The 115,343-nt window shown below is 42.0% G+C and carries 113 protein-coding genes and 1 pseudogene (1 of these 114 cut by a window edge); 12 read left to right on the forward strand and 102 right to left on the reverse strand.

Going from position 1 to position 115,343, the window contains the following annotated elements; all coding sequences use genetic code 11:
• On the forward strand, window positions 1-335 hold the 3' portion of the coding sequence (locus ACDD58_RS06965; protein ID WP_117922559.1) for a ribose-phosphate pyrophosphokinase. The gene continues 844 nt to the left of window position 1, outside the view; the window shows 335 of its 1,179 coding nt (coding positions 845-1,179); the start codon falls outside the window, past its left edge; its stop codon occupies window positions 333-335.
• 165 nt (window positions 336-500) lie between these two features.
• On the opposite strand, the gene ACDD58_RS06970 is transcribed toward ACDD58_RS06965, so the two are convergent.
• From ACDD58_RS06970 to ACDD58_RS07090, 25 genes are all read right to left on the reverse strand, one after another.
• Window positions 501-1,040 carry a DUF6465 family protein gene (locus ACDD58_RS06970; RefSeq protein WP_370776586.1) on the reverse strand — a complete coding sequence of 180 codons (540 nt, stop codon included), beginning with the start codon at window positions 1,038-1,040 and terminating at the stop codon, window positions 501-503.
• Window positions 1,041-1,064: 24 nt separating this feature from the next.
• On the reverse strand, window positions 1,065-1,319 hold the full coding sequence (locus tag ACDD58_RS06975) for an HPr family phosphocarrier protein (protein WP_015560179.1): 255 nt from the start codon (window positions 1,317-1,319) through the stop codon (window positions 1,065-1,067).
• 192 nt (window positions 1,320-1,511) lie between these two features.
• Complete coding sequence (locus ACDD58_RS06980; protein WP_370776589.1) at window positions 1,512-4,037, reverse strand: hypothetical protein; 2,526 nt, start codon at window positions 4,035-4,037, stop codon at window positions 1,512-1,514.
• Between the two features lie 260 nt (window positions 4,038-4,297).
• The gene (locus ACDD58_RS06985; RefSeq protein ID WP_186899311.1) at window positions 4,298-4,792 is read right to left on the reverse strand and encodes a hypothetical protein; all 495 of its coding nucleotides are present in this window, start codon (window positions 4,790-4,792) and stop codon (window positions 4,298-4,300) included.
• Window positions 4,793-4,868: 76 nt separating this feature from the next.
• Window positions 4,869-7,112: a glycoside hydrolase family 31 protein gene (locus ACDD58_RS06990; RefSeq protein WP_370776591.1), complete on the reverse strand. Its 2,244-nt coding sequence runs from the start codon at window positions 7,110-7,112 to the stop codon at window positions 4,869-4,871.
• A gap of 18 nt (window positions 7,113-7,130) precedes the next feature.
• A complete protein-coding gene (locus ACDD58_RS06995) occupies window positions 7,131-7,364 on the reverse strand; it encodes a hypothetical protein (RefSeq protein WP_199654254.1) in 234 nt (77 codons plus the stop codon).
• A 1,193-nt stretch (window positions 7,365-8,557) separates the two neighbouring features.
• On the reverse strand, window positions 8,558-9,634 hold the full coding sequence (locus ACDD58_RS07000; protein WP_370776595.1) for an ABC transporter substrate-binding protein: 1,077 nt from the start codon (window positions 9,632-9,634) through the stop codon (window positions 8,558-8,560).
• A 31-nt stretch (window positions 9,635-9,665) separates the two neighbouring features.
• Window positions 9,666-10,523 carry an ABC transporter permease gene (locus ACDD58_RS07005; protein ID WP_117922642.1) on the reverse strand — a complete coding sequence of 286 codons (858 nt, stop codon included), beginning with the start codon at window positions 10,521-10,523 and terminating at the stop codon, window positions 9,666-9,668.
• Window positions 10,504-11,277 (reverse strand): ABC transporter ATP-binding protein, encoded by a 774-nt coding sequence (locus ACDD58_RS07010; RefSeq protein WP_118210237.1) that lies wholly within the window; start codon window positions 11,275-11,277, stop codon window positions 10,504-10,506. The genes ACDD58_RS07005 and ACDD58_RS07010 overlap by 20 nt, the downstream gene beginning before the upstream one ends.
• A 182-nt stretch (window positions 11,278-11,459) precedes the next feature.
• Window positions 11,460-12,335, reverse strand: coding sequence for a CorA family divalent cation transporter (locus tag ACDD58_RS07015; RefSeq protein WP_370776600.1), 876 nt, complete (start codon window positions 12,333-12,335; stop codon window positions 11,460-11,462).
• A 3-nt stretch (window positions 12,336-12,338) separates the two neighbouring features.
• A complete protein-coding gene (locus ACDD58_RS07020) occupies window positions 12,339-12,941 on the reverse strand; it encodes an AAA family ATPase (RefSeq protein ID WP_199536251.1) in 603 nt (200 codons plus the stop codon).
• A gap of 75 nt (window positions 12,942-13,016) precedes the next feature.
• Window positions 13,017-15,770 carry an FtsX-like permease family protein gene (locus ACDD58_RS07025; protein ID WP_241070869.1) on the reverse strand — a complete coding sequence of 918 codons (2,754 nt, stop codon included), beginning with the start codon at window positions 15,768-15,770 and terminating at the stop codon, window positions 13,017-13,019.
• Window positions 15,771-15,776: 6 nt separating this feature from the next.
• Window positions 15,777-16,481, reverse strand: a complete 705-nt coding sequence (locus ACDD58_RS07030; protein WP_370776602.1) for an ABC transporter ATP-binding protein — start codon at window positions 16,479-16,481, stop codon at window positions 15,777-15,779.
• Window positions 16,482-16,625: 144 nt separating this feature from the next.
• Window positions 16,626-16,775 (reverse strand): hypothetical protein, encoded by a 150-nt coding sequence (locus ACDD58_RS07035; RefSeq protein ID WP_158576230.1) that lies wholly within the window; start codon window positions 16,773-16,775, stop codon window positions 16,626-16,628.
• Between the two features lie 222 nt (window positions 16,776-16,997).
• The gene (locus ACDD58_RS07040; protein WP_117922392.1) at window positions 16,998-17,231 is read right to left on the reverse strand and encodes a hypothetical protein; all 234 of its coding nucleotides are present in this window, start codon (window positions 17,229-17,231) and stop codon (window positions 16,998-17,000) included.
• A 151-nt stretch (window positions 17,232-17,382) separates the two neighbouring features.
• Window positions 17,383-17,808, reverse strand: coding sequence for a Fe-S cluster assembly sulfur transfer protein SufU (gene sufU, locus ACDD58_RS07045; RefSeq protein WP_117922391.1), 426 nt, complete (start codon window positions 17,806-17,808; stop codon window positions 17,383-17,385).
• Window positions 17,798-19,009 carry an aminotransferase class V-fold PLP-dependent enzyme gene (locus tag ACDD58_RS07050; RefSeq protein ID WP_370776606.1) on the reverse strand — a complete coding sequence of 404 codons (1,212 nt, stop codon included), beginning with the start codon at window positions 19,007-19,009 and terminating at the stop codon, window positions 17,798-17,800. The genes sufU and ACDD58_RS07050 overlap by 11 nt, the downstream gene beginning before the upstream one ends.
• A 39-nt stretch (window positions 19,010-19,048) precedes the next feature.
• The gene (locus ACDD58_RS07055) at window positions 19,049-20,122 is read right to left on the reverse strand and encodes a SufD family Fe-S cluster assembly protein (RefSeq protein ID WP_370776609.1); all 1,074 of its coding nucleotides are present in this window, start codon (window positions 20,120-20,122) and stop codon (window positions 19,049-19,051) included.
• The gene (sufB, locus tag ACDD58_RS07060; protein ID WP_370776612.1) at window positions 20,122-21,528 is read right to left on the reverse strand and encodes a Fe-S cluster assembly protein SufB; all 1,407 of its coding nucleotides are present in this window, start codon (window positions 21,526-21,528) and stop codon (window positions 20,122-20,124) included. The genes ACDD58_RS07055 and sufB overlap by 1 nt, the downstream gene beginning before the upstream one ends.
• A gap of 137 nt (window positions 21,529-21,665) precedes the next feature.
• Window positions 21,666-22,409: a Fe-S cluster assembly ATPase SufC gene (sufC, locus tag ACDD58_RS07065; RefSeq protein WP_370776614.1), complete on the reverse strand. Its 744-nt coding sequence runs from the start codon at window positions 22,407-22,409 to the stop codon at window positions 21,666-21,668.
• A gap of 228 nt (window positions 22,410-22,637) precedes the next feature.
• Entirely contained in the window at window positions 22,638-23,933 is a 1,296-nt protein-coding gene (gene eno, locus ACDD58_RS07070; protein WP_370776615.1) for a phosphopyruvate hydratase, read from the reverse strand.
• Window positions 23,934-25,186: 1,253 nt separating this feature from the next.
• Window positions 25,187-25,966 (reverse strand): alpha/beta hydrolase, encoded by a 780-nt coding sequence (locus tag ACDD58_RS07075; RefSeq protein ID WP_370776617.1) that lies wholly within the window; start codon window positions 25,964-25,966, stop codon window positions 25,187-25,189.
• Window positions 25,967-26,068: 102 nt separating this feature from the next.
• Window positions 26,069-28,606 (reverse strand): glycoside hydrolase family 2 protein, encoded by a 2,538-nt coding sequence (locus tag ACDD58_RS07080; RefSeq protein ID WP_370776618.1) that lies wholly within the window; start codon window positions 28,604-28,606, stop codon window positions 26,069-26,071.
• Entirely contained in the window at window positions 28,593-29,057 is a 465-nt protein-coding gene (locus ACDD58_RS07085; protein ID WP_118210226.1) for a YaiI/YqxD family protein, read from the reverse strand. The genes ACDD58_RS07080 and ACDD58_RS07085 overlap by 14 nt, the downstream gene beginning before the upstream one ends.
• A 171-nt stretch (window positions 29,058-29,228) precedes the next feature.
• The gene (locus ACDD58_RS07090; protein ID WP_370775937.1) at window positions 29,229-30,977 is read right to left on the reverse strand and encodes an IS1634 family transposase; all 1,749 of its coding nucleotides are present in this window, start codon (window positions 30,975-30,977) and stop codon (window positions 29,229-29,231) included.
• 317 nt (window positions 30,978-31,294) lie between these two features.
• Here ACDD58_RS07090 and ACDD58_RS07095 point away from each other — a divergent pair, with 317 nt between their 5' ends.
• Together ACDD58_RS07095 and ACDD58_RS07100 are read left to right on the forward strand one after the other, a co-directional pair.
• Complete coding sequence (locus ACDD58_RS07095; protein WP_370776621.1) at window positions 31,295-32,095, forward strand: TerD family protein; 801 nt, start codon at window positions 31,295-31,297, stop codon at window positions 32,093-32,095.
• Between the two features lie 32 nt (window positions 32,096-32,127).
• Window positions 32,128-32,832: an AIM24 family protein gene (locus ACDD58_RS07100; RefSeq protein WP_370776623.1), complete on the forward strand. Its 705-nt coding sequence runs from the start codon at window positions 32,128-32,130 to the stop codon at window positions 32,830-32,832.
• A gap of 185 nt (window positions 32,833-33,017) precedes the next feature.
• On the opposite strand, the gene ACDD58_RS07105 is transcribed toward ACDD58_RS07100, so the two are convergent.
• The 7 genes from ACDD58_RS07105 to ACDD58_RS07135 form a co-directional block, all read right to left on the reverse strand.
• The gene (locus ACDD58_RS07105; RefSeq protein ID WP_118210223.1) at window positions 33,018-33,824 is read right to left on the reverse strand and encodes an HAD family hydrolase; all 807 of its coding nucleotides are present in this window, start codon (window positions 33,822-33,824) and stop codon (window positions 33,018-33,020) included.
• The gene (locus ACDD58_RS07110) at window positions 33,821-36,457 is read right to left on the reverse strand and encodes a cation-translocating P-type ATPase (protein ID WP_370776625.1); all 2,637 of its coding nucleotides are present in this window, start codon (window positions 36,455-36,457) and stop codon (window positions 33,821-33,823) included. The genes ACDD58_RS07105 and ACDD58_RS07110 overlap by 4 nt, the downstream gene beginning before the upstream one ends.
• A 37-nt stretch (window positions 36,458-36,494) precedes the next feature.
• A complete protein-coding gene (locus ACDD58_RS07115; protein ID WP_370776628.1) occupies window positions 36,495-37,109 on the reverse strand; it encodes a TerD family protein in 615 nt (204 codons plus the stop codon).
• A 78-nt stretch (window positions 37,110-37,187) separates the two neighbouring features.
• Window positions 37,188-37,769 carry a TerD family protein gene (locus ACDD58_RS07120; protein ID WP_118210221.1) on the reverse strand — a complete coding sequence of 194 codons (582 nt, stop codon included), beginning with the start codon at window positions 37,767-37,769 and terminating at the stop codon, window positions 37,188-37,190.
• A 47-nt stretch (window positions 37,770-37,816) separates the two neighbouring features.
• Window positions 37,817-38,971, reverse strand: a complete 1,155-nt coding sequence (locus tag ACDD58_RS07125) for a toxic anion resistance protein (RefSeq protein WP_186899296.1) — start codon at window positions 38,969-38,971, stop codon at window positions 37,817-37,819.
• A gap of 43 nt (window positions 38,972-39,014) precedes the next feature.
• Complete coding sequence (locus ACDD58_RS07130; RefSeq protein WP_370776630.1) at window positions 39,015-41,291, reverse strand: YceG family protein; 2,277 nt, start codon at window positions 41,289-41,291, stop codon at window positions 39,015-39,017.
• Window positions 41,292-41,306: 15 nt separating this feature from the next.
• The gene (locus ACDD58_RS07135; RefSeq protein ID WP_370776632.1) at window positions 41,307-41,897 is read right to left on the reverse strand and encodes a rhomboid family intramembrane serine protease; all 591 of its coding nucleotides are present in this window, start codon (window positions 41,895-41,897) and stop codon (window positions 41,307-41,309) included.
• 216 nt (window positions 41,898-42,113) lie between these two features.
• On the opposite strand from ACDD58_RS07135, the gene ACDD58_RS07140 reads away from it, so the two are divergent.
• The gene (locus tag ACDD58_RS07140; RefSeq protein WP_370776634.1) at window positions 42,114-43,076 is read left to right on the forward strand and encodes an HpcH/HpaI aldolase/citrate lyase family protein; all 963 of its coding nucleotides are present in this window, start codon (window positions 42,114-42,116) and stop codon (window positions 43,074-43,076) included.
• Window positions 43,077-43,199: 123 nt separating this feature from the next.
• On the opposite strand, the gene ACDD58_RS07145 is transcribed toward ACDD58_RS07140, so the two are convergent.
• From ACDD58_RS07145 to ACDD58_RS07160, 4 genes are all read right to left on the reverse strand, one after another.
• Window positions 43,200-44,249, reverse strand: a complete 1,050-nt coding sequence (locus ACDD58_RS07145) for a cysteine protease StiP family protein (RefSeq protein WP_118210216.1) — start codon at window positions 44,247-44,249, stop codon at window positions 43,200-43,202.
• 117 nt (window positions 44,250-44,366) lie between these two features.
• Window positions 44,367-45,512 (reverse strand): phosphoribosyltransferase domain-containing protein, encoded by a 1,146-nt coding sequence (locus ACDD58_RS07150; RefSeq protein WP_370776636.1) that lies wholly within the window; start codon window positions 45,510-45,512, stop codon window positions 44,367-44,369.
• Window positions 45,513-45,537: 25 nt separating this feature from the next.
• Complete coding sequence (locus tag ACDD58_RS07155) at window positions 45,538-46,329, reverse strand: flagellar biosynthesis protein FlgM (RefSeq protein ID WP_370776638.1); 792 nt, start codon at window positions 46,327-46,329, stop codon at window positions 45,538-45,540.
• Window positions 46,330-46,782: 453 nt separating this feature from the next.
• A complete protein-coding gene (locus ACDD58_RS07160; RefSeq protein WP_370776640.1) occupies window positions 46,783-48,900 on the reverse strand; it encodes a SulP family inorganic anion transporter in 2,118 nt (705 codons plus the stop codon).
• A gap of 227 nt (window positions 48,901-49,127) precedes the next feature.
• Here ACDD58_RS07160 and ACDD58_RS07165 point away from each other — a divergent pair, with 227 nt between their 5' ends.
• Window positions 49,128-50,417, forward strand: coding sequence for an O-acetylhomoserine aminocarboxypropyltransferase/cysteine synthase family protein (locus ACDD58_RS07165; protein ID WP_370776642.1), 1,290 nt, complete (start codon window positions 49,128-49,130; stop codon window positions 50,415-50,417).
• 106 nt (window positions 50,418-50,523) lie between these two features.
• On the opposite strand, the gene ACDD58_RS07170 is transcribed toward ACDD58_RS07165, so the two are convergent.
• The 6 genes from ACDD58_RS07170 to ACDD58_RS07195 all read right to left on the reverse strand — a co-directional run bounded on the left by ACDD58_RS07170 (window position 50,524) and on the right by ACDD58_RS07195 (window position 53,799).
• The gene (locus ACDD58_RS07170) at window positions 50,524-50,994 is read right to left on the reverse strand and encodes a gamma carbonic anhydrase family protein (RefSeq protein ID WP_117922668.1); all 471 of its coding nucleotides are present in this window, start codon (window positions 50,992-50,994) and stop codon (window positions 50,524-50,526) included.
• Window positions 50,995-51,049: 55 nt separating this feature from the next.
• On the reverse strand, window positions 51,050-51,622 hold the full coding sequence (locus tag ACDD58_RS07175) for a cytidylate kinase-like family protein (RefSeq protein WP_370776645.1): 573 nt from the start codon (window positions 51,620-51,622) through the stop codon (window positions 51,050-51,052).
• Between the two features lie 50 nt (window positions 51,623-51,672).
• Window positions 51,673-52,023, reverse strand: coding sequence for an arsenate reductase family protein (locus ACDD58_RS07180; RefSeq protein ID WP_186900039.1), 351 nt, complete (start codon window positions 52,021-52,023; stop codon window positions 51,673-51,675).
• Between the two features lie 144 nt (window positions 52,024-52,167).
• Window positions 52,168-53,217, reverse strand: coding sequence for an ORF6N domain-containing protein (locus tag ACDD58_RS07185; RefSeq protein ID WP_117920782.1), 1,050 nt, complete (start codon window positions 53,215-53,217; stop codon window positions 52,168-52,170).
• The gene (locus ACDD58_RS07190; protein WP_186900041.1) at window positions 53,204-53,455 is read right to left on the reverse strand and encodes a resolvase; all 252 of its coding nucleotides are present in this window, start codon (window positions 53,453-53,455) and stop codon (window positions 53,204-53,206) included. Before ACDD58_RS07190 ends, ACDD58_RS07185 begins: the two co-directional genes overlap by 14 nt.
• On the reverse strand, window positions 53,440-53,799 hold the full coding sequence (locus ACDD58_RS07195; RefSeq protein WP_370776649.1) for a replication initiator protein A: 360 nt from the start codon (window positions 53,797-53,799) through the stop codon (window positions 53,440-53,442). The genes ACDD58_RS07190 and ACDD58_RS07195 overlap by 16 nt, the downstream gene beginning before the upstream one ends.
• Before the next feature lie 216 nt (window positions 53,800-54,015).
• Here ACDD58_RS07195 and ACDD58_RS07200 point away from each other — a divergent pair, with 216 nt between their 5' ends.
• Window positions 54,016-54,867 carry a helix-turn-helix domain-containing protein gene (locus ACDD58_RS07200; RefSeq protein ID WP_118546973.1) on the forward strand — a complete coding sequence of 284 codons (852 nt, stop codon included), beginning with the start codon at window positions 54,016-54,018 and terminating at the stop codon, window positions 54,865-54,867.
• A gap of 114 nt (window positions 54,868-54,981) precedes the next feature.
• Here ACDD58_RS07200 and ACDD58_RS07205 read toward each other — a convergent pair whose 3' ends face one another.
• The 8 genes from ACDD58_RS07205 to ACDD58_RS07240 form a co-directional block, all read right to left on the reverse strand.
• Window positions 54,982-57,888, reverse strand: coding sequence for a DEAD/DEAH box helicase (locus ACDD58_RS07205; RefSeq protein ID WP_370776653.1), 2,907 nt, complete (start codon window positions 57,886-57,888; stop codon window positions 54,982-54,984).
• Window positions 57,889-57,891: 3 nt separating this feature from the next.
• Window positions 57,892-60,081 (reverse strand): DNA methyltransferase, encoded by a 2,190-nt coding sequence (locus ACDD58_RS07210; protein ID WP_370776656.1) that lies wholly within the window; start codon window positions 60,079-60,081, stop codon window positions 57,892-57,894.
• Window positions 60,082-60,170: 89 nt separating this feature from the next.
• Window positions 60,171-60,944 carry a radical SAM protein gene (locus tag ACDD58_RS07215; RefSeq protein ID WP_118546970.1) on the reverse strand — a complete coding sequence of 258 codons (774 nt, stop codon included), beginning with the start codon at window positions 60,942-60,944 and terminating at the stop codon, window positions 60,171-60,173.
• Between the two features lie 2 nt (window positions 60,945-60,946).
• Window positions 60,947-62,074 carry a three-Cys-motif partner protein TcmP gene (gene tcmP / locus ACDD58_RS07220; RefSeq protein WP_370776659.1) on the reverse strand — a complete coding sequence of 376 codons (1,128 nt, stop codon included), beginning with the start codon at window positions 62,072-62,074 and terminating at the stop codon, window positions 60,947-60,949.
• Entirely contained in the window at window positions 62,052-62,288 is a 237-nt protein-coding gene (locus tag ACDD58_RS07225; protein WP_118546968.1) for a helix-turn-helix transcriptional regulator, read from the reverse strand. Before ACDD58_RS07225 ends, tcmP begins: the two co-directional genes overlap by 23 nt.
• 695 nt (window positions 62,289-62,983) lie before the next feature.
• The gene (gene rlmD, locus ACDD58_RS07230) at window positions 62,984-64,735 is read right to left on the reverse strand and encodes a 23S rRNA (uracil(1939)-C(5))-methyltransferase RlmD (protein WP_370776662.1); all 1,752 of its coding nucleotides are present in this window, start codon (window positions 64,733-64,735) and stop codon (window positions 62,984-62,986) included.
• Between the two features lie 2 nt (window positions 64,736-64,737).
• Window positions 64,738-65,688, reverse strand: a complete 951-nt coding sequence (locus ACDD58_RS07235) for a 3'-5' exoribonuclease YhaM family protein (protein ID WP_015560103.1) — start codon at window positions 65,686-65,688, stop codon at window positions 64,738-64,740.
• A 160-nt stretch (window positions 65,689-65,848) separates the two neighbouring features.
• Window positions 65,849-67,252, reverse strand: a complete 1,404-nt coding sequence (locus ACDD58_RS07240; protein ID WP_243102962.1) for a S1C family serine protease — start codon at window positions 67,250-67,252, stop codon at window positions 65,849-65,851.
• Between the two features lie 339 nt (window positions 67,253-67,591).
• On the opposite strand from ACDD58_RS07240, the gene ACDD58_RS07245 reads away from it, so the two are divergent.
• The 3 genes from ACDD58_RS07245 (at window position 67,592) to ACDD58_RS07255 (ending at window position 72,278) form a co-directional block, all read left to right on the forward strand.
• Window positions 67,592-70,018: an endonuclease MutS2 gene (locus tag ACDD58_RS07245; RefSeq protein WP_370776666.1), complete on the forward strand. Its 2,427-nt coding sequence runs from the start codon at window positions 67,592-67,594 to the stop codon at window positions 70,016-70,018.
• Window positions 70,019-70,140: 122 nt separating this feature from the next.
• Window positions 70,141-70,845 carry a response regulator transcription factor gene (locus tag ACDD58_RS07250; protein ID WP_117920745.1) on the forward strand — a complete coding sequence of 235 codons (705 nt, stop codon included), beginning with the start codon at window positions 70,141-70,143 and terminating at the stop codon, window positions 70,843-70,845.
• A complete protein-coding gene (locus ACDD58_RS07255; protein ID WP_370776669.1) occupies window positions 70,842-72,278 on the forward strand; it encodes a sensor histidine kinase in 1,437 nt (478 codons plus the stop codon). The genes ACDD58_RS07250 and ACDD58_RS07255 overlap by 4 nt, the downstream gene beginning before the upstream one ends.
• A gap of 68 nt (window positions 72,279-72,346) precedes the next feature.
• On the opposite strand, the gene ACDD58_RS07260 is transcribed toward ACDD58_RS07255, so the two are convergent.
• The 37 genes and pseudogenes from ACDD58_RS07260 to secA form a co-directional block, all read right to left on the reverse strand.
• Window positions 72,347-72,841, reverse strand: a complete 495-nt coding sequence (locus ACDD58_RS07260; protein WP_370776671.1) for a type III toxin-antitoxin system ToxN/AbiQ family toxin — start codon at window positions 72,839-72,841, stop codon at window positions 72,347-72,349.
• A 427-nt stretch (window positions 72,842-73,268) separates the two neighbouring features.
• A pseudogene (locus ACDD58_RS07265) lies at window positions 73,269-73,588 on the reverse strand (TfoX/Sxy family protein).
• 3 nt (window positions 73,589-73,591) lie between these two features.
• Window positions 73,592-73,945 carry a TIGR04076 family protein gene (locus tag ACDD58_RS07270; RefSeq protein WP_118210189.1) on the reverse strand — a complete coding sequence of 118 codons (354 nt, stop codon included), beginning with the start codon at window positions 73,943-73,945 and terminating at the stop codon, window positions 73,592-73,594.
• 71 nt (window positions 73,946-74,016) lie between these two features.
• The gene (locus ACDD58_RS07275; protein ID WP_118489195.1) at window positions 74,017-74,553 is read right to left on the reverse strand and encodes a ClbS/DfsB family four-helix bundle protein; all 537 of its coding nucleotides are present in this window, start codon (window positions 74,551-74,553) and stop codon (window positions 74,017-74,019) included.
• Between the two features lie 283 nt (window positions 74,554-74,836).
• Complete coding sequence (locus tag ACDD58_RS07280) at window positions 74,837-75,373, reverse strand: bL17 family ribosomal protein (RefSeq protein WP_006857842.1); 537 nt, start codon at window positions 75,371-75,373, stop codon at window positions 74,837-74,839.
• Between the two features lie 290 nt (window positions 75,374-75,663).
• Window positions 75,664-76,623 (reverse strand): DNA-directed RNA polymerase subunit alpha, encoded by a 960-nt coding sequence (locus tag ACDD58_RS07285; RefSeq protein WP_006857843.1) that lies wholly within the window; start codon window positions 76,621-76,623, stop codon window positions 75,664-75,666.
• A gap of 37 nt (window positions 76,624-76,660) precedes the next feature.
• Window positions 76,661-77,254 (reverse strand): 30S ribosomal protein S4, encoded by a 594-nt coding sequence (gene rpsD / locus ACDD58_RS07290; RefSeq protein ID WP_117920743.1) that lies wholly within the window; start codon window positions 77,252-77,254, stop codon window positions 76,661-76,663.
• Window positions 77,255-77,273: 19 nt separating this feature from the next.
• A complete protein-coding gene (gene rpsK, locus ACDD58_RS07295) occupies window positions 77,274-77,666 on the reverse strand; it encodes a 30S ribosomal protein S11 (protein WP_006857845.1) in 393 nt (130 codons plus the stop codon).
• Between the two features lie 117 nt (window positions 77,667-77,783).
• A complete protein-coding gene (gene rpsM, locus ACDD58_RS07300) occupies window positions 77,784-78,152 on the reverse strand; it encodes a 30S ribosomal protein S13 (protein ID WP_015560096.1) in 369 nt (122 codons plus the stop codon).
• Window positions 78,153-78,498: 346 nt separating this feature from the next.
• On the reverse strand, window positions 78,499-78,612 hold the full coding sequence (rpmJ, locus tag ACDD58_RS07305; RefSeq protein WP_003022746.1) for a 50S ribosomal protein L36: 114 nt from the start codon (window positions 78,610-78,612) through the stop codon (window positions 78,499-78,501).
• Window positions 78,613-78,768: 156 nt separating this feature from the next.
• Window positions 78,769-78,987 (reverse strand): translation initiation factor IF-1, encoded by a 219-nt coding sequence (gene infA / locus ACDD58_RS07310; RefSeq protein ID WP_006857846.1) that lies wholly within the window; start codon window positions 78,985-78,987, stop codon window positions 78,769-78,771.
• Window positions 78,988-79,005: 18 nt separating this feature from the next.
• Window positions 79,006-79,269: a KOW domain-containing RNA-binding protein gene (locus ACDD58_RS07315; RefSeq protein WP_117920742.1), complete on the reverse strand. Its 264-nt coding sequence runs from the start codon at window positions 79,267-79,269 to the stop codon at window positions 79,006-79,008.
• 34 nt (window positions 79,270-79,303) lie between these two features.
• Entirely contained in the window at window positions 79,304-80,101 is a 798-nt protein-coding gene (map, locus tag ACDD58_RS07320) for a type I methionyl aminopeptidase (RefSeq protein ID WP_117920741.1), read from the reverse strand.
• 13 nt (window positions 80,102-80,114) lie between these two features.
• On the reverse strand, window positions 80,115-80,759 hold the full coding sequence (locus tag ACDD58_RS07325; RefSeq protein WP_117920740.1) for an adenylate kinase: 645 nt from the start codon (window positions 80,757-80,759) through the stop codon (window positions 80,115-80,117).
• A 207-nt stretch (window positions 80,760-80,966) separates the two neighbouring features.
• On the reverse strand, window positions 80,967-82,283 hold the full coding sequence (gene secY / locus ACDD58_RS07330) for a preprotein translocase subunit SecY (RefSeq protein WP_117920739.1): 1,317 nt from the start codon (window positions 82,281-82,283) through the stop codon (window positions 80,967-80,969).
• Window positions 82,283-82,723: a 50S ribosomal protein L15 gene (rplO, locus tag ACDD58_RS07335; protein ID WP_006857851.1), complete on the reverse strand. Its 441-nt coding sequence runs from the start codon at window positions 82,721-82,723 to the stop codon at window positions 82,283-82,285. The genes secY and rplO overlap by 1 nt, the downstream gene beginning before the upstream one ends.
• 24 nt (window positions 82,724-82,747) lie before the next feature.
• Window positions 82,748-82,933 carry a 50S ribosomal protein L30 gene (gene rpmD / locus ACDD58_RS07340; protein WP_006857852.1) on the reverse strand — a complete coding sequence of 62 codons (186 nt, stop codon included), beginning with the start codon at window positions 82,931-82,933 and terminating at the stop codon, window positions 82,748-82,750.
• A 14-nt stretch (window positions 82,934-82,947) separates the two neighbouring features.
• Window positions 82,948-83,457 (reverse strand): 30S ribosomal protein S5, encoded by a 510-nt coding sequence (gene rpsE / locus ACDD58_RS07345; RefSeq protein WP_006857853.1) that lies wholly within the window; start codon window positions 83,455-83,457, stop codon window positions 82,948-82,950.
• Window positions 83,458-83,475: 18 nt separating this feature from the next.
• Complete coding sequence (rplR, locus tag ACDD58_RS07350) at window positions 83,476-83,844, reverse strand: 50S ribosomal protein L18 (RefSeq protein WP_006857854.1); 369 nt, start codon at window positions 83,842-83,844, stop codon at window positions 83,476-83,478.
• Window positions 83,845-83,862: 18 nt separating this feature from the next.
• Window positions 83,863-84,402: a 50S ribosomal protein L6 gene (rplF, locus tag ACDD58_RS07355; protein WP_044999228.1), complete on the reverse strand. Its 540-nt coding sequence runs from the start codon at window positions 84,400-84,402 to the stop codon at window positions 83,863-83,865.
• Between the two features lie 227 nt (window positions 84,403-84,629).
• Window positions 84,630-85,031 carry a 30S ribosomal protein S8 gene (rpsH, locus tag ACDD58_RS07360; protein WP_117920738.1) on the reverse strand — a complete coding sequence of 134 codons (402 nt, stop codon included), beginning with the start codon at window positions 85,029-85,031 and terminating at the stop codon, window positions 84,630-84,632.
• A gap of 60 nt (window positions 85,032-85,091) precedes the next feature.
• Window positions 85,092-85,277 (reverse strand): type Z 30S ribosomal protein S14, encoded by a 186-nt coding sequence (locus ACDD58_RS07365; protein ID WP_006857856.1) that lies wholly within the window; start codon window positions 85,275-85,277, stop codon window positions 85,092-85,094.
• 15 nt (window positions 85,278-85,292) lie between these two features.
• Window positions 85,293-85,832 (reverse strand): 50S ribosomal protein L5, encoded by a 540-nt coding sequence (gene rplE / locus ACDD58_RS07370; RefSeq protein WP_006857857.1) that lies wholly within the window; start codon window positions 85,830-85,832, stop codon window positions 85,293-85,295.
• Window positions 85,833-85,854: 22 nt separating this feature from the next.
• The gene (gene rplX / locus ACDD58_RS07375) at window positions 85,855-86,166 is read right to left on the reverse strand and encodes a 50S ribosomal protein L24 (protein WP_006857858.1); all 312 of its coding nucleotides are present in this window, start codon (window positions 86,164-86,166) and stop codon (window positions 85,855-85,857) included.
• Between the two features lie 12 nt (window positions 86,167-86,178).
• Entirely contained in the window at window positions 86,179-86,547 is a 369-nt protein-coding gene (gene rplN, locus ACDD58_RS07380) for a 50S ribosomal protein L14 (RefSeq protein ID WP_006857859.1), read from the reverse strand.
• Window positions 86,548-86,565: 18 nt separating this feature from the next.
• Entirely contained in the window at window positions 86,566-86,823 is a 258-nt protein-coding gene (gene rpsQ / locus ACDD58_RS07385; protein ID WP_006857860.1) for a 30S ribosomal protein S17, read from the reverse strand.
• Between the two features lie 26 nt (window positions 86,824-86,849).
• Entirely contained in the window at window positions 86,850-87,059 is a 210-nt protein-coding gene (rpmC, locus tag ACDD58_RS07390; protein ID WP_006857861.1) for a 50S ribosomal protein L29, read from the reverse strand.
• Window positions 87,049-87,486 (reverse strand): 50S ribosomal protein L16, encoded by a 438-nt coding sequence (rplP, locus tag ACDD58_RS07395; protein ID WP_006857862.1) that lies wholly within the window; start codon window positions 87,484-87,486, stop codon window positions 87,049-87,051. Before rplP ends, rpmC begins: the two co-directional genes overlap by 11 nt.
• A complete protein-coding gene (gene rpsC / locus ACDD58_RS07400; RefSeq protein WP_015560094.1) occupies window positions 87,486-88,142 on the reverse strand; it encodes a 30S ribosomal protein S3 in 657 nt (218 codons plus the stop codon). The genes rplP and rpsC overlap by 1 nt, the downstream gene beginning before the upstream one ends.
• 11 nt (window positions 88,143-88,153) lie before the next feature.
• On the reverse strand, window positions 88,154-88,540 hold the full coding sequence (gene rplV / locus ACDD58_RS07405) for a 50S ribosomal protein L22 (RefSeq protein WP_006857864.1): 387 nt from the start codon (window positions 88,538-88,540) through the stop codon (window positions 88,154-88,156).
• Window positions 88,541-88,564: 24 nt separating this feature from the next.
• The gene (gene rpsS, locus ACDD58_RS07410; RefSeq protein WP_006857865.1) at window positions 88,565-88,846 is read right to left on the reverse strand and encodes a 30S ribosomal protein S19; all 282 of its coding nucleotides are present in this window, start codon (window positions 88,844-88,846) and stop codon (window positions 88,565-88,567) included.
• 286 nt (window positions 88,847-89,132) lie between these two features.
• On the reverse strand, window positions 89,133-89,978 hold the full coding sequence (rplB, locus tag ACDD58_RS07415) for a 50S ribosomal protein L2 (protein WP_117920737.1): 846 nt from the start codon (window positions 89,976-89,978) through the stop codon (window positions 89,133-89,135).
• 66 nt (window positions 89,979-90,044) lie between these two features.
• Entirely contained in the window at window positions 90,045-90,344 is a 300-nt protein-coding gene (rplW, locus tag ACDD58_RS07420; protein ID WP_006857866.1) for a 50S ribosomal protein L23, read from the reverse strand.
• A complete protein-coding gene (rplD, locus tag ACDD58_RS07425) occupies window positions 90,344-90,964 on the reverse strand; it encodes a 50S ribosomal protein L4 (RefSeq protein ID WP_118210185.1) in 621 nt (206 codons plus the stop codon). Before rplD ends, rplW begins: the two co-directional genes overlap by 1 nt.
• 28 nt (window positions 90,965-90,992) lie before the next feature.
• On the reverse strand, window positions 90,993-91,676 hold the full coding sequence (gene rplC / locus ACDD58_RS07430; RefSeq protein ID WP_117920735.1) for a 50S ribosomal protein L3: 684 nt from the start codon (window positions 91,674-91,676) through the stop codon (window positions 90,993-90,995).
• Window positions 91,677-91,861: 185 nt separating this feature from the next.
• Window positions 91,862-92,179 (reverse strand): 30S ribosomal protein S10, encoded by a 318-nt coding sequence (gene rpsJ, locus ACDD58_RS07435; protein ID WP_015560093.1) that lies wholly within the window; start codon window positions 92,177-92,179, stop codon window positions 91,862-91,864.
• Between the two features lie 1,542 nt (window positions 92,180-93,721).
• On the reverse strand, window positions 93,722-96,292 hold the full coding sequence (gene secA, locus ACDD58_RS07440; RefSeq protein WP_117920734.1) for a preprotein translocase subunit SecA: 2,571 nt from the start codon (window positions 96,290-96,292) through the stop codon (window positions 93,722-93,724).
• Window positions 96,293-96,604: 312 nt separating this feature from the next.
• Here secA and ACDD58_RS07445 point away from each other — a divergent pair, with 312 nt between their 5' ends.
• On the forward strand, window positions 96,605-96,865 hold the full coding sequence (locus ACDD58_RS07445) for a TIGR03905 family TSCPD domain-containing protein (RefSeq protein WP_117920732.1): 261 nt from the start codon (window positions 96,605-96,607) through the stop codon (window positions 96,863-96,865).
• A gap of 129 nt (window positions 96,866-96,994) precedes the next feature.
• Here the strand turns inward: ACDD58_RS07445 and ACDD58_RS07450 are convergent, their stop codons facing one another.
• From ACDD58_RS07450 to ACDD58_RS07475, 6 genes are all read right to left on the reverse strand, one after another.
• Window positions 96,995-97,579, reverse strand: a complete 585-nt coding sequence (locus tag ACDD58_RS07450) for a dipicolinate synthase subunit B (protein ID WP_117920731.1) — start codon at window positions 97,577-97,579, stop codon at window positions 96,995-96,997.
• Window positions 97,579-98,430, reverse strand: coding sequence for a dipicolinate synthase subunit DpsA (locus ACDD58_RS07455; RefSeq protein WP_117920730.1), 852 nt, complete (start codon window positions 98,428-98,430; stop codon window positions 97,579-97,581). The genes ACDD58_RS07450 and ACDD58_RS07455 overlap by 1 nt, the downstream gene beginning before the upstream one ends.
• 788 nt (window positions 98,431-99,218) lie before the next feature.
• Window positions 99,219-100,538, reverse strand: a complete 1,320-nt coding sequence (locus tag ACDD58_RS07460; protein ID WP_117920729.1) for an aspartate kinase — start codon at window positions 100,536-100,538, stop codon at window positions 99,219-99,221.
• Between the two features lie 193 nt (window positions 100,539-100,731).
• Complete coding sequence (locus ACDD58_RS07465) at window positions 100,732-101,556, reverse strand: metallophosphoesterase family protein (RefSeq protein WP_117920728.1); 825 nt, start codon at window positions 101,554-101,556, stop codon at window positions 100,732-100,734.
• Window positions 101,546-102,451, reverse strand: coding sequence for a DUF4474 domain-containing protein (locus tag ACDD58_RS07470; protein WP_243006814.1), 906 nt, complete (start codon window positions 102,449-102,451; stop codon window positions 101,546-101,548). Before ACDD58_RS07470 ends, ACDD58_RS07465 begins: the two co-directional genes overlap by 11 nt.
• Window positions 102,452-102,538: 87 nt before the next feature.
• Complete coding sequence (locus ACDD58_RS07475) at window positions 102,539-104,146, reverse strand: mannitol dehydrogenase family protein (protein ID WP_370776698.1); 1,608 nt, start codon at window positions 104,144-104,146, stop codon at window positions 102,539-102,541.
• A 179-nt stretch (window positions 104,147-104,325) separates the two neighbouring features.
• On the opposite strand from ACDD58_RS07475, the gene ACDD58_RS07480 reads away from it, so the two are divergent.
• Window positions 104,326-105,201: an AraC family transcriptional regulator gene (locus ACDD58_RS07480; protein WP_006856715.1), complete on the forward strand. Its 876-nt coding sequence runs from the start codon at window positions 104,326-104,328 to the stop codon at window positions 105,199-105,201.
• A 3-nt stretch (window positions 105,202-105,204) separates the two neighbouring features.
• Here ACDD58_RS07480 and ACDD58_RS07485 read toward each other — a convergent pair whose 3' ends face one another.
• From ACDD58_RS07485 to ACDD58_RS07495, 3 genes are read right to left on the reverse strand one after another with little or no spacing between them, the layout of a single operon-like run.
• Window positions 105,205-106,041: a creatininase family protein gene (locus ACDD58_RS07485; RefSeq protein ID WP_117920725.1), complete on the reverse strand. Its 837-nt coding sequence runs from the start codon at window positions 106,039-106,041 to the stop codon at window positions 105,205-105,207.
• Window positions 106,042-106,097: 56 nt separating this feature from the next.
• Window positions 106,098-106,967, reverse strand: a complete 870-nt coding sequence (locus ACDD58_RS07490; protein ID WP_370776700.1) for an amidohydrolase family protein — start codon at window positions 106,965-106,967, stop codon at window positions 106,098-106,100.
• Between the two features lie 16 nt (window positions 106,968-106,983).
• Window positions 106,984-108,357: an MFS transporter gene (locus ACDD58_RS07495; protein WP_186900052.1), complete on the reverse strand. Its 1,374-nt coding sequence runs from the start codon at window positions 108,355-108,357 to the stop codon at window positions 106,984-106,986.
• A gap of 200 nt (window positions 108,358-108,557) precedes the next feature.
• On the opposite strand from ACDD58_RS07495, the gene ACDD58_RS07500 reads away from it, so the two are divergent.
• Window positions 108,558-109,529 carry an AraC family transcriptional regulator gene (locus ACDD58_RS07500; RefSeq protein WP_241070865.1) on the forward strand — a complete coding sequence of 324 codons (972 nt, stop codon included), beginning with the start codon at window positions 108,558-108,560 and terminating at the stop codon, window positions 109,527-109,529.
• Window positions 109,530-109,693: 164 nt separating this feature from the next.
• Here the strand turns inward: ACDD58_RS07500 and uxuA are convergent, their stop codons facing one another.
• The 6 genes from uxuA to ACDD58_RS07530 form a co-directional block, all read right to left on the reverse strand.
• Window positions 109,694-110,773 (reverse strand): mannonate dehydratase, encoded by a 1,080-nt coding sequence (gene uxuA / locus ACDD58_RS07505; RefSeq protein ID WP_370777468.1) that lies wholly within the window; start codon window positions 110,771-110,773, stop codon window positions 109,694-109,696.
• 283 nt (window positions 110,774-111,056) lie between these two features.
• Window positions 111,057-111,923 carry a LysM domain-containing protein gene (locus tag ACDD58_RS07510; RefSeq protein WP_370776703.1) on the reverse strand — a complete coding sequence of 289 codons (867 nt, stop codon included), beginning with the start codon at window positions 111,921-111,923 and terminating at the stop codon, window positions 111,057-111,059.
• 119 nt (window positions 111,924-112,042) lie between these two features.
• Window positions 112,043-112,735 carry an LrgB family protein gene (locus tag ACDD58_RS07515; RefSeq protein ID WP_117920719.1) on the reverse strand — a complete coding sequence of 231 codons (693 nt, stop codon included), beginning with the start codon at window positions 112,733-112,735 and terminating at the stop codon, window positions 112,043-112,045.
• Complete coding sequence (locus ACDD58_RS07520) at window positions 112,732-113,097, reverse strand: CidA/LrgA family protein (RefSeq protein ID WP_117920718.1); 366 nt, start codon at window positions 113,095-113,097, stop codon at window positions 112,732-112,734. Before ACDD58_RS07520 ends, ACDD58_RS07515 begins: the two co-directional genes overlap by 4 nt.
• Before the next feature lie 210 nt (window positions 113,098-113,307).
• Window positions 113,308-113,964, reverse strand: coding sequence for a YkgJ family cysteine cluster protein (locus ACDD58_RS07525; protein WP_370776706.1), 657 nt, complete (start codon window positions 113,962-113,964; stop codon window positions 113,308-113,310).
• Window positions 113,965-114,067: 103 nt separating this feature from the next.
• Window positions 114,068-115,249, reverse strand: coding sequence for an alpha/beta hydrolase (locus tag ACDD58_RS07530; protein WP_370776708.1), 1,182 nt, complete (start codon window positions 115,247-115,249; stop codon window positions 114,068-114,070).
• Window positions 115,250-115,343 lie beyond the last annotated feature (94 nt).

The raw sequence follows: 115,343 nt of genomic DNA on the forward strand, positions 1-115,343 counted from the left end.
CTTCCGGTGAAAGTATGATCGATGTTGCAACTGAATTAAAGAAACGTAAAGCAAACCGTATCTTCGTTGTTGCAACTTTCGGACTCTTCACAAACGGTTTAGAAAAATTTGATCAGGCAGTTGCTGATGGTATCATCTACAAAGTCGTTACTACAAACCTTACTTATCAGACACCTGAACTCTTATCCAAACCTTATTACATCAGCTGTGATATGAGTAAATACATCGCTTATATCATTGATACCTTAAACCATGATTCTTCCATCAGCGATCTGTTAAACCCGTATGACAGAATCGAACGTCTGGTATCCAAATACAAAGCAGAGCAGAAATAATCCTGAAATACTTTTCAAAAGCCGGTACTTTTTGTGCCGGCTTTTCTTTACAAATAACAGGATACCTTCATTCCATGATCATGAATTAAAAAAGGAACCTCAGTACTTTTTGGTACATCGGTTCCTTCTATTTCACTTCTATGTATTTGTGTCTTACAGACTTATTTAAAACAGATCAACTCTTCCTGCAAACTTCTGGTTGATCACATAATATGCTGCAAATTCTTCCGGTTTTAAATATACCTGAAGACTCTTGATAGATGATGCTCTGTGACCCTCTGCAACAAACTCATTTTTTGCTTTCTCGATCACATCTGCAACGATCGCTTCATTTCCCTGATACTGAATAAATACTTCCGGAACTAATTCTTCCTTTGCTGCTTTCGCTGCCGCTTTCTTTGCTGCTCTTGAAGGTTTCTTCTCTTTTACAGGTTTTGCTGTTTCCTTTGTCTCGACAACTGGTTTTGTTGACGATGCAGCCTTTGCTGCTGTCATTTCTTCTACTGCTTCTTTAACTGCTGTTGTTTTCTCAGCTACTGCTGCTTTTACCTCAGTTGCAGATTCTTTTACAACTGTTTTTGCTGTTGCTGCCACATTCTTTGCTGCCTGCAATACTTCTGCCTGCTTTTCGTTTGTCTTTGGCTCTGCTGTTTTTACAACATTAGTTTTTGTTGCATTATTTTTTGCTATAGTTTCTTTTGCCATAATGAATTCCCTCCTCAACAAAAATTACTCACAAACTAAAAACTTCTCCATTGCGTCTAATGCTTCTTCTTCATCGCTTCCTTCTGCAACGATATTGACAGTCATACCTTTTGAAGGATTAAATGCCATAATTCCCATGATACTCTTTGCATTGATCCGGCGGTTATTGCTCTCAAGGATAATCTCACTGTCATAGCGGCATGCCACCTGAACCAGTTCTGCAATCGGATTATCGTGTTCTTTAGAAACATTCGAAACCACTACTTCTTTTCTGCTCATATTCATCCTCTTCCTCTTTTCAAGTACTTCTCAAAATATAACCCATTCGACTTTAATTTGCAATACGTCTCACTTAAATCTGTTAAAGTTCAACGAACTATTCTATGGAAGCACTGTTTTTTTATGCAGTTTTCTCGTTTTTTTCATGTATATATACTTACAATGTGTCTGTATATCCGCATTTTTGTTCTTTTACTTGAGGTATGTGAAAAATACATTTCCGGCTTCCTTAAAAACTTCATCCGCATCTGTCAGGCTCTGCTTAAAATTACTTCCGGTTGACGGATCAAAGATAATGACATTATTGGCATCATAGCCTACCACAAGTACCGCTTCATCGCTTCCCGTCATCGCAAATACAGGATTGCCACAGCTTACATAGTAAAGGACTTCCTCCACACTGCATCCTGTCAGATCTAAAATTCTTGCATCTTTCATGGTATTGCTCAGAATATTCTTTGGTGTTTCTCCGCCTGCGATCAATGCACTTACACTGATATTAATTCCCTCCTTTTCAAGCATTGCATTGATACACTGCGCAATACTGTTAGAGGATGCATCTTCCGCGCCAACCGCAATATCGGAAAGAGCCGGTCTGATCGCATCTCTGGAACGTTTCCAGATGTATTTCTGATCTTTTCCTACCACAACTCCCATATTTTCATTCGCTTTTGTGATCGCATCTGCCACCTGATCTGTGGTATAGACCACATCACCTTTTACATAAACATAATATTTCCTACTATCACCCTTATCCTCAAGTGTGAGTGTACGCTCCTGCTCTAATATGGTTTCTCTCGGAGTAAGCAGCCTCGGAGCCTTCGCCCCTACAGTTTCCGGCAGAGATATTTCAAACTGGGTTTCTTTGCTGTCGGAATTACTGCTTACAATGGAAACAATTTTATTTCCATCTCCCTCCCTGTTCATGATCATATCCTGATCTGCATCAACATAGGCGGTTCCATTATACTGGATGCGGTTTAAATACATAGTATAATCATCAATATCAACACCTGATACATAATAACCATTTTTTTCATAAGTTTTTAACACAGATGGTTCATCGGACGACACATCCAGAATTTTAATCTGATACATCGGAAAAATAACATTCCCGGCAGCTTCTGTTGATACATCTGCAGCATTCGCTACACCATATACAAAATCATCTCCCATAAATCCAAGCGGTTTTACATATTTGCTGCTTCCTTCTGTTATCGTTGTTATTTTTTCATTCGAAAAGTTTATGAGACAGATCGTATCACTCTGTCCATTCTGGCTGCCTTTTGTCCATGCAAAATAGCGGTCAGATTCCGAAACTGCATATATTTCCTTATCCAGTCCTTTTATCAGCTCTTTCATTTCCAATGTACTAAGATCTATCCCATATACACTGCCGTCCACCATCAGATATAATTCTCCGCCCTCATTCACATACATCAGCTGACCAAGTTCTGATTTCATAACTTCATATGCTTTATCGGAAGAAATGAATGCCAGTTCTTCATTTGTATTTGAAAGACTGTCATAATGATTTACCTGTATTCCCACTTCCCCCTCGTGGCTTCCGCGGTTCATATAACCATACACGATATAATCAAGGCTCCCTGCCTCATCAATCCGGACGATCTTGATATCATGTTCGCCATAATTTTCGCGGCTGTCAATTCCTTCATATCCGCGGAAACTGAATACTTTTGCAAGCGTATTTTCTGTCTCGTTATAGCTCCACAGCTCCCCCTCCTGTACAAAGGCTACTGTAGTCCCAGTCTCATTTGCCTGATACTCCACATTTCCCGAACGTATTCCAAGTTCAATATAATTATCAAAAAAGTTGACATTTTCCCCACGGAAGATCTGATTCATACGGCGTTCAAAATTAAGCAGATACATACGGCTGCTCGTATAACGCACACGATAATATTCTTCTACATTATAATATTCGCTCTCGCCGTCCTCCCCGATACTCGTTACAACATAATCCAGCACGATCACATTATAAGTATCTGTGATCTCTTTTATCGATGGCACTGGTGTCGTTAACTGCTCTCCGTTAAAATCTGCCCAGGCAAGCTGTTTCAACGAAGAATTTAACGAAACAAACTGTAAGGTGGTATTATCCCCGGTCGTTTTTTCCATGTACGTTGACAACGTTCCCGACGTTTCACTATTAAATGTGGTATTATGAAACTCCTTAACAAATTTCAGTGATTCATCTATATGCGCATTCTGCATCTCCATGATTCTTGTATAATAATAGATCACATCATTCCCGCTCTCTAAATTAATGAGCAGTAAATATTCTTCCCCCTCCTGAAGAAGATTCTGAATTTCCAGTTCCGCTCTGATCGTACCTTTTTTTTCATCGTAGGAACTGACATCTGCATTAGCGATCAGTCTCTCCCCATCAAGACTCCGTATTTCATAAGATATAGCATCTATACTCGCCTCATACGTCTGAATTGTAACCGGGAGTTTTCTGTCTTTTCCGATCGGCGTGATCGTATCGCGCATGCTTGCGGCATTCATTTTTGTACGATATCCATGTAATTCATTGATTTCCTGTTCGCTGCTCTCTAATGAAATAACCGGTAACGTAGCATTTTTCATTTCTGTTGTCAGATCTTCATTGACATGATTTGTCATCATACTAAATATTCCGACCGCCACAAAAAAAATGACGGTCAGTACGACTGCCTTAATTGCACCTTTCTGCACGATATTATCTCCTTGCTCTATGTGAATGAAATATATTTTCTCTGTTAAACCGCAAAAAAAGCGATAGCTATATTGTATGCATTTTTTTTCAAATCCGCAATGCCTATTGCCGATTCTTTTAGAAAATTTAAGATATCAAGTAAAAAAGAATCCTGCCCGGAGGGCTTTTTATGTAATAGGCACTTTCAATGAATTTTCCTATTACACAAAAAAGGGCACCTCACATTGAGGTACCTGCCCTTTTTCCTGTATCAGCTATTTTACCACCAGCGTCTGCATCTTCTGTGTCTGCAGCGCCGTTTATACATCTCGTTATTTAATAATACCCCGATCAGACTCCTCATATCATCATGTCCTCTGGGCGGTGGAGGCGGCATCCCCGGTCCTGGTTGCGGCGGTGGAGGCATTCCCGGTCCCGGCGGTGGATTCATTCCACCCCAGTACTGTTCTGCCTCAACATTATTTTCTTCTCCTGCCACCTTACGGTAAATCCGCTCTGCCACCTGCTCTAACATCAGACGATCCGGATATTCGTCAAACATCAGGCTTCCCTCATACTCCATTTTATCGCACTCATCTTCCACGTAGGAAAGGATCGTCTTTACCTCTTTCGGATAAAGCTCTTTCATGCGTTCCATATCTTTTTCATATTCCATTTCCGTAAGATACAGATTCTGCATCGGATAACTCATGTAAAATGGCATTTTGGGTACATCCATCTGCATACGGAAAAACTGTTCCTGATTATAGTCCACACATTACTCCTGTCACTAACATCTCTATATCATATGCTTAAGGAATATTTTTGTGTCATCAGCCATACCATAAATCCTACTCAAAAAGAATATTTTTGTATTTTGTGTAACCTTCTTTGTTCATCTGTACGGATGCCTCTTTTTCATTTCCCTTATGCGTAAACATGTACTCATTATAAGCACCATCACGATAAGCAAAATCCTCTCCGTTATCCTGGTAATGCAGGTATGTTCCATCTCCCGGATATATGCGCATTTTCAAGGTATCATACGGCTTTTCACCAACATACTGTGCCAGTTCATAAGTCGGGATCATTCCTCCCTCTTTCACGAACATCGGACAGGTATCAAGCGGTGCATCCACCATGTAATACTGTTTTCCCTGATATGGTTTCTTTGTCTCATAATCATACCAGGTACCTTCCGGAAGATATACGATCTTCTTTGTCTCTCCCTGCTCTAAAACAGGTGCAACAAGAAGATTCTCTCCTACTAAAAATTCACCGTTTAAGTTCCATGTTTCCGGATCATTTTCATAATGCAGAACCAGCGGACGCATAACTGGCAGTCCCGTCAGTTCACACTCGTGGAACAGATCATACAGATACGGAAGCAGCTGATATCTTAATTCTACAAATTTGCGGTAAATGCGAAGCGTTTTCTCATCAAACTGCCATGGCTCCTGGTATGTACTTCCCACGGAAGAATGGTTACGGAACAGTGGTGAAAATGCACCAACCTGAACCCAGCGGCACATCAGTTCCGGTGTACAGTCTGCTCCGAATCCGCCGACGTCTGTTCCTGCAAATGCAATTCCACTCATACCGAGATTGCAGAGTTGTGGGACTGCCATTCTAAGATGTGCCCAGAGGCTCTGGTTATCTCCTGTCCATACCGTAGAGTATTTCTGCGTTCCTGCATAACATGCTCTTGTGATGACAAACGGTCTTCTTTTATCATTTTCCTTTAATCCCTCGTAGGTAGCCTTTGACATCAGATGACCATAAACGTTATGCATTGCTGCATGATCCGTTTTTTGATCCTCATCCGTGAATACTACATCCTGTGGAAGTTCTCCACGGAAACTTGCAGGCTCGTTCATATCATTCCATGTTCCACGTACACCAAGATCAACTAAAAACTTCTGATTGTCCGCCCACCATTTTCTGACATCCGGTTTTCCAAAATCAGGATACACAGCCTCTCCCGGCCACACTTCATTAACGTATACTTCACCTTCCGGTGTTTTTGCAAAATAATCATTCGCAATTCCCTCATCATATTTTGCATATCCCGGATCTAATTTCACACCCGGATCGATGATGCAGACAACCTTAAAACCATCCTCTGCAATTTCTTTTATGATTTCTCCCGGTGCTCCAAAATCCTTTTCATTCCAGGTAAATACGCGATAACCATCCATATAATCGATATCAAAATGAATCGTATCGCACGGTATCTGTAGTTCTCTGTATTTATGCGCCACACGTCTGATATCCTCGGCGGACAGATATCCCCATCTCGACTGATGATGTCCTAATGTCCACAACTGCGGCAATGGTGTCCTGCCGGTCAGATAGGTATAACCTTCCACGATATCCGTCATTTTCTCTCCGGAAATAAAATAGTAATCGAGATTTCCGTTCTCTGCACTGTAATAATAGTATGCATCATTCTCTTTTCCGAGATTAACATGGGATCTGTAGGTATTGTCAAAAAACATTCCAAATACACCTGTCTTTTTTAACGTGATCAGGAATGGAATTGATTTATACAATGCCTTAAAATCGTCCGTGTGCGCCTGCGGAAGATCAGAATTCCAGTTTTCATATTCATAGTTTCTTTTATTTAAAACGCCTGTCTTATCTCCAAGCCCATAGAATTTTTCATCTCCGTCCATCTTCTTTATGACCATGACAGGATCTTCTTTTTCACCATCTGCAGAGACAGCATGTCCCTCAGATTCTAAAGTAGCAAGTGCTTCATCACTTAATCTTGCTTTTTTCTTTCGCTCTCCCCTGAAATCTTCGCATAAAAGTGTACCGTCTTCTTTATAAAAATCAATGTGAAAATCATCATGTACTTCTGCTGTCAGTTTATCGGTTTTAATCTGTACTGCTCCGTTCTCCTCAGAGACTTTTACGGAAACATTCTGTCTTTTATCTCCTTCGATTGCCTTTGAGCGGTGATCTTTTGACTGATACGGAACAAATACATTCATGATCGTATCCGTAACTGCTGTGACATATGCCGTTCCATGTTCAAATTCAAACTCTACTGTACTGCCATTGATCTGATAAGAAAGTTTTTTCCCTAACATATATTTCTCCTTTTCTTTTTACATTTTTGCAATATCCTGTAATTCCTGCAACAGATCAAGATCCGACTGCTGCACTTTCATATTTGTTGTGATCGGTTCTGCTCCGGGCTTTGTCACGGTGATCTCAATAATGGTTCCTTCCGTGATGCCGGTCGAAAATACTGCATTTAAAAATGCGGCGAATTTCGGATGATTTGCCGTGAATTTATTTTTTGCATTCATGATTTTCATAATTGAAGCCGGATTCATCATAATTGTTCTCCTTTTCCAGTGTATTTTTCGTTTATATTACTTTAGTACCGCCATTATACTATAATATGGAGGATTTGTCCCGAAAAATTACGAAATTTTCTATGCGGTTTCCAAGGTTTCCTTTCATTTTTCCGTTACAGAATGGAAAATCGTTTGTCCAAATGATGATTTGTTGGGCTATGAGTTCCCCGGCTAAGGGTGGCGTCGCAGTTTTGTGAGTGGCAAATTGCATCAAGCCGGGACTGTTTTGTTTCGTTGTCCGAAAATAAGACAATCTAAGGCTGCCTGGTTCAGGTTGTGGCGGAGTGACGTGTGCGTCTTAAATGTGCCATCCGGGCACATTAAGACTTGTGCTGCCGTCCGTGGCAGCACAACACTGTATTGCGGACAGGCAGTCTAAGATTGACTAATTTTCTCCCAAAGTCACAAAACAGGTCTCGGCTTGATGCGATTTGCCAGCCGCAAGGTTGTGAACCACCCTTAGCCGGGAAACTCATTTTACAACCTTGGGGGTGCGTAAATTTTTAGTGTTTTGTGTCTGAATCTGATTAAAAAAGATTTCCAAATAACTATATTTAATAGATTATTATTGGTTTGGTAATACTGGAAAACCTCAATATATCCCATTATGCCTATGTTTATTGCCATACACATTTGAAAAAATATTCTGTGTTATTTGGTCTGACAATTTACGAAATAATTCATGTAATACAATGTAGTAGATGGAAATTCTGGGAAGTCATTAGGCTGAATATCAGTGATACAGCACATTAGGATTTTAAGCATATTTCCATTCGTGCGAATATCAAAAATTCACACCCGCGCCCCCATTTTGAGATGAACCGCCCACCCAAATGGTGTTCACAACCTGGAGGTGGGCATCTTGCGCAAAGCCGAAGCTGATTTTGTGACTTTGGGAGAAAATTAGAAAATCTTAGTGTGTCTGTAGTTACACAGTGATGTTCTGCCATGGATGGCAGAACAAGGCAGCATCGAGTCATGGATGACTCGTTGTTGCCGTTCACGTCACTTCGCGAAAATCTAACTCAGACACACTTAGACTTTTCTTATTTTCGTACAACGGAACCAAAATTACTCCGGCTTTGCGCAAGATGCCACTCACAAACCTACGAAACACCATTTAGGTGGGCGACGCATGCCTCGACAAACCAGCATTTGTCAGATAGCTAATTTCAATCCGTATTGTTCTGTGCATTGTAAACGAACTGCATATCCACCAGTTCTTCATACTGGTAAGTCCCCTGATATACATCCGATGCAATGGATACTTCCATATCATTTTTTACTGCTTCCTGCGTGATCACACCATCCATGCTCCAAAGTTCATCTGCATAGGCGCGGTCGATCGCGGCTTCTATATCTTCTGGCGGTGTGGTCGGAAATTCTTTTTCTGCAGCCCGGACTGCGATCTCCTTATCCTGCGCCGCAGTCAGAGATTTTAACATCGCATTCACAAAGTGCTGTACTGTTTCCGGATCATTGCTGATTGTCGATTCCGCTACACTTAAAACAGAGTAAGCATAATCTCCTAAATCTGTAAACTGGTAAAATGCATCTGTCCATACCCCCTGCTTCATCCCATCTACAATCTGGGGTTCTGCTGCCCAGGAAATATCTGCCTGACCGCTCTGCACCACAGCAACGGAAGTTGACATGTCTGCCGGCTCTACCATCACAACATCACGATCCGGATCAAGTCCGAGTGAAAGCAAAAGATAGCGCACGCATAAATTTGGGCTGCCGCCAAATCTGCCGGAATTGATCTTCTTGCCTTTTAAATATTGTGCAAGTTCTTCATCCGTATTTCCAGTATATTCTTCACCGACTGCTGCACACAGGTACACATTTGCACGGTTTACACAGTTGCAGACGGCAATTACCGGGTCAGGGCAGTTTCCGGATGCATTCGGGATCGCATTCGAATCCACTCCACCGATCACGCCCCATGCATCCCCGCTCATCACAGATGTCACATGCGAGCCGCCCGTAGCCTGTATCACCTCCACATCAAGTCCTTCCTCCTCAAAAAATCCCTCCTGCTGCCCAACATAAAGTGGAAGATAACCAATCGAATGTAACGGTTCTGCGATCACAATCTTCTTTAGCGCCTCACTCTCCTGCCCTGCCTTATCATCACCGCAGGCTGTCGCCAATAGCACGGCAGCAAATAAAACGCATCCAAAACAACTAAACCATTTCCTTTTTAATATTTTTCTTGTTAACATCTCTGCCTGTTTTCTCTTTTTCATATAATATGGCTTTACGTGCCAAAAGGTGTCTTTACGCCTTACGGTAAATGGCAAGATGTTCCGTCATCCATTTTTCCAGTTCCACCACCGCAAGGTACATTACCATTGCAAGCAGTGACAGCACGATCACCCCAACCCACACTAATGTAGTATCTAAAATAGTACCCGCATAGATGACCATTCTTCCAAGTCCATGCCCAGATGCGATAAATTCCCCGACGATCGCACCTGCGAGCGCCAAAGAAATATTGATCCGGAGGCTCCCAAGCATCCAGGGAAGCACTGCCGGAACCACAACTTTACCAAAAACCTGCCACCTGGTGGCACCAAGTGAATAAAGCAAAGTTTCCATCGACTCATCCACATTTTCGACGCCGCTGACTGTCGCGAGCGCACATGATATTACTGTCATTAAAAATGCCAGGATTACTTTGGATGAAAAACCGATACCAAACAGCACGATTAAAATTGGTGCAAGTGCCAGCTTTGGCACTGCATTAAACATCACAAGATACGGTTCAAAAATTTTTGCAAATGTCTTTGACCACCAGAATGACAATCCTAACACTGCGCCGCCTAACGTTCCTGCCAGAAAACCACCGATCGTAGACATAGATGTAAAATAGATGTCATATGCAAGATTTTTTTCTTTCCACTGAACGATCGCTGTCCGTACGATCAATGAAGGAGAACTCCAGTAATAATCATCGATCCATCCACACATAGCACTCACTTCCCAAAGGATTAAAATTGCAATTCCAAATAAAATCCTTCCTGTCCGGATGCCTTTTTTCTGTTTTTTCTGCCTTAATTTTTCCTTTCCGTCTGACTGCATTGCCCCAACGGATTTCGGCTCATAATAATATGCTTCATACGCCTTTTTTTCCATCAGACATTCCTCCTGTCAAATGCTGTTTTAAATCCCAGAAATCAGCTTCCAGCATATCTTCCTGCTTTCTTGGACGTTTTAAGTTAACATTGATTTTTTCTTTTACGTAACCAGGCCGTTCCGAAAAAACATAAATGATATCCGACAGATAAATTGCCTCATCGATATCATGCGTCACAAATAAGACTGTTTTATGAAAATCTTCCCAGATCTCTAACAGCCAGTTTTGCATGGACTGTCTTGTCTGCGCATCCAGTGCGCCAAACGGCTCATCTAACAAAATGATCTCCCGGTCATACAAAAGCGTGCGAAGAAGTGCTGCTCTCTGCCTCATTCCACCGGACAGTTCGCACGGATAATTTTTTTCAAATCCCAAAAGTCCATACTTTTCCATCAGGGGCAGTGCCTGTTTTCTCGCTTCCCTCTTCGGTACACCCTTGATTTCAAGTCCCAAAATAATATTGTCGATGATCGTACGCCACGGAAGAAGCATATCTTTTTGCAGCATATAACCAACATAGCCCTTTTCCCCTAAAATGCTTTTCCCGCCGATCGTAATATCTCCCGATGTCGGTGGCAGAAGTCCTGCCACAATGTTAAACAGCGTCGACTTTCCACACCCGCTCGGCCCAATGATCGAAACGAATTTCCCATGTGGTATGGAAAGGTCTATCGGTCGTAATATCTGACGCATTTCCCCATTATTATAAAAGCATTTTGTAATGCCTGAAATTTTTATATCTTCATAAGCCATAACAGCAGCTTCTCTAACTCATTCTTATTGTAATATATTCATATATCCGGCACTTTGACATATAAAAATCCGGAAACAGAGGATCATTCCCCGTTTCCGGATTACATACAAATGATATCTTTTTCTTAAAGCATTTTCTTTCTCTTAAAGCATTTTCTTTCTCTTAAAGCATTTTCTTTCTCTTAAAGCATTTTCTTTTTCTTAAAATATACGATCTCACCTGCAATGATAAATATACTGGCAATGATCACAACCGGATATGCATACTTCCATCGGAACTCCGGCATATTGGGGAAATTCATTCCGTACCATCCTGCGATCAATGTCAAAGGAAGAAAGATCGTTGTGACAACCGTCAGGATACTCATGACTTTATTCTGCTGAACATCGATCAATGACTGGTATAACTCACGGATCTGTACCAGATACTCTCTCAAAAGTTCTACATGGTCATGCAGACGTTCCACACGGTTTGCATAGAGCTGCCAAAGTGATTGCTCCTTATCTGTCAGTATCTGTCCAAAATCACTCTGCATGGCATCTGCCAGATTTACAAGCTGCTCGTAATAAGCATGATACGCCGAAAAGCGTTTCCGGTACCGGAGTATGATCTCATAAAAATGTTCCGGAATCTTTTTTAACAGTTCTTCCTCGATCGAAGCTAATTTTTCTTCCTGCTGCTGCAGATAGATCACATCATCCTCGATCAGCATTTCAAAGATCATGACAAGAAGCTGATTCATACTGATTTCTTCCGGTATGACTTTTTCCAGTTTTCCCAGACATGTCTTTAAAAAACTGCCATCCTCGATCAGTAACAGTTCATCGCCCCTCAGATAAAATCCAAATACAATATAAGTTATTTCACCTTTTAATACGCGCGGTATCTTCATTGTCCCAAACAGACAGTCTCCATAATTTTCCGCCTTACAATACTGCACCGGATTCATACTGCGGTAAAGATTCCGCTTGTGAGGATATTCCCCCTCTAGCTCCTTAAATTCTGCTGTTGACATCAGACAGATTTTTTTTTCAATGTTTAAATGATATTCCTGCATGTTTTATTTTACCAGTTTTGCGATCACCTTCACCAGCGCTTCAATATCAGCACCGGACGTATTGATACACAGGTCATAATTTAATTTGTCCCCCCAGGTCTGTCCGGTAAAAAACTGATAATATTTCGAACGTTTTTTATCCACATCCTGAATATGACGTCTTAACTCTTTATCCGTAAAATGTTCCTGCTCCGGTGCACGTTTTCTGCAGCGTTCCATACACGATTCCATGTCTGCATAAATAAACAGACGCAGCGGATCTTTATCACGCAGGATATAGTCTGCACTTCTTCCGACAATTACGCAGTCTGATTTTTCTGCAAGTTCCTGCACCAAAAGGCTCTGCTCCCTGTAAATCGCATTGTTCTGCTCCATCACCGGGTCCACGCCCATATAAAAAGTTCTTCCGATCGTGATCGGCATCAGCGTGGAAGGACTGTTTTCCATTACATGCTGTACATAACCTTCTGCAAGTTTTGTCCGCTTCGCAATCTCTGTAATGATCTCATTATCATAATAGGCGATTCCCAGTTCATCCGAAAGTCTCTTTCCAACCTCACGTCCGCCACTGCCAAATTCACGCCCGATCGTTATAATTTTTCCCATATGTATCATCTCCTGATTCGTCATTTTTTATAAATAGACTATAACACTTTCCCACATTAACGTCCAACTCTATTTTTAATCAACGCTCTTTAAAGATTCCGTCATACTGATCGCATCGATCTTCTTTCGCATCAGGCGGTCCACAAACCAGGTAAATACCATGGTCAGCACCAGACTGTATAAAAAGCTGATCTGTTTTACATGCACATCAAAAGACACCATGTCCACAACAATCTGGCTCATGACAAACCGGTGCAGAAATATGCCAAGCACAAGTCCTACAAGTGCGCCAAGAAATGTGAGGATCGTGTTTTCCCGGAAAACATATGCTGCTGTCTCATTCTCATAAAAACCAAGCACCTCGATCGTTGCGATCTCACGCACACGCTCTGTAATATTAATATTCGTCAGGTTATATAAAACAATAAATGCAAGTCCCGCTGCACACAGAATGATGACAGCAACGATCAGATCCATACTGCTCATCATACTTGAAAAACGTTCCATATCATCCTGTGAAATATTTACCGCTGCCACATCTGCCATCGCCATTAACGCTGTTCCAAGTAAATGCGCATCTGTACCCTCGGAAACAGACACAAATGCCGTCTTATATTCCGGTTCTGCTTTCATCTGTTCCGCGTAAGTATCTGCCGACAGATACACATAATTATATACAAAATTCTCACAGACACCGCTTACCGTCACCTTAAGCGTTTTCATATCGGAATCCTGCAGTGTCACGGTATCCCCTGTCTTTATTCCAAGTTCATCTGCCACTTTCGCTGAAATAACCGTCTCTCCCTTTTGTGGAAATGCGATCGGCTCCTTTTTTTCCGTATGTAAGTTGATAAACGGCGTTATATCCGAATCCGGATCTGCCATAATAAGGCTGACTGATTTCGTCTTTTCCTCACCGACTAAATCCATGCTCTTTTCTGCCACAAACACAAAGTTTTTTACACCGTCTTTTTCTTTATTTTCCAGTTCATCTTTCTGTTTCTGTGCAACAGACGATGAATAGGTAATCCCGATATCATAAGTCTGTATCTGCGTATACTGCTGCGTTATGATCCCCGTCACGGAATCACGTACCCCGAATCCGGTTACTAAAAGTGCACTGCATCCGCTGATCCCCACAACCATCATAAAAAATCTTTTTTTATACCGGAAAATGTTCCGCATTGACACTTTCTGCAGAAACTTAAGCCTCTTCCAGATAAACGGCAGATATTCGAGAAATACACGTTTTCCGGCTTTCGGTGTTTTCGGACGCATCAGTTCTGCCGCAACCTCCGTCAGTTCCCGCCGGACAGATACAAATGTTGTGCCAACAGAGCAAATAAGCGATACGGTCACGGAAATGACTGCTAATTTCCAGTCAAACACATACACTAACGACTCCATCTTATAGAGCATGCCATACGCATACCAGATTACTTTCGGAAACATTACAGTTCCAAGTGCAAATCCAGCCACGCAGCCGGTCAGTGCTGCCGATCCGGAATAAAACATATATTTTGCCATGATCGTATGCTCACTGTAACCTAATGCCTTTAAAACACCGATCTGCGTCCGCTGTTCTTCCACCATACGGTTCATCGTTGTCACACAGACTAACGCTGCTACCAGGAAGAAGAAAATCGGAAACACATCCGCAACTCCGTCGACGATACCGGAATCACTTTCAAAACATACATAACCAACATTCGTATCACGCCCAAGCACATAGGTATCCGGCTCTTTTAATTCCTGCAGCGTCTTTTCCCCATCGCTGATCTTTTTTTCAGCTTTTTCTATCTCTTTATTGTAAGTCGAAAGCCCGTCCTCATATTCCTTTTTCCCATCCTCATACTGCTTCTTTGCATCGGATAATTCCGCTTCTTTTTCTGCAATCTGTGCCTTGGACTCTTCCAACTGCTTTTTTGCATCTGCAAGCTGCTTTTCACCTTCTTCAATCTGACTTTTTGCATCTTCTAACTGTATTTTTGCATCATCAAGCTGACTCTTTGTCCCTTCTTTTTTCTCTGCAAGCTGTTTTTTCCCATCCAAAAGTTTCGTCTCTGCTTCCGAACGTACCGTCTGATAGCGTTCTGCTGCAAGATTCTCTGCCAGTGTTTCCCACGCATCCTGTTTCTGGTTTATGTAAGCATCATATTCTTCACTGTACAGTGGAAAATCACTGTCAAATTTCACATAGACTTCCGTATAATACTCATCCGCAAATCCTTCTGGCAAAAGATAGGCAAATCCGCTTACCCTGCCATTGCCAAGCGATGTGCTTCCACGCTCAAACTGCGAATACAATGGTGACTGCACAATTCCGGTAATCTTGTACTCCCTGCTCGAAAAATGTTCCAGATCATCCGCATCATTGTCCCCGGAAAGTTTGATCGTTTTTCCGATCATGGATGCATCATAAAGATTGGAATCCACCACACATTCCGATGCATTTTCCGGCAATTTTCCATCCACGAGCACCAGACGGTTGACATTCTCCGTGATGCTGTGCATTTTTATGACACGCTCTTTCCCGCCGCTCTCACAGATAATATCAAACGTGACTGCTCCTTCTGCTGCCGCTACATCTTTTTGTTCTTTTATGGTTTCCACTTCGTCCTCTGAAAAACCGACCGTAGAAATCAGGCGGTAATCATAAAGAGATGTCTTATCAAAATAACGCTGTGCCGTTTCTAACATTGCAGGCTGTGTTACCTTAAGTCCCGCAAAAAATCCCACTCCCAATGCAACGATAGCAAGGATGGCTAAAAATCTGCCAAGGCTTTCTTTTATTTCCCTGAATGTTGATTTCCATATCATTGATCTCATAACCATCTACCACTCTATATCTGCAATATCTGCAATGTGCTCATTTTTTTCCATGGACACGACCGTTCCGCTCTTTACCGTAATGATGCGGTCTGCCATCGCTGTCAGTGCCTGATTGTGTGTGATGACAACAACCGTCTTTCCTTTTTCGCGGCAGGTATCCTGCAATAATTTTAAAACTGCTTTTCCGGTATTGTAATCGAGTGCCCCGGTCGGTTCATCACAGAGTAAGAGCTTTGGATTTTTGGCAAGTGCACGTGCGATCGCCACGCGCTGCTGTTCTCCACCGGAAAGCTGTGCCGGGAAATTGGACAAACGATCCTTTAATCCGACTTCCTCAAGGACTTTTGCTGCCGGAAGCGGATCTTTACAGATCTGTGCGGCTAACTCCACATTTTCAAGTGCTGTCAGATTCTGTACGAGGTTGTAAAACTGAAACACAAATCCAATGTCAAAACGCCGGTAGGAAGTAAGCTGTTTTTTGTCATAGCCCGAAATTTCCTGTCCGTCTAAAAATACCTGTCCGCTGCTTAAGGTATCCATTCCTCCTAAAATATTTAAAATAGTAGTTTTTCCGGCGCCGGATGCACCGACGATGACGCAGAATTCTCCTTTTTCGATCTCAAAGTTAACGTCGTGGAGAGCAGTGATATCAAGTTCACCGGTATGGTAGATTTTGCCCACGTTCGAAAAGGTTACAAATGATGGCATGTGATAAGTCCTCTCTTGTTGTGTATGAATTACTTCTATAAACTATAAAAAGTGTAAACCGTCAGGACTTATTTTGCAAATAAAATGTTTCTAAAAAATCCGCTGACACCATTTTCATCTGCTTCTGTTTTTCCAGAATATTTTTCAGGTATTTATCGGCTGTTTCCCTGTCTGCAAACATTTCAAGGTTATCGCAGTTCCGCTCTGGCATACTGCTTCTGTCCCTGACGGCATATTTTTTCTTATGATTTTTCCATACTTCTCTATAAATATCTCTAATTCCTGAATCGTCATTGTGTTTTCCTCTTAGTCGCGATTAAGATTAGGAACTATGTCCTTACACTGATATATTGTCACAAAAATCATTTCGGTTCACGTTAATACGCGGAAATATAAATGCGGAAATATATCAAAAGATTTTGATATATTTCCGCATAAATCTGCTGCACTTACATTAGTATTTTACCGCGCCTTCTGTCGGCTATATCTTTCTGATCTTATTTCACACACCCTGCTTCACACTGCAAATCCGGAAAACGACAATTCTGCCCCATCTGCAACCCTGCTGCAGATATTGACTGCCCTGCCCATCACACCGGAAAACTCGTCATCTTTTGTGATCACTTTCATGTACATATGATCACCGTTTACTTCCACGCTCTCCACATCCTCGATCTCTCTCATCTCACGTTCTACTTCTGCCACCTGTGCTTTTGTCAGCTTCTTTGACAAATGATAATATCTTCCCATCAGAACCTCCATTTCCTGCGCATTCTTTGCACACAATCTGTTTTGAACCGTTCCAGAGCAATTGGATACGTCATTCATAACTTTTGTTAGTTATTTCTAATTGTTTATATTATACCCCTGTCAGAAGAAGATGGCACACGAATAAGTGAGATTATTTATCATTTAACATTTCTTCCATCGTGTGCCAGCCAAGCACCGCACATTTTACACGGGCAGGCATATGAGAGATATCCTGAAGCGAGGATGCCTCCTCAAGTCTGTCAATTTCCTCCGGTGTCGCTTCATCATGAATCATTTTTAAAAAAATATCCGAAAGTTCCAGTGCCTCCTCTTTTGTTCTTCCGATGATAAGATCAAGCATCATGTCCGCAGAAGCCTGTGAAACAGCACACCCGCTTCCGGCAAATGCACCGTCCGTAATCTTTCCATCCTCCACCTTTAACTGAAGAACAATATCATCTCCACAGCTCGGATTGACACCTTCTAACGCCAGGTTTGCATCCTTTAAAACCTGTTTATGCAATGGGTGTAAATTATGCTCTGTCAGTATCGTATTATAAAAACTTCTACTCTCCATATCCCATCCTCCTTCGAACGCTGGCAAGACAGTCTAAGAAACGTTCGATATCTTTTTCGTCATTATAAAATGCCAGACTGACACGCGCGGAAGACATCACACCGAGATGTTTTAACAACGGCTGTGCGCAGTGGTGTCCTGCACGAACTGCAATCTGACTGTCATCTAAAATAGAAGCAATATCGTGCGGATGTACACCATCTATCACAAAACTTAAAATACCACCATGTTCCTCCGGTTTGCTGCTTCCTAAGATATGCACATACGGAATCTGATCCATGCCATCAAATAACATTTTTGTCAGCTTTTCTTCCCGCTTTTGAATCGTATCCATTCCGATGTCATTCATATAATCAATAGCTGCCGCAAGTCCGGCGGCTCCTGCCCCATTGACCGTTCCAGCTTCAAATTTATGTGGCAGTTCAGCGTAAACTGCCCCAGTTCTTGTCACCGTCTCGATCATCTCTCCACCTGTTAAAAATGGCGGCATTTCCTCTAACAGTGCTTCTTTCCCGTAAAGCACACCGATTCCCATCGGCGCCATCATTTTATGACCGGAAAATGCAATAAAGTCAGCGTCCATCGCCGTGACATCCACATTTTTATGCAAAACTGCCTGTGCGGCATCCACTAACACCACACCGCCTTTTTCATGCACCATTTTTATGATTTTTTCCACCGGATTTCGTCTGCCAAGGACATTTGAGACCAGTCCTATCGCTGCAAACTTTGTTTTTTCACCGATGGCATTTGAAATTGCCTCATCTGTAAGGCTTCCGTCCTGTTCACAATCCAGATAAACAAGTTTTGCACCTGTCCTTTCCGCCACCATCTGCCATGGAAGCAGATTGCTGTGATGTTCCATAATTGTGACAAGGATCTCATCCCCTGTTTTTAAATTGGAAAGTCCATAGCTGTATGCCACAAGATTGATACTCTCCGTCGTATTTCTGGTAAAAATGATCTCCCGTTCACTTTTTGCATGAATAAAATCACGCACCTTTTCCCTTGCAGACTCATACTGTTCTGTCGCTGCAAGACCAAGCGAATAAAGTCCCCGCAGGGGATTTGCATTGTATTTTTCATAAAATTCCTGCTCTGCCAAAAGTACCTTTTCCGGTCGCTGTGCGGTTGCAGCATTATCTAAATATACCAGCTGATTGTCTCTTAACAGTGGAAAATCTTTTTTATAATCAGGCATCTTTATCATCCTCCTTCCATATCCGGATGCTGTTTGCGATCATTGTGCATCCAGCATCATCTGGATTTCTTTTTGTATCTCCTCTGACGGGATCATGGCACAGAGTGCATCGATCCTTGCCCTTGCGACAAGACGTTTTGCCTCCTCCTGGTCAAATCCTCTGCTTCCAAGATAGAACAACATCTGCTCGTCAAGTCTTCCGATCGTCGCGCCGTGGCTTCCTTCCACATCTTCTTCCCCACAGAGAATCAATGGTATTGTCTGATTTTCGACACCCTCATCGATCAAAAGCACATCCTCGCTCTCCGCACCTTTCGCACCGGCACACCCTGCGATAAAATCAATCGTTCCGCGGAACAGTTTTTTCGCATTTCCTTTTAAAATGCCGTTTGCATCCATCTGGCTTTCTGTCTTTTTCCCGATATGTCTTGCCACATAGTTCATATCATAGCGGTCATTTCCATCCGCAAGATATCCAATGTTTGCTGTAAATGAACTGTGCGCACCGACAAGTCCCATCTGGCATCCTGCATATAATTTTTCTGCACCAAGCTGTATCTGGAGCAGTTCTACCGACGCATCTTTTTCGCATGCACCGCCGATATCAAACAGGGCACATGCATTTTTACCTAAAAGCTGTGCGGCATATATTTTTACTTTTGCTCCCTCTTTCGCATCAACCAGTAACTGGTGTATCACTGTCCCACTGCTATTTTTATCAGAGGAAAATATAAAAATGACTTCTATTTCGCTGTCTTTTTCAGCTATAATCTGCATGCGGTTAAAGTAATTTTTTTCTGCATCATACTGATATGAAATAACAACCGGACTTTTTATCTGTACATTTTCTTCGATTCGAAGTGTATCTGCCATATCCTGACTGCCCAGTTCTGATATCTGCGCTCCCATTCCGGTTTTGATTCCTTTTTTTATTTCCCTTTTTTCAAAACTTACACCCTCCGGCAGCTTTCCGTTACTATTATCCGAAGTCTCCACCCCAACTTGCGGTATGCATGGGATGGCATCTGTAACTGCCGTAACCTGTGATTCATTCATCTTAAGCCAGTTCCATGTCTTTGCCGGAAGCTCATTTATAATCCATTCTTTTTCCATCAGCCTATGCTCCCTTCCATCTCAAGCTGGATCAGATTGTTCATTTCCAGTGCATATTCCAGTGGCAGTTCTTTCGATACATCATCCGCAAATCCGCTGACGATCATTGAGCGTGCCTCCTGCTCACTGATGCCGCGTGACATCAGATAAAAAACTGCGTCATCACTGATCCTGCCGATTTTTGCTTCATGCCCGACATCCGCCATAGCGGTTTTGATATCCATTGCCGGGATTGTATCTGATCTTGAAATACCATCCAGCATAAGAGATTCACAGGATACTGCCGCCTTACTGTTTTTCGCTTCTTTTCCAATGACTACGGAACTGCGGAATGTACTGATTCCTCCATCTTTTGAGATTGATTTTGTATTGATGCAGGAAGAAGTATCCGGCGCGTTCTGCACAACTTTTGCACCGGTATCAAGGTTCTGCCCTTTACCGGCAAACGTGATGCCGGTAAATTCCATGTGTGCACCTTTTCCATTTAAAATACTCATCGGGTACAGATACGATGTATGGGAACCAAAAGAACCGGACACCCACTCGATCGTTCCGCCCTCCTCGACTAACGCACGTTTTGTATTCAGATTGTACATATTTTTTGACCAGTTTTCGATCGTAGAATAGCGCAGCTTTGCATTTTTATGGACAAATAATTCCACACATCCGGCATGCAGGTTTGCCACATTATAACGCGGTGCAGAACACCCTTCGATAAAATGCAGATATGCCCCCTCATCCACAATGATAAGCGTATGTTCAAACTGTCCTGCTCCCGGTGCATTCAGTCTGAAATACGACTGCAATGGGAAATCTAAGGACACTCCGGGTGGCACATAGACAAACGATCCTCCAGACCAGACGGCTCCGTGCAGTGCCGCAAATTTGTGGTCATTCGGTTTGACCAGTTTCATAAAATGTCTGCGGATCATGTCGGCATATTCGCCCTTCATCGCACTCTCAATGTCACTGTATACAACTCCCTGTGCTTCCACTTCCGCTTTCACATGATGGTAGACCATCTCAGAATCATACTGCGCTCCGACACCTGCCAATGATTTCCGCTCCGCTTCCGGTATTCCAAGTCGTTCAAACGTATCTTTGATCTCTCCCGGCACTTCCGACCATTTTCCCCGCATCTGTGTTTTCGGCCGCACATAAGTCTCAATGTGATCCATATCAAGTCCGTCGATCGGTGGTCCCCAGTCCGGGATTTTCATCTGTCTGTAAATCTGAAGTGATTTCATCCGGAACTCACGCATCCACACCGGATCATCTTTTTCATCTGAAATTTTACGCACGATCTCTTCCGTCAGTCCCGCTTCCATATGGTATGCATCTTTATCATCATTCCGGATATCATAAATCGTGCGGTCGATATCCGCTACATAAGTTTTTTCTTTCATGATCATCCTCATTTCTATCACGGTTTATTTTTTGCACTGTTTTCTGCTCTATTGCAGCTTACTTTTCACACTGTTTTCAGATTATATCGCAGCTTATTTTTCACACTATCTTTATTCCTGCTGACCATAATTTATTTTTACGCCAGATAGTCTTTATATCCTTCGCGGTTGATCTTGTCCACCAGGCTTCCATCCCCGGTCGCAACAATCTGCCCATCCACCATGATATGTGTATAATCCACGTGCAGATGTTCTAAGATCCTGGTGCTGTGTGTGATGATCAATAGTCCTTTGTCCTTATTTTTCCGGTATTCCTCAATACCTGCCGAAACGAGACGTACCGCATCCACATCCAGTCCGGAATCTGTTTCGTCCAAAATTGCAAGTTCTGGTTTTAACAGCATCATCTGTAAAATCTCCGTTTTCTTTTTCTCTCCACCAGAAAATCCAACGTTTAATGCACGGCTTTTATAGGACTCATCCATCTGCAAAATCTTCATTGCAGCATCCACTTCTTTCATAAATGTCCAGATCCGCACTTTATCTCCCCGCCGTTTGCGCACTGCATTATTTAAAAAGGAATCCAGTGCCAGTCCCGGTACTTCGAGTGGCTCCTGAAATGACAGGAAAATTCCGTCCTGCGCTCTCTTATCCGCCGGTTCCTCTGTGATATCTTTTTCGAGGAATTCAATGATTCCCCCTTTAACTTGATATTTCGGATTGCCCATCAGCACATATCCAAGTGTCGATTTTCCGGCTCCATTCGGTCCCATCAGCACATGCGTCTCACCACGTTTTATCTCCAGATTGACATGGTGCAGCAGTTCTTTGTCCTCCACACCCACAGTCAGATCTTTTATCTTTAACATTGATCTATCCATCAATCATACCCCTTTCTTTCACATTTTTATTTCCTAGTATTTTAGTAGGATATTGTAAAAATATTATACCGCTATTTATTTTTGAATACAAGCGATTGCAGGGGTTGTAATTGAGAGTGTTTTTCAATAAGAGAATTGGAATAAAAAGAACGCCAAAAGCCATCCCTGACCTTTCGCGTCCTTTCCATGATACAGAGGAGAAAATAAATTATAATATGAATAAATTCCTTATTTTACATTAAATGCACCCATTCCCGGATACACTGCTGCACTTCCAAGTTCTTCCTCAATGCGGAGAAGCTGGTTGTATTTTGCAACACGCTCCGTTCTGCTCGGTGCGCCGGTCTTGATCTGGCAGGTATTTAATGCCACCGCGAGATCTGCAATCGTGGTGTCTTCCGTCTCACCGGAACGGTGGGAAGAAATCGCCGTGTAGCCTGCCTTATGAGCCATCTTGATTGCCTCTAAGGTCTCAGATACGGAACCGATCTGATTTAACTTGATCAGAATCGCATTGCCACAGCCATTGTCGATACCTTTTTTCAGGCGCTCGGTATTGGTCACGAATAAATCGTCTCCGACAAGCTGTACCTTATCGCCAAGCTCTTTGGTCAGAAGTTTCCAGCCTTCCCAGTCTTCCTCGTCAAGTGCATCCTCGATGGAAATGATCGGGTATTTTTCAACCAGTTTCTTCCAGTGCTCGATCAGTTCTGCGGAAGTAAACTCCGTACCTGCTTTCGGCAGTTTGTAAAATCCTTTTCCTTTTTCGCTCTTCCACTCAGAGGAAGCTGCATCCATGGCAATTCTGAAATCTCTGCCCGGCTCATATCCTGCATTTTTCACAGCATCTAATATGTACTGGATTGCTTCCTCATCAGAAGCGAGATCCGGTGCAAAACCACCCTCATCACCAACAGAGGTTGCAAGTCCCTTGCTCTTTAACAGAGCTGCAAGTGCATGGAACACTTCTGCGCACCAGCGGAGCGCCTCCTTAAAACTCGGAGCTCCGACCGGCATGATCATGAACTCCTGCACGTCTACCGTGTTTGCTGCATGTGCACCACCATTTAAAATATTCATCATAGGAACTGGCAGACGGTTGCCTGAAATGCCGCCTAAGAAACGGTAAAGCGGAATATCAAGTGAGATGGAAGCTGCACGTGCCGCTGCAATCGACACTGCTAAGATCGCATTTGCTCCCAGTTTTGATTTATCCTTTGTTCCGTCTGCTGCGATCATCGCTGCATCCACTGCATAAATGTCGCTGGCATCCATTCCAACGATTGTATCGTTGATAATTGTATTAATATTTTCAACTGCCTTGGTAACACCTTTGCCAAGATATCTCGACTTATCGCCGTCGCGAAGCTCTAATGCTTCAAATTCTCCGGTCGATGCACCGCTTGGTGCTATTCCCCTTCCAATGGTACCGTCCACTAAATATACTTCAGCTTCCACGGTAGGATTACCTCTGGAGTCTAAAATCTCTCTTCCGATTACTTTTTCAATCTCTAAATAATTCATTCCCGCTGTCTCCTTTTCCTCATTCGCAGACGATCTTACCGGAATCTGAAAGGTAGCAACTTTCGGATTCCGGGCAGGGGTGTCTGATTCCCTCTGTGATATTCAAAAATGTCCGCGCTTCCACCCGCGTCACTTTTTCTGGTCTGCATGATTTACACTATTGTTAGTTGTATCTAACTATTGTTTAGTATAGCGAACATCTGAGCAAAAAACAAGAATGGAAAATGAGACTCTTTCTCATTTTCCATTCTTCATTATTGGATTCTGGCTTTTGTTCTTTGATTTCTGATCTGTTCATGAACTGCCTCACAAATGATGGTTTGTTTATGAAATAAATCGCCCGCCCAAATGGTGTGTTGTAGGTCTGTGAGCGGCATCTTGCGCAAAGCCGAATTAATTTTGGTTCCGTTGTCCGAAAATAAGAAAAGCTAGGTCTGCCTGATTTAGGTTATGGCGGAGTGACGTGACCGGCGCTCAACGAGCCATCCTTGGCTCGTGAAGCCTTGTTCTGCCATCCGTGGCAGAACATCACTGTGTATCTACAGGCACACTAAGATTTTCTAATTTTCTCCCAAAGTCACAAAATCAGCTTCGGCTTTGCGCAAGATGCCAGCCGTCAGGTTATGAACACCATTTGGGGGGGGGGGGGGGCGGTTCATCTCAAAACTGGGGGCGTAGGTGCGAATTTTTGATATTCGCACAAATGGAAATATACTTAAAATGCTAATGTGCTGTATCATTAATATTCAACCTAATGGCTTCCCAGATTTTCCATCTGCTACATTGTATTACATGAATTTTTTCGTAAATTTCCAGACCAATAACACAAAATATTTTCAAATGTGTATGGAAATAAAGACACAAAACACTAAAAATTTACGCACTACCCAAGGTTGTAAAATGAGTTCCCCAGCGAAGGGTGGTTCACAACCTTGCGGCTGGCAAATCGCATCAAGCCAGGACTCGTTTTGTGACTTTGGGAGAAAATTAGTCAATCTTAGACTGCCTGTCCGCAATACAGTGTTGTGCTGCCACGGACGGCAGCACAAGTCTTAATGTGCCCGGATGGCACATTTAAGACGCACACGTCACTCCGCCACAACCTGAACCAGGCAGCCTTAGATTGTCTTATTTTCGGACAACGAAACAAAACAGTCCCGGCTTGATGCAATTTGCCACTCACAAAACTGCGACGCCACCCTTAGCCGGGGAACTCATAGCCCAACAAACCATCATTTGCCGGGAAACCCGATTCACCCACCACAGATCTCCGTGATCAGTTTCACCCACTTATCCGGATAAACTGCAAGCAGTTCTTCATGCTGCAGATCCAACTCATGCAGAACCGGTCTTTTAAAATGCTTTTGATATCGCGCACGATACTTTTCTCCCATTTTAAGGGCATATAAAATATGTATCTCTGTTCCCGGCGGGTCGATCTGATCCGGCAGTGGCGTGATCAGATCAGAATAAAACTGGTTTTCGACACTCTTTTTTGTAATGTGGCTCATATCAGCATCCGGTGTCTTTATCATATCCATAAATGCTTTGATATAGCCATCGTCTTCTGCCATCATCTTTTCCATTTTCTTTTTCATAAAAGGAATTTTCATCTCACCTTTCGTAAGAAACGGATAAAAAAACGGTACCATCAGTTTTGTCATAAGTTTCGCTGAAATTTTCCCGGACTGGTCTAAATCAGAACCTCCCAAAATACCATAATCCATATGGATATTCTGACGTGCCGCAAGTAATCCAACAAAGGAACCGCCAAGAGAACAGCCATATGCGGCACAGATATGACCGCCAAATTCTTTCTTTATATACTGCTCTATCTTTTCCGTCTCCTCTGTCATCGTTGGAAACTCTGTCTGCTCCGTCTCATCAAATCCATCATAGGAAACACATGCCACCTGAAAATATTCTTCTAACGGCTCTATCACTTTTCCAAAATTTCCTTTCCAGTGACAACAGGTTCCCGGGAAAAGGAAAATAACCGGTTTTTCTTTCTCTCCAAAACAATATACTTTCATAGAATTCTACCTTCTTTAAAATGTTTTTCATATGTTAGTTATTTCTAACTAACTTTATGATAACACTTGTATAAGAAGGTGTAAAGCTGTTCTGTTTTAGAGTTATTCTTCCACTTCCCATGAATCGCACAGTGACCGTACCCGGATCTTAGGCACGCCTTCTGCCCCCTCCGGCAAAACAGCCGTAATCTCATAAGGTTCTTTTCCGGTCAGATGCATAAAATTATCCGACCAGACCAGATCCACATTACTCTCCACTGAAACGAAAAATGCCGGAGCATCTGATTTTAACCGCACCGTCAGCAGATCGCCTTCTATCATTACATCAAAAGTAATCTCTGCTTTTTTGATCTGCATATGTTTATACGGTTTTGGCATTTCAACCTGACGGCTCAAAGTTCCATCGGAGTGTGTAAATACCGCCTCCACAAAAACTTCACTTTCCCTGCCTTCTATCACATCTTTCAAAGAAACCGGTCCCATTGCTTTCACGGACAACGGTTCACATACTGCACGCTGCGAATTTTTCCAGAGAACTTCCCCCAGCATATTTTTCACGAAAACCGTGACATCAGACGATACTTCCTGCATTGTCTCATTTTGCAGATATGGCGTATAGACTGCATCTTCAGATACCTTTAAGCTGCCGAGTACATCCGCATAAAAATGTTTTGAAAAATACTGCAATGCTTTCCATCTGCCAAAGTAATCGATGCTCGCCCAGGATGCAACCGGCCAGTTATCATTTAACTGCCAGTAAATTGCACCCATACAGCGTCCCCTGTTTCTGCGCCAGTGTTCCACACCGCTTTTGATCGCGATTGCCTGCAGCACCTGGCTGATATAGATCAGACTCTCAAAATCTTTTGGATATAAAAAGTTCTCCGCAATATAATGCAGAATTTTAGCATTTGCAGAACCATTTTTCTGATGACTCTCCATAACTTCGGAAAAGATATTGCGATCCTCAGGCAGGGTAAAGGTATTGATGGTTTTTTTACAAGGGAACGACTGGAATCCAAATTCTGAGCAAAATCTAAAATAGTAATTTTCATAGTCAGAAAACGGCTTTTCTCCATGCCATACATCCCAGTAATGACGATCCCCGATATCATCGCTGTCCGGGTCCGTAAAATTACCGCCGGATGATGGGGAAGAAGGCCAGTAAAACGTTGCATCATCTTCACTCTTTAATGCTTCCGGGATCAGCTTTTCAAACATTGTCAGGTAATCCTGTTTTAATGCATCCGAATGATCATTAAAACCACCCCAGTGATCCCAGGCTGATTCCATCTCATTGTTGCCACACCAAAGTCCAAGACTTGCGTGGTGTCTTAATCTTTTTACATTATCTTTTGTTTCTTCTATAATGCTCTCCCGCAACGCATCCGTAAGTTCGTAGACATTGCAGGCATACATAAAATCCTGCCATACGATCAGACCATGCTCATCACAGTAATCATAGAAAACATCCGCCGGATAATATCCACCACCCCAGATACGGATACAGTTAAAATGACACGCCACCGCAATATCCAGCAATTCATAAATGCGCTCAGGTGTAATCTTTGAATAAATACAGTCCTCCGGGATATAATCCGCACCCTTGGCAAAAATCTTTACCCCATTGACACAAAATGCAAACTCCTCACCCCATGCATCCTTTTCCCGGCTGACCGTCAATGTACGCAGACCAATGCGCAGCTCTTTTACATCCAGAAATTCTCCGCCCAGAAAAAGTTCCGCACGCACGGTATAGAGCGGCTGCTTACCATATCCATTCGGCCACCAAAGTGCCGGATCTTCGACCAGACATTTTCCATCCGAAAAAGAAAGCTGTTTTCCATCCGGTGTCCAAAGCGTAATCTTTACCTTAAGACTATCTGCTGTCTCTGCATTTTTTGCCAATGTCTGAGCATGACTTTCCTTACTCTGTGGTGATACCTGATGCTCCGCTTCCACAATTTTCCCATTCTGTGCCTTTTCCGGCAACGTCACTTTTACTTCTGCCGACAGAAGAACCTTTCCATCTATATGTTCCTGTCTGATATGCAGATCAGAGAGTTCTGCTTTCTCATAACTGTCAATATAAATATCGCGCCAGATTCCCATATCCGGTAACTGTGGGCCCCAGTCCCAGCCAAACATGGAATGTGCTTTTCGGATGTACTGATTTCCTTCCATCGCCCCGCATGCCGTATAATGGATCTCTTTTCCCGGTGCGGATACATGTTCGTTTACATATGAGATTGCAGAATGAATTTTCACTACAATACTGTTTGTCCCGTTTTTCAGTATATTTGTACACAGAATCCGGTAGCGCAGGTGCATGTTATCCACATGCTTTACCGGTATGCCGTTGATAAAAATATCTGCTACTGTGTCGATTCCGTCACAGCAGAGTGTGTACACTCTTCCCTCTTCTTTTTTCAGTTCAAATTCCCTTGAAAAAATAAAATCGTTTTTCAGTAACTCTCTCGCCGGGTACTCATTCATCCGGTAAAACGGATCTTCCAGTAAACCATGCTCTGTCAGACCGAAAAGTACTGATCCCGGGATTTCCACCGGGCAAAGCAGTGTTTCATCTGCTTTTTTTAACTGCCATGTTCCATTTAAATAAAACATTTCATGTTGTACCATTAATATTCTCCATTCCCTTTCGGATCATTTTTTCAAAACTTTCCCGAAAATGCATATCATCCTCTGCGGTTCTCTTTTTCGGCCCCTTCAAATGATTCTTCCCGGATGCCCTTCTTGCTTTTTTATTCATATGACGCTCTAACAGCATCCGGTCAATGTTATCATCCGTATACCACCGTCCGGACTGATGGATGGCAAATGCACCGCGTCCAAGTGCCATCGCCGCCACCCCGTAATCCTGCGTCACGACGATATCTCCTTTCCGGCATAAATTGACCAGTGCAAAATCCACTGCATCCGCACCGGCTCCAATCACCTTTACCTCACTGTAATCCGAGTCTAAGACATGATTTGTATCGCATAACAGCGTTACCGGTATTCCATATTTGCCTGCAAGTTCTTCTATGATCCTTACCACCGGGCAGGCGTCCGCATCTACATAGATCTGCATAAACTCTCCATTCCTGCGTGGGGAAAATCTTGCTTTCGGACAAGTCCCCTTTTTTCTTCTTTTCTGTTGTATTCTCATTTTTGACAGTTGATTAGTTAATAAAGTGCCACAATCCCTGTAAATACAAGGGGTGTGGCACTTTTATCTGCATACACGAAATATAGTAATGTTTTATCTCCGCTTACTTTTTTTCTGAATTCCTTTTATTTTCCGTTTTGTTATGAATTGATAGTCCGTTCTGAATCCGCAGGTTTCATGGAGATCGTCAGTGATTTCCTGACGCTCATATACCGGCATGAAGCCCTGTTCTTCTATATCCGTAAATTTTATGTCTTTTAAAGTGTGAAGTAATTGTTCTGTGGTATAAGTCCCTTTCAAGGAGCGGTTTAATAACCGGAAATGTAACAGAGCAAGAAAACAGGTAAGAAAATGAGCCTTAATTCGGTCTTCACGGTTTAAGTAAACGGGTCTGGCTTCAAAGTCTGTTTTCATAGTTCTGAAACAGTCTTCAATCTGCCATCTTCCTTCACTGACTTTTAAGATATCTGCAACGTTATCATCAAGCAGGTCTGTACATACCGCATAAAGCCCGTCATACATTTCTTCTTCAGCAATCTTATCCGTATCGAGATAATAGTGGATATTAGCTTTTTCTCCTTCGTTGGTTACAGCTACCTTATTTACAAATCTTGCAGGATCATTTGGATTTTTGCGCTGTTTTTTTAGAGAGCCATTTGCAACCATTTTTTCTGCCCGACAGATCTGCTCCGCACGGATGGATTTCTGATAAGCGGCATATTTAGGGGAGTAGGTTATGATCAATCTTTGATCCAGTTTTTTTGTTGTAAATGGTTCGTCTTTATAATAAAGCTGGTTCTTGTCATCATCTGTCAGTTTTGTGAGGTCAACAGGTTTATCATCTGAGAGACGTTTAAAGCCAGTTTTCTTTAAAGCCCATGCCCGGTCTTCAGCAGGCAGCTTTTTGATGGACTGAGTGACAATAAATGCCCTCTGTCCCATGTGATTAAGAACACGGTTATCCTCAGAAGCAAGTCCGGCGTCACTGCAATAGATAAACTTATCACAGCCGAATTGTTGGAGAATCTTTGTTTCTAAAGGTTTTAAGGATTTCTGCTCATTTTGGTTTCCAGGAAAGAGTGAGAAAGCCAAAGGTATTCCGTCACCATCCGTAAAGAGACCCATTTGAATAATGGGATTCGGACGGTGCTCTTTGCTTTTTCCGTATTTTTTATCTCCATTTTCCTGTTCGATTTCAAAGTAGTAGTTTGTGCAATCATAATAAAGGATCCGATCCATTCTGTCACCGAGAAAAAAGCTATTTTTATAAACTTCTGATTGAATAAAATCCATTTCAGAAGCAAGAACAGAAAGAGCTCGGTACACATCATGAAGTTCATAAGTGGGAGGCTCAAGGAACTGTTTTGCTGCTCGGAAAGAAGAACTTTTGCTGGAAGGTTCCAGGACCCTTGTATAAATTAAATCAGATAAAATCGCATTAAGATCATACTCGAATTTATGTCGGCTTTTGATTTTTCGGCAGATAGAATCGAGCTTAAGCCCATAGTAAATAGACTGAAGAAAAAGATATCCGCCAGAAAAAAGTTTCTGCTTATTATAGTCCATGAGTCTGTTGGAATGAAATGGGATCATGACAGTAGCATCCTCTTTTTCACTTTTATATTTCAGTGTTTCAAGACGAGCTTGTTCATTTGCCCATTCAACAACTCCGTCACGATCCGTGTGGAGCTGCGCTGATAATTCAGCTAATGTACCTAATTTTCGGATGGTTTTGGAAGTACTTTTCCCATTGGCATTTGTATAGGACTGAGTGATGTAAAAGGACTCAGAATTTTTTGATTTTGATGTTGTTATACGCACAATAATCACCTCTGTCACCATTATACAACATATCACCAAATATTACTATATAATAAAAATAAAAATTTGACAAAAAAATAAGTCTATTTCAAGGCTTTGCGGTACGTTTTTGCATTTCAATGTGTCAAACTCCCGGGGAAAATCTTGCTTTCGGACAAGTCCCCTTTTTTCTTCTTTTCTGTTGTATTATAACAAGGATCTTCTATGATTGCTATACATTTGACACCTCTATCAGAATCACTTAAAATGAAATCCAGAAACTTATTAATTCATAACAATAGATTGCCCGCAAAGCGTACACTCTATTATTTTACTAAATGACAAGGGGTTTTTTTATTATGGTAGATATTCCAATGAGATCCTCTGCTCCCGTCACCAGGCAGACCGTTCTTTCCATCAACGAGCGGAAAGTCGAAGGAGCTAAAACAACACGAACTATCACTTCGATCAACCACACACAATCTCAGACTGCATCAAAAGCATCTTCCGGAACGACTTCTTCCATGCAACACACTGCCATGCACCCTAGTGCTATGCACCCCAGTGCTATGCACCCTGCATCCACACCGGCGTCAAAACCTTTACCTCCACTGGTACATATGGTGCAAAAAGGTCAGAAAACACCGCTGGAGAATTCCGGGAAACTCACTTCCATAAAGGCATGTCTTGGATGGAATGTCAAAAATCCTGCCTGTGATGTGGATGTGTCCGCATTTCTGCTCGGTGCATCAGGCAAGGTGATCGGTGATTCCTGGTTCGTCTTTTACGGGCAGACTAAAAGCCCTGATCACAGCACGGTTTTTCATGTTGAGGACGGTGCTGACCGCGAAAGCATTTCCGTTGATTTCACCAAACTGGATGCATCCGTTGCCAGAATCGTATTTGTGTTGACGATCAACGAAGCATTAGAAAAAAATCTGAACTTTGGAATGCTTCAGGACGCTTATATCCGCATTATGGATTCTGCCGATGCCGAATTAGTCAGCTTTAAAATGGATGAATATTACTCAAATGTAACATCCATGATGATCGGCGAACTGTATCTGCATAACGGCGCATGGAAATTTAATGCCATCGGAAACGGCGTGGCAAAAGATCTCGCAGGATTATGCGAGATGTATGGAGTTCAGGTTATTTAAAACAAAGGATTAGATTTTGGAGGGAATTTGTTATGTTAACATTTGAAACAGTAAACGAACTTACTTTAAAGGTTACCTGCACAGGCAATGATGTGCTCTTTACAAAAGCCGGTGCTTTTATTGCCGGAGAGAATGCCGGTGGAAAAAATTACAAATTTGAGAAGGTTTTACTCGGACCACAAAATAATATCGGTCAAGCTCTGTTCGGTCAGATTGCACGAAGATTCACCGGTGAAAATCTTCCGCTTATGAAAGTAACTTTAAATGGTGATTCCGTTACCTATTACGCAAATTACGGACAGCACATTGTTGTCTATCATTTAGAACAGGGTGAGACGATCTCCGTAGAATCTGAAAATATTCTCGCTTTCTCCCAGGATTGTGATTACAGTGTCCGTTTTATCGGTGTCGGTGTGCTTTCCCAGAAAGGTCTTGCCACCTCCACTCTGACCGCGCGCGGAAAAGATGCATATGTCGCCGTGCTCTGTAACGGCAACCCGATTGTTTTAAGCAACGTGATGTCTCAGGATACGCTCTCTGTGGATCCGGATGCTGTTGTATGCTGGGTTGGAAATGGACACTGTGATCCTCAGGTGACGGCAGATATCTCCTGGAAAACATTTATCGGACAGGCTTCCGGTGAGTCTTATCAGTTTGAGTGGCATGGGAATTGTCCGGTTACGGTGATTATTCAGCCTTCGGAACGCAGAGGCGGAATCAGTGTGAGTATGGATTAGTGAAGGTCCGTGAAAATTAAAGTGCAAAAAGAGGGGGATAAGAAGTTTTGCTGGGGTAAGTTGCGCGAAGCTGAGGCTCGTTTTGTTCCGTTGTGCGAGGGGGCACCTGTATTGCATGCTGCCAGGCTGTAACCTCTTTAGAATTTTAACTTTACAGGTAAAAACGGAGTCTGTTGCAAGTGGCATCATCCTGGGTGGATGATACCTTTTGCAACGGACTCCGTTTTTATTTTCAGACATTGCTCTAATAGGGCATCTGAAAATATTTTTTTCGGATGCATCTCATCTATTTTTTTCCGGGTTACGGATGTTTTGGGGATTTCATATTTTTGTGTGAATCCGTGTGGGACAAGTCCGCGGTCGGCGGTTAATATCATGGGGATATCAAAGGCGCTGTCTCCGGCGGCAATCACGAATTCCGGTTTTAGTTTCTGTCTGAGGCGGTCTATTGCCGTTCCTTTATTCAGAGAACGCGGTACTACATATACTTTTTCGCCGTTGGAAAAGACATCTGCATATTTTATATTGAGAGATGTTTTTAAATCATTTACAACTGTTTGTGGATCATTACATTTTGTAAAGAGAAACAGCTTTTCAATATACCGGAGTTCGAACTTTCTGCGTGGATCTTTTTCTAGCAGTTCCATTGCAAGATTCATTTCATCCCTGCTATCCGACACAAGGTGCAGGGAATCCTGATACCACGCTTCATCCCGCATACCATCTACCAGAAGAACACCGCCGTTACAGACTAATGCATAGGGGAATTGTCCAATTCCAAGGTCGATGCGCTGATATTGTTCCAACGTTCTTGTGGTCGTTGGAACAATCAGCATTTCATTTTTTACCTGCTGCAAAAGACGATATGTTTCCTCTGTGATGTAGGATATTTCCCTCCCCTGATAGAATTCCACATTTCGCTTCCGCATCCCGATGTCATGTTTATAGGAATAGATGATCGTATTATCTAAATCAGTATGAAAGACAATCATTTTTTGGAAACAATTGCTTTTCTTACCATATCAACCGGAATGATAAGTACCGCTAACAACATGGAAACAAGCAATGCTTTTGCATTTAAAGTTGTTGTGCTGAATACCTGACCACCAATTTCAATAATGATGGTCTGCAGTACAAAGATCGCACCCATGACAATGATAAAGTTCTTATTTTCTCTGATGTGTTCAAATACATTAAATTTCTCTGATCTGGTATTTAAACTGTTAAAGATAATGGAATAAATGAAAAACGCAAACATAAATGTTTTTTCATATAATTCCGGGTCAGCACAACCTGCCGGTGTTACAAAATCCGTGATGCCACCGATATTTTCCAGGATCAGGATCGAACCGAGTGTAATAAATACAGAACTGGTTCCGATCGCAGATTTGATATAAGTTGTTAAAATGTTATCTTTTCTGAGTGCCGGTTTTTCATTCATGTAACGGTCAAGGATCGGCTCTCCACCAAATGCCATGGCTGCCAATGTATCCATGATCAGGTTGATCCATAAGATCTGTACAATGGAAAACGGCTCTGTCCATCCGAGGATCGGTGCGATGATGTTCATCAAAAGGGTACTGATATTTACCGTCAGCTGGAAGATCAGGAATTTACCTACTGACTTAGACATCGTTCTACTGTTTAATACGCAGTCTTTAATGGATGTCAGACTGTTATTTAAGATGACAACGTCACCTGCCTCCTGGGCAACTGCTGTACCGTCTCCCATGGCAAATCCGATATCTGCCTGTTTTAATGCCGGTGCATCATTGACACCGTCTCCTGTCATACCGCAGACATTATCAAGCTGCTGTGAAATAGAGACAAGTCTCTTCTTATCAAGCGGTTTTGCCCTGCTCACCACACGAAGGTTCGGAAGTTTTTTCTTTAATTCTTCATCTGACATCTGTTCTAATTCCTCATGGGTAAGAACAACGTCATTCTTCTCATCTTTTAAGATTCCGGCTTCTTTTGCGATGGCAACTGCTGTTTCCTCTGCATCACCGGTTACCATAACAACCTGGATACCTGCATTATTTAAAATCTCAACGGTCTCAACCGCATCTGTTCTTACATTATCCCTTAAGCAGAGCACTGCCATTAAGACTGTTTTTCCATCTGCGATCTTTGCAACAGAAAGTAACTTCATAGTTCGCTTTGCCTGTGCAAGCATCTGGTCTTCCACTGCTTTTTTATCTGCAGAAGTGAACTCTTTTTCCTCACCGGATGGAAGCATATAATGCGTTACTTTACCGATGATATTTTCTGTTGCACCTTTCCAGTAAACCAGTCCGTTTTTCAGTGTAACAGTCGCACATTTCTTCTCAGAATCAAATCCGCTGATATCAGCAACTTTATCCGGATCATTTTTTGAATCATCATAACCGTGCTCTAATGCATATCCTAAAAGAGCCCTGTCCATGTTGTTGCTTCCGATCGGTTTTCCTTCAGATATTTTTGCAAGGTTATTTAATGTGATCGCTTCAATAAATTCCTGATTAGGAATATGATCCACGATTTTACCATCACCGGTGATAAATTCCACTAATGATAAATTACCCTGTGTGATGGTTCCTGTTTTATCACTGAATAAGACATTCATGTATGCAGAATCCGAAAACGCTGCCTTATGACTGACAAGAATATTTTTCTTGTACATGGACTCTGTGTTCATGGACTGCACCAGACTGTTCATCATTGGAAGACCTTCCGGCACCGCCATGATAACGATGGACGCCATCAGCATGACTGCCTCTGCGACCAGAAGCAGAACAAAAACAACTGTGACAGGTTCATCCGTACGGATCAGATTCAGTACAACATCTAATACACCGGCAATGGCGGCTGCGGATACACCTAGTTTACCGATACCGGCAGCTACAACTTCCAGTTTCAGACTTGAAGTATCTTTTCTCTCATCCTCTTCGCTTTCATCCGTCAAAGCTTTATTGATCTTACCAAGCTCAGATGCATCACCGATCACAGTTGCGACCATATAACCTTCGCCGGAGGTCACTACCGATCCCATAAATACTTTGTTAGCAGATGCATAATCTGTCGATTCAGCCTCATCAAGATTGTCAGCAGCCGTTTTATTCTCGTCTCTTGACTCACCATTTAACGCAGCCTGGGAAACTTTGATGTGTCCTTCAAATAACACACCATCCGTAGGTACTTTATCTCCTGCCTGAACCAGGATCGTATCACCTTTTACGATCTCACTGGTAAGGATATTGACCAGTTTTCCATTTCTCACGACTTTTGCATAAGTCTTGTTATACTCTTCCTGCAATGCCTCACTTCTCGAACTGTTGCGGTATTCCGATAAAGTACTGAAGCCGGTTGCAAGCGCAATTGCCAAAACAATACTTATGATCTCAACAACATCATTTTCTCCCGCTAATGCCGGTACAAATACACCGATAACGGAAATAACGATTTTCATGACCAGTGCTGCACATAATACTTTGATCCAAATGTCATCAAATGCTCCGATGAACATTGACCACAGTGATTCTGTCTCTTTTTTTGCAAGAGCATTTGTTCCAAAATCCTGTTTGCTCTTGTTTACCTGTGAGTCTGACAGACCTCTCATCAGCTCTTCTTTATTTATGTTACTCATTTTGGGTAATTAACCTCCTCTAAAGTATCAAGTCTATTTATACAAATCTTCTGCTCAGTTCGCCAAGTCCAGGGTCATTTGTCCCCTGACCAACAGCACTGAACTTCCATTCTCCGTTATGTCTGTACACTTCTCCAAATATCATTGCCGTCATACCGGAATAATTTTCGGTCAGATTGTACTTGCACATTTCATTATTATTTCTTGCATCAACTAAACGGATAAATGCATTCTCAATCATGCCAAAATGCTGATGTCTCTGAACCGCCTGATAAATGTTTACGACGATCACGATCTTATCGTACTCCTGCGGTACTTTTGCAAGATCGATCACGATCTGCTCATCGTCTCCATCACCAGCTCCCGTCAGGTTATCTCCCTGATGATTTACGGTACCTGATTTGTGATGTAAATTACCAAAATAAACGATATCTGATTTATCCATCAGTTTTCCGTTTTTCAACATCAATGCGGATGCATCACAGTCGATTGGCTGCTGCTTTTGTCCGCCCCCGAATAAAGCACTTAAAAATCCACCTCCGGATGAATACTGCTGCGCTTCATCCCATCCAAGACCGACAATGATCTTTGACAGTCCTGCGTTATCTTTTGACAGACTGACCTTCTGTCCTTTCTGTAAACTAATTGACATTACAATCCTCCTTGTTTTGCGGAGCAAAATGCGACTGCCATTGCAGGAGCAGAGGATTTTACTCCTTGTTTTCCTCCCTTATGCCACTTCAATTCCATAGTGTCCGCAAAGTGCTGCGAGTCCGCCCTGGAAACCACTTCCAATTGCGTTAAATTTCCATTCTCCGTTATGTCTGTATAATTCACCGACAACGACTGCTGTCTCAATGGAGAAATCCTCTCCCAAGTCATAACGGATCATTTCTTTTCCGGTTGTCTCATCCACCAGACGGATAAACGCATTGGATACCTGTCCAAAATTCTGGCGTCTTGCCTCTGCCTCATAGATGGTTACGGTAAAAGCGATTCGCTCAATGTTTGCCGGTACTTTGGAAAGATCGATCTGGACCTGTTCGTCATCGCCTTCTCCCTCTCCGGTTAAGTTATCGCCCATATGTTTTACAGACTCACTTGGATGAACCAGGTTTCCATAAAATACAAACTCTTTATCTGTCGGGCATTTTCCATCTGCGCCTAACATAAATGCTGCTGCATCCAGGTCAAAATCTGCACCTGAATCATATGCATTGACATCCCAGCCAAGACCAACCATGATATTTTTCAGTCCCGGATTTCCTTTTGTTAAATCTACTTTCTGTCCTTTTGATAAATTAATTGGCATAGTATTACCTCCTTAGAATAAATGAATCTATAGTTATTTCAAATAACTTACTTGTTTGCCGGCGGCATATGATACTGTCTGTTGAAGTCCGCCTTGATTGCCTCAAGCCTTGCCTGATCTTCCACACGTTTCTTTCTGCAGTCTTCTTGAATTCTTCTGGTTTCTTCAATACCGCTCGTAATCGTTCTCCAGGTCGTTTCAAGTGTCTCAATCTGAATAGAGCTTCCAGATGCCATCTTAGCAGTAGCCTTAGAAACCTCTACCGTATTCTGTGCATTCTTAATAAGCATCTCATTCGTCTTCTTATCAAGAGCTGACATTGCCTCCGCCTGAATGCGCTGGCGTTTCAGCAGAATTGCCTGTGCAAGTGCCTGTTTAAATACAGGAAGCGTCACGATAAATGCGGAATTAATTTTTCTGACCAAATTATAATTGCTGAATTCCATCGCTTTGATCATCGGAATGGACTGCATTGCAACATTCTCTGCTGTTCGAAGATCCTGTGTACGCTGCTCCATCATCATCAATGCCTGATTTAAACTGGTAAGTTCAAACCGGATCGACTCGTCTCCGGTAGTCTCCATATCCTGCTGTCTTTTCGCAATATATGCTTCGATTTCTTTGCATGCCTGCTCGCCGGCAAGAATATATTTCACGAGTTCATGATAATAATTTACATTTGCCTCAAACATCGTATTTAGTTTACGGTTTGACTGCTTGATCTCTGATTCATAGCCTTTGAGCTGAACGTAGATCTTATCGACTTCTTCGCCCATTGTGTGGTATTTTGCAAGAATCTTGTCAAGCTGTTTTTTCATATTTCCAAATAATTTTCCAAACAGTCCCGGATTTTCTTTGATCTCATCGATATCAAACTGATCCATGATCTTTGCTAACGTTTTTAACATTTCGCTGGTATCGTCTAACTGTGACATATTCATACTGTTTAACACAACATCCGAAGCCTTTGAAATCTCCTCTGCCACCTCTGCTCCAAATGTGACGATCGTCTCAAGATTATTGATCTCGATCGTACTGACGATCCGGTCAACTTCATCAGAATTGACCAGTTCTGAGTTCATTTTTTCCCTGTCGGCAACAATATCATATTGTTCCACAACAGCGATCTCATCCTTTGTGTCCGGAACTGCTGTGGCTGCCGGTGCTTCCGCAGTCATTGTTTTGCTAAAATCAAGTCCCATACTATTCCTCCATTTCTGCGTGTGAAAAATCTGATTTTTCGCACTAATTACCTCTCTTAAAAAATTTCTCCCGCCAAGTGTAGCGTGTACTGCCAAATGAAATACTATTCAGGTCAGGGACTTGCAGATCATATTTATATTCCCCGATCTGATGTTCTTCCATTAGTTGCCCGTTAAAATATTTTTCAATACTCTGATATCCTGTCGGTACAAAAAATACGATATCAAATCCAATCAGATGTAAAAATGCTGTCAGGATCGAATCCTCTAACGAAATTACCGTCTCCGATGTATTAATGTAGATCATTTTCGGATTTTTCCGGGTAAGATCAAATTTCTGGATCAGTCTTACAATATCCTTTGGCAGATTTAAAATCTGCGCAATGACTGTATATTCCATGCCATTTTCCCCGATTCCCTTTATCATTTTCTGATTGATCAAAAGCTGCATCTTATCGAGAATCATTTCCTGTATATCTTCTCTCAGGATACCATACGGATATTTCGGATGTGCTTTGATCTTATTTCGCTGCAATTTTCCATTCTTAAAAAATTCGGCAGCATACATTTTCATCGGATTCGGTGCCATCGGCTCTATATAAGGCGCCTTTTTTATCACAATGGTATCTTCCGTAACCAATTCTTTTACTGATGTCCAGTAATGATCCGTCTGTCCATCTTTTACACCGGAAACCTTTGCAAAAATAACCGGTATGTTGACCACACCATCGACCACACTAAAATCCGGCCGGTACTTCAGCTCCTGATCCCACAGGATCTTTATTTCTTCATACATGGTCTGCAGGCTGATAATATTCGCCTTTCCATACTGCTGATTCCGGTACATTCCGGTGTCCTGATACATTAATGTATCCAGTTCTCTCTCCGCATGATATGCCACTGTTCCCATTTTAACCTGTGAATTTTCTTCTGGAAACCTTTCCATGGTAAGACTTTCCTCATAATTCAGTTCATACAGCAAAGGATCTGTAAGCTGACAAGGTACATTCCGGTTCGGGCACAGGATCACCACATCAACCGGCAGTCTTGCTAAAAACTTAAGAAACAGTGCCTCATTTTCATTCTGACAACCACCCATGTGAATAAAACATCCGATTTCCGGCATCTTCCAGTCAGAAAATAAAGACGGCAGATATCTCTTTAGCCAGCACAACAGATATACCGCCTTACTGGTGAGCCTGTTTAAATTATCGCCTTCTTTGCTAAATTCTGCAAGAAGAATATCAACAAATGTTTTATGCATGATCTTCTGCAGTTCCATATTTGCCGGATATTTTATATTGGCGGAAAGATCCATGATAAGCTGATCTGCTTTTGCATAGTTTCCTCGCCGGATATCTGCGATCTCATCCGGTGTCGGTCTTTCAATCTCTCCATTTACGATCACAGTCTTTCGTCTGGCATTTTTCAGTTCAAGCTGCAGCTGAAACAATTCGTTTGCATAAGTCAGCTTGTCCTCTGCTCCATTGATCCGGTAAAAACAATTATAAAAGAAACGGGAATCTGTCCCTCTGCTCAACACACTTTTTTTGATATCTTCAAATCCTTTTCCGCTGATCCAGGCATTAGTACAGTTATTGACAGAAGGAAGATTTCCATACAGCCGTTCTTTTTCAAAATCATTTTGTATCGCTTCACGGACTTTCTTTAAGCAGTATTCTTCCGGGAAGGCTGTCATTCCCTCCATTTTTAGATCGTCCGATAAAACGGAATCCGGATCTGACTTAAGGTACCCTGCATCACCGTGATACTGCAGCAACACCACATCACACCCTGCATTTGACAGGATTGATATCAGCATCAGCTCGTAATTACTGATATCCCCCTCATAAAGGATCTTGGGCAGTTCATTTGCCCCAAGCTGGTTTACAATCCGCTCAAATTTGTAATACAGCCAGCACATAAATTTGATATATGCATTTTTTTGCATATTCTCTGTTTTTCCATTCCGTCTCATGGAATCAAGCGAGTCATAAATCGAATCTGCCACATTCTTCCTTTGCAGATCGTTCATACGCGGCAGCCATTTTTTTAAACCATTCGATATAAATGACGGATTCATCTGAAAATCCATCCCCATGATCTCAGAATAATACGCAAGGTTCTTCTCATCTGGATTTGGGATCTTTCCTTCGATCACCACGCCCGCCCTTCTTGCCGTATCATAATATTTTTTTATAAAGTCCCCGATTTTTTCCGTGTATCCATTGATCCGGTAAAAATACACCTCTCTGCTTTGTCTGCTATCGAGATCGACAAAGTAATCATCAAGGCTGTGAATCTTTTTGTGTTCTAACATAGCGCATTCTCACCTTCAATATCTGTTCATTTTGTTTTTGTTCATCACATAGCCAAGGCCTGAACCGACAATGCCTCCCAAAATATGTGTCAGATTCGAGACGTTATCCCTGATAAAGATACCATCATACACTTGCTGCCCGATATAGATCAGCGCAACAAGAATAAATGTAAGCGGTATTTTTCCATCCTCAATACTCGTAAATGATGCCAGCAATATAAACGCAAATACAACACCACTTGCTCCAAGAAGCTGGACATTGGGGGAAAATATGAAATTGATCACACCTGTCACCAGCGCTGTCGTTAAAATTACAAATAAAATATTTGCCGACCCATACTTTTCTTCCAAAAGCGGCCCTACAACCAATAACATCATAATATTTCCAAAGAAATGATCCCAGCTGGCATGTCCGAATACATGTCCAAAAAACCGGATGTATGTGAACGGACTTGCTAACGATGACCGGTAGACACTGAAAAATGCACGCGTGGATGCACTGCCTGTTACTTTATCTAAAATCAGTACGATAAAACAGGCAAGCGTAAATCCCAAAATAACCGGAGAGTTAAATGACAGCCGTATCTTTTTACCACCGTTACCCATACTATTCCTTCCTCAAAAACCCTGTTTCACAGAGCACAATATTCTATAAAAATCATCTAAAAGTATAGCATACCGGCATCCTGTTTTCAAGAAAACGTCCGGCATCGAATCTATCTATCTTTTTGCCTATATTAATGCTATAATTCAATTTGCAATCTGTTGTTAAACTTGTGTTATTTTGAAGAGTTTTTATACACTCAGGGGGATTTTTACAAATTGAAAAACGATATTATTTATTACAGTGTCGGTGCACTGCTCTATTGTCCCGCCAATAAAAAAACGATTGCCGACTCTGTGATTCATGAAAAATTTGGAACTAAATATTCTCTGGCTTTATGCCTTGAAGATACGATCAATGACAACTATGTGACAGAAGCAGAGCAGGATCTTATCTCTTCCATCCATCAGATATTTGAAAGTTTTCAGGATCATCCTTTTTACCTTCCGAAAATCTTTATCCGCGTCCGCAATGCCGGTCAGATTGGACGCTTAACAAAGGCTTTCGGCGACAGCATAAAGCTGATCACCGGTTATATCATACCGAAATTTACTACTGACAACGCCAGCTCTTATATAGAAGAAATGATCCGGGCTAACGAACAGGCTTCTAGGAAATTATATATGATGCCGATCTATGAGAGTTCTTCTATCATTGACCTGCGGCACCGTATCGATATCCTGTATGATCTGAAAGACAGGCTTTCCCATGTGGAAGATCTCGTTTTAAATATCCGTGTCGGAGGAAATGATCTGTGTCACATGTTTGGATTCCGCCGTCATTGTGACGAGTCCATTCACCGGATCAGACCTGTCGCTGATATTTTTTCTGATATCATAACTGTTTACGGCATGGACTACGTCGTTTCCGGACCAGTATGGGAATATTATTCCGGGTATAATTGGGAAAATGGCCTGATTCAGGAACTAAAAGATGATAAACTCTGCGGCTTTACCGGAAAAACAGTCATTCATCCAAATCAGATTTCTGTCGTAAACAAAGTTTATCAGGTTACAAGATCAGATTTTAACGATGCAAAAGCAATTTTAAACTGGGATAAAAAATCAGACTCGCTTGTCTCCGGAAATCTTGCGGGTGAACGCATGAACGAATACAAGACCCACCATAACTGGGCAGAAAAAATCTTATTTCTTGCAGAGGTCTTTGGCATAACAGACTAAACTTATGTATGCACGAATTTCTTTGGCATGACAGACCAGACTGATGTATACATAAATTTCTTTGGCATGACGAGACCAAACTGACGTATGCAAATAAATTTGCCTGGAAACCGGCAGTATTTTTTATATATCTGACATTTTTTTAATGATACCGCAGCATTTATAATGTTTCATCGGATAATACTGGATCGACACATTTTTTTCCTCAGCTAATCTCACCAGATGTCCAAGCTGAGGATCTCCCTTGTACCTCTCATCAATCAGGATCTTCCATGGAACTCTTCGCAGCAATACTCTTGTCGCCTCTCCGATTCCCGGTTTGATCAGATTGATATCATCAATATCAAATGTCTTTGCAATCTGTTTTACCTCGTCAATACCAGAGCTTTCCACACACTTATTTTCTTTTTCCACATCCATCTCAAACTCGTTCTCGATCGTATGGATAAATTCATAGGACAGATCCGAATCTTTTAATTCTCCATAATAAACGGCTCCGTGGAAATCATCTTTTCCAATGATATCACTCCTTAAGAATGTCCTGCTGATCAGTCCTGACACAGTGCTGTTCAGACAGGAACTCGGTATTAAAATATCATCGTGCGTGCCACACAGTTCTGTCACATTAGCAGGATCTGCTATGACTGCGATATCGGATGACACGCCTTCATACTGCACAAGATCTTTTTTTAATTCATTTAAAATCGCGCCCTTTCCGATCCATCCGTCCACGAACAATAACTTTCCCGGTTCATACCGGCTTAACAGATATTTCATCGCATTGTCATCAATCCCTCTGCCGCGGATAATGGAAATGGAATAATGCGGTACATTGACCTGATATTTTTTTGCAATATATCTTTTGACTAAAATTCCGATTGGAATACCGGCGCGAGCCAGTGAGACGAGCACAATGCCCTGTCCCTTTTTTTCAACGATCTTATCTGCAAGTCTTCCGACAGCAAGTGCTACCGGTTTTGCATAATTTTTCAACGCTTCCCGGTACACCTGCATATATTTTTCTGTCGGGACATATTCGACCGGCAGCATTTCACTGTAATGTTTTCCCGCCTGTATCAGTTTTTCTCTCTCTTCGGTCGGCTGTGGCTGCACCATGCCGGTGATATCTTTTAACAGAAGAGTCACGTCCTCATCCCGGTATGAACTTCTCATTTAATCTTGTCTCCATTCTTTCCTGCTTTCCATTACATCGCATGTTTGCTGCTGAGACACAAATTTCGTATGGGAAAAATTTTATTTTCACATTATGCCCTTATTCCTGTGCCCTCTTTAATACCAACGGATCACAGATATATTTTCATTTTTCATCCGAAGTGCGTAAATCAGCGTTTCTAATCCTTTTAACGACGCTAATGCCGAATCCGTCATAACGATAACCCTGTCATAGTTTTCCAGATCATAAATAAAAGTCTTTCGTTCCGGATCATATAAACTGCACAGTTCATATCTGCAATGCAGTGGATACTCTTCCTCGGTACTGACCGCGATCGGACTTCTAGTCGTAGAATGGCAGCGGACATCACATCCTATTTTTTCTATTTCCTGACCTGTCAGAAGTGCGGGATACATAAACTCTTCCGTGCCGATCACAAGTACGCGCTCACCCTGTTTCACACTCGTTTCCGCGATTACAGTTTCCGCAAGTTTTTTGCATGCAGTCTCATACTGTTTTGCATCAACGAAACGTCTCGCATTCATCCATCCCGGAATTGATATGATGTGTGGTAGTTCATTCCAGATTTTGTCCTGTATGCTGACCGCTAATTTTTCCTGCGTGTGATCCTCTTGTATTGCACGAATAGATAAACCATCACAATGATATTTCTCTGCAATCGCACTGTATCCGGAATGATCCGTTTTTACCAGATAATGAAGTTCTATTTCTTCCTCCCTATAGATTTTTAAATATTCTTCGGTCATTCCATTTAACAGCGAAACAACTGCAAATTTTATCTTTCTCTGATATTCCCTTCGTATGATTCTGATGATATTCATAATCGTATTACCCGTGGTCACTTCATCCTCCACAAATACGATTCTGTCTGTCTCATTGATCACACGGTCAATATCATCTTTTACTAATTTTTGCTCAGTCGCATGGCTGTGCGCCTCTGAGAAAAACAAATAGCTGACATCCGGTATCACTTCCCGCGTTGTCTGGATATACTTTGTCCCCAATGTGATCGCAGCCTGTGCACCGATTGCTGTCGCGGTTTCTGCAAAACCGATCAAAAGCAGCCTCTCGCCTTCATATTTTCCCTGAAGCTTCTCTGCAAGACTTTTAAATAAATTCAGTGCTTTCGAAGGTTCTACCGGAACATGTTTTCCCTGCAGTGGATCTACTACCAGATAACCTCTTTTGGTATTGTTTTCCCGTTTTGCTATTCTCACTAAATCTTTTTGCTGATAGTTCATATGTTTTTGATTTTCCTGACGTTCGTTAATTTTTTACGATCTGTTTTCCAAAGGTTTGGAGATATTCCTGGGCAGTCTGTAATGATATATTTAGTTTTTTCTGCAACCGCTCTAAAATAGCGTCTTCTGGCAACCCTAGATCACAACATGTATCTACAATTCCTTCCGCTCTGCCACGCATTTCTCCTCTTGCTTCTCCTCTTGCTACATCCTGCTCTATTTCATCTTTCATTAATTCCCGTAATGCTTCGCACATACCATTCGCCCTCCTTACCTTCTGATATATTTCATAATTCGCACTGACACTTGCCTGTAATACTGCGTCTATATTATTCCGCTCCCGCGGTGTCTTCATATTTTCTGTCTGTTCTAAAAACTTCCTGATATCCTCTATATCGGCATTTGCAGATAAGATTCTTAGGCTGCTGTGCATAGCCCGGTTCAACCTGCTGATCACCACGATCTGCACCGGGAATAAAATGCTCCCGCTCACGTAATAAATACCTGGATATTTTTCTTCCAGTACATATCCTTTTCGTTCTAATTCAAAAAACAGTTCTCTTGGATATGCTTCACGGAACAATGACACGGTCAGTTCGTCCGCCGGGATTTCATCGATTGTTTTCCCATATCCTTTATAAAGGCAGGCATATCCAAGTGTTTTGTAAAAGGTGTCTATCGACAGTTCATCTCCCGGTCCTTTGTATTCTAACACATTGTACTTTCGCATGATATGACCGATTTCATTTTTCATCACTTTTTCTGCATTTTCTTCTTTTATGATCAGAAGATCAATACGGATCGGTTCTTTACTCAAATGATACTCCGATATTAAATCAAGTTCCTCGATGTTTTCTTTTAGTTCCAGTTCCGCTGCTGCATAAAACGCAGGATGCCACTGGATCTTTTTGGCTTTGTCTGATGACGATTTCTTTGTCTTTTGCGCGATAATCGTTTCCTCCCTTTTTATTCGGGAGAATCGTCTGATATTTTCGAATCCTCCCTGCTTTTACTTTTATTTGGCTGGTGATTTAAAAGCATTGAAAATTCTGATATCCGACGTGGTGGCTTGCTTATTGATATACAAAGCCCTTAACGTGGTTTTGACTTGTTTTGAAACGGCTTATACTATGATATAATTTCTCACAGTCTGCCTTGTAGATTTTGCTAGAATGTAATGCTTTGGATGAATGATAACATAAGTTTATACATATGTCATTATAATTTTATATTTCCTGTTATCTTTATGAATTTTCACTAGTTCCTTTTTCTACTCTTTCCTCTTCTCCCTAAGCTCTAACACCAGCTCATACACCTCCGGCCTGCGTTCCTTCAAATGCTCATCCAGCAGGTGCCTGCGTTCCTTAAAACGCTCCGCCAGTTCCGGATGCTCTTTTGCAATACGGTCATGTACTTCCTTCCGGTGTGCCTCAAGTCTGCCTGCAAGCGTTACCTCATCCTTGCCGGAGATATTAACGATTTCCTTTAAATGTTCCTCTAAATGTTCGAGCCACTCATCTTCATCCAGTGCCTCCATATGTGCCCATCTGCCATGAAACAGATTTTCAACATCCCCCGTCTGCTTTAACTGCTCAATCTGAAGTACGATCTGTTTTTCGATCTCATCTTCCGTCTCTGAACCAAATGCCCAGACAAACTCCTGGACACGGTTATCAGCACGTTTTCTCGACGCACTGCGCTCCACGTTATCCACACCGCCTTCAAGCGGATAAGGTCTGTTGATTCCCATATCTTTTAATGCGATATGTATGGTTCTTCGCACGCAGCCCTCCTCGATGAGATAGCCAAGACCTAATTTTCGAAGCTGCTCATTCACGTCTGCGATGTGCTCTGTCATATAGAAACGGATTCCTTTTTCCTTCAAAAATTTGTACAGGATCTCCAGACGGTCTGCCGCTGTGATATCCAGACTTCCGATTCCTCCGGCATCCAGAATGACTGCTTTCGTGTCATCTTTGATATGCTCCTCGATATCCTTTTGCAGCACCCCGATATTGGCAAAAAACAAATTGCTGCTGAAACGGTAAATCAAAACTCCCTCCACCGCATGGATCTGGCTGCCTTCCCGCAGATCTCTAAAATGCTGATGCCCCGGCTGGATTCCCAGAAAACATCTTGCCGGTTTTGAGGTACGGATGATCATTTCTGTAAAAGACAGGATAATTCCGATCAGAACGCCGTTGATCGTGCCAAGCATCAGCACACCAAAAAATGCACCTATAAAAATGAAACCCTCGGTCCGGCTGACTTTCCACAATCTTACCGCAAGTTCAAACTCCGTTGCCCCAAGCAGTGCCGAGATCACGATCGCCGTCAGCACCGGGATCGGCAGATACCCAATAAAACCGGTTCCACAGAGGAGAAGAATGATCATTGATAACCCAGCCACAATACCGGTAAGCTGTGTCTTTGCCTGATACTGTTCGCCCATTGCACTGCGCGATACTGAACCGTTGATCGGACAGCAGCCGGTAAATGCCGCCACAAAGTTGCCCATGGAAAATGCAAAAATTTCCTGATTATCATCGATCTTGTAACCATTTTTCTGTGCAAAACTATTCTCAGCCAGCAAAGTTTCCGCCATAATGACAACAGCGACTGACAGACTGGTGATGATCGCATCCTTTGGTGCGATTGCAGAAAAATCCGGTATGCTCCATTCTGGCATGCCAGGTTCTACTGCTGCAAGTGTCTGCACCCCCCACTCCCTGACCGGCAGAAAGCGTGTCATAAGTGCCCCTGCTGCCATCAGTGCAACTGCCATCGGAAACTTTGGGATCAGCTTTTTCGAAACCAGAAGAATCACAAGTGCAAAAAGTCCGATCACAAGCGACGGCAGATTGATCTGACCTGCCGTCCCTGCAATATGCTCTGCCAGTTCAAAAAGTTCTCCGACTCCTGCCGTTCCACCCATCAGCTTTGGCACCTGCATCAGTATGATCGTGGTACAGATTCCGGTGATAAATCCTCCCATGACCGGTGCAGAAATAAAATTGACCAGTTTTCCTGCCTTCATAAAATAAAATGCCAGAAGCCACAGTGCCACAAAAAAAGTCAGTACAGGCACTGCTGCCATGGCCTCTTTCGTTCCGCCTTCAATGCCAAGTCCCACAATAGCTGAACCGATCAATGCTGCCGGAGCCGCATCCACACCAAAAATAAACTGTGGTGACGTGGAAAAAAGTCCAAATAAAATGATCGGGAACACCGAGCCGTATAATCCATAAACTGCCGGAAGCCCTGCAATCTGTGCATACCCCATGGAAATCGGGATAGAAACTGCCATGATGATGATTCCAGCAAGAATGTCCTTTGGAAGATTTTGCTTATCGTAATGTTTTAATGTCTGAAATGGCTGTAATTTCACTTTTCAATCACACTTCTCTCTTTTTATTCAAACCTGACATGCTCTATATTTTTTCTTCCCTACTGTATCACAAATTTTTTAAAATCAAAAGATATTCCCTTGTAAAATCTTCCTATGAATGATACGATATTTTTATGCGCTTTTTCTTACTAATGTGATGAATCGCGAAGGAATTTTTAATGCAGCTGTTTTTATAAAACAGTGCAGAAACGGAGGATTAGATTTCTATGAGTGAATACAGAATGGGGACAAAATGTGTGCAGGCAGGTTACACACCTGGCAATGGAGAACCGAGACAGGTGCCGATCATCCAGTCTACCACTTTTAAATACAGTACCAGCGAGGATATGGGAAAACTTTTTGATTTAGAGGCAGATGGTTATTTTTACAGCCGCCTTCAGAATCCTACCAACGATATCGTCGCTGCAAAGATTGCAGCTATGGAAGGCGGTTCGGCTGCAATGTTAACTTCTTCCGGACAGGCAGCCAATTTTCTTGCCATGTTCAATATCTGTGAATGTGGCGATCACATCGTTGCTTCCTCCTCTATCTATGGTGGTACTTTCAACCTGCTCGCTGTCACGATGGCAAAAATGGGAATCACGACCACATTTGTTTCTCCTGATGCTACTGAGGAAGAATTAAATGCAGCATTTAAGCCAAATACAAAGCTTATGTTTGGTGAGACGATTGCTAACCCTGCACTCACCGTTTTAGATATCGAACTATTTGCAAAAGTTGCCCATGCCAACGGCGTTCCGCTTGTGATCGATAACACGTTCCCGACTCCAGTCAACTGCCGCCCGTTTGAATGGGGTGCTGACATCGTAACCCACTCCACGACCAAATACATGGATGGTCACGGAGCTGCCTTAGGCGGAGCGATCGTGGACAGCGGTAAATTTGACTGGATGGCTCACGCTGATAAATATCCGGGACTGTGTACTCCGGATGAAAGCTATCATGGAATCACCTACGCAGAAAAATTCGGTAAAGAAGGTGCCTTCATTACAAAATGTACTGCACAGCTGATGCGTGACTTTGGCTGCATGCAGTCCCCACAGAGTGCCTTTATTTTAAATCTCGGTCTGGAGTCCCTGCATGTCCGTATGCCAAAACATGTAGAAAACGGTCAGGCTGTTGCTGAATTTTTAGAGCAGCATCCAAAGGTTGCCTATGTCAACTATCCGGGGCTTCCTTCCAATAAATATTATGAGCGTGCAAAAAAATACCTGCCAAACGGCGGCTGTGGTGTCGTTTCCTTCGGTTTAAAGGGCGGACGTGCCGCTGCATCCACATTTATGCAGAATCTGAAACTCGGAGCAATCGAAACACATGTTGCTGACGCAAGAACCTGCTGCTTAAATCCTGCAACCTCCACACATCGCCAGATGACGGATGAACAGTTAAAAGAAGCCGGTGTTCCGGCTGAACTTGTCCGTATCAGCCTCGGTCTTGAGGATAAGGAAGACTTAATTGCAGATATTTCCAATGCACTTGATTCGATCAGGGAATAAAATAAAAAACATATACAAAAAATGGATGTTTCCTCATTTAATCTATTGGAAACATCCATTTTTATAAATATAACGGATCAATATTAATATTTATCCTGATCTCTGCTCATACCGGCATCAACTGATTTTTTGCTTCTCCCACATACAACAGCGCGTTGTTATGGTTTGACTTAATTTCTTCCTCTGTCAGCTTTCTTATTATCTTCGCCGGATTTCCAAATGCAAGGCTGCCATCCGGGATTTCCATGTTCTGTGTCACAAGAGCCCCTGCACCAATGATACAGTTATCGCCGATCACTGCACCATTTAATATGATCGCCCCCATTCCGATCAATGTATTATTGCCGACCTCACATCCGTGTACAATCGCACCATGCCCGATCGTCACATCGTTTCCAATGGTAAGCGCATGCCCGTCTCCCACATGAAGGACCGCATTATCCTGTACGTTCGTCCTGCTTCCGATCGTAATCCTGTCAGTATCTCCACGCACCGTTGCATGATACCATATTCCTGAATCTTCTCCGATCGTAACATCTCCTTTTACAATTGCACCTTCTGCTAAATAGTATGCCATGCTGCTCTCCCTTCCGACCGTTTTTACTCCCAGTCCTGTTTCTACTATCCTTAGATCACTTCTTTCCTCTGATCTGACTGATATAAGCCGAAACAACTGCAGCCACACCATCAATCCCAAGTCTGCACTCATCTAAACACAGATCATAATTATCTGCTAATCCCCAGGTTTCCCCGGAATAATAATTATGATACTGCTTTCTTCGACGGTCTGTGTCATCCACGATCATTTTTGCTTTCGACTCTGATACCTGGTGTTTCTCTGCGATTTTTTCAATTCTTGTTTTCTTGTCCCCGCAAAGGAAAATACGAACCGCATCCGCATGTTCTTTGTACGCATAATCCGATGCACGACCGATCACGATGCACGGCTGATCATCAAACAACGCCGTTAATGCCTTTTTCGGTGTCTCACGCACCTTTAAATTCATATCATCCGCAACCATGCTCATCATATCATCAACCTGCCGTTCCCCAAAATAAAACGGATACTTTGCATACACTTTTTTCTCTTTTGCAAGCTCGATCAGTTCCTTTTTGGAATAACACGGAATACCGTATAATTCTGATAACCTTCTTCCTACTTCGTCCCCTTCACATCCGCATTGTCTGGCAATTGTTATAATCATAATGATCCTCCATTCCTGCAAGTCCTTTTATGAAAACCACATTCTTATTTTTATAAGAAGTGCTCTGACCATTCTTTTTCTTTAAAACCGGTAATTACCGTACTTCCATCTACGATCAGCGGACGTTTTACCAACATTCCGTTTGTCGCAAGCAGCTTTAACTGCTCGTCCCTGCTCATTTCGGGAAGCCTGTCCTTAAGCTTCATTTCTTTATATAAAAGTCCGTTGGTGTTGAAAAATTTCTTTAATGGCAGACCGCTCTTTTCATGCCAGTCTTTCAACTCCTCGTAGGACGGATTCTGCTCTACGATGTGACGGTCCGTATATGTAATCTCATGTTCATCCAGCCATTTTTTTGCTTTCTGACAGGTGGAACATTTGGGATATTCTATAAAAAGCATTGGATGTCCTCCTTTTGGTATGGTATGTTGTTGTTAATTGATATTGTACCACAAATTGGATGGGAGTGGGTACACAAATCCTTTTTCAGATGGTGGCATTTTTTATCGTAACGGGGAACCGTGACAGCTTGCTTTCTCTCGCCTCTATTGTGGTAAAATCAAAGTTGGATTTTTCAACAGCGTGGCAATCACCGGAGCATATTTAGATATTCCATAATCTTCAACAATACTGGTTATTCTAGCGCCTGCATCTTTTGATGAAGCACCACATAAGAAAACCCTTTCATCAGCAGTTCCATAATCCAATACGATAAATCGATCATGAAATATACCGCCTGTCTTTTTCATTGACAAATTTACTGTTGGGTACTCCTTGCAGAAATCTGTAAATTCTATGTTGTGAAGTTTATTATTTCCAACATTATCACTGAATAAAATAATAGCTACTCCGGCCGGAGAATTCTTAAGGTGTACCAGCGTCCTTAAGCCAATATAATTGTCAACGACATATATTGACGACTTTGCCTGCTTATAAATGGTCTCATATACCTCATCTGCACTACTAAATTTTGCGTTAAACATGAGCCACTTTTCATCATCATCTGAAACAAAGCTGTTCATCATATCAGCCAACTCAGATTTTGTCACAACATCCTTCAAGCCTTCTGCAACATCTGAAATCTGCTTTTCAAGAGATATCATATCTGAGTTGATTTTGTTAATTTCTATTCTGTTGTTAGCAGTTTCCATGCTTAACTGAAGTATTTCCCGCTGACCTATTAAATCACGATTTTCTAATATGTAATCTTTCATTTTCTTAAAGGTTCTTATTAATGCCTTGCTCTGCTTAACAGCCAACGGTCCTTTCAAGACAGTCATCAGCATATATAATCCTTGCTCTGTAAATACATGAGGATTATAACGACTTTTTGAACTTATATTTGCGGTACAATTTTTGTACCGCAAATCTTCTAATTCCTCATCTGTCAATTCAAACATAAAATCTTCATCAAATTTTTCAATATTATTTTTTACCTGTCTATTAAATCCCTTCGTATCATAGCCATATATCTCTGCTAAATCAGCATCAAGCAATACCCTTTTACCCCTAATTTTATACAGTTTTTCTTTTAGATATTCTTCTGTTACTTCTATTACTGTAACATCGATTTCTTTCTTTTTATCTTCTGCCATAGAACTCCTCCATCCATTTGCGGTCAAAAAAATCGTCCGCAATTTCTACCATTGTCATGCCGCTCTCATATCCAACAACAAAATCATTATAAATTGCCATCCACTTGGCGTTATGTTTCTGACGACCGCTTAACTTACGATTTCTGTAATACTCCAATTCCTCCCGAAGTTCTGCATTCTCTTTTTCCAACTCCTCAATTCTTTTTAATGCCTCTTCAAGTGTTACAGTTTTCTCCATTCCCCTGTCCGCCCCTTTCTGTGCTTAAATTGCTTTGGCAGCCAATTATCGTTATCTGCTTTCAACAAGTCATATACATATATCTTATTCGGCTTTCCTAATCCCTGATGGTTTCGATAAATCAGATTATGTACCTCCAGTTCCTTCAGCATCTTGTTAATTTTCTTATTTCCCAGATGCAACAGCTTCATCATTTCTTTGATTGTAAAAATGATAAATGTAGCTCCATATTCATCTCGCCATGCATCACCATTACACTCCGATAAGCAACGCCGATCCAACAAAATCATATAAAGTGTCTTTGCCTCATTCGTCATGCTTCTAAATTGATTTTCTTGATACATTTACAACATTCCATAATTTTTGTACTCCTTTCCGATTCATTGTATGAAACTATTTTCTCAAAATTTTTATACGAATCCGGTATATCCAAGATGCTGGAAAAATATCCTCTTTATGATTTTTTCCAACATCCAAGACAAGACAGGAAAAGAATTTCTCTTTATCTCATGGCAATATCATGGTAATCTATCTGTATCTTTAAAAATGAGGAAGATGCTATGCATACAAAACTTACCATACCAGAAAGACTGAAAGATTTGAGAGTCTCAGAAAAAAGAATGTCGTTGCAAGAGTTATCCGATGCTACCGGTATCCCTAGCTCCACGCTTGGCAATTATGAAAAAGATGAAAACATAGATATGTCACTCGGTAATCTTATAACGCTTGCAAATTTTTACAACGTAAGCACAGATTACCTTCTTTGCCGGACAGAATTGCGGAAACATAAAAATCAGTCAGTATCTGATCTGCACCTAAATGACGATGCCATACAAATACTGACTGATAAAAAATATAACCCTCGATTATTATCTGAATTACTCACACATGAAAATTTCAAAAAATTCATGACTGACCTGGAAATCTATATTGATGGCTTTAACGATAAGGGAATTCAGATAGCGAATGCTTTTCTTGATGTGATGAGATGTAAATTAACAGAGCTTGGTGCCGATTCCACTGATACATTTGCAACTGTATTTGATAATTCACACATTGAGTCAGAGCAATATTATATGAATATTCTGTCAGACGACTTAAAGCCGATTGTCTCTGACCTGAGAAATGCGCATATGAAAGATAGTAATACTGCCAGCAACATTGACTATCAAAGCATGGTCAAAAATATCATTGATGACTTTACATCTCAAATACCTACTACCGCAGATGACGATGCAGAGTCATCAAATGATGCTTATATAAATGGTCTTTTGCTTCTTTTCTGCAAAAATCTGGAGATGAAAGTCTCTCAGCTTTCTATGGAAGAAAAACGAATATTAAAAGAAATATTTTCCCGTTCTAAGCCTGCAAAGGAGCATCGGAAGTTGAGAAGAAAGAATCCAAAATTGTAAACCTTTAAAACAAGCCACAGAGGATTTTGTCCAATGTGGCTTGCTATCTATAGTTGCTTTTTCGTAAGAAATCCATCTCCTAATGTTGCTTAGAAACAATAACCTCTGTTTTCCCTAGTTTATAAATTTCCCATCGGTATCAAAAATATGATCCAACTCATCATTTGTCATTACGTGCGACACCTTATCCCTAATGGCGCTTCTAGCCATATCCAGTCTCTTAAATCGCTCGTGCCCAGTTCCATCCTTTTCTTTTCGAATTAACTCAATACGACCTACGCCTGGATTTTGGCGGGCGTACTCAGCAAATCCTTTTGCCTTACCAAGATTATCAATTCTAGTTGGATCATGTGGTTCTAAAATATCAATGACATATTCACCATCATTATCCCTTCGCACAATCAAGAAATCGGGATAAGTCGGCTTTTGTTCTCCTCTCATCTCATATGGAATACACAACGACCACGCCTTTCTAGGCGGATTTCTCAACCAACATACATAATCAGGTTGTGCCTGCTCTTCCTTAAGCACACCCTCTTCCCAAGAATTCAGATTAATTCTGGCAACGCCCGAATCATCTACGAACAAATGATCTGTATATTCTTTTCCATTCACATCTCTCGGCTGTTGAATAATTTCCGGCAATCTGAAATTGTGCTTTGATATAATATCTCCATCCGAAACAATCGTATTGTATTGCTTGATAAAGCGTTCCTCCATATTGACCATTTTCCGGCGATATTTATCATTCAACTCATGGAACATCTTCTCAGCATAGGCCTGCAATTTTTCTGTACAATCATCATCCGCAGCATATAAAATCACATCAATCTTATATGCATTCGGATCATCCTCATCATAAAAATACCGACCATACTTATTAGCAACGCCTTCATTTCCGAGCTTACTTTCAGCCTTTCGGAACTGCCGGTCAATATCAGTATCCGTAGAAGACATAAAGTGATAGATGATATTATCATCAACACTCTGACCAAATGCATCAAAGATCTGTGTCTTCATCTCGAATTCCATGATCTGCTTTGCCATCTCATCATATTTTCCGGTTCTGCGAAGATCCATCGCATACTCACGAATCTGCTTAACAATTTCTTCCAGAACATCATCCTTGGCCTTCTCATATTTGCCAGATTGTACCAACAAACGAGCTAGCGCATAAAGGGAATTCAAATAATTGCTGATTTTTACGGAACGCACATCATAGGTCAAAAGACCAGAATCGTTGATTGCTTTCATGACGCCTTCTCGATCAATTGCCTCATTCTCTGATGAATTCACTTCAGTTCCATTAACCTCACAGAATTCTGATATGTTCGTTTGCATCTGTAAGCTATCTGCCACAGTAACACCACTTGAAGTAACTGTATTGTACACATACGTCGCCGATGTGTTCGCCCAATTATTGCTGCTTTTTGCAGTGCTTCTATTCATTTCATTGTTTGTAGCCGATTGCGTCTGCATCCCATTAGTTTCCACCTGACCACTCGGAACATAATGAGAATCTTCATGTAAAGCACTTGCATTCGAAATATTGTCATTCCCAGAGAACTGGAACATATTCATCTGTCCAGGAGTTTGCTGCGTCACATGATGTCTCTGCGTAGATGTTGTCCTCGGTCTTACCGATAAAGTATCCATTACTCTAGAATCCAACGATTCGCCATAGATATCCGCCGGAATGTCACCACCTTCTGCATCCTGAAGTGCCTGCACGACATCCTTTACTGTTCCTGCATCAAAATAAGGTAAGTACAAATGCACATCATTCAGCGTATCATCCACCTGAATATGCATCTGCATCGGTGTACGAATCATACGTCCCAGAAGCTGAGCGATATATGTAGCATCTGTTGCACGACGGAAGGACATCATTGTCTCTGCACGAGGGCAGTCCCATCCCGTTGACAGACTCTCTTTGAAAAATACAACCTTAATCCTCTTGTCTTCCGAAATTGCAGCCGGCTCTACATAGGGTACCGTCAAACCATTAACAATCAATGCCGCATTCGTCTGACCGAATGTATGAACCACTTCGCCTTCCTGGAATCGAATGTTGCAGCGTTCTTCTATCTTCTGAATGCAATCATTTAAATCTGTAGCGGACACGTTGTCGCCCGTACTGTTCTGTACCTGAATGACCAGAATCGGATTCACATAAGCATAGTGTTGTTCGAAGCAATACTGATACCAGTGCTCCCATTTATCCTTCCACTCATCTGCTGCCGCCTGCAATACTGCCATATCGCGGTTTCCAGAGTTTTCCTCCGGATATGAAATAACAATGCGATCCTTCAGAAGACCGGAAGCACGCACTTCATCTGTTGTAACCACGACAGGATAGGTCGTTGCTACGATTCCGGACACCAACACATTAAATCTGGCAATCGTTGCGGACATACCGATCACAACAGGCATCGGCTCTAGGCCATCGTCTGGGCTTCCTTTCAAGAATTTCTGCATGATAGTCGTCGCTCTTCCTGCCTCACGCCCCTGCATACCTCGATGTGCCTCATCAATGATTATATAAAGTCTGTCGCTCTTTTCTCTGGCAGTATTTGCCAATGTCTCCCAGATAGTATACTGCCTTTCGTCGCTGTGTTTTGTCAGATTAGAGTTCTTGCCCAGTTTCTGTGTGTTCAGGAAATAGATGTGTCCTTCGTCCAGCATCTCCTGATCAAAAGAATCATCGCTAATGGTCACACATTGTCCAAGCAAAATTCTATCTGCTTTTAAATCTATTTTATCCTTCGACTGCTCATTAAGTTGTGGAGAATCCGAAAGCCATACGAAAATTGCCTCCGGTTGTTCTTCATATTCCACACCACCAAAGAAAATTTCTTCAATCAGCGATGCCATGATGATAGTTTTACCAGCGCCGGTCGGTGCAGTAAAGGAAACCACTTGATTTGCATGTGTTCTCTGATATCCATGAATGGCTTCTCCAGCCATCAAACGGAGCTGTGACAATGCCTTCTTCTGAAATGGAAATAATTCTGCTTTCATCGCTTACCTCCTTGTGTTTATCCTGAAATTATCCAAGTAATCTCTGTAAAGCTGATAGGTCTCCTTATCTTTGTAGCCTTTAATCATCTCTCGATATCCCGAATCTGAATCCGTAACAAAGTAAATCGTCTGAATCTCCGGATACTTCTTTAGTTCTTCCTCGAAAATTGAAAACTGTTTTTCATCGATCAGAATAGCAAATTGATTCTCCGGCTGTATCATCATTACTGAGTCTGCATCTATCAGTGAGGGACATGAGCCACGAGCACCAGCCTTAAGCCACAGAACCGGAATGAGTTCTGCGAGTTGATTGCCCAAAGCAACAGCATTCTTATCGAGGAAACCAAGTTTGAAAAAAACTGCGTTGGTCTTAAAGCCATCCGAAAATTTCATATTTTCAAATTCTGGATACACAGCGGTTTTTGTCTTTTTATACACTTTCCCACGAATTTTTTTCCCTGTAGATGGATCCGTCACTTCACCATCAATTTCTAAATATGTTTCTAAATCACAACCATAATTTCCATGCAACGGGTTTCCGTCCACATCTATACCCTTTATTGAACAAACCGTCCTTGTCCAAGTTACATAATGAGCTATTCCTAATTTTTCCCATTCTCGATCTCCTGGATTATAACCCTTTTGAATCAAATTTCTAGCTTCCGTTTCTGACACTTCATTATTGGTAACCATAACGCATCTTCTGCTTCCGTTATCCACAGCATTTAAAAGATTTAACGCATGCAATGTAGTTCCCGAACCCGCAAAGAAGTCAATCACTAATGCTTCCTTTTTATCTGCCAAGTAAATATTTAAGGCATCAACCACGCTATATAATGACTTGGGAAAAGAAAATCTTTTGTCATTCCAAAATTTACCTATAAGCTTAGTTCCATACGCATTAGCATCATACTGATTTCCTTTCCATGCAGTAGGTCGTTGGTGTTCAGTTCCATCTGGAATCATAATTATTTTTGTTCCATCTTTTCTTTTCCCTGCAACTATATATTCGCCACTAAGTGCTTTCTGTATGCTAGGAATAGTAACATAGGTAAAATTATAAGGTTGATATTTATTATTGCTTTTTGTTACTCTTACGCAATCATTTTCAAGCGCATATCTCAAACTTTTTTCTGTCAACCCCCAATTCATATGTTTGCCGTCATCCCTTATCGGAAATACCGCAACTGCACCTTCAACCGTTTTGGAATCTGTAAGTGGTTGATCTGGCGTTAAAAAATCTCCGATTTCAACAATTTTTTCTGTTTTTTTGTCAACATATATAGGATAAAACTGTTGTGTTCCTCCCTTAATTGTTCCTCTGGCCGATTCGACATCACTTCGTCTTAAATACGGCCATCTAACTTCTTGATCACATTCTGCATTCTTTACTGAACATGTTTTTGCATTTCCCATATAAATCAATATGAGATATTCATCGACTTGAGAAAGCTTCCCCACTCTAGCCTTTCCTTTAGGATTAATAACCATATCGATAATCTGTATATAACATTCAGAAAATAATGATTCAAGCAATATTTTTAAATGACACAATTCGATGTCATCAATTGTTATCATCATGATAGAGTTCTCTGGATTCAGCAGTTTCTTAGCTAACTTAAGTCTTTTCTCCATCATCGACAGCCACTTGCTGTGTCTATATGCATCTGTTCCATCCACATAATCATTATTATATTTCCAATCCTTCGCACCAGTATTATAGGGTGGATCAATATAAATACAATCCACTTTGCCCGCATAGAGATACTCCAACAATTGCAGTGCATGATAATTATCTGCTTCAATTAAAGTGTGCCAGAGATTACTGTCCGGGGCATTACACACACTATCTATCGGTTTCAGATACGGATAAATCGGTTCACCAAACTGAGCCACGCATACCAACTCATTTACCGGAATTTCTTCCTTCTCCTGTGTTATTTTATGATAACACGTTGCTACATCATCCTTGATGAATGCCACCTCATACATGTCACTAACTGCTCCATTCTTCTTCGCAACCATAGAGCCGCTCTTGACTGGAATGTCATAGAGCGGTGTGCATTCCGGAAGATGTTCCTCGAACACCAATCCAAATTTTTTTGCCTTCGACAGTCTATTAATTTCTTGTTCCAGCCGAACCTTTAATGCCTCGTCCTGCACCTGCGCAAGTAAATCGTGTATTGCCGCCATGTTTCTTCCTCCTGTTTCTCCTGATTGCCAAAATATTCTCTGTCATCTTTTCTCTATCATCTCGAGTGTCCTCAAAATAGGACGCACTCTTATGTAATCGTCTTTTCCTTTATATGGTAAGCTATTTTATGATCTTCACAGAAGCGTATCACCTCTGCAGCTTTTTCATTATAAAATTTCTTATGTTCCGGATATCCGCTTGTAACTTTCCTTGAATAATTCGTCCTACCAAAGATAATCTTATCCACAAAGCTGACCGCTTCTAATATTTCTCTGAGATCCTGATTAATTAGATTCGGTGTCGGATAAGGTTCCATACTTACCCATGTTTTACAACCTTTTTCATGAAGTCTCCTTAAAGCACGCAATCTTTCCTCATATGGTGCGGCTCCTGGCTCTACTTTACTTCGATAGTTCTCATCTAGTGAAATTAATGTAATTCCATACTCATTTTGTTCCGAACATTCCGACAATACCTCCGGCAAGATTCCTTTCGTAAGAATCGTGCATTTGATACCAGCATGATTCAGCTTATTTATCGCAGCAAGACTCATCTGCTCAATCTGCGGATATTCATACATAAAAGGATCTGTTGTAAAACATAATTGAACAGACCTAATTTTATTTCGCAATCTCGGGATTTCCCTGTCTAAAAGTTCTAGGGTATTCGAAACCAAATATGGCTTCACCCATTCTTCATATGTCTTAACCTGCCCAAAACGCTTCTTCATGGAGAAGGCATAGCAAGGATACTTACATCCATGAGCACATCCCTGGACGAAGTTAATGGTATAATCCCCATACTCTACTCCCGTTTTGTAGAGCATCGATTTTCTTGTTATAAAGCCTTCTACATTTGGCATACTTAATAGCTCCTATCTGAAAAACTCATTGAACTGCGGGACGCTTTCATGTCAAAATCTCGTTTCAACACATCCTTTATTTTGTTTTTGTAATCTCTTGTTGGAAACACCGGATGTTCTCCCAAATAATTCCACACTTCATCGTTCGGCACATCAGACCGTCCTGAGAAATGTTCTTGTACATACTGGGCTGCATCTCTAAGATTATAGCAAGACTCATCCGCAGGCTCTCCAAATACAAAATTTCCATTTTCATCAAATCTCATTTGAATCGGATCATCAATGCTACCCGACTTCTTCATAGATGATTTGTCTCCGAATGTATGCCATGCTGTTGTTTTAAACAACTCAAATCCTTTGTAATGTCCTGTGCAGTGAATCAAATTATAGACTACTGCATTGTTGCTATTGAAGAAAGGAAAGCATGCAACATAATATTTATCGCCTCGTCCACTTCTCTCCCGAATAATTTTCTCAACAATCGCCTCATAAGCATTTCTATCACTACCCACATAAATAAGCTCATCAATAGGTGTTTTATATGTATTTTCATACTTTTTAATTACATCTGGTTTCTTTGCAACTTTTGCAGCACGAATCGTATCTGAAACCATATGATTGATGATTACTTCTCCCCAATTCTGAAGAAACGGCTCCACTGCATCCCATTCTATATGAGCATCATACGGATCATATACAAGCAAGAAATTCATATCCTTAAAGTTCGAGGCAATCTCATTTCCAATTTGTCGAAGCATAGTGTTCGCATCCATTGCTTCCGTGTATATGTGGAAATTGTTCGTTTGCTTCGGCAGACGTGTTGTAAGAAGGTCTATTTTCGCATCATTCCAATCATTAAAATACAAATATGCCTGTTTGTACGGGTACGTCTGCATAGCTTCCGCGATAATGTTCGAAACTCTGAGCGGTGTTCCCTCTATTTCCTCACCCTTGTCCGTCTTATACACACCGCTATTTGACATACAATCAATGTAGACTATTCCTTTACATTTTGTATTTTGCATCAAAATCTGAATCCACGCCTTGACATACTCCGATATCAATTCGAATTTTTTGATACTGTGCGGCGGTGCCTCGCTGATTACATCATTCTTCTTTGCACTTGCCATCTGTGCCACCTTCTTTCTGGATTAAATCCATGATATCTCCAATATTACATTCCAGTGCCTTACAAACTTTCATCAAAACTTCCATGCTCACTGTCTCTCCCTTAGAGAGTTTCGTAACAGAAGTCCAGCTGATTCCCGCCTTTGCCTGAAGATCCTTTTTCTTCATATCCTTATCAATAAGTAGTTTCCAAAGTTTTTTGTAACTTACTTCCATAATGCATTCCTCTCAGTCAATTCTCAGAGTCTTTATTTTATATCTATACTTTAAATGAATATTCCGGTCTTGGTGTCCGTGCTGTCCGGTGGTTAGGAAACCGATTGGCAATTATTTAGAATACAAGAAATCTCACCAATATAAAGCCGGCTAACGCCCCCCAAAGCGGCTCTGGGCTTGACATTGGCTCAATTTCTTATGAATGGTAGTTAAACCAATCAAAGGCGGTTTCCGTATCCGGAATGTAGGTTTCCACTGCGCCGGAATCACGGTTTCTTGATGCAAGAATATTCATTTAAAGCAACAATTTCATTATATCAACCAATCATTACCCATACAAGTAAAGTTCTCCATATTTACTGGAATTTTCACCATCAATATTTGAATAATCTCTGCTTACTATAGTATCAGTATATTTTGATTGCTTGTACCACAAAAGGCCACTCAATGCCACAAACAAATTTTATGTATTATATGTCATAAAATACTATTCATATATCACCTCATCCCATGATTAGATAAGCTAGATATTATTCATTTCAGTATTAATAATAATCTCAGTATTATTACCTTGTCCTTTGGACACTCCAAGCAACCAAAAAAGACATCTCTTGACCCGTAATAATTACGGTTTAGGAATGTCCTTTTTACGTTTTCCAACAGTAAGATATACACACGATGCTATTTATCCACAATCAAATCATTCCAAAATGTCTAAACGCCTGCATAATCGCATCTTCCTTCTCCGGTGTATGCTGTGGCTGTCTTGCATTCTCAGATTTAGGCAAATTAAAGTTCTCGCCGACATCCAATCCACACTTCTTCTTAATCTGTGCGATATACAGTGATGAAACCTTAAGTCCTGTCTGCTCCAATACATATGCCTTTATCTGCTCATATGTCGCTTTTCCTTTGAATTCAGATAAATCCATATCCTCCAGAGAGAAGTCCACCTTCACTTTTCTACTGTCGACCAGTCTCCGTTCCACTTCGGTCCGCGCTGAGCAAAGATCCACCGGACCTTTAGCGCCCTTGGAAAGTAAGACTACAGTCTCCACATGTGTAGTATTCCCAAACTGATCCACCGCCCGTACCCTGCAAAGCTCATATCCGCCCTCGCAGAGCACCTTAAGATCCCTCGCTAACGTCGCAGAATCACAGCTTACATACACGATCCGCTCCGGCTGCATCTTAAGCATTGTCTCAAGGCACACACTGTCACATCCCTTACGTGGCGGATCGACAACGATCACATCCGGATGCAGCATGTCGTTATCTGTGTTTTTCTTTTTTTCATAAAATGCCGGAAGTACTTCCTCCGCCTTCCCAACAAAAAACTCTGCATTATTGATTCCGTTTAATGCTGCATTGTTCTTTGCATCCTCGATTGCCTGCGGAACAATTTCCACGCCGTAAACTTTTCCTGCTTTCTGTGCTAAGAAAAGGGAGATCGTACCAATACCACAATACAGATCCCATACCGTTTCTTTGCCGGTCAGTCCGGCATAATCAAGGGCAAGGCTGTATAACTTTTCCGTCTGAACCGGATTGACCTGATAAAATGACTGCGGTGAAATATGGTATGCAACCGCAGTATCTGTCAGCGAAAAATCCTTTGTATCACGAAGATGGATCATATCTGTAATATATGGATCACCCCAGATACATTTTGTCACATCCCCAAGGATCACATTTGTTTTCTTTGTGTTCTGATTAATGGAAATGCTTTTCATTCCCCCGATAGCAGCCAGCTTATCGATCAGTTTTTCCACTTTTGGCAAAGTTGTTCCGTTGATAATCACACAGACCATGATCTCTTTTGTGGAAAACCCGTAGCGGATCAGAACATGACGAACCAGTCCTTTACCTATATTTTCATCGTAAGGCGCTACATGATATTCTTTCATATAGGAAAGAACCTCATTTAAAATGATCTGGTTCTCCTCCACCCCCAGCTTGCAGTCATTTACCGGAATGATACTATGGGTGCGCGCTGCATAAAAACCAGCAACCGGATCACCATCCTTGTCCGCACCGATCGGAAACTGTGCCTTGTTCCGGTAACGGTATGGCTCTTTCATTCCAACAACCGGCTCCATGATACGGTCAATAAATTCCGGTTCAAAACCACCGATGCGGATCAGATTTCCGCGCACTTTGTTCTGCTTAAATTCCAGCTGCTTTTCATAATCCAACGCCTGTATCTGACATCCGCCGCATCTCCTGTGAAGTTCACACTGTGGTGTCACACGAAATTTAGACGGCGATAAAATCTGCTCCACTCTCGCATAACCATAATTTTTCTTCATCTTTGTGATGCGGGCTTCGATCTCATCTCCAAGCACCGCATCTTTAACGAAAAAGGTCATGCCATCGTATTTTCCGATTCCTTCGCCGTCCACGCCCATATCTTCGATTTTCAGTTCTATGATATCATTTTTCTGCATAATTATAATTTCCCGGAGCGTCTGATATTGCTCTCAAGCAGACGGTTGTACCCCTGCCATTCCTGATTATTTTCCGGCACGTTGTTAAAGATTTCGCGCACCGTCTCCATCTTTGCATCGATATTATCCGCAAAACTGAGTGCCAATGCCTCCGGCAGCGCCGGTTTTTTCGGTGAACCAAACTCTAACTCGCCGTGATGTGCTAAAATACAGTGCTTTAACTCGCTTGCCAGTCCCTTTGGAAAATCCGGGATCGTGCGGATCCTGTCACCGACCATCTCGGTTCCGATAATAATATGTCCTAAAAGCTGACCGTCATCCGTGTAATCATTTTCCGGGAATGTGGAAAGCTCCTCTAATTTTCCGATATCATGGAAAATAGCTGCCGTGATCAAAAGATCGCGGTTTAACATCGGATAACAGCCTGCAAAATAATCACAGTGCTTTGCCACACTTAAGCTGTGCTCAAGCAGACCACCGACAAATCCGTGGTGCACAGTCTTTGCAGCAGAGTGGAATTTAAAGCGTTTTTCAAAATCTGCATCTTCCACAAAAAAGCTCTCTAACAGCTTCTTTAAATGCACTTCTTTGATGCTCGCAATCAGGCCTTTTAACTCCTCATACATCTGGTCGATATCCTTATCGCTGACCGGAAGGTAATCTTTTGGATCATACTCCCCTTCCTGCACCTTGCGGACGCGCTTTACATTCAGCTGTAAATTGCCCTGAAAGCTGGTGATATCACCCATTACGGCTATGTAATCCAGTGAATCGAACTCGTCGATTCCAACAGAACCAGGCTCCCAGATCTTCGCATCCAGTGTGCCCGTTTTGTCCTGTAAGATCAATGTATCATAAGGTTTTCCTGCCTTTGTCAGTGCAGACTGTTTTACTTTACATAGATAGATTTCATTAATTCGCTCGCCCTCTCTGAGGCTCTCAATATACTTCATACTACTCCTTATTCCTGCTTTTATTTTCTAAAATTATTATGCCTGTATCCGCATTTCTGCTTCTAAAACGCATACCGGTGTCCACATTTCTGTTTCTGACATGCATGGCCGCATCCGCATTTCTGCTTCTAAAATACATGCCTGTATCTGGTTCACATCTCTATGGCAGCACACTGACTTCTACCGTGCAGGTGATTTCCGTATAACCTTCCGGTCCCTGCCGCTCAATCTTCACTTCCACCGTATCTTCCGGCTTTAACGAAAGCAGTTTTTTCTCATAATTTTCTGCCGTAAGAATCTCATCCCCGTCAATCTCCGTAATGACATCCCCGCTCTGAAGTCCAGCAGCCATTGCCGGTGAATCCATACATACATCCTTGATATATGCACCTTTCGGTATCTCATATTCACGTTCGATCGCTGCTGTAACCGTTGTCACTTCAAGCCCAAAGTAAGGGATATCCTGTCCGTTTGACAGCATCTCAATCAATGCTTTTAACTCGGAAATAGAGATCGCTGTCAGCGTATTTTCATCCCCCGCACTGCTGTATCCCTGCATCACGATTCCAATGATCTCGCCATCTACATTGACAAGTGCTCCGCTTCCGTTGCTGCTTCCTACAATATCTGTCGTAAACACACTGTAATTATGATCTATCGTAGAAATACTGTTCGTGGTGGATGTAATATTTCCAGTCAGGATTGAATAATTGGTTCCAAGCGGACTTCCGATCGCGATCGCGATCGTTCCCTGCGTAACAGTCAGTGAATTTCCAAGAACTGCAACTGCGATCGCATTCTTTGTACTTTCGGTAAGTTCTGACGCCTTTACGCTTAACACAGCTATCCCTGTATTGCCATCGTATTTTTTCATTTCAGCTTTCACGACAGCATCATTAATAAATGTGACATAGATTTCCTGTGCATCCGCAATCGCCTTGCGTTCTGTTAAAACCAGCAGTTCCCTGCCATTTTCCGCTACAATGATACCGGAGGCCTGCCCCTTACTCTCATATGGGTTATTAAACCAGTCGGTATCGCTCTTCACACCGGTTACCGTCACGATAAACTTGTTTGCTTCTTTTCCAACCGCATACAATTTATTCTGAAGTTTCTGAAAATCGGCAAGTTCAAGTTCCTGCATTTCATTGTTTGGAACATCCCCAGTGTTATGTTCCGTTTCCGGTTCATCCGTCTGCTCCTGCTGACTGTTTCCCGCTTCTTCTGTCTCCTGCTGCCCGTTTTCCGGCTCTTTATTTTCTCCCTGCTGTCCGTTATTCTCTGTGTCCTTTTGCTCTGTCGATTCCTGCGTATCGTCCTGTCCGCTTTCTTCCGTTTCTGTCACATCATCCTTCGGAATCGTAACGACAGGCTTCTCCTCCGGGTAAAACCAGTTTGAAAACTCCGGCTGCAATAAACTAAACACCAGTGCTGCCACCGTACCAAAAATAACGGCAAGCACTACGGTAAACAATGCTTTTTTTATAAGACGTTTTTTATTCAACGGCTTCTCCTTGATCTGCTCATTAATAAAAGAAAAGCCACCCTTCTCTTTCTCCTGCATGATTTTCCCTTCCTTAACAAAAATGAAAACCGCACCTTATTTATTATAGTTTGAATCACATACGCTTGCAACACTATTTTTGCATTTCCGGCTTTCCTTCCCCCAATTAATGGGATATAATGTGAATAAGCAATGAGCAGTGCCAAATGAGGGAAAAATAAAAAAAGACTGCTTGCAGGCTCTTTTTTGTTTTTTTCTCATTTGATAGGGCGAATGCCCGTCAGCCCGGAAAATCTCTGATTTTTCGGGCTGGCACTGCGGACTAAAGTCGAACACACATATCCGTCAGCATACTGCCACTACAAACTAAATTTTCAACCACAAGGAATTATAAATCTTATGAATGAAAAAGTTTTAAAAACATTAGAATATAATAAAATCATTGCCCGCTTAGCGGAGCACGCCTCAAGTGAGGATGCAAAGAAACGTTGTCTCTCCCTCACACCGGGCACAGACATCAATGAGATCAATCTTTTACAGTTACAGACCAAAGATGCCCTAAACCGTCTCTTTAAAGGCGGGCGCATCTCTTTTTCCGGTGTACACGACATCCGAGACTCCCTGAAACGTTTAGAGATCGGTGCATCCTTAAGCATCACGGAGCTTTTGCGCGTCTGCTCTCTCCTTGAGGCAGCCAAACGTGCAAAAGCATTTTCCCGCGCCAGCATCGGACATACCGGACCGGACCGCCCTGTTTCAGCAGATGAGACAGACGAACTTCCGGTTGATTCCCTGACCGGATTTTTTGACCAGATCGAACCACTCACACCATTATGTGACGAGATCCGCCGCTGCATCTTATCGGAGGACGAAATCGCAGACGATGCCAGCAGCACACTCCGTTCCATCCGTAAATCCATGCGTGGCATGAACGATAAGATCCGTGCACAGATGAACTCGATGATCAACAATACAACTACACGCAGTTATTTGCAGGATGCCGTCATTACGATGCGTGACGGCCGCTATTGTCTGCCGGTCAAGGCAGAAGCAAAATCACAGGTTCCGGGTATGGTGCACGACCAGTCATCTTCCGGTTCCACACTCTTTATCGAACCGCTCGCTGTTGTAAACTTAAACAACGAATATAAAGCTCTTCTTATGAAAGAAAAAGAAGAAATCGAAGTCATTCTCGCCAACTTAAGCAACTTAACGGCAGGATACTCCATGCAGCTTCATACTGACTACAATGTGCTCACCGAACTTGATTTTATTTTTGCAAAAGCAGCTTTCGCTCAGACTTACAACGGTGTTGCTCCGACTTTCAATACCGACGGACGTATCAACATCAAAAAAGGGCGTCATCCGCTGCTCGACGCCAAAAAAGTTGTACCGATCGATGTACGTCTCGGAGAAGATTTTACGCTTCTGATCATTACCGGACCAAACACCGGTGGTAAAACTGTCTCCTTAAAAACAGTCGGTCTTCTGACATTGATGGGGCAGGCAGGACTTCATATTCCGGCTTCCGAGCGTTCGGAACTCGGAATCTTTGAGGAAGTGTTTGCTGATATCGGAGATGAGCAGAGTATTGAACAGTCTTTAAGTACTTTCTCCTCCCATATGACAAATATCACACGCATTTTAAGTCAGGTAAATGACCGTTCCCTCGTGCTTTTCGATGAGCTTTGTGCCGGAACCGATCCAACGGAAGGTGCAGCACTTGCAATTTCTATTTTGTCAAAATTAAAACTATACGGTGCACGTGTCATGGCAACCACACACTACAGTGAATTAAAAGTATTTGCCTTGCAGACTTCCGGTGTAGAAAATGCCTGCTGTGAATTTGACGTGGAATCTTTAAGCCCGACTTACCGTCTTTTAATCGGTATTCCTGGAAAGAGTAATGCATTTGCGATTTCCACGAAACTCGGTCTGGGTGAGGATATCATCGAGGATGCCAAAGGACGGATCAGCGAAAATGATATGAATTTCGAGGATCTTTTAGCAGATCTTGAAAAGAGCCGCATCACGATTGAAAAAGAACAGCTTGAGATCAACCAGTATAAAGAAGAAATCCAGAAATTAAAAGAACAGCTTGAACAGAAACAGGAACGTTTAGACGCAAGCCGTGACAAGATCCTGCGCGAGGCAAACGAGCAGGCTTACAATATCATCAAAGAAGCAAAAGACCTTGCCGATGAAACGATCCGTAATTTCAATAAATACGGCACCGCACATGCCCCGGTCAGCGAAATGGAAAAAGAGCGCACTAAACTGCGCGATAAGATGAACAATGCACAGAAAAAAATGTCTGACCAGAAAAAGAATGCTGCGCCAAACCATAAAGTTCCCAAAAAACTCCGCATTGGCGACCGCGTGAAAGTCATCAGCATGAATCTAAACGGAACCGTTCACTCCCTGCCAAACGCAAAGGGTGACCTTTATGTACAGATGGGTATTTTACGTTCTCTTGTCAACATCAATGACCTGATCCTGTTAGAGGAAGAAACTTCCCCGACCAGCAAAAAATACGGTCGTACCAGTGCCGGCAAGATCAAAATGAGCAAGTCTGCATCCGTCTCCACAGAGATCAACCTGATCGGCAAGACCACAGACGAAGCGATCGCTCTTTTAGATAAATACTTGGATGATGCCTACCTTGCGCACATTCCGTCCGTGCGTATCGTCCACGGAAAAGGAACCGGTGCACTGCGCAACGCCGTACAGGCACATTTAAAACGTTTAAAATATGTGAAATCATTCCACCTCGGAGAGTATGGCGAAGGTGATGCCGGCGTAACAATTGCCGAATTCAAAGACTGATTTCAGACAAAAAGTAATTTCAGTAAGACAGATTTTATCTGATCCCATGCACAAAGCACTGCCGAAGCAATACCATTTCGTCTGATTTACAAACAGAATAACAACTAACAGGAGGTAATTTTATGGCAGCAAAACAAAAAATACTGATCGTCGATGATGATAATAATATTGCAGAACTGATCTCTCTTTATCTTACGAAAGAGTGTTTTGATACAAAAATTGTAAATGACGGTGAAGAAGCCTTAAAAGCATTCGAACAGTACAATCCGAACCTGATCCTTCTTGATCTGATGCTTCCGGGCATCGACGGCTATCAGGTATGCCGCGAAGTCCGTGCAAAAGCAAACGTGCCGATCATCATGCTCTCCGCAAAGGGTGAGATTTTTGATAAAGTACTCGGTCTTGAACTTGGAGCAGATGATTATATCATGAAGCCGTTCGATTCCAAAGAACTTGTTGCCCGCGTCAAAGCCGTTTTGCGCCGTTACCAGCCGGTCAAAATTGAAGAACCTGCTCCTGAATTAAAATGTGTAAAATACCCGGATCTGATCGTCAACTTATCCAACTACTCTGTTATTTATAAGGACAATCCGATCGACATGCCGCCAAAGGAATTAGAGCTTTTATATTTCCTTGCATCCTCGCCAAATCAGGTATTTACCAGAGAACAGCTTCTCGACCATATCTGGGGCTATGAATACATCGGCGACACCCGCACCGTGGATGTCCATGTAAAACGCCTCCGTGAGAAAATAAAGGACAATGACAGCTGGAGTCTCTCGACTGTCTGGGGAATCGGTTATAAGTTCGAGGTTAAAAATATATGAAACGAACACTCTACCCGAAGCTGCTCGGCGGCTATCTGATCTATGGACTGATCTGTTTTATTATTATTTCAACCTTTGGTTACCATATTACTTTTAACTTCTTAGAGCGCCGGGATGCCTCGACGCTCTATCGGGAGTCTGCGCTGATTTCCTCCAATTATGCAGAGAATTATTTCAAACGTTCCACAACATTAGAAGAAATGAAAACGCAGCTCTCCACTTTAAGCACTTACCTCTCCAGTGAGATCTGGATCATTGATAAGCAGGGACAGATTCTTTTAAATACAGCTTCTGCCACCTCTCCGGCAGAAAATACAGAACCGGAAGTGATCCCCGATTTTGACGTGACTGATTTTGGAAATAAATATTACCGCACCGGAAACTTTTACGGTCATTTTGACTCAGAAACATTAAGTGTGTTTTCACCGATCACTGTAAATTACAAAGTACGAGGCTATGTGATCATACATAAACCTGTCAGCTCCATCGTCAATTTATCCAACCTGCTGACCAATCTTTCCTATCAGACGTTTGCACTTTTATTTCTGGCAGCGTTTGTTGTTTTAGCACTCTTTACCTGGATCGTCTATATCCCGATCCGCAAAATTGCCAAAGGCGCCAATGAATATGCCGCCGGAAATTTTGAGGCAAAGATCGATGTCCACTCCAATGATGAGATCGGTTATCTTGCTGCCTCGCTCAACTATATGGCAAATGAATTAAACACCCTTGAGGAGGATCAGCGAAAATTTGTCTCCAATGTCTCACATGACTTCCGCTCTCCGCTGACCTCGATCAAAGGCTACGTAGAAGCAATGCTTGACGGAACAATCCCGGTTGAAATGCAGGATAAATATTTAAACATCATCCTTTTTGAGACAGAACGTTTGAACAAACTGACAAAAAGCCTTCTGGAATTAAACAAATTCGGCTCACACGGTGTTATGTTAGACATCACCAGTTTTGATATCAATCACACAATCCGCATGACCGTACAGACCGTTGAGGGAACCTGTATGGAAAAACATATCAGTTTTAACCTGATCTTAAGCGGTGAGACACTGTTTGTCTCTGCTGATTTCAGCAAAATTCAGCAGGTGCTTTATAACCTGATCGACAATGCACTCAAATTCAGCCATGCAAATTCATCGATCACGATCGAGACGACCGAAAAAAATGAAAAGGTCTTTGTTTCCGTCAAAGACACCGGAATTGGTATTCCAAAAGACAGTATCAAGAAAATCTGGGAGCGTTTCTATAAAACCGATCTTTCCCGTGGGAAAGACAAGAAAGGAACCGGTCTTGGTCTTTCCATTGTAAAAGAGATTATCCAGGCTCACGGAGAAAACATCAACTGTATCAGTACCGAGGGTGTTGGTACGGAGTTTATCTTTACACTGCCGTTAGCGAAAGAACAGGAGGAGCATGCCTGATGGCATGCTCCTTTACATAACGTGATTATTAAAATTCACCTTTTCCTTTTCTCTTTATTTCATTAACCTTACTTTTGATATTCAGCACACAATCTTTCTAATAATTTAAAATCACAACTGTTATTTACAATACTTGGATTTACTTTATTTATGACTTTGGAGTAAGTTTGTTTTGCTTTATTTCTTATGCGAATTTCATTCTCATTACAAAATTTCCACTCTAGATTTAACAAAATTTTATTAGGATCATCCGCTATTATTCTTTCCTTTATACATTCATCTGGAACTGGAAACATATAGTTAAACCGCAGTGCCCCTTTTACTTTGTTATAGCGTTCAGATTCAATGTTTATCAATATATTATCCGGTTTTTGCATTTTGTAAGATGATACCGGGACATAATATTTATATTCATGAACATCCAAAACTACTCCACATGTAAACTTAGGCAAATTTCCCGGATATTCTATATTCGGAACCTTAGTAAAGCCCCTCTCGTTCATTTCTTCTTTTTGTAAGTATTTAACGTAATCTTTATCTATGTCGTAAAATGATAATGCCATTCTTTCTCCCAAAAAACAATATTGTCATACATCAACATAAACTGTCTCATTATTATGAACTATGAGGATTACGTTTTACTCGTCTATCATATTATCACAGTGGTTCTATGTCAGTACTTGTCAAATCTTCACACCCCAACACTCGATTAATTTTTTTCATGACTCATAAACTAAATAAGAGATGGCAAGCCATCTCTTATTTATCCATTATAGTTCGCTCTCAAAAGTGGCGAAGCACTCTAACATTATAACTCGCTCTTAAAAAGTGGCGAAGCACTCCAACATATATAATTCGCTCTCAAAAAGTGGCGAAGCACTCCAATATTATAGAATAACTATCTTTACAACAATTATTCTCTATGTTTATAGTATGATAGATTTCATTAATTGTCAATTAGTTTTTGTACTACATCTTTATTTTACCTTCCTACTTCTTTTTCTTCCCTTTCGCTTCCGGCAGCTCCCCATACATCGCAACGAACAATCCCTGCAAAAACTCTTTATCATCCACCTCGTCTACCAGCAGCGTTCTTTTGCTCCCTCATACGGCAGTTCGTAGGAGGCTTCCCACAGATAGGAAAGTGCCGCTTTTACCGGCTTTACCAACAGCCTGTCATCATAGATACCACCAACGATTTTACCGCAGTAATAAATAATAAATTCGTCCATCATAGCCCGGTATGAGATTTCTTCCAACTCCGCTAACTGTCCTAAAATAAATTGTAAATATTCCTTACTTGATGCCATATCCTACTGCTCCTTCCAAAATCCACCCTTATGGAAGTTTTCATTTCCTAACGGTGTTGCCGTCAGTCGGAACATCACACATCCGTCCGGACACACGATATCTTTCACATATCTGCTGCTTCCGCCAAGATTCTCAAGATCTCCGCCACTTCTAACCGCCTCCATGAGTGGATAAAGCATCATCATTGTTTTTGAGCAGATTCCCTGACCATCTTTATTGACCGGACATCCATAGGTGCAGGTATATTGATCCCCAACCTCTTCCCCATTTCTGCAATAATGTTCTGTGTGATCTCCTCGTAAAAACCCTGTAACTTCTATTTCAAATTCATATTCTTCATTGTACCATTTTTTCATAGCTGGTCTCCTCTAAGTAATTTATTGCAACGGGGCAGCGAAAATCTCAAATTGGTATGCAGGCACATTTCTTATCCAACCCGCTTTTTATGTGCTTTCATTTTCTTCATCGCCCAATCATAATGACTGCTTGTATTACTGATAAAATAATTTCCAATACAGCTTCCGCCCACCCATGGATAATAAGTCCTGGTAAAAAGTTCTTCCTGTGAAAACGTATCTAATGCCTCCATCACTCTTTTGTGTGAATCCTTAAACCGTTCGAGTGCCTCTTCTTCGGAAATATTCTGACAGCGCCGAAAGAATACCATATTCATATCACCATACGTTTTCCAGTTATATCCTTCCAGCAGGAATGGCTTATTGCTGCCGTTTTCACGGTTTTTGACCCATTCTAAAAGCAGCAGATGCCACTCATTCAGATGCATCAGTACGTCTCTTAAATTTCTATCACGTCTCCAGTGTGCTTCCTTTTTCTTTTCATCATCCAGAAAATCATACGGTGCACTTTTCTCCGCTTCTGTTCTCCGTTCAATCATAGAAAGCAGTTTCTCATAATTTGTGTTTGCAGCCTCTATTAACTCCTGTTTATTTTTCGGTCTTGCCATTTTCAATCCCTCCATTTTAGCACGGCAGCTATATATCATGTTTAGCATAACATCTTTCAACACATATGAACAGACTTCGACCAGAAACTTCGTATGAAACAAATTTTCTTATTTTCATACAACGGCACAAAACAGCCTCGGCTTAGTGCAATTTTCCACTCAAAAAACTGAAAACCACCTTTTGATATCCAAACCTATCTACAACATACAAAAAAGCCAGCCCAGTCTGCATCATCTGCAGCCTGGACTGGCTTTTTTCACGTTCTCATATTTTGGATAGTGATTATACTAACTCAAGTAATACCTCTAAAGCGCCATCACCTTTACGCTGACCGATCTTTACGATTCTTGTGTAACCACCGTTACGGTCTGCATATTTCGGAGCGATCTCATCGAATAATTTAGCAACAAGATCAACTTCTTTGGTGTTTTTCTTTCTTCCGGCAGCTTCAGTCGGAACTTCTTTTACGGTGTAAAGAACTTTTAACATCTCTCTACGAGCATGAAGACGGGATGGCTTATCTTTCTTGATAGTCTTCTCAACTTCATCGTATACAGTAACTTTCTTACCGTCTACAACTTCTTTTACTCTCTTACCGTCTTTATCTTTGCGGGCAACTTTTGCTTTTACAGTAACTTCTTCGTAGTTGTCTTTCTCTTTTACTGCTAAAGCAATGATTCCCTCAGCGATTTTACGAACCTCTTTTGCTTTTGCTTCTGTGGTAACGATCTTACCATTGTTTAATAATGCTGTTACCTGACCTCTTAATAAAGCTTTTCTCTGGCTAGAGGTTCTGCTTAATTTACGATACTTTGCCATTTTTAATATCCTCCATTTTGTGGAACATCCGGCCACGCGCTTTGGACTTACTTACCGGACGCCATATTCTTGTTTCGGAGTGGTTCTGTGATACCGCACAGTGCCATTCCAAGTGCCACTCATGATCCGTGTGTCAGAATCTCGTCTGCCTCATCCCTCTGACTGTCTCTGACGCATTTCCTCGTCAGGCATATCAGAGCAACAAATGCATACACTCTGCACACCAGACATACTCCATGCCGCATGGTCTTACTGTTTCTGCCTGTATCGGGGAATGTAAAGCGCTCGCTTTACTCCTCTCCCTGGTTTAACTGAAGTCCTAACTCTTTTAATTTAGCAAGAACTTCCTCTAATGATTTACGTCCTAAGTTACGAACCTTCATCATATCTTCCGGTGTTCTGTTTGTCAGTTCTTCGACTGTGTTAATGCCGGCTCTCTTCAAACAGTTATAAGAACGAACGGAAAGCTCAAGTTCATCGATATTCATCTCAAGAACTTTCTCTTTTGCATTGTCCTCTTTCTCGATCATGACATCAGCCTGCTGAGCAGCTTCGGAAAGATCGATGAAAAGACTTAAATGCTCGCTTAAAACCTTAGCAGCTAAGCTGACAGCCTCATCTGGCTCTAAGGTACCGTTTGTATAAACGTCCAAAGTAAGCTTATCATAGTCTGTAATCTGACCAACACGGGTATTTTCAATCAAAAGATTTACTCTTTCTACCGGTGTATAGATAGAGTCGATGGCAATAACGCCGATCGGAATATCCTCTGTCTTATTCTTGTCTGCACTTACATAGCCTCTGCCGTTTGTAATGGTAAGCTCCATGTAAAGCTTGCAGTCAGGTCCGCCATTTAAATTGGCAATTACCAGATCCGGATTTAAAATCTGAATATCAGAATCAACCTGGATATCTGCTGCTGTGACTACACCTTCGCCCTCGAATTCAATGTAAGCAACTTTAGGTTCATTTGTAGAGCTGTTATTTCTGATGGCAAGATTTTTGATATTCATAATAATCTCAGTTACATCTTCCTTAACACCAGGAATGGAACTGAATTCATGTAAAACACCGTCGATCTTAACCTGGCTTACAGCAGCACCCGGTAAAGAAGAAAGCATGATTCTTCTTAAAGAATTACCAAGTGTCGTACCATAGCCTCTTTCCAAAGGTTCTACAACAAACTTTCCGTACTTCTTGTCTTCTGAAATTTCTGCGATTTCAATTTTTGGTTTTTGAAAATCGAACACTACAAAGTCCCTCCTTCTCGGGTAATTTGCTTAACTATTACTTAGAATATAACTCGACGATAAGCATCTCATCAACAGGAACGTCGATCTGCTCTCTGGAAGGTAATTCTTTTACAGTTCCCTGTAATTTCTCAGCGTCAACATCTAACCACTCCGGAACTAATCTTCCGCCGGTAACTTCAACGATGTCTTTCATTCTCTGAAGACCTTTGTTTTTCTCTTTGATCTCGATAACATCGCCAGCTTTTACTAAGTAAGAAGGAATGTTAACCTGTTTACCATTTACTAAGATAAATTTGTGGTCAACGATCTGTCTTGCTTCTTTTCTTGTTCTTGCGAATCCCATACGGAATACAACGTTATCTAATCTGGACTCTAACATGGTCATTAAGTTTGTACCAGTCATGCCCTTCATCTGATCAGCTTTCACATAGTAGTTGTGGAAAGGTTTTTCCAGAACACCATAGATGAATTTTGCTTTCTGTTTTTCTCTTAACTGAAGTCCGTACTCGGAAACTTTCTTATTTGCTCTCTTTAACTCTCTGTTGGATTTTTTATCATATCCAAGGTAACTTGGCTCTAAACCAAGTGATCTACATCTTTTCAGAACAGGAACTTTATTTACTGCCATCTTCGTCTTTCCCTCCTAATTAAACTCTTCTGCGTTTTGGTGGACGACATCCATTGTGAGGTACTGGAGTTACGTCTTTGATGCTGGTAACCTCAAGACCACATGCAGAAAGTGCACGGATCGCTGCTTCTCTTCCTGAACCCGGTCCTTTAACCATAACATCTACAGTCTTTAATCCGTGGATTAAAGCAGCCTTTGTAGCTGTCTCAGCTGCCATCTGTGCAGCATACGGAGTAGATTTCTTTGAACCTCTAAATCCAAGACCACCGGCACTTGCCCATGATAAAGCATTACCTTCAGCATCTGTGATAGTTACGATTGTATTGTTAAAAGATGACTGAATATGTGCCTGTCCGCGTTCAACGTTTTTCTTTACACGCTTTTTTGTCACTTTTTTTGTAACTTTAGCCATATCTAAACTAACCTACTTTCTCTAAAATATAAAATATCGACTGATACGAATTACTTCTGTTGCCAGAATTATTTTTTCTTGTTAGCAACAGTTCTCTGAAGCGTACCTCAGGAAACTTTATTTTTTCTTATTTGCAACGGTACGCTTTGGACCTTTACGGGTTCTTGCGTTTGTCTTTGTCTTCTGTCCACGAACCGGAAGACCTTTTCTGTGACGGATTCCACGATAGCATCCGATCTCCTGAAGTCTCTTGATATTGAAAGCGATCTCTCTTCTTAAATCACCTTCTACTAACTGAGTCTCATCGATTACTGCGCTGATTCTCTTTACTTCATCGTCTGTTAAATCTCTGACACGAGTATCAGGATTTACGTTTGCTGCTGCAAGGATACGGCTAGAGCTTGTTCTACCAATTCCGTAGATGTATGTCAAACCGATCTCGATGCGTTTTTCTCTTGGTAAATCTACACCTGCAATACGAGCCATGTGCTTTTTAACCTCCATTAATTCATCCGATGCATTCTGCACCTGTTATATTGTTTCATTTCTCAAATCACCTGACGTTGTGACTTTATTTCGGAAAATCGTCTGAGACAGCTCCGTTGTCAGCGGCCTGAAATGTGTGTCCCATCCGTCTTTCTTCTTATTTGGATATGTCCCTTTATGTCCTCGGTATGTAGACATAAAAAAGCAGCTATCCCGGCTGTCTGATTATGATAACAGTGTGAACAACCCTACCAGGCGTTCCACTGCAGCCGCACATAATTTGGCGGGTTCCTGCTCATTAAAATGCGCATATTACCCCATTGGCACAAATATGACAAGAACTAAATCAACCCTGTCTCTGTTTGTGTTTCGGATTCTCACAGATAATTCTGATGCTTCCTTTTCTCTTGATGACTTTGCATTTTTCGCAAATAGGTTTAACTGATGATCTTACCTTCACAGCAAATCCTCCTTTCTTAACAAGGCTCTTTTTTGTGTTGTTGCACTGAAATATGCACGCACAAAAAGGCACTATCCAAAAGTGTCCGTCTAACATTATAGCACGGACACTGTTTAGAAGTCAACTATTATTTTGTATAAGATCTGTAATAAAATCTTATTTGTCTCTCCAGATGATTCTTCCCTTAGTCAGGTCATATGGAGACATCTCGATGGTAACTTTATCACCCGGTAAAATACGAATAAAGTTCATGCGAAGTTTTCCGCTGATGGTTGCTAAAATCTGATGTCCATTCTCTAACTCCACTTTAAAAAATGCGTTCGGGAGTTTCTCAACAACGGTTCCTTCTACTTCAATTACGTCTGCTTTTGACATTGAATAAATCCTCCTATTTTATGATTCCTGTCTGCCTTCATTTATACGGCAGTACTGTTTGATTGCTCTTTTTACTGTAAGATCTGATAAATTTTCATCCAGAATCTCCGTAACTTCTATCGGTAAATTTTTGATAATCTGAATATGCTTTGCATTTTTTTTCTTTGGCATATCCAGTGTACGGCTTGTTCCATTTACCAGATATACAGATTTTTCATCTTTTTCTTTGATAAGATAAATCTGATTTCTGTCGTGTCCCGACTTGGATTTTGCAAATTCCATTTCTGAAATATCCTCCGGTTCTTTTCTCTATGCTTTACAGAATTGGATCATTACTCCAGATTCCTTCGGCGATTTCAGAATCCGTAAGTGATAATATTTCCGGTTTTCCCTCCCGGATCAGTATGGTATTTTCATAATGAGCCGAAAGATCCATATCCTCTGTCACTACGGTCCAGTCATCATCCATCCATACGACTCTCTCTGTTCCCAGATTTATCATGGGTTCCACCGCTAATGTCATTCCTGCTTTCAGCTTAATGCCCCTGCGGAATTTGCGGTAATTCGGGATCTCCGGGTCCTCATGCATATGTGTACCGATTCCATGTCCACATAAATCCCGTACCACACCATAGCCAAAACTCTCGGCATAATCACCGATCGCACCTGAAATATCATGCAGATGATTTCCCGCCACTGCATATTTCATTCCTTCAAAAAAGCTCTGTCTGGTACGTTCGATCAGAAGTCTTGCATCCTCAGTGATCTCGCCAACACCATGTGTCCTTGCGGCATCTGACTGATACCCTTTATAGATCACACCGGTATCAAGACTTACAATATCTCCCTCTTCAATAATTCTGTCTTTGCGCGGAATCCCGTGTACAACTTCTTCATTGATGGAGACACAGACGGATGCCGGATATCCCTGATAATTCTTAAAAGATGGTTCGCATCCAAAACTCCGAATCATTTCCTCCCCGATCCTGTCAATATCAAGTGTCGACATTCCGGGTTTTAATTCTTTTTTTAATCCCTCATGCACCTTTGCAAGAATCTTTCCTGCCTGGCGCATCAGTTCTATTTCCTGGGAAGATTTTATTGTTACAGCCATTACTCCGGTTCCTCTACTCGCCTAAAATCGCAACGATATCTGCAAATACCTTTTCCATCGGCTGCGTACCGTCAACTGTTTTTAAGATACTCTGTTTCTTGTAATAATCGATCAATGGCTGGGTCTGCTCATGATATACTGTAAGTCTTTTCTGAACGGTCTCCGGTTTATCATCATCTCTTAAGACAACCGGCTGTCCGCATCTGTCGCAGATTCCCTCTACCTTTGTTGGAATGGAAACAATGTGGTATGTAGCACCACAGTTTAAGCATGCGCGTCTTCCGCTCATACGATTTACGATGTTTTCATCCGGTACATCCACATCGATCGCATAATCCATTTTTTCATTGATCTTCTCAAGTGCAGCTGTAAGTGCTTCTGCCTGCGGAATAGTTCTTGGAAAACCATCAAGTATAAATCCATTCTCACAGTCATCCTGTCCGATTCTGTCCATAACAAGATCGCAGGTTAACTCATCCGGCACTAATAAACCCTGATCCATATACTGTTTTGCTTTCTTTCCAAGCTCGGTTCCATTCTTGATGTTTGCACGGAAAATATCACCGGTTGAAATATGCGGGATACGATATTTATCTGCAATCTGCTTCGCCTGTGTTCCTTTTCCTGCTCCCGGAGCTCCTAACATGATAATCTTCATAAAATTCTTCCTTCCTGCGTTGCTTTTTACGCATCTCAAGATTTGTGCGTAAGCACTAATCTTGCGTGTGAAAAATCTTATTTTTCACACTAATACCTCCATTTTCCAAAATACCTTCATCATACAAATATTGCTTATATAGGAAAGTAACGCTGAACTTTAAAAGCCCAGCGTTGCTCCTTTGCCAATCTGACTTACGCCGTCAGATTAATCATTTAAAAATCCTTTATAGTAACGAACACGCATCTGTGATTCGATCTGTTTTAATGTCTCAATGACAACACCTACAATAATTATGATAGATGTTCCACCAAATGATACATCGGCACCGAATACTCCGTTGAAGAAGATCGGAACGAATGCGATAAATGCAAGTGCTACTGCTCCTATAAATACAATGTAATTTAACATCCGGTTCAGATAATCACTGGTTGGTTTACCAGGTCTGATACCCGGAATAAATCCGCCGGCTTTCTTCATATTATTAGCAATCTCTAAGGGATTGAATGTAATTGAAGTATAGAAGTAAGCGAAAGCAATGATAAGTACGATGTATACCACCAATCCGATGGAATAAACCGGCTCATTCGGATTGCACCAGTTTGACTGGGACATTCCTTTTAAAATCTTACTTCCGATACCGGTTCCGTTTCCTTTTCCAAGAAGACTTGCAATGATAACCGGTGTCTGCAACAAAGACTGTGCAAAGATAACCGGGATAACACCGCCGGTATTAACCTTTAACGGGATATATGTTGACTGACCGCCAACCTGTTTTCTTCCCTGAATCTTTTTGGAATACTGAACCGGGATTCTTCTCTCGCCGCCCTGTAAGAATACGACAAATACGACCATTGCAACAATGATTGCAATAATGATTACTGCCGCAAGAATTCCCTTAGGTATGGATTTTCCTGTGATGAACTGCTGATACAGTGTACCCATATCATTTGGAATACGGGAGATGATGTTAATGGTAAGTACGATAGAAATACCATTTCCAACACCTTTTTCTGTAATACGCTCACCAATCCACATTAATACTGCTGATCCTGCAGTTAATGTGAAAATAATCATAATAATTGTAAGAATACCATCACTCTGTAACATCTGACCTCTCTTAAAGCTGATTGCCATTGCGATCGCTTCAATTAAAGCAAGAGCTACTGTAAGATATCTGGTAATCTCTGCAATCTTTTTACGTCCTTCTTCTCCGTCGCGCTGCATCTCTTCCAGTTTTGGAATTGCGATAGTGAGAAGCTGCATAATAATGGATGAAGTAATATACGGTGTAATGTTCAATGCAAAGATTGACATGTTATAGAATGATCCACCGGTAATTGCATCAAAAAATCCCATTCCATCTGCGGTCTGACTTGCAAACCAGTTTGAAAACAGTTCATTGTTAACACCAGGAATCGGAAGCTGGCTTCCGATCCTGATTACAACTAACATGAGAAATGTAAAAATAATTCTGTTTCGAATATCTTTAATCTTGAATGCATTACGGAGTGTTTCCAGCATTAGATCACCTCTGCTTTTCCACCAAGAGCCTCAATTTTTTCTTTTGCAGCTGCGCTGAATGCATTTGCCTGAACGGTGAGTTTCTTAGTAAGTTCGCCATTACCCAGAATCTTAACTCCATCTCTAGGATTTTTAACGATACCAGCCTCGATTAATGTCTCTACTGAAACAACGGAATCGTTCTCAAATGCCTCAAGAGCGGAAAGGTTGATTCCGATGATTGTCTTAGAGTTTCTGCATTTGAAACCTCTCTTTGGCAATCTTCTGTATAACGGCATCTGACCACCTTCAAAACCTGGTCTCGGAGCTCCGGAACGAGCTTTCTGTCCCTTGTGTCCCTTACCAGCAGTCTTACCGTTTCCTGAACCGTGTCCACGTCCTCTTCTGAAATTATCGCTATGTGCAGAACCTGCTGCTGCCTGTAAATTGGATAAGTCCATTACTGACACCTCCTTATCTTATTATTAGATCTCTTCTACCTTTACATAAGGTGCTACTTTACGAAGTGCACCTGCTGTTGCTGCATTATCCGGCAGCTCAACAGTTTTATATAACTTATTCAGTCCAAGTGCTTCGATTGTTTTTTTGTTCTTTGGAACAGCACCGATTGTAGATTTTACAAGTGTTACTTTTAATTTCTTATCTGCCATCTTAAAACTCCTCCTTAACCTACAATCTCTTCAACTGATTTTCCACGAAGTTTTGCAACTTCTTCCGGGGATTTTAACTGACTTAAAGCATTGATTGTTGCAAGAACAACGTTCTGCTTGTTGTTAGATCCCAGAGATTTTGTACGGATATTTTTAATACCAGCCAGCTCACATACGTTACGAGCAGGACCACCGGCGATGATACCAGTACCTTCTGGAGATTTCTTTAATAATACAGATGCACCTGTATGTTTTCCGGTAACATCATGTGTAACACTGCCAACCTCATCTAATTTTACAGTGATGAGTTTCTTCATAGCATCTTCTTTTCCTTTACGGATTGCTTCCGGAATCTCGGATGCTTTTCCTAAGCCAGCACCAACATGGCCATTGCCGTCGCCGACAACAACTAAAGCTGTAAAACGGAAGTTACGTCCACCTTTAACAACTTTTGTTACACGTTTAATTGATACCACTTTTTCGTTTAATTCTAATTGACTAGCATCAATGATTTCACGTTTCATGTTTTGCGTTTCCTCCTATTAAAAGTCTAAACCAGCTTCTCTTGCTGCTTCGGCTAATGCCTTTACTTTACCTGCATATATAAAGCCGCCTCTATCAAAGACAACCGTTGAAATACCCTTGTCTAAAGCTTTCTTTGCAATAACAGTACCAAGCTTAGCTGCTGCTTCGACGTTATTGGTCTTCTCTAACTCTGCTTTTACATCCTTATCAAGTGTAGATGCAGAAACAAGTGTATTTCCAACTGTATCGTCAATAATCTGAGCGTACATATGATTATTACTTCTGAAAACAGCCAGACGTGGTCTCATCGCTGTACCTGCAAGATGATGACGCATTCTTCTATGTTTGTTTTCGCGAACTGCTGTTCTTGATTTCTTACTAACCATTTTTCGTCACTCCTTTAATTATTTCTTACCAGTCTTACCAACTTTACGTCTAATAACTTCATCAGCATATTTGATACCTTTTCCTTTGTAAGGCTCAGGTCTTCTCTTATCTCTGATTTCAGCTGCGTATTGGCCAACTTTTTCTTTATCGATACCAGATACAATGATTTTATTTCCATCAACTTTGGACTCAAGTCCTTCAGGATCTTCCATCTCAACCGGATGAGAATATCCTAAGTTCAGTGTGAGCACTTTACCAGCTTTAGAAGCTCTGTAACCAACACCGTTAACCTCGAGTTCCTTGGTATATCCATTGGTAACACCAACAACCATGTTGTTGATCAGTGTTCTTGTTAATCCGTGTAAGGATTTCATTTTCTTCAAATCGTTAGGTCTTGTAACGATGATCTCGTCACCCTCTAATTTGATGTCCATCTCAGATGGAAGGGTTCTTTCCAGAGTTCCCTTAGGACCTTTTACAGTCACATGATTATTTTCTGCAATATCCACTGTAACACCAGCCGGAACTGCGATTGGCATTCTTCCTATACGTGACATGCCCGTACCTCCTAAATTTTTTTGTGACAACAGATCGCATGACCTGCCATCGTGAATGTATAATTGCGGCTTACGCCGTAGTTACCTGATTCTTTAAGAACCTTCTCTCCCAGGTTGTTATAACCCGGAAGAAATGAAAGTTTTAAATAACATTGTATGAAAGGCTTAAAATATACCGAAAGAACCGAAGGTTCTTTCAATTTTGTCCGTCCAATGGCGGGCAAAATTTACCATACGAATGCTAATACTTCGCCACCAACCTGAAGCTTTCTAGCCTCTTTATCAGTTACGATACCCTGGTTGGTAGAAAGGATTGCGATACCTAAACCGCCAAGTACTCTAGGAAGCTCATCCTTGCCTGCGTATACACGAAGACCTGGTTTAGAGATTCTCTTAAGTCCTGTGATGATCTTTTCATTCTTATCTGCACCATATTTTAATGTGATGCGGATTGTTTTGAAGTTACCATCTTCAACGATATCATATTTTTCGATATATCCTTCATCTACAAGAATATCTGCGATTGCGATTTTCATTTTAGATGCCGGAACATCAACTGTATCATGTTTAGCAGTGTTTGCGTTACGGATTCTTGTAAGCATATCTGCGATTGGATCACTTGTTGTCATGATGTATATTTCCTCCTTTATTAAGTTACTGTGCCGTACATGCCGGACACAGCCGTCTGATTACCAGCTTGCTTTCTTAACGCCTGGTATCTGGCCTTTGTATGCTAATTCACGGAAACATACTCTGCAGATTCCGTATTTTCTTAAAACAGAATGTGGACGTCCACAAATTTTGCAACGTGTGTAAGCTCTGGTAGAGAACTTTGGTTTACGCTGCTGTTTTACTTTCATAGATGTTTTAGCCATTAAAATTCCCTCCTATTATTTGGCGAACGGCATATTGAACAATGTCAATAACTCACGAGCTTCTTCGTCTGTTTTTGCAGTGGTAACGAAAATGATATCCATACCACGAACTTTATCAACTTTATCATACTCGATTTCCGGGAAGATTAACTGCTCTTTGATACCAAGGGCATAGTTTCCACGACCGTCAAATGCATTCGGGTTAACACCTCTGAAGTCACGTACACGTGGTAATGCAAGGTTAATTAAACGATCCATAAACTCGTACATTTTCTCGCCACGCAGTGTTGTTTTACATCCGATTGCCATTCCTTCTCTGATCTTGAAGTTTGCAATTGCGTTTTTAGCTTTTGTAGGAACTGCTTTCTGACCTGTGATAGTCTCCATGTCTTTGATTGCAGCCTCTAATAATTTTGCGTTCTCTTTTGCTTCGCCAACGCCCATGTTTACAACGATCTTATCGAGCTTCGGCACTTCCATGATATTTTTATATCCAAATTTTTTGATCATAGCATCTACGATCTCATTCTGGTACTGTTCTTTAAGTCTGCTCAACTGTTTTGCCTCCTCTCTTTAATTAATCGATCACTTCGCCTGTTTTCTTTGCGAAACGTACTTTTTTATCTCCATCCATCTTGAAACCTACGCGGGTAGCTGTTCCTTTGTGAAGATACATAACGTTTGAAATGTCAACAGGTCCCTCCTGATGGATGATACCACCCTGCTGATTAGCCATGCTTGGTTTTGCATGTTTCGTCACCATGTTGATACCCTCTACCAGAACGGTATTGTTCTTTGTATTTACAGCAATAACTTTGCCTTCTTTGTCTTTATCTTTACCAGCGATCACTTTGACCATATCGCCTTTTTTAATTTTCATGGTTGCCATATCCTGGTCCTCCTACAATACTTCCGGAGCTAAGGAAACAATTTTCATGAACTGTTTCTCACGAAGCTCTCTTGCTACTGGTCCAAAAATACGTGTTCCTCTTGGAGTTTTGTCATCTTTAATAATAACTGCTGCGTTTTCATCAAATTTGATATAAGAACCGTCTTTACGACGTGCACCTTTTACTGAACGAACAACTACAGCTTTTACGACATCACCTTTTTTAACAACACCGCCTGGTGTTGCCTCTTTGACCGTAGCAACTACTACATCACCAATATTCGCATATCTTCTAGTAGATCCACCCATAACACGAATAACGAGTAACTCTCTTGCTCCTGTGTTATCGGCTACCTTAAGTCTACTTTCCTGTTGTACCATGCTTGTAGCCTCCTTTAATTATTTTGCTCTTTCCATGATTTCTACAAGTCTCCATCTCTTATCTTTCGATAATGGTCTTGTCTCCATAACTTTTACTTTATCACCGATCTTACATTCGTTATTCTCGTCATGAGCTTTTAATTTGTATGTTTTCTTAACGATCTTGTTGTAAAGAGGATGTCTTACGTTATCCTGGATTGCAACAGTGATTGTTTTATCCATCTTGTCGCTTACAACAATACCAACACGTGTTTTTCTAAGATTTCTTTCTTCCACGACCGATTAATCTCCTTTCTGGAATCCTACTGCGCAACTTTTTCTTTCTCAGTAATGATTGTCTGAATTCTTGCAATATTCTTTCTTACTTCTTTGATTCTGCTTGTGTTGTCCAGCTGATTCGTTGCGTTCTGGAATCTCAAATTGAAAAGTTCTTTTTTAGCTTCTACTAACTGCGCATTTAAGTCTGTTACAGACTGGCCTTTTAATTCTTCTAAATATTTACTAGTTTTCATTTGATACACCGCCTTCTAAATCTGCACGTGAAACTACTTTACATTTGCAAGGTAATTTGTGTGTAGCAAGACGTAACGCTTCTTTCGCAACGTCTTCCGGAACACCGGAGATTTCAAATAATACACGACCTGGTTTCACAACGGCTACCCAGTACTCTGGAGCACCCTTTCCTTTACCCATACGAACACCCATAGGTTTATGAGTAATTGGTTTCTCTGGGAAAATTTTGATCCAAACTTTACCACCACGTTTGATATATCTTGTCATCGCAACACGGGCTGCCTCGATCTGGTTTGCTTTGATCCAGCATGGCTCAGTTGAAATAATACCATACTCACCATAAGTGATCGTATTACCTCTTGTAGCCTTTCCGCTCATAGAACCACGGAACTGTTTACGATGTTTTACTCTTTTTGGCATTAACATTACTGTACTCCTCCTTCCTTATTAGCTCTTGTAGGAAGTACCTCACCTTTGTAGATCCAAACCTTAACACCAACTTTACCGTAGGTTGTATCTGCTTCAGCGAATCCATAATCAATATCAGCTCTTAATGTCTGAAGCGGAATAGTTCCCTCAGAGTAGAACTCTGTACGAGCCATATCAGCGCCGCCAAGACGTCCGGAACAGGATGTTTTGATTCCCTTTGCTCCTGATTTCATGGTTCTTCCCATGCAGGATTTCATTGCTCTACGGAAAGAAACACGGTTTTCTAACTGTAATGCAATGTTCTCAGCTACTAACTGAGCATCACGATCCGGTCTTTTAACTTCTTTGATATCAACAACTAATTTCTTATCTGTGAATTTCTGAACTTCGCCTTTGATCTTCTCGATCTCAGCTCCGCCTTTTCCGATTACTACACCTGGTTTAGCTGTGTAGATGATAACTTTCACACGGTCAGATGCTCTTTCGATCTCAATCTTAGAAACACCTGCTGCATATAATTTCTTTTTCAGATATGTTCTGATATTGTAATCTTCTACTAAGAAATCTGCAAAATCTGCTTCCGCATACCACTTAGAGTCCCAGTCTTTGATAACGCCGACTCTTAAGCCATGTGGATTAACTTTCTGTCCCATATTTGACCTCCTTATTTCTCGTCAAGCACGATTGTGATGTGGCTCATTCTCTTTTCGATTCTGTAAGCTCTACCCTGTGCTCTCGGTCTGATTCTCTTCATTGTCGGTCCTTTATTTGCGTAGCACTCTGCAACATAAAGGTTTTCTGCTTTCATTCCATTGTTGTTTTCAGCGTTTGCGATTGCTGACTCTAATAATTTCTTTACTAAGCTTGAAGCATATCTTGGATTGTATGTTACAATAGCTAATGCTGTCTGAACATCCTTTCCACGGATTGCGTCTAATACGAAACAAGCTTTCTGAACAGACACTCTTGCGTAAGATAACTTAGCGGAAGGTCTGGTATCTTTTACTTCATTTCTTTCTCTTTTAATCTGACTTCTATGTCCCTTAGCCATGGATGAAACCTCCTTTCAAATATCTTATCTAACGCCTGATTTCTTTTCGTCTTTTCCATGTCCTCTGTAAGTTCTTGTTGCAACGAACTCACCAAGTTTATGTCCAACCATATCTTCTGTTACATATACAGGTACATGTTTTCTTCCGTCATGAACAGCGATGGTATGACCAACGAACTGAGGGAAGATTGTAGAACGACGTGACCATGTCTTAATAACAGATTTGTCACCAGATGCATTCATAGCGTCTACTTTTTTCAGCAGGCTGGCATCAGCGAATGGTCCTTTTTTTAATGAACGAGCCATAATTTACCTCCTATTTTGTCAGTCCCCTTTACACACTGCCGTGTGTTTCCTCGGACTCCGAACATCTTGTTTATTATATCAGAGATTACCGGAAGAAGCAAGCAAAACTTCTCCCGGTTTTCTAATTTTTTATTATTTTTTCAAAGACCGGAAGAAACAGTTTCTGCTCCTCATCCAGTCACCGTTGCAATTTCAAAAAACATATCTGTTTTTATCAGTTATTGCCACGAACCGGAAGAAGCGCTTTCTGCTTCTTCCAAGCCTTAAAATAATAAACCCCAGCTTATTATTTTAAGGCTTTACCATCTCTACGTCTTACGATTAACTTGTTAGAAGCTTTATTCTTCTTTCTAGTCTTAAGACCAAGAGCAGGTTTACCCCAAGGAGTACATGGACCCGGACGTCCGATCGGAGCACGTCCTTCACCACCTCCGTGTGGATGGTCATTCGGGTTCATAACAGAACCACGAACTGTCGGGCGAACACCCATGTGACGTTTACGTCCTGCTTTACCGATGTTAACTAAGTTGTGATCACCGTTTCCGATAACACCGATTGTTGCACGGCATTTTAAAGGTACCATACGCATTTCGCCTGAAGGAAGACGAAGTGTTGCATATTTTCCTTCTTTAGCCATTAACTGAGCGCTCATACCAGCGGAACGAACTAACTGTCCGCCCTTACCCGGATATAACTCGATGTTGTGTACCTGGGTACCAACCGGGATATTCTCAAGTGGTAAGCAGTTACCAACACGAACTTCTGCAGTTGCACCGCTCATAACTGTCATGCCGTCTGTTAAACCAGCCGGAGCAAGGATATATGCTTTCTCGCCATCTGCATAGCAGATCAAAGCGATGTTAGCTGTTCTGTTCGGATCGTACTCGATTCCGACTACTTTAGCCGGGATTCCGTCTTTACCGTTTCTCTTGAAATCGATAACTCTGTATTTTCTTCTGTTTCCACCGCCATGGTGTCTTACAGTGATTTTACCCTGATTGTTACGACCAGCGTTCTTCTTTAAAGAAGTTACCAGTGATTTTTCCGGTGTTGTTTTTGTGATCTCGGAGAAATCAGAGCCAGTCATATTTCTTCTGGAAGGTGTATATGGGTTATATGTCTTAATTCCCATTGTTGTTCTCCTTTCGATGTTTGTTATCGCGCATCGCTGCGCTTAGTTTGCTATCTAAAGTATATCTTACAGTCCAGCGAAGATCTCGATATCTTTGCTGTCTTCCGTTAACTGAACGATAGCTTTCTTTGTCTTAGCAGTTTTTCCATAAACCATGCCACGTCTTTTGTTCTTTCCATCCATGTTCATGGTGTTAACGCTGGCAACTTTTGTGCCCTCGAACATTTTCTCAACTGCTTCTTTGATCATGGTCTTATTTGCTTCCGGATGAACTAAGAAAGTATATTTCTTCTCAGCCATAGCTGCCATGGATTTCTCGGTAATAACCGGTTTGAGGATTACATCATAATACTGTACGTTTGCCATTATGCATACACCTCCTCGATAGTCTTAACAGCGTCTTTTGTTACAACAACTGTATCATATTTTAATACATCAAATACGTTTAACTCGTTTGTCTGAGCAGTTTTAACAGTTGGAACGTTGCTTGCAGATTTGATCACGTTTGCATCCATATCGTTTAATACAACTAATGCTTTCTCAACTTTTAAGTTGTTCAGAACCTGAACGAAGTTCTTTGTCTTAATGGAGTCAAGTTTTAACTCATCAACAACGATGAACTTGCTCTCATTTACTCTGGATGTGAGTGCAGATTTTAATGCTGCTCTCTTCTCTTTTTTGTTTAATTTGAAAGAGTAGTCTCTTGGTACCGGAGCAAATACAACTCCACCATGAGTCCACTGTGGAGCTCTTGTTGAACCCTGTCTTGCATGACCGGTTCCTTTCTGTCTCCATGGTTTTCTACCACCACCGCGAACTTCAGAACGTGTTTTTGCTTTCTGAGTTCCCTGACGGTTATTTGCAAGCTGCTGAAGTACTGCCATGTGTACAAGATGCTCGTTAACTTCTACTCCGAAAACAGCATCGTTTAACTCCAGGCTTCCTACTTCTTTGCCTTCCATATTATAAACAGCTACGTTAGCCATTGTTGTTTCCTCCTTTCCTATCTAAGCACTATTTACCTGCTTTTACAGTTTCTTTGATTGTTACCATGCATTTCTTAGCGCCTGGTACAGCACCTTTAACTAAGAGCAGGTTGTTCTCAGCGTCAACTCTTACAACTTCAAGATTCTGTGTTGTAACTTTTACGCTTCCCATATGTCCAGGCATTCCTTTTCCTTTGAATACACGGCTCGGTGAAGAACATGCACCGTTAGAACCCTGATGACGATGGAATTTAGAACCATGAGCCATAGGACCTCTATGCTGTCCTAATCTCTTGATAGCGCCCTGGAAACCTTTACCTTTGGAAATTGCAGTAGCGTCGATCTTGTCGCCCTCTGCAAAAATATCAGCTTTGATAACATCTCCAAGTTTGTACTCGTCTGCGTTCTCAAATTTGAACTCTCTGACATATCTCTTTCCGGATACACCAGCTTTTGCAAAGTGTCCCATCTGAGCTTTGTTTACGCCATGTCTGTTTCTGATTTCTTTCTTACCATTTGCATCTTTGCTGACAACTTTTTCTTTCTTGTCTGCAAATGCAACCTGAACTGCGCTGTATCCGTCGTTCTCTACAGTTTTGATCTGTGTTACGGAGCAAGGACCAGCTTCCAATACAGTAACCGGCACTAATACGCCGTCTGCGTTGAAGATTTGAGTCATTCCGACTTTTGTTGCTAAAATCGCTTTCTTCATTCTTTTACCTCCTGTTTACTCTACAGCGGAACGCTTCATGCCCATCGATGTGGGGTAGCGGAACCGTTCATCCTAGAAAGTCCATATAAGTGGATGTGGAAAACCACATAGAATGGAGGCTGATGCCGAACATTCTTTACTTCTATATAAAACCCTTCAGGATATTAACAAATTTGTTTGAAGAATTATTTGTTCTTCATTTTGATATCAATGTATACACCAGCCGGCATCTCTAAACGAGATAAAGCATCAACTGTTTTCTGAGTTGGTGTTACGATATCGATCAGTCTTTTATGAGTTCTCTGCTCGAACTGCTCGCGGGAATCCTTATATTTGTGAGTAGCTCTTAAGATAGTAACTACTTCCTTCTTAGTAGGAAGAGGTACCGGTCCGCTCACCTGTGATCCGTTCTTCTTTACAGTCTCGATGATTTTTTTTGCTGATGAATCTACTAATTCGTGATCATAAGCTTTTAATGTGATTCTCATTACTTGACTTGCCATAAAAAAAGTCGCCTCCTTTTCGCACTTTTGCAAGCGATAAACTCGCTTTGGTACGACAAGCGGTGACTGCACACATTCCCGTGCGTATCATGAGCTTTTACCCATAAAAAGAAACTTCTTTGCACCATCGAATGCTTAAAGTTCTTCTGACAGCCTTCCGGTCTGCCCGCACGTTGTTTCTACTTTGTAGATGTTACTCGTATACAGTGACTTGTCGCCAGTTTCCTAACTTGACATTCGCTCCACGGAAAACCTGCCATATCGGCAGCAACCTCACGCTTCTACGCTATCAATGTCACAGCAATGCTTAGTATACACGATGATTTGCAGAAATGCAAGTACTTTTTTCACTTTTTGTGTTTCTTCTATTATAGAAGAGACTCATCAAATGATGGTTTGTGGGTGATATGAGTCGCCCGTCCAAATGGTGAGTCGCAGGTTTGTGAATGGCATCTTGCGCAAAGCCGGAGTTAATTTTGGTTCCGTTGTACGAAAATAAGAAAAGTCTAAGTGTGTCTGGGTTAGATTTTCTCGGAGTGACGTGACCGGCAACAACGAGTCATCCATGACTCGATGCTGCCTTGTTCTGCCATCCGTGGCAGAACATCACTGTGTACCTATAGACACACTAAGATTTTCTAATTTTCTCCCAAAGTCACAAAATTACTTCGGCTTTGCGCAAGATGCCAGCATCCAGGTTATGAAACACCATTTGGGTGGGCGGTTCATCTCAAAACTGGGGGGCGTAGGTGCGAATTTTTGATATTCATTATGCCTATAATCTGCTTATGATCCTAATGTACTGTATCATTGATATTCAGACTAATGACTTGCCAAAATTTCCATCTGCTACATTGTACTACATGAATTGTTTCATAAATTGCCAGACCAATAACACAAAATATTCTTCAAATATGTATGGTAATAAACATGAGCATAGCGGAATACATTAAGGTTTTTGCCAGCGTTATCAAACAAATAATAAATTATTGAATATAGTTATTTAGAAATATTTTTTAATCAGATTCAGACACAAAACACTAAAAATTTACGCACCTCCAAGGTTGTAAAATGAGTTCCCCGGCGAAGGGTGGTTCACAACCTTGCGGCTGGCAAATCGCATCAAGCCGGGACTCGTTTTGTGACTTTGGGAGAAAATTAGAAAGTCTTAGTATGCCTGTTCACAATACAGTGTTGTGCTGCCATGGACGGCAGCACAAGTCCTAATGTGCCCGGATGGCGCATTTAGGACGCACACGTCACTCCGCCCCAACCTGAATCAGGCATACAAATCTCAATCTGATTATTATCAGATTGAGATAGAGTTTCTTATTTTCGGACAACGGAAACAAAACAGTCCCGGCTTGATGCAATTTGCCAATCTAAAACCCCCGGAACCACCCTACACGAGGAAACTCATGTCACCCACAAACCACAATTTAGCGAACACCCCGTCTGCTAAGCAGCTCATCCTATAAAGTAAAAAGCGTCACATCTATGAATCACTCCATAAACATGACGCTTTTTTATTATTTTTTAATTTTATGCCATTCTTCCACAGCACTGTTTGTATTTTTTACCGGAACCACATGGGCACGGATCATTTGGGTATACTTTAGCAGCCGCACGTTTCTTTGGTGTATTGGTTGCCGTTTCATCCTTATTAGTACCGGTTACTTTCGCAACCTGCTCGCGCTCTACCTTCTGCTCGATCTTGACATGGTACAGCAGACGGACTGTATCTTCCTGAATGTTGGCGATCATATCGTCAAACATATCAAATCCTGCCATCTTGTATTCAACCAGCGGATCTCTCTGTCCATATGCCTGTAAGCCGATACCCTGACGAAGCTGATCCATATCATCAATATGATCCATCCACTTGCGGTCGATGACTTTCAACAGTACTACACGCTCTAATTCACGGAACTGCTCCGGCTCCGGGAATTCTGTCTCTTTTGCCTCATACAGTTTCACTGCACGCTCTTTTAAGAGATGTTTTAATTCTTTGTTGTTCTTAACACTGTCCACATCAGCAGCATTTACAGGCTCTAATGGGATAATATCTGTCAGAAGCTGATTTAACTCGTTTAAATCCCACTCTTCTTTCGGCAGCTCAGAAGAAATGCAGGTATCCACACAGCTCTCAACACGGTCTGTGATCATCTTGAAAATCACATCACGCATGTTCTCTCCGTTTAATACACGCATACGCTCTGCATAAATGATCTCTCTCTGATCATTCATAACCTGATCATACTCAAGAAGATTCTTACGGATACCAAAGTTGTTACCCTCAATCTTTGTCTGCGCTTTCTCGATCGCAGAGGTTAACATCTTATGCTGGATCTGTTCATTTTCAGGAACACCCAGTGTATTAAAGATATCCATCAGCTTTTCTGAACCGAACAGACGCATCAGATCATCTTCCAGGGAAATGAAGAACTGGGATTCACCCGGATCTCCCTGACGTCCGGAACGTCCACGCAGCTGATTATCAATACGTCTTGACTCATGGCGCTCTGTACCAATAACTTTTAATCCGCCAGCCTCTTTTGCATCATCATCCAGTTTAATATCCGTACCACGACCAGCCATATTTGTAGCGATCGTTACCGCACCGTGCTGTCCTGCTGCGGCTACGATTTCAGCCTCAAGTTCATGGAACTTCGCATTCAAAACAGTATGTGGGATTCCCTCTCTCTTTAACATCGCACTGATCGTCTCAGATACATCGATCGTGATCGTACCAACCAGTACCGGCTGTCCCTTTGCGTGGGCAGCTTTTACTTCCTCGACAACTGCATGATATTTTTCTTTCTTTGTCTTATAAACAGCATCCTGTTTGTCCACACGGATGACCGGTCTGTTGGTCGGGATCTCGATAACATCCATGCCATAGATATCACGGAACTCTTTTTCCTCAGTCAGTGCCGTACCTGTCATACCGGATTTTTTGTCAAATTTATTAAAGAAGTTCTGGAACGTGATCGTTGCAAGAGTCTTGCTCTCACGTTTTACTTTTACATGCTCTTTTGCCTCGATTGCCTGATGCAGACCATCCGAGTAACGGCGTCCCGGCATGATACGTCCGGTAAACTCATCAACGATCAGTACCTCATCATCTTTTACAACGTAATCCTGATCGCGGAACATCAGGTTGTGTGCACGCAGCGCAAGAATCACATTGTGCTGGATCTCAAGATTTTCTGCATCTGCAAGGTTACCGATCTTGAAGAACTGCTCAACTTTTTTCACACCCTCCTGTGTCAGGCTGACAACCTTGTCCTTCTCATTGACAAGGAAATCACCTGTTTCTTCCTGCTCGATACCCATAATAGCATCCATCTTGGAATACTCCGGTACATCCTCGCCACGTTTCATCTGCTGTGCTAAGATGTCACAAGCCTCATAAAGACGGGTGGATTTGCCGCTCTGTCCGGAAATGATAAGCGGTGTACGTGCCTCGTCGATCAATACGGAATCGACCTCATCGATGATCGCATAATGAAGACCTCTCTGAACAAGCTGTTCCTTATAAATAACCATGTTGTCTCTCAGATAATCAAATCCGAGCTCATTGTTTGTTACATAGGTGATATCGCAGTTATATGCCTCACGGCGCTCATCATTGGTCATGGAGTTTAAAACTACTCCGACTTTTAAGCCAAGGAACTCATGAACCTGTCCCATCCACTCAGAGTCACGCTTTGCAAGGTAATCGTTAACTGTTACAATGCACACACCCTTGCCCTCTAAGGCGTTCAAGTATGCAGGAAGCGTAGAAACAAGTGTCTTACCTTCACCAGTCTTCATCTCTGCGATACGGCCCTGATGTAAGATAATACCACCAATGATCTGTACACGGTAGTGTTCCATTCCAAGTACACGCTTTGCTGCTTCACGGACAGTTGCATATGCCTCCGGAAGAAGATCATCAAGTGTCTCTCCTTTTTCCAGTCTCTCTTTATATTCTTTCGTCTTGTCTCTTAATTCTTCATCGGACAGCGCTCCCATAGCGTCACGGTATGACTCCACTTTATCAACGAGTGGATAAATTCTTTTTAACTCGCGTTCGCTGTGCGTTCCGAATAACTTTGTAAATGCGCTCATAAAAACTCCTATTCCTGGCTATTTCTCAAATTTGCAAGTCCTTTTACAGGCTAAACCTTGCACAATATTGTCATTGTAACACTTTTCCCTTATTACCACAACCAAAATAGGGGTAAACGTTTTGTGAATTTTTTATTAACGTTAGAAAGAATCCTGTCCGGAGGTTTTTTTATGTAAGCGGGAATTTCAACGAATTTTCCGCTTACATAAAAAAGTCCTTGCACTGCTGCACACTTGTGTTTATACTCTTACTGAATCGCAGTTTCTGCGACGGCACACAGACTATGATCTATAACAAAGGAGGAATCTGATATGACTTATTCTTATAAAACAAAAGGAACCTGCTCCACACAGATCGACTTAGAACTGGATGGAAATGTTGTCCACAACGTAAAGTTTACCGGTGGATGCAACGGTAATCTGCAGGCAATCCCAAAATTAGTGGAAGGTCTTACCGTTGAACAGGTAGAAGAAAAAATCGGCGGCATCCGCTGTGGCGGACGTCCTACTTCCTGTGGCGACCAGCTTGCAAAAGCATGCCGTGAGGCATTAGAGGCATCCAAAAACGCATAAGACCTCCGATATACCTTTCTGTTATCTGGTATGAATATAAGAGAATGCCACAAACATTCTATAGTCATGAATAAGCTGGCACTTTTATGATGAAACAACTCATAAATGTGCCAGTCTTTTTATACTCTTTTACGGCTCCTGCAGCACCGGCTGGATCTGTCTGCCCTGCAATGCCGCCTCAATTGTTTCCGGAAGCAGTTCCATCTTCGCAACCATGGAATTTGGTTTGCTCTTATAATTATCCTGTCCAAACGGCACAAAATAAATATTTTTCATATTCATCAACATACCGATATTTTTAAAACCTGCTCCAAGGGCATCATTTGTGGAAATCGCAATGACAAGCGGTTTTCCGTTCCGCATATGTGCCTTTGCCGCCATCAGTACCGGTGTATCAATGATTCCTCCGGTCAGTTTTGCTGCGGTATTGCCGGTACAGGGTGCGATCACCATAATATCGAGAAAATTATTCGGTCCGATCGGCTCTGCGGCACAGATAGAGCGTATCCCTTCATTTCCGGTAATCTCACATATTTCTTCCACATATTCTTTTGCACTTCCAAATCTGGTATCACAGGTCTGTGCCTGAAATGAGAAAATCGGGATCACATTTGCTCCCATCCCGCAAAGAAACTCCACCTCTTTTTTCGCTTTTGCAAATGTACAGAAGGAACCTGTGATCCCAAAACCAATATTATATTTATCAAAATCCATCAAATCTTTTCCCCCTGTTTTTGCTGTAAAATAAAACGTTCCACAGAACGCTCTAATATATATGCACTCTCTTTTGGCGCATATTTTCCTGGGATTCCAAGCACATGATCTGCATGGATACCATATTCCCTTGCACAAGCAAAATCCGTGCCGCCCTCCCCCGATGCAATATCCACAATATAAGCATCTCTTGGAAGTTCTTTTATGATCTTTTCTGTGATGACAAGCGCCGGAACCGTATTGACAACCATTGCAGCTCCCATTGCCTCCTCCGGCCCAAATGCAAAATCTACCGCATAGAAACCATCTTCTTTTGCTGCCTTTCGTACTTCCCTCCTTCTTGCAAGCACCGTCACACGCGCTCTGAGTGCTCCTAGTCTTTTCGCGATCGCCTTTCCGCAATATCCGTACCCGGTCACAAGCACTTTTGCCTCATCAATATTATACGGACTTTTTTCCACCAGTTGTGCGATCGTTCCCTCTGCTGTTGCCACGGCATTCTCCTCTGTCACAACTGTATCTTCCATAAAATCCAGAAAATGAATATCTCTTCCTGTTAATAGCGCTCTCTGCTCTTTCGAAAAACATCCTCCCATCACAAGTGTTTTCTTTTGCAGATTTTTATTTAATATATCATAAAAAAGTTCCTGTTCCGGTACCTTCTGCACCGGGATTGGAAGAATCAGTACATCTGCCTTATCCAGAAAACGTTTCAGCTTCTCTAACTGCTGCAATGCCGTCTCACGATTTCTGATATCAAGGCAGCGCACGTTATAACCCTTTTTTGTCAATATCTCAGCAAGATAAACCTGACGCATATCACTGATCAGAAGAATTGTCTGTCCGTCCATGCAAACTCCTTTACGCTCCCTTTACATTATTATATGAACCATTTGTTCCTGCTGTTCCTTGTTGTTTTCTTTCTTCTGTTATTCTTTCTATTTTTATCCAGATATTCATTCCCGCCTTTGTTTCTTTTGTTGTAATATTCTGAATTTTTCTTTATTTTTACGCAATTATTTCTTAGTTTTTATTTTTTTTACTTTTTTTCTATTTTTTTATTGACAAATATATTTTTATCAGATATAATCAAATTACAAAATAACAAAAGAGATAAGAAAAAAACAAAACGATTGCAGAAGAAACAATCAGAAAGGAAGGTACAGACCACCGGAAACATAATGATTTACCTCAAACGATACTAAAAGAAAAGAGGTACAGACCACCAGAAAGATAACGATTTACACCAAACGATACTAAGAAAGAGAGGTACGGACCACCAAAAACGTAAACGCATTCGTTTTTTCATTCAAAAGAGGAAAGAAAACATGACGATCCTAAGAAAGGATTTATGAATCAGTATCAGACAAGATTCTCAGATATGATACGATGTCAGAAGTCATAAGAATAACAGATCCGGATTGAAGAGAAAGCGAAGAAGTACAGACAAATCTGAGACAAGCTCAGAAAAATACAAATGAATCGAGGTAGAGTCCCATGGACGAGATATCTTAGAAGGCGGCATCGCATGAATGAATTCCATACGGTGTCGCCTTCATTGTGTGTCACAGCAGTTCTGGCTTTACGCTGCATATACTCTCCTGCAGCCGGAAATAAAGTTCCGCCGCAGGTTTCTTTTTTATAACTGGGTCACTACAAAAATATCATAGATCGCACGGATCGCATTTTCAAAATCTGCATTGCTGACACCGATGATAATATTCAGTTCAGAAGATCCCTGATCGATCATCTTGACATTGATGTTTGCGTGTGCAAGTGCGGAGAAAATTCTTCCCGCAGTTCCACGGGTAGATTTCATACCACGTCCAACGACTGCTATCAATGCCAGATCTCCCTCTAACTCAATGCTGTCCGGCTTTGCAAGGCGATGGATCGCGGAGATCACGGACTGCTCTTTGCCCTCAAACTCCGGCTGATGAACAAAGATCGTCATTGTATCGATACCGGATGGCATATGCTCAAATGAGATTCCATTTTCCTCAAATGCGGATAATACTTTTCTTCCAAAACCAACTTCGGAGTTCATCATATCTTTATCAATGTTAACGGAGACAAAACCTTTCTTTCCGGCAATACCTGTGATCGTGTATTTTGACTGGTGGCAGGTACTCTCAACAATCCAAGTTCCTGCATCATCCGGTGCATTGGTGTTACGGATGTTGATCGGGATACCGGCTTTGCGGACCGGAAATACCGCATCCTCATGCAGCACACTTGCTCCCATATAGGAAAGCTCTCTTAACTCGCGGTAAGTGATCGTCTTGATCGTTTCCGGATGGTCGATGATTCTTGGATCTGCAACCAGAAAACCGGATACGTCTGTCCAGTTCTCATAGCAGGACGCATGTACAGCCCTTGAAACGATAGATCCGGTAATATCAGAACCGCCTCTTGAAAATGTACGGACACTTCCATCCGGATTAGAACCATAAAATCCAGGAATTACTGCTCGCTCGATCTTTGCAAGACGCTTGCCAAGTACCTTATCCGTTTTTTCTGCATCAAAATTTCCCTCTTTATCAAAGAAAATCACTTCTGCAGCATCTACAAACTCATAGCCAAGGTAATTTGCCATGATGATACCGTTTAAATATTCTCCACGTGAAGCTGCATAATCCACACCGGCTTTATTTTTGAAATTTTCTGCAATTTTCTTAAACTCATCTTCCAATGATAATTTCAGATTCAGACCATTGATAATTGTGTCATAGCGGTCTTTGATCTTCATAAGCGACACACGGAAATCTTCATCTGCCTCCACCAGGTCATAACATGCATATAACATATCGGTAACCTTAGTGTCTTTGGAATTTCTTTTTCCCGGTGCACTCGGAACTACATATCTTCTCTCTTTATCTGCGTTGATAATTTTACCAACCTTTGCAAACTGTTCTGCACTTGCAAGAGAGCTGCCGCCAAATTTCACAACTTTAATCATTTTCTTCTGAACCTCCACTTACTTTCGCGTGTAAGAAAACACCCGATACTATCCATATAATGAATATATATTATCATAAATGCAGTTTCCGTCAAATGATTTTTCCGATTTTTAGTTCCATGGAATCAAAAATTTTTGTATTTTTCTATATTATGTCAACTTTTCATTACCTGTACTTATAAGTACTTTAAATTCAGGTAATACCAACCGGTCCTATCAGCACTTCGCGCGCTACAAAAAGCGACAGATCCGGTCTCGTCGCCATCTTCCATTTCACCAGTGTAAGCTGCATATCTGTGATTTCAATTCCAGTAATGCCATACGGATGCACGCAGCTCCCGGCATTCAGGTACAGACTGCCGTCTGCCGGCAGCCTTGGACGGTGGGAATGTCCGGCCGCCAGATAGCAGTCATGCTCTTTTGTCCAGTTATCTAAACATTTTTCATATTTTAAGGTCTTTTTATAATTCCGCGCCGCACTCGTCGGATCACTGACGCCAAAATGCTCTAACGGTTTCCAGAAATACCGCACCAGAAAACGGGATAATTTCCAGCAGACTGAGTTAAAAAAATCTGCCTGATGCCCGTGGATCATGCAGATATCCCTGCCTCCCTCACAGTTATCTAAGATCATTGCTTCCCCTAACATGCCTTTCATTTCCATATTGTGATTTCCGTAAATGCGGTATATCCGGCACTGTTTCTGCAGTGTTTCAAACCGGCAGTAGACATCCTGATGACTCTCCTCAATGCGGGAAAGATGCCTGTTTTCCCACAATTCCTCCCCGTCACCGAGTTCAAAATAGGTAAAACCATGCGCGATATAGTAGTTTAACGCCGCCATATACAGATGCTGGTTTCTCAAGAAATTATCATTTGCCCCTCCCTCTCCCCGGTGGCAGTCGCTGATGATGATATAACGACTGCAACTGTTAAGCGGAAGATGGACTGCTTCTGAAAGCGCTTTATCGATCCGCATCTGACAGGAAAAGGGCGGATATCTTTTCTTATTTTCCATGCTTCCATCCCCGCATCCGAAACGCATGTTTCAAACACCACGGAAGCTGATAGTATAAAAATAAAAGACGGTCAGGTGTAGCAATAAACGGATGTGTGAACAGACGGTAAAGGAAACAGCAGAAACAGTTCCAAGCCTGCACCATGCAGCGCCAAACGGACGCACAGAATTTGTGTTTCATACAGAAATCCATTCTGACATAAACTTCATTGCGGCAGATCCGGTATTTATTCCCCGGTATTTTTCCTTTCGCCCGCTTTAATCCCTCAAAAAATGCTTCTGCCATGCATTCATTCTGAAACCGTATTGTCGTCACCAATATCAGATCCGATGGTCTCGAAAATGTCCCCATCCCAAATCCGGTCAGCCACCAGTGCCGCTTCTGCAGGAAATAAACTTTTTTCCGCCTGCGGTCTAGCCTGCACTGGATAAACGGCATATCCTGATCTTCCACCGCCTCAAAATGGGCGATCCTGTAATATCGTTCCGGGACGACCTTTCCCGCATGATATACGCCAACCTCTCCTCCGGTATTGATGCCATACTGCCCCTTCCAGAATTCGATCAGCCATGTTTCGCCAGCATAATCAAAATAGATAGGCAGTGCATCAAACACCATGCCTGCTCCCACTGCTGCCCTGTCGTAAAGCGCCTCATACCCCTGTTTTCTCTGCCACGCATCTTCCCTCGACGTGAACACGTCTTCACACGGCACATAACAAAAGCCGAATGGTTCTGCGAGTTCATTCAGAAGCTGAATTTTCTCTGCAGCACACATCCGGCGTATTTTTCTCTTACTTTTTTCTCTTTTTACCGTGATGATCACTGCTGCAATCAGTAAAACAAGCAGGATCACCACAATACATCCAATTTTTATCACATTAAAATCTGGCATTTTTCCCTCCTGCATATTTTTTTCAGGAATTCACATCCTGTACTATAAGATATGCAGGGAAAAATGGTTTGGCATCAGAATCAGCGCCTATACATACTTCTTTAAAGTAGCACGCACTGCGCCCACCCCGGCGATCAGTTCTTTAAAATACTGCACCGTCAGTCCGGCAAGACCGGCCTCATAAAGATCCACACCAAAGATAGTACGGTTTGTCAGCAATGGCCGGATCATTCCTTCCACATCTGTATCACCAAATTTGATACCGGCAACGACCGGACAGACGGTCTCAAGCAGTGGATCCAGGCTTAACTCAAATTTTTCGCCATTATCATCAACTGCCATGAGATACCGAAGCCATCCAGCAAATACCAGTGGGATCAGTTTTAAGTTTTTGATATCCTTATCTTTTGATGCAAGATAATTTTTCACAGTTTCTCCAAAGCGGATCGCAAGTTTCTGTGAAGTATCTGTGGCAATACGCTGTGGTGTATCCGGCATAAACGGATTTGGTATGCGGACATTTAACACGGTATCAATAAACTCTTTCGGATCAAGGATACCCGGATCCACAACGACCGGAAGTCCCTCGGTATATCCGATTCTCTCCACCATTTTCCGAAGCTCTGCATCTTTCATTTCATCGGAGATCTTTGTGTAGCCAAGCAGACAGCCAAACACTGCAAGAGCCGTGTGAAGCGGATTCAAGCAGGTGCAGACTTTCATTTTTTCCACCTTGTCAACGGTTGCGCGGTCGGTAAACATGATGCCGCCCTTTTCCAGCTCCGGGCGTCCGTTCGGGAACCAGTCCTCAATCACTAAATATTCACATTCCTCTGCATTCACAAATGGAGCTGCATAGGTGTTTTTGGATGTAACGACCGGATCAAGCCCATCGATCTCATCTTTCTTTAAGATCTCTTCCACGGAAGCATCCGGTCTCGGCGTGATCTTATCGATCATAGACCATGGGAACGAAACCTTTTCCCTTTCATTGATATAGTTTACAAAATCTTTCTCTGCAAGACCGTTTTCTGCCCATTTTTCGGCAAATGTATGGATTGCCGCATATAATTTATCCCCGTTATGGGAGCAGTTGTCCATGGATACCATGGCGATCGGAAGCTGTCCGTTTTTAAAACGTGTGTATAAAAGAGATGCAACTTTTCCGATATAGCTTGCAGGTTTCTCCGGGCCGGCTGCAAAATCGGCAGCGACTGCCGGAAGCAGTTCTCCTTTTCCGTTTACCAGACTGTATCCCTTTTCTGTGATGGTAAAGGATACCATCTGCAAGGACTGTTTGCAGAAAATCTCTTTTAATCTGCCATACTCGCCCTCATTTTCCGAATCGAGGATACAGGACTCCACAACAGAACCGACAACTGTTTTTTCGACGCTTCCATCTGCCTTTAATGTGACAAGAATGGAATAATCATCATGCGGACGGTTCATTTTTTCAATGATCTCATAATCAAAACCTTCCGCTACGATCAGGCCTGTTTCCATTTCCCCTCTGTTTAAGATATTCTGCATTACATTTGCCTGAAATGCACGGAAAATATTTCCTGCACCAAAGTGAATCCAGCACGGATTTTCTCTGGTTGCCTCTGTTACTGCTGCACGGTCAAACTGCGGAAGCTGATATCCCTTTGCTTCCCACTGTGCCCTGTCTTTTAAACCAAGTGTACTTAATTCCATAGCTTTTCCTTTCTCCATTGTTCAACGTTTTTTGATATGTTTATTATAAGTGAATCCCCTTAAGACATCCAATAGAGTTGCTTGTTGTTCACATTGCAAAAATTGCGATTCTGTGGTAAATTTTTTATATCAGATCGTCACTTTTTCCTTATATTTGAAATATTTCAGAGGATTTTACCATGCGCAGACAGTTACAGTCTCCTTTTAATGAACGACAGTATATGCTGTCCAAAGATTTTGAAATTTACTATTATAATGACAACCACTTTTATGGCGTGACAGATCACACTCACGATTACTATGAATTCTATTTTTTTCTGGAGGGAAATGTAACGATCTCCATTGAAAAGGAACATCACCATCTGAAACCGGGGGATATGGTCTTCATTCCCCCTGGTATTCACCACCATGTGTCCAGTGTGGGGGAAACACTTCCCTATCAGCGTTTTGTTTTCTGGATCAGTCAGGATTACTGTCAGAAACTGAAAGAATTATCCAAAGACTATGTTTATCTGATCGAACATGCACAGGATACCCATCATTTTATTTATCACTATGATGTCGTGGCTTTCAATGCGCTTTCCGCAAAGATTTTCCGGCTGATCGAGGAGATCCATGCGGACCGTTTTGGAAAAGCTGCCAAGATCGAGCTCTGCGTGAACGATCTGATGCTCCACATCAACCGGGCTGTCTATGAGGCAGAACATCCTGCAGCCCGCAAAGATGCCTCTGGTCTGTATGACGGCATCCTGCAATACATTGAATCTCATCTGGATGAGGATCTCTCCTTAGACAGCCTCTCCAAAGCTTTTTTTGTGAGCAAATACCATATTTCCCATATTTTTAAGGATAACTTTGGAATATCCGTCCATCAGTATATTACTAAAAAAAGGTTATCCATGTGCAGGGATGCCATTCTCAGCAATGAAAATATCACAAAAATCTACCTGATGTACGGATTCAAAGATTACACCAGTTTTTTTCGTGCATTCAAAAAAGAGTATGGCATCTCACCCAAAGAATATAAGGAACTTTATGCGCAGAAACCGCAGTAGAATCTACCGCTCTGTTTTAGTGTTAGAGGGAACCCATGGGCATTTTTTTGCAACTTCGCTGTTATAATGCTCCAATTCCCTCATCTGTGCTACGATATGGTTCATATCCATGCGCTCCACCAATTTTTCAATGATTTCCACACCCTCTTTTGCAAGTGTTTCCCTCGCTGCTTCATCTGCAATGACCGATGTACTCATGTGGTCTTTTTTCTCGCCAAAATAATAACCGATCGCAGCACTCTGATATGCCAGTCCGAAAATATCCTCAAATCCGGCACAGGACTGCGGCTCGTTATGCGCATACTCCGTTGTGAGCGGCACGTCACTTAATCGGTTCATTTTCTGATAAGCTCCCACTGTAATTGCGTGGAAACTGTCCATTGATGTAAAAATATCCCTTGCATTTTTCATCATCTGCATGGTGAGGTCCATATATAAAATCGGCACTCCGGTCTCATCAAAGAAATCCCGCACCATCGGACTGCATGTCATATGTGCCGGGCCGTGAAAACTGATGTAGATCTGGCGTTTGAATCCCTGGCGCAACAGGCTTTTTGCCACCGCCATCAAATAGTCGATTCCTTCCCGCACACTCACCTGGACGGTTCCCCTGCCGCTTGCCGTTGCGCCTGCGTAAAAATACGGAAGTCCTGTCAATACCAGCCCGTCACACGCCTCTGCCATCTCCAGTGCAAATGCCTCACTGATGGTGGTTTCTGAATCCAGTGGAAATCCCCCGTGCATCTCTACCGTTCCGACCGGTACAATGATAATGTCATTTCTGGAAAGATATTCTTCCACCTCATCATTTAACATTCTAGGTAATATTCTTGTTCTCATATGTTTCCTCCTGTTTTTGAGGGATGTGGTATGTTTTCGGCTCTCCCTCTTTTTTCTTATAAGTGAAATAATTTTTCTGCATTTGTACGGCAGATTTTTTCATAGGCACTCCGGCTGAGTCTTCCTGCGTGTTCCTGCTCATCCAGCCAGTTTCCAAGCGGAAATGTCATTTCACAATTTGCCATATCTGTTCCAAACAGCAACCGGTCCTGATATTTTTCCAGAAAAGCCAGCCCAAATTCTTCGTCACGCATGATTGCACATCCGCCACTGTTTGCGGACAGATCTCCATATAAATTTTCATAGGTTTCAAACAGATATGGCAGTCTGCCGCCGGGACATACAGCTTCCTCTCCCCATTTCATCCGTTCCTTTGGGGTCGCCGGTGCATCTTTTGAAATTTCATGCCAGAATGGCTGACTGTGCCCGATGAACTTTAATCCTTTATAACGCTTTAAATTTTCCTCCAGCAGCGGGAGCCCCGACCCGTCCACAACCCCATACTGAAAGCCCTCTTTCGGACTCATGTGAAAAAGAACAGGTAATTTTAATTCTTCTGCCACCTCAAATACACTCTGTAAAAATGGAGCATCCAGCCTCTGGTTTACCATCAGTTCCCCGATTCCGACCGCACCGCTCTCTTTACAGGCTAAGATCCGTTTATACACATCTGTCTGGTTTTTTGCATCCACATTGCACATCCAGTGGAACTTCTTGGGGAACTGTTCACAGATGCGTTTACACTCCTCATTTGCTGCAACCAGGATCTGCTCATTTTCCTGTTCGCCGGAAGATAACACGATTCCCTGTTCAATTCCAAGTTCCTCTAAGTGCGGCAGCATCTGTGCCGCACTGGAAAGGAACATGGTATCTGTTTTCGGATACTGCTGTAATGTCAGATGAAGATGAATATCAATTTTTTTCAATCTAATCTCCTCTTTACTATTCACGTCTTTGTTTTAATTCCGCATACATTTCTTTGGTCTGTTCCTTATCCAGATTAAAGATTGCGCCGATACCAATGAGTTCCAGCACACAGGTCAGCACCGGGATCAATGCCACTAACATGTAGATATTGTTTATGGTTGCATCTGACTGCACCACATTATTTCCAGAAATATATCCGATCGCCTGGAGTCCGAAGGAAACACCTGCGGAAGCAATGGTGGAACCGATTTTACGGCTGAACGTATAAAGGGAATACATCGAGCCATCACTTCTCTCATGGAACTTCCACTCACTGTAATCCAGACAGTCTGTGACAAGCGCCCAGATCAGCATGGTAAATACGGTCTGTCCGATCATTGCCAGTACATTCAGTACCGAATAAACATAAACGTTTGGTATTTTTACGGCAAAAATGATTACACTGAGCACGGTACTGCTGATTACGCCAAACATCAATGTCGTTTTCTTTCCAAACTTTGCAACCAGTTTTGGCACAAGCGGGAAACAGATGATAATGATCGGCACACTTGCAAGACTAAGCAGAGTCATTGCAGAGGTATTTCCATAGTACTCTTTGAATACATAACTTCTAATCTGGTTTGAACCGGTGATATAGAGCATACTTCCAATGGTTGCAACCATGACACCGATCAGTGGCCTATTTTTTACGACTGCTTTCAACACATTTCCATAATTGAACTTTTCTGTATTCTGTTTCTTTTCCTCACGCACACGCTCTGTCGTTAAATGTAACAGCAGGCAGTAGCAGACCACACTTAAAATTCCAAAAATAACTGCCAGAAGTGTAAATCTTTCCGGGATAATGTTGCTTTCGCTGTCAAAACAGACTACCGGCACAAAGGATAACGCTGCAATTCCCACAAATGTTCCGCCAAGACTTCTTGCCCTTGAGAGTTTACTCCGGTCAATCGGATCTGTGCTGACCACACTTGCCATCGCACCAAACGGCATGGAAGTTCCGGTATAGCTCATTCCATATAAGACATACACAAAAGCGACCCACGCATGAAGTGCAACACCTTCAAACGGCACTTTGGAAAAACAAAGCACACCTGACAACGCCAGCGGTATCATAAAAATTTTAATCCACGGTTTGAATTTATCTCCTGATTTTCCAAGCATCCAACGGTCCGGAAAAGAACCCATGATCGGGTCATTTACTGCATCCCAGAGTCTCGCTGCAAGGAACAGGGAACCCATCCACGCCGGACTGATTCCCAGCACATAAGTACAAAACGTCAAAAAATATGCGTCTACAAATAAATTGACAAAACTGCCCGCCATATCTCCAAACACATATCCGATCTCATCCCTTTTTGAAAAGGGTCTTACATTTCTTTTATTCATAAATTTTTCTCCTTCTGGTATTTGTACGCGCGCATTGGTTTTGTGTCTGTACATTTCACAAGAACCGATATCCTTATGATACATTTGCTTTATTGCAATTTAAATTGCATTTATACCAAAATACATTGCATATCTTACATTTATTGTGCTACAATATTTGTAGGATTGTATAAATATAACAAATCAGAACAGGAGTTTTTATGAAATATAGCCAAATGAAACGTTTTTTAATGGAACATAAGGATTCGATGAAGCCTCCGTATATTTCCACGCTCGATGGCATCCTGACTGCCGGTGGGGAATTGATCGGATACCAGGAACTGGAAATGGACAGCCCCTATCTGGATGTACATGAGGATACCAGTTACACGAAAGACTATGTAACCCTCCACAGCCACGAGTTTTACGAACTTCTTTTCTGCCGCAGTGGAAACTTGCAATATCTCATTGGAAACACCCGTTACCAGATCCGCAAAAATGATATCATCCTCGTTCCCCCCGGCACCAGCCACCGCCCTTTATTTTTAGAGCAGCTTCGGGAACCCTATCAGAGAACCGTACTCTGGATCAACAACGATTTTTTTGAGACCTGTAAGCAGAACTTCTTTGCGGATGCAGGCTCCTCCCAATATGCACCACAAAAGCAGCTCCCCTATGTCATCCGCCCGGAAGGAACACTCTTAAACCAGATCGACCAGCTTCTGGCTGCACTGTTGTACGAGGGTTCCACCATGCGTCTTGGAAGCGAGCTCTACCGCATGGGGCTTTTTCTGCAGTTGTTCTGTCTGTTTTACCGTATGAACGACCATCCGCAGTCAGACATCCCCAAACCGGAGAATACAGGCCTGTTAGACCAGATTCTCAACTACATTGAATTGCATTTATCCGAAGACCTCAGCCTCGCATCTATTTCAGCGCAGTTTATGGTAAGCCAGTCGACAGTAAGCCAGCTTTTTAAAAAGCAGCTTGACACCGGCTTTTACAAAATCGTTACCCAGCGGAGACTGATCGAATCTAAAAATCTGATCAATTCCGGCATTCCATTGAAAGAAGTTGCCGAACAGTGCGGCTTTTGTGATTATTCTGTTTTTTACAAAGCGTTTGTGAAAGAATATGGCATCTCTCCACGCAGCTTCCGGACCCGTGAAAAAGAAACGCATGATTTTTACTGATGTGGATTCAGGTGTCAAAAGGTAACTTCAGATTTTTTGACTGGCAAATAATGCCCTTTTGATAACCAGAGATAAGCATACAAAAATCCGCGGCATATGCCACGGACTTTTCCATAATACAAGGGACTGCCATACGGCAGTCCCTAATTATGCATATTTTATGCTTATTTATTTTCATCCAGCTTATCGAGCATATCCCACACGCCGAGCATATACATAATACCCAGTGCACGATCGTATAAGCCATAACCCGGACGGACATTGCCCGGCTTTTCATCCCAGAGGTGGCGTCCGTGATCCGGACGGATATAACCCTCAAATCCGCAGTCATGGTATGCTTTTAAAATGTCAAGGATTCCGGTATCACCATCACAGTCACGATGGGAAGCCTCCGAAAAATCTCCATTCGGAAAATGTTTTACATTGCGGATGTGCGCAAACGCAATGCGGTCACAACGCTTGCGGACAATATCTGCCACATTGTTTCCCGGGTCGGCATTCAAAGACCCTGAGCACAGTGTCAGACAGTTGTACGGGCTGTCAACCATCTTTAAGAAACGGTCAATATTTTCCTCGCAGGTCAGAAGACGTGGAAGTCCGAAAATATCCCATGGCGGATCATCCATGTGGATTGCCATTTTGATATCGCATTCTTTACAGGTCGGCATAAGCGCCTCAAGAAAATATTTTAAGTTTTCCCACAATACTTCTTTTGTCACCGGCTTGTAAGCTGCAAAAAGCTCGTCCAGTTTCTCCATACGTTCCGGCTCCCAGCCTGGAAATGTCATTCCATGTAAATTATTTAAAATATAGTCTGCCATTTCCTTCGGATCATCATGGATCTTGCTTGCTTCGTAATAAAGTGCTGTCGAACCATCTCCTACCGGATGAAATAAATCCGTGCGCGTCCAGTCAAAGATCGGCATAAAATTATAGCAGATAACCTTGACACCGAATTTGGAAAGGTTCTTAATTGTCTGGATATAGTTTTCAATATACTGGTCACGGCTCGGAAGTCCGATCTTGATATCATCATGTACATTGACTGATTCCACAACGTCCATATTAAAACCATATGGCTCAAGCTGTTTCTGCACTTCTGCAATCTCTTCTACTGTCCACACTTCTCCCGGCAGTTTATGATGCAGTGCCCACACGATGCTCGTCACACCCGGAATCTGTTTGATATCAGCAAGGCTGATCTTGTCATTGCCCTCGCCATACCAGCGGAAACCCATCTGCATTGGCATATCTTTTTCCCCCTTAATCTTGATAATTGCATTATAGCATGTACATTTTTTTACTGGCAATTCAAGTTAATTGCTGTTTTTATTGCAAATCTTGCGATTCCGTTACTTTTGGCATTTTTCGAATCGTCCGGAATACCCCTGTGTATTTCTGCTGTTCCACCATGCGGTCTGAAAACATACTCTACCGCATGGGGCTTTTTCTGCAGCTGTTCTATCTGCTTTAACGAATGAATGATCCGTTGAATTGCATTTAGCAGAAGGCTTCAATCTATACGTTTTATCTTGCCAGCAGTCCTCTCGCAAAGTAATCCGCCATCGCAAGTGCCTGCTGCTCTACGTCCCGAAACACATCAATGCTCTGCTCATACTCTCCATTGACCTGTTGCTCAATCTCCTCCCTGGTCAGATCCAGATGATTTAACAGCATATTTCTGGTTTCCCTGCTCTCAAAATACGGATTGTGACTGGCAAAAAGAGCTGCCATCTGATTGGCATTGCGGTACCACTCCTTCACCAGTGCATCATAGTCAGACATATTTTTTGCCTTCAATGCCTGAATGATCTGACCGCCGATTTCAATATGTTCGGTCAGAAGATTGCGGAGCTGTCTGGTCGTTGCGATCGGAAGATACCTTGCAAACACATCCGTGATCTCGTCTGCAGTCTCAAGCAGCCGTTCTTCCACCGCCTGCTGGTCTGCATTATCTGCGACTGCACTCATCAGATACATCCTGGTCCAGTAAACATGATTTAACCACGCAAGACGCATATCCTCGTTGAGACGGAGGATGGAATCCTCACGCTCCGATTCGGTCTCGTTGTTACTTCCCGGATTGCCTGTTCCTCCTCCCATGCTTCCGCCTCCCGGATTGCCTGTTCCTCCTCCCATGCTTCCGCCTCCCGGATTGCCTGTTCCTCCTCCCATGTTTCCGCCTCCCGGATTCTGCTGAGGCACATATCCCTCTCCCGGGCAGATAAAAAGCTGCATCCCGATCTGGAGATTATATGGATTGACTCCCGGATTTCCAAGAATCAGTTCCGTCACTGTCGTGTGATACTGTCTCGATAATTTATACAGGGAATCGCCTGCCTGTATCGTATGCACAATTTTGTTCTGACAATACATATCTTTATTTCCAACCATAACTTTTTCATATTATGATATGTAAATCGAAAAAAAATGTGAAATACCATCTCTGATATTTCACATTCTATATTCGGCTTAATATTAATAATCACCTTAATAAAATCACGGCATTATATTTACAACATCGTTGCAAAAATCGGTGCAGCGATTACCGTCAGAATACCTGCCACCGCAATGGAAAGACTGCTCATCGCGCCCTCGATTTCACCAAGTTCCAGTGCTTTCGCCGTTCCGAGTGCATGTGAAGATGATCCGATCGCAATTCCTTTTGCCACCGGTTCTTCGATCTTAAAAACCCGGCAGATTGTCTCTGCTAACACATTTCCGATGATACCGGTGATAATGATGACCGCAACCGTGATCGTGACATAACCGCCAAGTTCTTCCGAGATTCCCATTCCGATCGCCGTTGTGATCGATTTTGGAAGAAGCGTGACATACTGCGCATGGTCAAAATGGAATAACAGTGATAAGACCAGAACACAGATCACACTCGTCAGAACACCGGAAATCAATCCAGCAAAAATCGCGGCAACATTCTGTTTCAGCAGTTCAAACTGCTCATAAAGCGGGATTGCCAGACATACCGTTGCCGGAGTCAGAAGATAGCTTAAATATTTTGCGCCCTCGTTGTAACGCTCATACGGAATATGAAATGCAACTAAAAATACGATCACGGCAACGATCGATATCAGAAGCGGGTTAAATACCGCAAGTTTTAATTTCTTCTTTAAAAACACGCCAAGCTCATATGCAAGTACGCTGATCGCAACACCCAAAAATACGGAATCACATAAAAACTCTCTCATTGCTGTTCTCCTTTCTTTTTTCCTCTGCGCATGACAAACTGCGTCACATGACCGGATACGATCATAACCACGATCGTTGATACCACCATGATCACCACGATCTGTACACAGATCGGGCGCAGTGCATCCCACGCATCAATGAGTCCCGCACCGGCCGGAATAAACATAAGCGGCATGATCTCGATCATGAACTTTCCGGCATCTTTGACTGCTGCAAGCGGAAGAATCCTTGTTTCCAGTGCAATAAATAAAAGAACCAGACCATAGATGCTTGCCGGTACCGGAAACGGGAGTACATATTTTAACAGCTCTCCCAGAAAAGAAAACAACAAAATAATCATAAATTGTCTCAAGTACTTCATATTATATCCCCATTCTTGCGCTGCCATTCAGCACAAATCTTATATGTGAAAAATGTATTTTTCACACCATTATCCTCTTCTTCAGAGGCTTCTCTGAAATTTCAATTTTCAGCCGGATATTATCATAGCACTTTTTGTTAGAATATCAACCTTTTCTGTTACTAATTACCCACTTGTATTTTTAAAAAAACATCAGAATAACACAACATTTTATTCTGGCAGGAGCGAATGAAGCTGTTTTCTCCGCTCCCCCCATTCCTCATAAAAATCCCGCCTGCTATCGTATGGACGGAAAAAGAAAATCTGCAAAAACATCATACAGACTGTTTTCTTTTCTTCCTCTTTCGTCATACGGCTTAAATATTCCTGCATATTCTTTTTCAGACTATGCCACTCTGTCAAAAACTGCTGATACTGCTTTAACTGTGGCGTATCTAACCATTTTTCCACTTTGATCTTGGTTTTGCCGCGTTCACAGGCACCGCTCTGCAGAAAATAAGAAACACCCTGCTCCCCATAAATTCTTCCCAGCGGAAATAGTCTGCAGATGCCCGGACGGTATGCATGGATACTGCAACGCCCTGCATCATTTAAAAATACACACGTGCCCGTCTGCTCCTGCATTTTCAAATGTGGCACGATCAGACCATCTTCCACATGAAGTCCGACATAAGACTGCATCAGTCCCTCAAAGTCCATTCCAAGTTCTGTCTCTAATCTTTTGCAATCGTATGGATCAACTAAAACAGTATCCCCCATCTGCTCACAGCAGCTATGGCAGCCTGCACAGTCACTGCAGCCAACACGTACCATATCATGTACGCCGTATATTTTTCCATCTGAAATCTCATTGATATCCTGTAACATATACGATATTCCTCTCTTATGTTTTCTGCCCGGAATACACAGACTGATCTATACATTAGTTCAAAACACTGATTGATCTATACATTTAACTGAAATCCCTGTTTTACAAATTTTTATCGAAAAAAGCAAGCATATTTTCACTCCACATTTTTGCGGAAGTATGGTATCCAAGCCCGATTCCATGATCTCCGGTCGGATATACCTCACACAGATGCTTTGCACCTGCTTTTTCAAGTGCTTCATTTAAACGCACGGTATTGCTCGCCGGTACACAGCCGTCATCCGCATTTGCATAGGCATAGGTCATTGGATAATCCGGTGTGATATGGAACTCTACCGATAATTTTTCACGCAGTCCTGTTTCCTCATTGGTATTATAAAGATAACTTCCCTCGTGATATTCCGAAGTAAAACTGATAACAGGATACAAAAGTCCTATGGCATCCGGTCTGGCAGAAATTTTTCTGTATTGTTCTACCATATCAGCTTTCTGGAATTTTGCAAGGTTTTCCAGTACATTTTCCTTTAATTCCTCATGGAGCAGCGCTTCACTTGCACAGAGATGACCGCCTGCAGACGCACCCATGATCACGATCCGTTCCGGGTCTACCTGATATTCCGCTGCATGTGCCCGCACATACATAACTGCTCTTGCAAGATCCATCTGTGGCAGCGGATAATAGTTCGGACGAATCCGATAACATAAAACAAATGCCTTGTAGCCGCCATCACGCTCCATACGCTGTGCAGGCTGAAGTCCCTCATTATAAAAGGACACCATCTCGTAACCACCGCCGGGACAGAGAATTACCGCCGGCTTTAAGTCTGTTTTATTTTTTTTCTCCTCTGCGACCGCCGTGGATTCATAAGGAGGAATAGAATCGCTGCCTGCTGTATGCGCAAATGCTTCATTATCTACTGCTGGATCACCGGTAAATAACCAGACGCCTTCCTCTGTATTTAAATCCGACTGTGGAATACCATCTTCCCAGTGCGGCATCTTAACGCCTGCAGATGCGTCATCTGTTTCGCCCCAGAGCGGAATATATTTGAATTTCTTTGTCTCCGCTGTTTCTTTGATCAGATTCGCACACTCTAAAAAAGCATCCGCCAAAAACGGGGCTCCCCATTCCATTGTTTCTTCTTTTTCGATCTGCGCCATCGTATGATCTCTGTGTTCCAGCGGCACACGGTTTAAAAAACAGGTTGGAAATAAATTGCCGATCGCACGGCTGACTGGTTCTGTGTTTAAAATTTCATTCATGGTATTGTTTTTTGTAAACATGTATTTTCCCCTCTTTACACTATTTTTTCAATGCATCGATTCCTGTTTCACATATTATAATGTGTTCTCTGTATTTATCAAAACACTATTATTA

Source organism: Roseburia sp. (assembly GCF_041325975.1).
GTDB classification, from domain to species: domain Bacteria; phylum Bacillota; class Clostridia; order Lachnospirales; family Lachnospiraceae; genus Roseburia; species Roseburia rectibacter.

Coding starts and splice junctions, on each gene's coding strand:
- ACDD58_RS06970 (WP_370776586.1), bottom strand. CDS start 1,040: ATGGCAAAAGAAACTATAGCAAAAAATAATGCAACAAAAACTAATGTT.
- ACDD58_RS06975 (WP_015560179.1), bottom strand. CDS start 1,319: ATGAGCAGAAAAGAAGTAGTGGTTTCGAATGTTTCTAAAGAACACGAT.
- ACDD58_RS06990 (WP_370776591.1), bottom strand. CDS start 7,112: ATGTTAGGGAAAAAACTTTCTTATCAGATCAATGGCAGTACAGTAGAG.
- ACDD58_RS06995 (WP_199654254.1), bottom strand. CDS start 7,364: ATGATGAATCCGGCTTCAATTATGAAAATCATGAATGCAAAAAATAAA.
- ACDD58_RS07000 (WP_370776595.1), bottom strand. CDS start 9,634: ATGAAAAAGAGAAAACAGGCAGAGATGTTAACAAGAAAAATATTAAAA.
- ACDD58_RS07005 (WP_117922642.1), bottom strand. CDS start 10,523: ATGGAAAAAAAGGCGTATGAAGCATATTATTATGAGCCGAAATCCGTT.
- ACDD58_RS07010 (WP_118210237.1), bottom strand. CDS start 11,277: ATGGCTTATGAAGATATAAAAATTTCAGGCATTACAAAATGCTTTTAT.
- ACDD58_RS07015 (WP_370776600.1), bottom strand. CDS start 12,335: ATGCAGGAATATCATTTAAACATTGAAAAAAAAATCTGTCTGATGTCA.
- ACDD58_RS07020 (WP_199536251.1), bottom strand. CDS start 12,941: ATGGGAAAAATTATAACGATCGGGCGTGAATTTGGCAGTGGCGGACGT.
- ACDD58_RS07025 (WP_241070869.1), bottom strand. CDS start 15,770: ATGAGATCAATGATATGGAAATCAACATTCAGGGAAATAAAAGAAAGC.
- ACDD58_RS07030 (WP_370776602.1), bottom strand. CDS start 16,481: ATGCCATCATTTGTAACCTTTTCGAACGTGGGCAAAATCTACCATACC.
- ACDD58_RS07035 (WP_158576230.1), bottom strand. CDS start 16,775: ATGACGATTCAGGAATTAGAGATATTTATAGAGAAGTATGGAAAAATC.
- ACDD58_RS07040 (WP_117922392.1), bottom strand. CDS start 17,231: ATGGGAAGATATTATCATTTGTCAAAGAAGCTGACAAAAGCACAGGTG.
- sufU (WP_117922391.1), bottom strand. CDS start 17,808: ATGGAGAGTAGAAGTTTTTATAATACGATACTGACAGAGCATAATTTA.
- ACDD58_RS07050 (WP_370776606.1), bottom strand. CDS start 19,009: ATGCCTGATTATAAAAAAGATTTTCCACTGTTAAGAGACAATCAGCTG.
- ACDD58_RS07055 (WP_370776609.1), bottom strand. CDS start 20,122: ATGGAAAAAGAATGGATTATAAATGAGCTTCCGGCAAAGACATGGAAC.
- sufB (WP_370776612.1), bottom strand. CDS start 21,528: ATGAAAGAAAAAACTTATGTAGCGGATATCGACCGCACGATTTATGAT.
- sufC (WP_370776614.1), bottom strand. CDS start 22,409: ATGGATAGATCAATGTTAAAGATAAAAGATCTGACTGTGGGTGTGGAG.
- eno (WP_370776615.1), bottom strand. CDS start 23,933: ATGAATTATTTAGAGATTGAAAAAGTAATCGGAAGAGAGATTTTAGAC.
- ACDD58_RS07075 (WP_370776617.1), bottom strand. CDS start 25,966: ATGAAAGTATATTGTTTTGGAGAGAAAGAAAAACCGGTTATTTTCCTT.
- ACDD58_RS07080 (WP_370776618.1), bottom strand. CDS start 28,606: ATGGTACAACATGAAATGTTTTATTTAAATGGAACATGGCAGTTAAAA.
- ACDD58_RS07085 (WP_118210226.1), bottom strand. CDS start 29,057: ATGCAGATCTATGTAGATGCGGACGCCTGCCCGGTGGTAAGGATCATA.
- ACDD58_RS07090 (WP_370775937.1), bottom strand. CDS start 30,977: ATGGTGACAGAGGTGATTATTGTGCGTATAACAACATCAAAATCAAAA.
- ACDD58_RS07095 (WP_370776621.1), top strand. CDS start 31,295: ATGGTAGATATTCCAATGAGATCCTCTGCTCCCGTCACCAGGCAGACC.
- ACDD58_RS07100 (WP_370776623.1), top strand. CDS start 32,128: ATGTTAACATTTGAAACAGTAAACGAACTTACTTTAAAGGTTACCTGC.
- ACDD58_RS07105 (WP_118210223.1), bottom strand. CDS start 33,824: ATGATTGTCTTTCATACTGATTTAGATAATACGATCATCTATTCCTAT.
- ACDD58_RS07110 (WP_370776625.1), bottom strand. CDS start 36,457: ATGAGTAACATAAATAAAGAAGAGCTGATGAGAGGTCTGTCAGACTCA.
- ACDD58_RS07115 (WP_370776628.1), bottom strand. CDS start 37,109: ATGTCAATTAGTTTACAGAAAGGACAGAAGGTCAGTCTGTCAAAAGAT.
- ACDD58_RS07120 (WP_118210221.1), bottom strand. CDS start 37,769: ATGCCAATTAATTTATCAAAAGGACAGAAAGTAGATTTAACAAAAGGA.
- ACDD58_RS07125 (WP_186899296.1), bottom strand. CDS start 38,971: ATGGGACTTGATTTTAGCAAAACAATGACTGCGGAAGCACCGGCAGCC.
- ACDD58_RS07130 (WP_370776630.1), bottom strand. CDS start 41,291: ATGTTAGAACACAAAAAGATTCACAGCCTTGATGATTACTTTGTCGAT.
- ACDD58_RS07135 (WP_370776632.1), bottom strand. CDS start 41,897: ATGGGTAACGGTGGTAAAAAGATACGGCTGTCATTTAACTCTCCGGTT.
- ACDD58_RS07145 (WP_118210216.1), bottom strand. CDS start 44,249: ATGAGAAGTTCATACCGGGATGAGGACGTGACTCTTCTGTTAAAAGAT.
- ACDD58_RS07150 (WP_370776636.1), bottom strand. CDS start 45,512: ATGAACTATCAGCAAAAAGATTTAGTGAGAATAGCAAAACGGGAAAAC.
- ACDD58_RS07165 (WP_370776642.1), top strand. CDS start 49,128: ATGAGTGAATACAGAATGGGGACAAAATGTGTGCAGGCAGGTTACACA.
- ACDD58_RS07170 (WP_117922668.1), bottom strand. CDS start 50,994: ATGGCATACTATTTAGCAGAAGGTGCAATTGTAAAAGGAGATGTTACG.
- ACDD58_RS07175 (WP_370776645.1), bottom strand. CDS start 51,622: ATGATTATAACAATTGCCAGACAATGCGGATGTGAAGGGGACGAAGTA.
- ACDD58_RS07180 (WP_186900039.1), bottom strand. CDS start 52,023: ATGCTTTTTATAGAATATCCCAAATGTTCCACCTGTCAGAAAGCAAAA.
- ACDD58_RS07185 (WP_117920782.1), bottom strand. CDS start 53,217: ATGGCAGAAGATAAAAAGAAAGAAATCGATGTTACAGTAATAGAAGTA.
- ACDD58_RS07190 (WP_186900041.1), bottom strand. CDS start 53,455: ATGGAGAAAACTGTAACACTTGAAGAGGCATTAAAAAGAATTGAGGAG.
- ACDD58_RS07195 (WP_370776649.1), bottom strand. CDS start 53,799: ATGTATCAAGAAAATCAATTTAGAAGCATGACGAATGAGGCAAAGACA.
- ACDD58_RS07200 (WP_118546973.1), top strand. CDS start 54,016: ATGCATACAAAACTTACCATACCAGAAAGACTGAAAGATTTGAGAGTC.
- ACDD58_RS07205 (WP_370776653.1), bottom strand. CDS start 57,888: ATGAAAGCAGAATTATTTCCATTTCAGAAGAAGGCATTGTCACAGCTC.
- ACDD58_RS07210 (WP_370776656.1), bottom strand. CDS start 60,081: ATGGCGGCAATACACGATTTACTTGCGCAGGTGCAGGACGAGGCATTA.
- ACDD58_RS07215 (WP_118546970.1), bottom strand. CDS start 60,944: ATGCCAAATGTAGAAGGCTTTATAACAAGAAAATCGATGCTCTACAAA.
- tcmP (WP_370776659.1), bottom strand. CDS start 62,074: ATGGCAAGTGCAAAGAAGAATGATGTAATCAGCGAGGCACCGCCGCAC.
- ACDD58_RS07225 (WP_118546968.1), bottom strand. CDS start 62,288: ATGGAAGTAAGTTACAAAAAACTTTGGAAACTACTTATTGATAAGGAT.
- rlmD (WP_370776662.1), bottom strand. CDS start 64,735: ATGCAGAAAAATGATATCATAGAACTGAAAATCGAAGATATGGGCGTG.
- ACDD58_RS07235 (WP_015560103.1), bottom strand. CDS start 65,688: ATGAAGTATATTGAGAGCCTCAGAGAGGGCGAGCGAATTAATGAAATC.
- ACDD58_RS07240 (WP_243102962.1), bottom strand. CDS start 67,252: ATGCAGGAGAAAGAGAAGGGTGGCTTTTCTTTTATTAATGAGCAGATC.
- ACDD58_RS07245 (WP_370776666.1), top strand. CDS start 67,592: ATGAATGAAAAAGTTTTAAAAACATTAGAATATAATAAAATCATTGCC.
- ACDD58_RS07250 (WP_117920745.1), top strand. CDS start 70,141: ATGGCAGCAAAACAAAAAATACTGATCGTCGATGATGATAATAATATT.
- ACDD58_RS07255 (WP_370776669.1), top strand. CDS start 70,842: ATGAAACGAACACTCTACCCGAAGCTGCTCGGCGGCTATCTGATCTAT.
- ACDD58_RS07260 (WP_370776671.1), bottom strand. CDS start 72,841: ATGGCATTATCATTTTACGACATAGATAAAGATTACGTTAAATACTTA.
- ACDD58_RS07270 (WP_118210189.1), bottom strand. CDS start 73,945: ATGAAAAAATGGTACAATGAAGAATATGAATTTGAAATAGAAGTTACA.
- ACDD58_RS07275 (WP_118489195.1), bottom strand. CDS start 74,553: ATGGCAAGACCGAAAAATAAACAGGAGTTAATAGAGGCTGCAAACACA.
- ACDD58_RS07280 (WP_006857842.1), bottom strand. CDS start 75,373: ATGGCAAAGTATCGTAAATTAAGCAGAACCTCTAGCCAGAGAAAAGCT.
- rpsD (WP_117920743.1), bottom strand. CDS start 77,254: ATGGCAGTAAATAAAGTTCCTGTTCTGAAAAGATGTAGATCACTTGGT.
- rpsK (WP_006857845.1), bottom strand. CDS start 77,666: ATGGCTAAAGTTACAAAAAAAGTGACAAAAAAGCGTGTAAAGAAAAAC.
- rpsM (WP_015560096.1), bottom strand. CDS start 78,152: ATGGCTCGTATTGCAGGTGTAGATTTACCAAGAGAAAAACGCATCGAG.
- infA (WP_006857846.1), bottom strand. CDS start 78,987: ATGTCAAAAGCAGACGTAATTGAAGTAGAAGGAACCGTTGTTGAGAAA.
- ACDD58_RS07315 (WP_117920742.1), bottom strand. CDS start 79,269: ATGGAATTTGCAAAATCCAAGTCGGGACACGACAGAAATCAGATTTAT.
- map (WP_117920741.1), bottom strand. CDS start 80,101: ATGGCTGTAACAATAAAATCTTCCCAGGAAATAGAACTGATGCGCCAG.
- ACDD58_RS07325 (WP_117920740.1), bottom strand. CDS start 80,759: ATGAAGATTATCATGTTAGGAGCTCCGGGAGCAGGAAAAGGAACACAG.
- secY (WP_117920739.1), bottom strand. CDS start 82,283: ATGCTGGAAACACTCCGTAATGCATTCAAGATTAAAGATATTCGAAAC.
- rplO (WP_006857851.1), bottom strand. CDS start 82,723: ATGGACTTATCCAATTTACAGGCAGCAGCAGGTTCTGCACATAGCGAT.
- rpmD (WP_006857852.1), bottom strand. CDS start 82,933: ATGGCAGATAAGAAATTAAAAGTAACACTTGTAAAATCTACAATCGGT.
- rpsE (WP_006857853.1), bottom strand. CDS start 83,457: ATGAAACGTGAAATCATTGATGCTAGTCAATTAGAATTAAACGAAAAA.
- rplR (WP_006857854.1), bottom strand. CDS start 83,844: ATGGTTAGTAAGAAATCAAGAACAGCAGTTCGCGAAAACAAACATAGA.
- rplF (WP_044999228.1), bottom strand. CDS start 84,402: ATGTCACGTATAGGAAGAATGCCAATCGCAGTTCCGGCTGGTGTTACA.
- rpsH (WP_117920738.1), bottom strand. CDS start 85,031: ATGACAACAAGTGATCCAATCGCAGATATGCTTACAAGAATCCGTAAC.
- ACDD58_RS07365 (WP_006857856.1), bottom strand. CDS start 85,277: ATGGCTAAAACATCTATGAAAGTAAAACAGCAGCGTAAACCAAAGTTC.
- rplX (WP_006857858.1), bottom strand. CDS start 86,166: ATGGCAACCATGAAAATTAAAAAAGGCGATATGGTCAAAGTGATCGCT.
- rplN (WP_006857859.1), bottom strand. CDS start 86,547: ATGGTACAACAGGAAAGTAGACTTAAGGTAGCCGATAACACAGGAGCA.
- rpmC (WP_006857861.1), bottom strand. CDS start 87,059: ATGAAAACTAGTAAATATTTAGAAGAATTAAAAGGCCAGTCTGTAACA.
- rplP (WP_006857862.1), bottom strand. CDS start 87,486: ATGTTAATGCCAAAAAGAGTAAAACATCGTAAACAGTTCCGTGGTTCT.
- rpsC (WP_015560094.1), bottom strand. CDS start 88,142: ATGGGACAGAAAGTTAATCCACATGGCTTAAGAGTCGGCGTTATCAAA.
- rplV (WP_006857864.1), bottom strand. CDS start 88,540: ATGGCTAAGGGACATAGAAGTCAGATTAAAAGAGAAAGAAATGAAGTA.
- rpsS (WP_006857865.1), bottom strand. CDS start 88,846: ATGGCTCGTTCATTAAAAAAAGGACCATTCGCTGATGCCAGCCTGCTG.
- rplB (WP_117920737.1), bottom strand. CDS start 89,978: ATGGGAATTAAGACATATAACCCATATACACCTTCCAGAAGAAATATG.
- rplW (WP_006857866.1), bottom strand. CDS start 90,344: ATGGCAAACGTACAGTATTATGATGTAATCCTCAAACCGGTTATTACC.
- rplD (WP_118210185.1), bottom strand. CDS start 90,964: ATGGCTAACGTAGCTGTTTATAATATGGAAGGCAAAGAAGTAGGAAGC.
- rplC (WP_117920735.1), bottom strand. CDS start 91,676: ATGAAGAAAGCGATTTTAGCAACAAAAGTCGGAATGACTCAAATCTTC.
- rpsJ (WP_015560093.1), bottom strand. CDS start 92,179: ATGGCAAGTCAAGTAATGAGAATCACATTAAAAGCTTATGATCACGAA.
- secA (WP_117920734.1), bottom strand. CDS start 96,292: ATGAGCGCATTTACAAAGTTATTCGGAACGCACAGCGAACGCGAGTTA.
- ACDD58_RS07445 (WP_117920732.1), top strand. CDS start 96,605: ATGACTTATTCTTATAAAACAAAAGGAACCTGCTCCACACAGATCGAC.
- ACDD58_RS07450 (WP_117920731.1), bottom strand. CDS start 97,579: ATGGATTTTGATAAATATAATATTGGTTTTGGGATCACAGGTTCCTTC.
- ACDD58_RS07455 (WP_117920730.1), bottom strand. CDS start 98,430: ATGGACGGACAGACAATTCTTCTGATCAGTGATATGCGTCAGGTTTAT.
- ACDD58_RS07460 (WP_117920729.1), bottom strand. CDS start 100,538: ATGATTAAAGTTGTGAAATTTGGCGGCAGCTCTCTTGCAAGTGCAGAA.
- ACDD58_RS07465 (WP_117920728.1), bottom strand. CDS start 101,556: ATGGAAAATAAGAAAAGATATCCGCCCTTTTCCTGTCAGATGCGGATC.
- ACDD58_RS07470 (WP_243006814.1), bottom strand. CDS start 102,451: ATGCCAGATTTTAATGTGATAAAAATTGGATGTATTGTGGTGATCCTG.
- ACDD58_RS07475 (WP_370776698.1), bottom strand. CDS start 104,146: ATGGAATTAAGTACACTTGGTTTAAAAGACAGGGCACAGTGGGAAGCA.
- ACDD58_RS07480 (WP_006856715.1), top strand. CDS start 104,326: ATGCGCAGACAGTTACAGTCTCCTTTTAATGAACGACAGTATATGCTG.
- ACDD58_RS07485 (WP_117920725.1), bottom strand. CDS start 106,041: ATGAGAACAAGAATATTACCTAGAATGTTAAATGATGAGGTGGAAGAA.
- ACDD58_RS07495 (WP_186900052.1), bottom strand. CDS start 108,357: ATGAATAAAAGAAATGTAAGACCCTTTTCAAAAAGGGATGAGATCGGA.
- ACDD58_RS07500 (WP_241070865.1), top strand. CDS start 108,558: ATGAAATATAGCCAAATGAAACGTTTTTTAATGGAACATAAGGATTCG.
- uxuA (WP_370777468.1), bottom strand. CDS start 110,773: ATGCAGATGGGTTTCCGCTGGTATGGCGAGGGCAATGACAAGATCAGC.
- ACDD58_RS07510 (WP_370776703.1), bottom strand. CDS start 111,923: ATGGTTGGAAATAAAGATATGTATTGTCAGAACAAAATTGTGCATACG.
- ACDD58_RS07515 (WP_117920719.1), bottom strand. CDS start 112,735: ATGAGAGAGTTTTTATGTGATTCCGTATTTTTGGGTGTTGCGATCAGC.
- ACDD58_RS07520 (WP_117920718.1), bottom strand. CDS start 113,097: ATGAAGTACTTGAGACAATTTATGATTATTTTGTTGTTTTCTTTTCTG.
- ACDD58_RS07525 (WP_370776706.1), bottom strand. CDS start 113,964: ATGTTACAGGATATCAATGAGATTTCAGATGGAAAAATATACGGCGTA.
- ACDD58_RS07530 (WP_370776708.1), bottom strand. CDS start 115,249: ATGTTTACAAAAAACAATACCATGAATGAAATTTTAAACACAGAACCA.